Genomic DNA, 114265 nt, shown 5'->3' with positions numbered 1-114265 from the left:
CGTTGATCGAACTGTCCTTCTCGATGAAGGTATCCGACGAAGGCACATAGGCCTCGGGCTGGTAGTAGTCGTAGTAGCTGACGAAATACTCGACCGCGTTGTGCGGGAAGAACGACTTGAACTCGCCGTACAGCTGCGCCGCCAGCGTCTTGTTCGGGGCCATCACCAGGGTCGGCTTCTGCACCTGCTGGATCACGTTGGCGATCGTATAGGTCTTGCCGGAACCGGTGACGCCGAGCAGGGTCTGCTTGGCGATGCCCGCCTCGAAGTTGGCGGTCAGTTTCTCGATGGCCGCCGGTTGGTCGCCCGCCGGCGAATACGGGGATACAAGTTGGAAACGATCGCTCATGGTGCCGCCACTGCCGGGAAGCGCCCAGTATAACGGCCGCCTTGGTGACGGCCGGTTGATGGGATCACCGACAGCAGAACGCGGCATGAACCGGCGGCGGCGGGGCGTTCGGGCGGCCAGAGTGGACACTTCCCGCGCGCCGGACGTCCACCGTGAACCAGCTCCGCTCCCTGCCCCGCCGCGCCGCCTGCGCGGGCGTGACCCTGATCCAGGCGCTGCTCGCGATGGCGGTGCTGGGCATCCTCACCGGCATGGCCTTGCCGGCCCTGCAGCAGACCCGGGACCGCCTGCAGGCCGACAGCCTGCGCATGCAGCTGGCCTCGGCGCTGGCCACCGCGCGCAATACGGCAATTACCGAGCGGAGCCGGATCACGGTCTGCCCGACCGACGATGGCGTCCACTGTGGCCGGGACTGGAGTCGGGGCTGGATCCTCCATCGCGCCGCGACGCCCTCGGGCCAGGACCCGGCCCAGGACCCCATTCTGGTGCAGCAGCAGGCCCGTTCGAGGCTCAGCGCCCGGGGCAGCCAGCACAAGCCCATCATCCAGTTCCGGCCGGATGGGCAGCTCAATGGCAGCAATCAGTCGGTCATCTTCTGCCTGGACGGCAGCGCTCAAGGGAAGGTCGTGGTCAGCCGGCAAGGCCGCATCCGCAGCGAGCGGCCCCGCCGTCCCGTGGGCTGCTGAGGCAGGCATCGCCGACCCGCCGGAAACACAAAAAACAAAAGCCGCGATTGCTCGCGGCTTCTGTAGATCTGGCGCCCGAAGTTGGACTCGAACCAACGACCCCCTGATTAACAGTCAAGTGCTCTAACCGGCTGAGCTATTCGGGCGGGGTGCGCATTCTAGCCAGCATCGGCGGTGTGATGCAAGCGCTCGCGTCCATTGGATGGAACAGCCGCGTCACCAGCAACCGGAGACGGTCTTTTCGGTCGGCGTCTTGCGCCCGGCCTGGTCCAGCGCCAGCGTGCCGCACTTGTCCTTGGCCTGGCTGCCGCCCTCGACCGGGGTGGCCTGAATGCCGAAGGTGCTGGCCGTTGGATCCTTGTCGAACGCCAGTGTGTAATGCGCGGTGCCTTCGCGCGGCGACTGCGCGAAGGCCAGCGTGGCGGCGGCATAGGTGTTGTTCACCGTGTGATAGCGCTCCAGGTTCTGGGCCAGTTCGACCAGATCGGCCTTGGCCTGTGCCCGCCGCGACTTGCGCACGGAGTCCTGGTACGCCGGCAGCGCCACGGTTGCCAAGATGGCGACCACGGCCACCGTGATCATCAGTTCGATCAGGGTGAAGCCCGCGGCCCCGCGGCGGAAGGAGGTGCGCATCGTCTTTCTCGTCAGGAGGGTCATCAGCGCACCTGCCGCCAGGACTGGCGACCGCAGGGACGCGGCATGTACAACGGATCGGCGCTACCGGTGCGGAGCACATAGGTGCAGATGTCGTTCTTGAGCTGCTCGTCGATCGTGCAGCCCGGATCGCCCGCCTTGCAGATGTTGCTCTTGTTGTCCGGGACGAAGATGCTGTTGTCCTTCATGGGCGGTCCGTTGCTGTCCTTGCCCCCGCTGGTCAGCTTCGCGCCCCCACAGTTGCCGGTGCACAGCGGATCCCCACCGGGCGTGTCGCTCAGCCCGCCCAGCGCGCCGGCGCCGGTCAGCAGGTTCAGCGCATACCGCCAGTTGACGCCACCGCCGCCACCGCAGACGGCCTGCCCAGGCACGTAGCTATTGAAGTACACCGCACCACTCTGGATGCGCGGATTGCCGATGAAGCGCTCCCCATCGACGGTACCGCCGACGATCAGGTCGACGTACCAGCCGCGTTTGCTTACGTAGCTGACTGCGTTCTTGCTGACGTAACGGTAACCATCGCTCCCGAGCGTGATCTCCTGGGCCACCAGGTCACTCCTGCTGCCGACGGTCGTGCTCAGGTTGTCCCAGACGCTGTACAGCGAATTGATCGGAGAGTTCGAGCTGACGGCATTGTCATCGCTGGCGAAGTACTGCCCGGTGCCGAACAGGATGTTGTAGCCGCGGCCGGCCGCTCGGGTCACCTCGAAACCGCCGGTGATCGGTTGGGCCACGCCGTTGCGGGTCGCGGTGAACACCGGCGCGCCGCCATAGGCAACGGTCCAGTTGGCCGGATCGACGTCGCGCAGATCGAACTTCCAGAGATTGCCCTGCATGTCGCCGCCATAGACCGTATCGACGATGCGGTTGGTGTTGTTGGCGGCCACGGCGGCAATGTTCATCAGGCCGTTGCGCAGCGCATAGCCACCGCCGCTGGGAGAAATCCGGCCGATCACCTCGCCGGTCTGGATGTCCACCACGAACAGCACCGGCTTGCCGCTGGAGGAATTGATGCCGTTACCGAACAGCGCCACGAAGCGCGGAGCGGTATTCGCATCGCCGCCGCTGACCGGCACGATCACCGGCTTGCCCAGTGCAAAGCCCATGTCCGAATCGGTCTTGCCCGAGATCTCCCACAGCACGTCATCCTTGGTGAAGCCGCTCGGGTTGCTCACGTTCAACGCGAACATCGAGCCGTTGCCGGCGGCCGTCGCATTCGGTGCACGGTTGGCGCCGCCGGCACCGGTCGAACCGACCAGCACGGTGTGCCACGCATCCCCGTAGTAGACATCCGAGGACGTCAGCGGACCATCGACGTAATACCGGTGCGCATAGCTCGGGTTGGCCAGTTCCGCCATGTGCTGCAGCGAGGAGGACGGAATGAATGCCATCACCTCGCTGCCTGCCGCGGTACCCGTGGACGCGTTGAAGCCATGCAGCATGCCGTCGTTGGCACCGACGTACAGCATCGTCGGCGGGCCACCGGCGGCCTTTTTTGCCTTCAGATAGGCGGTGTAGCGGGAGCCGAGCGTTGCTTTCCATTCGGGCGACGTGGTCCAGGAGCCGTAACCGAAGTTGTTGGCCGTGGACACGATCTCGGTCGTCGAATTGACGATGTCGCCGAGGATGGCGCTGCGCGAACGGAAGCCACTGAACGCTGCACCCTTCAGGTAGTTCACCAGATCGGCGACGGTATGCGAGCCGAACCAGTTCGGGACCGAGCTGCTGAAGCCCATGTTGCCCAATTGAGCGGCGCGATCGCTGCCCGGGACGTTGTTGGCTTCGAACGGTGCAGCTGCTACCGGCACCAGCTGACCGCGTGCGTTGACCGTCGTCGGCGCGGTCGCCATGACGATGTTGCGGCCGCTGGAGCTCATCTTGGTCGACGCCCGCCACAGCACATCGCCATCGGCGCCAAGCGAACCCACCTTGGTCGCGACCACGTCGCCAGTCCAGTCGTTCGTGCCCGAGGGCACTTTGTAGCTGGCCGACACCGTGAACGATCCCGTACTGATGCGGGCGCCGGAACCACCGCCGCCCACGGGCGCATCGCCCTCGGCCGCGCTTTCGAAGATGGCCTCCAGCGCCGCCTTCAGCTTGGCCGGGTTGCGAGCCAGGAAGTAGTTGTCCGGCACACCGGCTTCCTTGGTATCCCACTTGCCGCTGGGAACGCCGTACTTGGCGGCGTACCAGAGCGGGCTCTCGAGCTGGTTGGCCTGGGCACCACTGAGTTTGTAACGGACCACGGAGGGCTTGGCCCAGTCATTCGGCGGATTCTCCGTGGAGCTGATCACCGAGCCGTTGCTGTTGCCGGGACGCAGCAGCAACCGCTGCACGTTGTTGGCTGCGTTGGAACCGACGATGGTGTAGCCGGTGAGCATCGCATTGCCTGCATAGGCAGAGAGATTCTCCAGGCGGACCAGCACCTCATCGGGGCCGATCGTGGCATTCAGCAGCTGATTCTTGCAGACCGCATTGTCCACCGAACGCCAGCACATGTCGGCGATGCCGGTCTTGTCGCCACAGGCGGCGCCGACGCAGTAGCTCATCATGGACACGACATCATTGTCGTGGTCGTTGCCCCACAACGAATCCTCCCAGACCAGAGAGAAGCTGCCGGACTTGGCATCGGCACGATAGGGGCGGCCATAGATATGCTTTGGGGAGACAGCGGCCTGCTTGGTGCCGATGCCCACCGAGCCCAGGAAACAACTCCGCCAACCGGAGTCTGCGGCCTTGGCGGTACCCGTGTTGTTCGCCTGGCACAACGGGGACAGCGAGATGGTGCCACCGGCGACGCTGATGTCGAACTTGGGCAGGTTCTCGGCCATCGCCACGGTATACGTGGTCGCGGTGACTTTGTAATCCGCCGGCTTGCCCGCGAGACCGGGTCGCATGTCCGTCTCCGCCGCCGCCTTGGCCAAGCCAGCAATCAGGTAGCTGCCCTCGGTGGACGGAATATCCGGGCAGATACCACGGACCAGGCTGAGCTGGTTGACCGTCAGCGCCTTGCAGATGTCTTCGTGGGTACTGAGCGAGGCGTAGCGCGGGGTCGCCCCGACGCGCCCGGCGAGGTAGCTCTTTCCATTGATGCCTTCGGCTGCGCCGAGCGCGTCGGTGGCTGCCTCCGCCGAAGCAAGGTGCGGTACAGAACCGACATTGTCGCTGTCGAACGACGGCAGGCCCGACGACATCACCAGGATGTTGCAGGTCGCGCAGTAGGAATTGCCCCCCTGCGCAGGGGAGCGATACGGATCCTTCCATTCCACCCCTTTCGGGAGCTCGGACAGGTCTCCGGTATCGCCGTACACCTTGGTCCCGGCACCCACGTAGCGCAGCGCCTCGGCATACATCTCCGCCAGCGGGTTACCCCACGCACTGCACTTCTTGGCCTTGTCGCCCGACGCGCCAGGATCCAGTAGATTGCCGCGGTCGCCAAACCCCTGGCGGTTGAGAATGCTGTAGTCGTTGCAGTCGTTCCAGTTGTTGCTCCAGTTCCACTGGTCGATGCGGAAGTTGGACATCGTATTGATGATGCCCTCGGCCCCACTGTTCCGTGCCAGGCACAGTTGCCCCGTGGCGAGATTGATCTCATCGCCGGTATCGCAGAGTTTGGTGCCATTACCCGCGATCTTGCCGATGTTCTTGCGCAGGACGCCACCGTCACGCGGACTGGAATACGTGCCGCTCACCAGACCGAAGCGCAGGCGCCCACTTTCACCGTAAGTCTGCAGCAGGCCGCTGGGCTTGTAGTGATCGGTGGTGCCGTCGTTGTATTTGCGGCAGAAGGCCTCACGATGGCTGTCCTTGCCGGGATCGCAGACCTCAAGCCGCACGGTGTAATCGGTCACACCCTTGGGCGTATCTGCGCCGCCCTCACCACTGCGGTTAACGCCGCACTGGTAGGACGCCGTCGACGCCCATTCGGACCAGTTACCATTGGCCACGCGCATGAGCGGCGCGCCGCCCGCTTCGATAGTGGCGTTGCAGAAAGAAGCGCCCGCTTTCAGCGGTGTGAATTTACCGATGTCCGACCCGGTGTAGACCTTGACCCACGCATGCAGATCGTTGGGGATCTGAGCACGTTCGATCACAGTCTTGTTGGGGTCGTCGGTGGAGCGCTGCCCGCCATAAAGCACGTAGCGCATCACGTCCAGACGGCTCATCGTCACCCAGTTGAGGAAATTCCCCGACCATGCACCGCTGCACTCGTGCTTCTTTTCACCCGCCCCCGTCGCCGGGCCCGACGCTTTGAATACGCCGCTGGCGTACCCGTAGCAGAGGTTCGAGTCGAAATAACCCGAGTACGAGAAATTGTTCTGGTACGTGGTATCGATGATCTTGTCATCGTCCAGATCGCTGTAGTCGCTGTAGGCCTTGTTGAACAGCTGCTCATCGCGCGACATCACCATCATCATCAGCGGCGGCTGGCTCTGCTTGGTGTACAGCGGTTCCTGGGCGAGGTCGTAGTCGCCGAGCGCGGCGCGCAGCGGCACCACGCGGCTGAGCAGGAAGCCCAGCACCAGGACACCGAAACCGATGCGCAGCCAGGTCACGGTGCGCTTGCTGAGTTGGAAGCGTTCAGAGGTCATGGGATATAGATCGTGTCGACGACCGCACTGGCCGAGGGGTTGTCCGGGTCATCACTGGCCAATGCCGTGATCTGGTAGATGTTGCCGGTGTCTTCGTTCTCGGGCTGGCCCTCGACGACACTGCCACCGGCCGTGAAGCACTTGTCCATCCGCCGCGTATAGGTCGCCTTCGCGTCGCTGGTGCCGTCGGCCCAGGTCAGCGGATCGAAGATCGGGCTGCACTCTTCCTGGTCGGCGCTGTAGGTCTCACCGCCGGCCAGCGTCGTCTCGATCGTGCTCTCCATCGAACGCGCATCGGCCTCGGCGTTCTGGAACGCCAGGTTGGTGCGCAGATAGTTGGCGGCCATGCGCTCCTGCATACCGGTCACCTGCATCCCGGCCACGCCGAGCAGGGCCAGCAGGATCAGGATGATCAGGGCGACATACAGCACGGCGCCATCCTGGCGGCGGGGGGCGGTGAAGGGCTTGCGACGCATGGCCATGGAGACCTCAGTTGCCGTAGAGGCGGTTACGCACCGCGATCGTGGTCTGGTAGACCGTGCGGAACCGGCCGTCCTTCGGTGCGGTGAAGGTCACCCCCAGCGCGGTCAACGCGGCAGCCGTATTGGCCTGCGCCGCCGCGGAGGGATCCGGGCTTTCCAGCACCAGGCCCAGCTGCACCGCGCCGACCCGGCGCCATGCCGCGTCAGCCGGGCTGAGTGATGCGTCCACGTCCGCCGCGGTGCCCTGGCGGTCGATGAAGCCACTGGGTGCGCCGGTCGCGCTCAGCGCGTGGTCCTGGCCATACAGCAGCTGCATGTTGCGCACGCCTTCGACCAGCGCTTCGGGCTGACCGGCCGCCAGCGCGCCCCCGGGTGCGGCATCGAAACGCACCCGATACAGCGAACTCTGGCGGGTCGTCGCGTCGTAGCCGATGTAATAGACCACGCTCTCGGCGCGGTAGAGCACCGATTGGCCGGCGGTATACAACGTCGCGAAGCTGGTGCTGTTGTTCGGCGCCGTGTCGAAACGCACGGTGCCGGCGGTACTGCTGACGGCACTGGCCTGGAACACCGTGGCCGACACACAGTCGGCCACGCCGAACAGGCCCGGCGTCGGCACCCCGCTCTGCAGCACTGCCCAGCGACCGGTATCGAACGAGAAGGTGGGCTTGTCATCCGTGCCGCCGATGGCGGTCACCGGTACCCCGTCAGGCACGAGGAAGCGCAGTGCGACGATGTCGCTGCCGTCGACGCGGTTGGTCAGCGCCGCGGCATACTCGGTCGGCAGCGCGGGGGTGTACTCGACGCCGCCCGTCGCGGGCGTGGCGCTCAGCGTCAGCGGATCGCCCGGCTTGGTATCGGCGGCCTCATAGCCCTGGATCGACTGCGTGAAGTCCAGCGCAGGGTGGGCACCGGCGGTGAACGTGGTGTGCAGCGAACCGGGATTGTTGATGCTGTGGCTCTGGTCGTTCACGCAGCCGAAGTGGCCGGCCATGCGCAGGTCGCGCTGCAGGAAGTCCATGGCGAAGCGTCCGTTCTCCTGCACGCGGGCCAGGCCTTCGGACAGGCGCGAGGCGGTGCGGGACGCGGCGAACACCTGCATCAGGCCGAGCAGCAGGACCAGGCCGATGACCATGGCGATCATCAGCTCGACCAGCGACAGGCCCGCGCTGGTGCGCTGGAAGGCAGGCACGCGCCTCACAGCCGGGTCCTCGCCGAGAAGGTGGTATCGGCCGCATCCAGCCAGCGTTCATCGCCCCAGCTGACGTTGACCGTGATCTCGTCCCCGTCGCTGGTGACACTGGCGCTGGCTTCGTCGCCCAGCGCCTTGCCCAGCCGGCAGCGCCAGTCGGTCATGTACGCATCCTTGGTGATCTCCGCGCCGGTGGGTGAGACGCAATCGGCGGCCTTTGTCGTTGCCGCATAGGTGCCGACGTAGGTCCCGGCATTGATGCGGTTGATCCGGATCTGATCCAGCAGCTCGTAACTCAGGTTGGTCGCCTGGGTGCGGAAATTCGCACTCTGCACGAACCGCACGTTCATGGTCTGCAGCAGGGCGAAGCCGAGCAGGCCGATGCTCATCACCACGATCGCGATCAGCACCTCGATCATGGTGAAGCCGCCCTGCCCTGCGCGACGCGCGCCAAGGTGTCTTGCCCTCACTTGCAGCTCTCCTTTTCCACGCGCACCTGCCCCACCGCCGACAGCCGCAGCGTGCGCTGCAGGGGCTGGTCGCCGCATTCGTCAGGCTTCAGGGTGATGTCCAGCGCCGCGGCGGCGCGATTGCGACCCCGGCCATCGAAGGCCACGATCAGGTTGTCCTCGCTGCCGAGCATCTTGGGTGAGCCGGCCGAGTAGCGCAGGACCTGCTCGCCGGCGTCGAAGCTGCCACTGCCGTCGGCATCGGACCAGACCATCCAGCCGTCGCCCCAGCTGTCGCCGTTGCATCCGGTGCCTTCGGTGGAGGCGCACACGCCGGCACCGCGGGTGTTCTTCAGCGCTTCACTGCGCGCCAGTGCGAGCGAGGCCATCAATTCGTTGGTGGTGGTGGCCGCGCGATTGGAGCGCAGCACGCCCTGGAAGCTCGGCATGCCAAGCGTAATCAGGATGGCAAGCACCGCAATGGTGACCATCAACTCGATCAGTGTGAAGCCGTTGGACCGGCGCAATGACATGAAACGCTCCCCAGCGTTGATGACACAGAAGATGAACGCCCCGCCGCCGATCAGCAAGCGGCGGCAGGACGAACGGTCGCCCGGAGGCGACAGGCGTCAATCAGTTGACGCAGAACAAGGCCAGCGGCGGCCCCCCTGCCCGCCGCTGGCCGGGTCACGGCTTCAGGCCATGACCTTGTAGCAGGGCTGGTACTCGCCCGAGATCTTCATGCGGCGCTGCTCGACGAACGCGCGCAGCAGCTCGTCCAGGGCCTGCATCATGTCCGCATCGCCATGGATCTCGAACGGACCGAACTGCTCGATGCGACGCATCCCGTCTTCCTTCACGTTGCCGGCGACGATGCCGGAGAACGCACGACGCAGGTCGGCGGCCAGGGCATGCGGCGGGCGGCCGTGGTGCAGGTCCAGCGCGGCCATCGCCTCGTGGGTTGGCACGAACGGCTGCTGGTACTCCCACGGAATCTCGATCGACCAGTTGAAGAAGAACGAATCCTTCTGCGCCAGGCGGTGCTCGCGCACGCGCTTGATGCCCTGGGCCATCTTGCGGGCCACGTTGACCGGGTCGCCGATGATGATCTCGTAGCGGCTGGCGGCTTCTTCACCCAGGGTGAGGCGGATGAAGCGGTCGATCTGCTCGAAGTACGGTGCGGCCACGGTCGGGCCGGTCAGGATCAGCGGGAACGGCAGGTCCTTGTTCTCGTCGCGCAGCAGGATGCCCAGCAGGTACAGGATCTCCTCGGCGGTGCCGACGCCGCCGGCGAACACGATGATGCCGTGGCCGATGCGCACGAACGCTTCGAGGCGCTTCTCGATGTCCGGCATGATCACCAGGTGGTTCACGATCGGGTTCGGCGACTCGGCGGCGATGATGCCCGGCTCGGTCAGGCCGATGTACCGCGTGGTGGTCTTGCGCTGCTTGGCATGGGCGATGGTGGCGCCCTTCATCGGACCCTTCATCGCACCCGGACCGCAGCCGGTGCAGATGTCCAGCCCACGCAGGCCCAGCTCGTAGCCGACCTGCTTGGTGTACAGATACTCATCGCGGCCGATCGAGTGACCGCCCCAGCACACGACCAGGTTCGGATCGCCCGGGTTGAGGATGCGCGCGTTGCGCAGCAGCCCGAACACCGCGTTGGTGATGCCTTCGGAGGATTCCAGCTCGGCCGCGTAGGCCGGGCCCATCTCGATGGCCATGTAGGCCAGGTCGCGGACCACGGCGAACAGCAGCTCGGCGACGCCGCGGATGATCTCGCCATCCACGAACGCCATCGCCGGCGCGTTGACCAGGTCGATACGCACGCCGCGGTCCTGCTGTGCTACCTGGATGTCGAAGTCGGGATACAGATCGCGCGCCGCGCGCGGATCGTCGGAGGCGCTGCCGCTGGTCAGCACGGCCAGCGCGCAGCGGCGCAGCAGCTCGTGCATGCCGCCACCGGAGGCGTCCCGCAGGCGCGCTACTTCGGCGCGCGACAGCACATCCAGCCCACCGCGCGGGTAGATCCGCGCGTCCTGCACCGGCAACGTACGCGCCGGTTTTTCGTTGATCGTCATGTCCATCTTTTTCGCTTTCCTCAAGGTTACCGACTGTACCGCTGCCCCCTTAAAAAGCAAAACGGCCGGGAAACCCGACCGTTTGGATGTGTGGTGCCCCGGCGCCGCTTCGGGGCTGCCGCAGTTGCATGTTTTGCGCGCAACCGGTTGATCATAGGCCTATTGCCTGCCCTGAGCAAGCACCGCGTCATGGTTCCCGCGCTGGCGCGGACGGATCCCGGACAGCAGAACGGCCAGGTTGCCCTGGCCGTTCCGGGTGTAACGCGGGTCGTTACCTCAGCTCATCAGAACTGGTAACGGAAGCCCAGCTGCAGCGACCACTGCGAGACACCCACGTCGAAGCCGTCGGCGTCGAGGTTGGCCACGGTCGGCTGGTCCGCGCCGCGGAAGTTGTACACGTACTTGCCGTCCTTGATGCCCTGCAGGCTGGCCACACGCGCGTCGGCGTAGAAGCCGTAGTCGTAGATGTTGCCCCAGTCCTTGTTGATCATGTTGCCGATGTTCTGGATATCCAGCCAGATCTCCGACTTGTGACCCTTCATGAAGCCCGGCAGCTGCTGACTGATGCGCACGTCGAAGGTGTTGATCCAACCGGTACGGAACTGGTTGGCCGGGGCGTAGCTGCCCGCATACTTGGCCAGGTCCGGGTTGCTGGCCAGCCACGCGTAGAACGACTTCTCCATGTCCGCATCGGCCACGAAGTTGCTGCCGGTCAGGGTGCCGAACAGCACTTCGCCCGGGTTCGGCACGTAGAACAGGTCATTGGCGGAACGGCTGTCGCCGTTGGCGTCGTTGACGTAGACGTAGCTGTACGGACGGCCGCTGCGGCCTTCGTACACCAGGCCCACCTTGGTTTCGTAGTCACCGAAGAACTTGTGCTTCCAGTTCAGCGCGCCGGAGATGCGGTCGCGGATCTGGTAGCGCGAGGTGTTCTCGATGTTGTCGTTGGCGTTGAAGGCGTACTGGTAGCCCCAGCCCGAGCTGGCGGTGGAGCTGGTCAGCGAGCCGACTTCGGTGGCATCGGTATAGGTGTAACCGATGTTCCAGGACCAGTCGCTGTCCGGCGCCCACGGCTTGGCCAGCGACACGGTGAACTGCGAGGTGCGGCCCTTGTCGGTGTTGGCGATTTCGTACACGGCGTCGTACGCCCTGTTGCGTCCGGCGCGGGCATCATCATTGATCCAGGCGTTACCGTTGCGCGACTGGGCGTAGTACATCTGACGGCCGTCCGGACCCAGGAACTGCACCGGACCGAGGTTCAGATTCTTGTAGTACAGGGCATCCTTGACCTTGGTGACCAGCAGCTCGGCCGAGGCCACGACGCCGTACCACGGCAATTCGTGGTCGAAGCCCAGATTGGCCTTGTAAACCGACGGCATGTTGAAGTCACTGCCGACGAAGTTCACGTTCTGCCTGTTCGAGCCCGGCGTGGTCGGGACCGGCTGGCCGTCCTTGCTCGGGCTGAACGGCAGCGCCGGGTTGTAGACGTTGGAGGTGTAGACCGAGTTGTTGAAGCCGGTCGCCGAGTAGCTGTTGCTCAGCCACACCTGGGGAGCATCGCCCTGGAACAGGCCCACGCCGCCGCGCAGCTGGGTCGGACGGTCGCTGTCGAAGGTGTAGTTGAAGCCCACACGCGGCTGGATAAGGAACTTGTTGCTCAGCACTTCGCTGTTGTCGAGACCGAAGAACTGCGAGGCGACGGCATTGTATGCCGGAGCCGGAGACGTGTCGGCACGGTCGGCACGCAGGCCCAGGGTCAGGGTCAGGTTGTTGTTGACATACCAGGTGTCCTGCACGAACAGGGCCAGGTTGCTGAACTTGTAGTCAGCCGGAATCGAACCCGGGGTGCGCTCCGGGGTGTAGTTGTAGGTGCTCCAGCGGCCGGCAGCAAAGTTGTCCAGACCGGCGAAGGTATACGCGCCCCAGGAGTTGGCGCCGAAGTAGTTGTAGATTTCGTTGGTGTCATACGACCCACCGAACTTGACGTCATGGTCACCCAGCGTCCAGGTCCCGGCGGCGTAGTAGTTCCACGCCTTGGTCTGCAGGACGTTGTTCTGCGAATTGGCTTCGGTACCCAAGTACAGCGAGTCGCCGGTCGGCGCAGCCTGGGTGCCCTGGAAGAAGATGCGGATGCTCGGCGCGTCGGTTGACACGTTGCGGATCGCCGAGTACTCGCGGTACGAGGCCTTCAGTTCGGTGGAGAAGTTGTCGGACCAGTCACTGAACAGCTGGGCGACGTAGCTCTCGTTGGTCTTGTCGTGCTGGTACCAGTACGAGCTGAGCGAGGCCGTGCTGCTGCCCATGCCATTGATGCGCAACTTGCTCTGGTCGATCTTGCTGTAGCGGAGGTTGGCACGATGGTTGTCGCTGATGTTCCAGTCCAGCTTCAGCGCGTACTCCTCCATCGAGGTATCGCCGTTGCTTTCCAGACCACCGGCTTCGATGCCGTAGCCCTGCGCGATCTGCTGCGCGCGGGTCACGTCGGCCAAGGTGAACTGCGGGTTGGCCTTGCCCAGCGCGGTGCCGCTGAGGTCGGCACCCGGGGCGGCCTGCTCGAACTTCTCGTAGTTGGCGAAGAAGAACAGCTTGTCCTTGATGATCGGACCACCGACGGTCATGCCGTAGGTCTTTTCCTTGGTGAAGCCATTGAACGGCTGGCCTTCCGGGTTGTCGCCGAACCAGTCACCATCACGGTAGGTGCCATACACCGAGCCATGGATTTCGTTGGTACCGGACTTGGTCACCGCGTTGACGGTGGCACCGGCGGCGGCAGCGATGCTGACGTCGTAGTTGGACAGGTTGATGTCCAGCGCTTCGATGGCTTCCATCGCGACCGGCTGGCGGCGGGTCGGCATGTTGTTGCCTTCCAGGCCGAACGTATCGCTGGCGGACACGCCGTCGATGCTGATCGAGTTGAAGCGCGGGTTCTGGCCACCGGCCGAGATCGAACCCGAGGCGCGATCGATGAAGGTCACGCGCGGATCCAGACGCATCAGATCCTGGATGTTGCCGCCGATGGACGGCGCAATCTCGATCTGCTGCTGGCTGATGTTGGTGCCCGAGCCCATCTTGGTGGCGCTGAACACTTCCGAGCCGCCGGCAACGGCAACCACCTGCACGGCTTCCAGATTGGTCGCGGCCAGGTCGCCGGCCAGGGCGGCGTTGACGGTACCGGTCTGGTTCACGCCCAGGTACACGCCTTCTTCGGTCTTGGTGCCTTCACCGGACTTGGTGATGGTGATGGTGTACGGACCACCCACGCGCAGGCCGCGCGCGTTGTAACGACCCGCAGCATCGGTGGTCGCACGACTGACCGTGCCCGACTCGGTGTGCGTGATCGTGACTTCGGCACCGACGACAGGCGCGCCTGCAGCCGACGTAACCTGACCGCCGACACCGGCAGAGGTGCTCTGGGCGAAGGCGGGAGCGGCGGCAAGTGCGGCCACGAGACCAAGCGTCAGCTTGGACATCCGGAGACAACGGGAGTGGGTCATTGGGGAGTAGCCTCGATGCGAGATTGGCGATGGCGGAGAAAAAAACGCGCCCAAGCAGCCTTGCTGGCGGCTGACTGGACTTTTATCTGGGTTCCCTAGCCGCGAGCTGGTTTCAGCCGCAACGGTTAACACTAGATTAACACGATAGCCTCGGATTGTGACGGTTTGGCGACAAAACACACGCCTTCACAACGGAATCGTGACGCTATCTTCACATCTGTTTGTGACCGGCTGAATGCAGGGTGTTGAAAGCTTTCAGAAGGGTCGAGACGGTTTTTCGCGGGTTGGCTGGGGAGCCGGCCAGCGGCCGGCACTACCGGATTGGCTGGGAGCCGACCAGCGGCCGGCACTACCGCGTCGGCGGGTCGGTACCGGGCGCCCTGCGGGCGACGCCCTCAGGCGTCGAGAATCTGGCCGCGGTGCGCGGCGCCCGCGGCGGACAGCAACAGGACCGCCGCGGCGGCGCAGTCGGCCGGGTCCCGGGCGGTGCGGTCCTCGTCCAGCGAGAACGCGCGGGCCCGCAGGGCCGTGCGCATCGGGCCGGGCTGCAGGCCGCTGACCCGTACCGGGCTGCGGCCGAGTTCGTCATGCAGGGAGGCGATCAGTCCGCGCAAGCCATGCTGGGCCGCGCCGTAGCCGCCCCAGTAGGCCTGCCCTACCCGCGCCGGATCGTCCACGGTGAACACCAGGGCGGCATCGTCGCGCTGGCGCAGCAGCGGCAGGCAGGCCTGGGCCAGCCAGGCCGGTGCCGTCAGGTTCACGTGGACCGCGCGGGCGAAGGCGGCCGGATCGGCCAGTTCGAACGGGGTCAGCCCGGCGAAATCGGCCGCGCAGTAGAGCACCCCGTCCAGCTGGCCCAGCTCGGACTGCAGGCGCTCGGCCAGCGTGGCGTAGTCGTCGGGGGTCGCGCCTTCCAGATCCAGCGGATACAGCAGCGGCTCGGGGCCGACGGCTTCGACCGCGGCATAGACCCGGTCCAGTCGGCGCGGTTTGCGCCCCAGCAGCACCACGGTGGCCCCGGCCTGCGCGCAGGCCACGGCGGCGGCGCTGCCCAAGCCTCCCCCGGCCCCGGCAACAAGAATGACGCGATCGGCGAGCGATCCGGTCCCGACCACCATGGACGGGACCGCACTCACGGCTGGGAGGCCTCTTCGACGATGCGCTTGAGCTCGCCCGATTCGAACAGCTCCAGCACGATGTCGCAGCCACCGATCAGCTCGCCGTGGATGAACAGCTGCGGGAAGGTCGGCAGATTGGAGAAGCGCGGCAGGTTGGCGCGGATCTCAGGCTCTTCCAGCACGTTGACCGTGCGCAGCGCGATCGCGCCGGCGGCCATCAACGCCTGGAGGGCACGGCTGGAAAAGCCGCACATGGGATATTGAGGAGTGCCCTTCATGAACAACACGAGGGGGTAACGTTCGACTTCGGACTGGATCTGCTGCATCACCGCCACAACGACTCTCCCTCCAATGGGACAACCCGGCCTCACCGGTCGGATAGACTTCCCTGACCGCCATTGTATGCCCTACCTTCGCGTGGTGGGCACTCTCTCGGCGCTCTCCCCTCCCAATCTGTCGTGCCCATGCCCCTCGAACTGCCTCGCCTTCCCTACGACCGCGCCGCCCTGCAACCCCACCTGTCGGCGGAGACGCTGGACCTGCATCACGGGCGGCACTTCCGGGCCTATCTGGAGGCGGTCAACGCACGTATCGATGGCACGGAGCTGGCCGAGCTACCGCTGGAGGACATCGTCCGCCAGAGCCAGGGCAGCCTGTTCGATGCAGCGGCGCAGGCCTGGAATCACCAGTTCTACTTCCAGTGCCTGCACCCGCGCGCCGGTGGCGATCCGCAGGGCCGGCTCGGCGAACGGGTGACCCGATATTTCGGGGATGCCAAGCGGCTGCGCGAGGCCTTCGACCGCGCGGCGCTGGGCCTGTTCGGCTCGGGCTGGGTGTGGCTGGTGCAGCACCCCAACGGCGCACTGGCGATCCAGGTCACGCGCAACGCGGGCACGCCGTTGACCGGCGAGAGCACGCCGCTGCTGGCCTGCGATGTGTGGGAACACGCGTATTACACCGATTATCAGAATGAGCGCGCCCGCTATCTGGAGGCGTTCTGGAAACTGGTGAACTGGGATTTCGTCACCGCGCAATTGCGCGATTGAAGCGGTGCCGGCCAGCGGCCGGCACCACCGGGCCGTCAACCGCGCAGGCTCTCGATCACCGGCGCGACCTGCTCGCCGCGATCAAGCTGCCCACCGACGGTCTCCAATGCACGGGCCAGCGCAGCCGCATCATCGTCGCGCAGCGTGGCATGGCCTACCTTGCGTCCGTCCCGCGCCTGCTTCCCGTAATCGTGCCAATGGCCACTGGCCTGGCCGAGCACGGCCGCAGCATCGGGCATCTGCCCGATCCAGTTGAGCATGCAGGCGTGGCCGAGCATGCGCGTGTCGCCCAGCGGCAGGCCGAGCACGGCGCGCAGGTGGTTCTCGAACTGCGAGGTCTCGCTGCCTTCGATGGTCCAGTGGCCGGAGTTGTGCACCCGCGGCGCCATCTCGTTGGCCAGCAGCTCGTCGCCGCGGCAGAACAGCTCCAGCGCGAACACGCCCACATAGTCCAGGCGCTCGGCCAGGGTGCGTGCGTAGCCGATGGCAGCCTCGTGCTGGGCCGCCGACAGCCGTGCCGGGGCCAGGCTGGCCGAGAGCACACCATTGACGTGCCAGTTGCCGGTGATCGGCCAGGCGCGGAACTCGCCGTCCTGCCCGCGTACCGCCACCACGCTGACCTCGCGATCAAAGGCGACGAAGCCTTCCAGGATCAGGCCGGTCTTCTCGACCTGGTCGCCGAGGGTGTCCCAGGCCGCGTCGATGTCGGCGGCGCTGCGGATCCGGAACTGACCCTTGCCGTCGTAGCCCAGGCGGCGGGTCTTGATGATGCAGGGCATGCCGAATTCGGCGACCCTGGCCGCCAGTTCATCGCGGCTTCGGATGTCGGCGAAGGGCGGCAGCGGGATGCCCAGCGACTGGAACAGGGTTTTCTCGCTGAGCCGATCCTGGGCCACGGCCAGCGCATCCGGATTCGGATGCACCGGCACGCGCTCGGCCAGGAACATCGCGCTCTGCGCCGGCACGTTCTCGAAATCGAAGGTCACCACGTCCACGCGGGCGGCGAAGGCGGCCAGGGCGGCTTCATCCTCGAACGCGGCCACCTGCAGCGGCGCCACCTGGGCGCCACAGGCATCGGCAGCCGGGTCGAACAGCTCGAAGCGCAGCCCCATCGGCGCACCGGCCAGGACCATCATGCGGGCGAGCTGGCCGCCGCCCAGGATGCCAACGGTCTTGGAGGTCATTGACGCGGGTCGTCGTGGGCCATGACGTCTTCGGTCTGGCGGGCACGGAAGGCTTCCAGCGCCTCACCGATCGCCGGCTGGTCCGAGGCCAGCATGGCGGCCGCGAACAGCGCCGCGTTGGAGGCGCCGGCATTGCCGATGGCGAAGGTGGCGACCGGGATGCCGGCCGGCATCTGCACGATCGAGAGCAGCGAGTCCATGCCGTTCAGGGCCTTGGACTGCACCGGCACGCCCAGCACCGGCACGGCGGTCTTGGCGGCGATCATGCCCGGCAGGTGCGCGGCCCCGCCGGCACCGGCGATGATCGCGCGCAGGCCACGCTGGCCCGCCTGCTCGGCGTAGGTGAACAGCACGTCCGGCGTGCGGTGCGCCGAAACCACTTTCACTTCATAGGGAACGCCCAGCGAGTCCAGCTTCTGGGCGGCGTGCTGCATGGTTTCCCAATCCGAGCGGGAACCCATGACGATGCCGACGAGCGGCGCGGTTTGGTTGAGGGTCATTGGCCGTCACCTGCCTTAAAGACGTATTCTAGCCGTCTTCCACGCAAGACGAAGAATCCATGGATCGCAAGCTGCTCGACCTCCTGTGCTCGCCCGATACGCGCCAGCCCCTGTCCCTGCTCGACGCCACCGGCCTGGACGCGCTCAACCGCGCGATCGGCAGCGGTGCCGTGCTCAAGGCCGATGGCAGCCCGCAGGTCCAGACGCTGCGCGAGGCCCTGCTGACCCGCGACCGCAAGCAGGTGTTCCGCGTGGACGACGGCATCCCGGTGCTGCTGGCCGAAGAGGCCATCGCCACCGCCCAGATCGCCGATTTCCCGGAAAAATGAGCCACCTCCCCGTGCCGGCCCCCGAGGCCGCCCTGGTGGCCGCCGATGTCGCCCGTGCACTGGCCGAGGACATCGGCAGCGGTGATGTCACCGCCGCCCTGCTCCCGGACCGCCCCGACACCGCCTACCTGCTGTGCAAGCAGGACGCGGTGATCGCCGGCCGCCCCTGGTTCGATGCGACCCATCAGGCGCTCGACCCGCAGGTACGGATCGACTGGCGCGTGGCCGAGGGCGACCACGTCGCCGCCGGCACCGTGCTGGCCCTCCTGCACGGCCGCAACCGCAGCCTGGTGAGCGCCGAGCGGACCTCGCTGAATTTCCTGCAGACGCTGTCCGGCACGGCGACCACCACCGCGCAGTACGTCGCGGCCGTGGCCGGTACCGGCGCGCGGATCCTGGACACCCGCAAGACCCTGCCCGGCCTGCGCGTGGCGCAGAAGTACGCGGTGCGCTGCGGCGGCGGTGACAACCATCGCCTGGGCCTGTTCGACACGGTGATGCTCAAGGAAAACCACATCCGTGCCGCCGGCTCGCTGACCGCCGCGGTGCTGGCCGCGCGCGCGCACTGGCCGGCATTGCCGCTGGTGGTCGAGGTCGAGGACCTGGACCAGCTGCGCGAGGCGCTGGAGGTCGGCTGCACCCGCATCCTTATCGACGATTTCGACGCCGCCACGCGGCGCGAGGCCGTGCGCATCGCGGCCGGGCGGATTCCATTGGAAGTCTCCGGCAGTGTCGGCCTGGACGGGCTGCGCGCGATCGCCGAAGACGGCGTGGACTGCATCTCGATCGGCGGGTTGACCAAGCATGTGCAGGCGATCGACCTGTCGTTGAAACTGGGCGATCCCCCGCGCGGATAATGCCGCTTTCACGGTATGGGCAGATGCGGTCTGCGAGGCTGCGTCTGCCCCCACCTGGATTGCACGCATGCGCTGCCTGCCGCTTCTCGCCTGCCTGTCTCCCCTGCTCGCGCTGCTGCCCCTGCGGGCCGCCGCCGCCGAGGTCTGCGATGTGCCGCCGCGCTTCGGGCTCAGCCCGTTGGCGATCAACATCGTCAAGACCGCCTGCAACGAACACCGCCTCTGGTACCGGCCTTTCATCGATCGCGATGGCCGCGCGGCCAGTCTGAGCGTGACCGAAGCCGAGGACGTACACCTGGCCGACAACGGCCTGGTTGCCTGGCAACGGGTGGTCGGCTACTGGCGGCAGAGCGGCACGCTGTCACCGATGGGCAGCCAGCCCGGCGCATCGAGCTGCATGGCCCCCCCGGGCACGCGCTACACCGACACCGACTGCCGTGCGTTCCTGGTGGACAACCCGTGGTCGGCCGCCTTCATTTCCTGGGTGATGACCCGCGCCTCGGTCCCCGGCTTCACCCGGTCGCCGCGGCACATCGACTACATCCGCGCGGCGTACCAGAACAGCGGACCGTACCGGATGACCGACCCGGCGCAGGAGAAACCGGCGCCGGGCGACCTGCTGTGCTACCTCCGCGACCGGCGCGAGGCCCTGAGCTACAGCGGCTTGGTGCAGTCACTGGGCAGCGGCGCGGTGACGCACTGGAAATCGCATTGCGAAGTGGTGATCGCGGCCAACATGGGCGGCGACCGCACGCTGTATCTGATCGGCGGCAATGTGATGAACACCGTCGCGTTGCGCAAGCTGTCGCTGGACCGCAGCGGCCGGGTCGAGCTGCCGCCCGCGAAGGCCAGTGCAGGCGACGGTGTGGATCTGGGCTGTACGCCGGGCCGCGAAGAGGAATGCAGCTTCAACCGCCAGGACTGGGCCGCACTGCTGAAGCTGGTCGCGACCGCCCCGGCGACGATGCCGATGGACGCGCCCGTTCCGGGCGACGTGCCAGCGCCGGGCACGATGACAGCGCCGATGACGACGCCCCGGGATCCACGAGCGCCAACGACGACCCCCACCGTCGTGCCGCCCCGCCCTCTGGTACCGCAGTCAACCCCGATCCCGGCGCCACAGCCCGTACCGGTCCCGCCACCCCGCACGCCCTGATCGTCGACGCCCGCATGGCTTGATCCGCGCCGCATTCGTCGCCATCTTGGAGGGACCGTCCTCCTTGACCGCGCCGAGTCACCGATGCCCAGTTTGATCCTGTTGATGATTGCCGGCGCGTTCGCGTACGCCTTCTGGAATTCCTCGCGTGCCGCCGCCGAACGTGCCGGCGTGCTCGGGCGCAATGCCTGCCGCGCTGCCGACGTGCAGTGGCTGGACCAGAGCGTGCACGCCACCGGCCTGCGCGTGTGCCGCAAGGACAACGGCTGGCTGGGCTGGGAGCGCACCTTCAAGTTCGAGTATTCGCACGATGGCGTGGACCGTCACAGCGGCCGCATGGTGCTGCGCGGCGATCAGCTGATCACGTTCGTGGGGCCGTCTGCGGCGCGGATCAGTGAGATCCGGCGCGATATCGATACCCGGGATGCTGAAGACGTTTAATGAAATGGCCGCCTTGCGGCGGCCATGGTGTGTCTTATTTGACGACCCGCAGATGCGGGCGACCGCTGGGCTTGGGCGGTGCATCGTCCGGCGGGGTCGGTGAATCGTCCGGCGGCAGCTCGTCGTCCGGGCCCGGCTCGTGGCCCGGGATGTCGTCCGGCAGCGCCATGCCCTGCCCCGTCTCGCGGGCATACACGGCCAGCACGGCCGAGATCGGCACGTGCACCGGGTAGCTGGTGCCGGAGAAGCGGGCCGAGAAGCTCACGCTGTCATTGTCGATATGCAGGCGCACCACGGCGCGCTCGGCGATGTTCAGGACGACGCGGCCGTCCTTGACCGCGCTCTGCGGCACCTGCACGCCGGGCATGCCGGCGTCGACCAGGATATGCGGCGTCAGGTCGTTGTCATTGATCCATTCCACCAGGGCCCGCAACAGGTACGGACGGTGGCTGGTCATGCGAAAAGTGTCTTCAGTCATGTGGTAGAGCCGAGCCGTGCTCGGCTGCTCTTGATCCGGATTGCCTGATGCAAGTGTACGCGCCCGCCTACCCGCAGGTCAGCCATCACGCGTACCGGCACCGCGATTTCGTTCAGTACGCCGGGGGTGCACGCGGCACCCGGGCGCGATCAGACCGGCAGGTCGCGCAGCTTCTTTTCCTGCTCGGTGAGGCTGCGGATGAAGCCCGGGTGGCGGAAAATCCGGTTGCCGTAGTCTTCGATGGACTTGCCATCCTTCGGCAGCGGCACGTCCAGTGCCTGCAGCCGCCAGATGATCGGCGCCATCGCGCAGTCGGCCAGGCTCATTTCCGGATTGAGGAAGAACTTGCTGGCCTTGAACAGCGGGACCGCGCTGGTCAGCAGTTCCTTGAGCCGCTTGCGGCCGGCCTCGGCCTGGGTCTTGTTGCCCAGCTGGATGGCCTGCACCTGCGGCACCCAGTCGTGTTCGATGCGCAGCATCGCCAGCCGGATGCGGGCCCGCGAGAGCGGATCGACCGGCATCAACGGCGGGTGCGGATAGCGCTCGTCCAGGTACTCGCTGACCACCGAGGCCGCGTACAGCACCAGCTCGCGTTCCACCAGGGTGGGCACGGAATGGTACGGATTGAGATCGATGAGATCCTCGGGCGGGTTCTGCGGGTCGACCGGCACGGAGTCATAAGTGACGCCCTTGGCCGCCAGTACCAGCCGCACGCGATGGCACAGGACATCGTCGTTCGAGGAAAACAGCGTCAGGGTGTTCCGCATGCGTACGCTCGCCGCCATCAAAGGCTCTCCAACGTCCGGTAACCGCCGGTCGTATCGGCGCCGCCAGCCCATTGCCGACGGTCGTCACAGTACCCGAGTGTGCAACCGCACATCACAAAAGCCAATAGGTCGATCGTCCCACGGCAGGAACGATCGACACAGGACGGCGTCCGGCGGCTCAGTGGACGTCCTTCCAGTATTCCTTCTTGAGCAGGTACGCCAGGAAGGTCAGCAGCGCCAGGAACAGGATCACCCAGACGCCCAGCTTCTGGCGCTTCAGGGCGGCCGGCTCGCCGGCGTACTCCAGGAAGTTGGTGATGTCGCGCACCGCCTGGTCGTACTGCCCGGGATCCATGTTGCCCGGCTGCTCGATCTTCAGGCCGACCACCGGTGCATCCAGCCCTGGGCCTTCGGCCTTGCCATGCACGGCGTGCTGCAGCCCCTGCATTTCCCACAGCGGGTTGGGCATGGAGGCATTCGGGAACACGGTGTTGTTCCAGCCCAGTGGCCGCGTGGGATCGAGGTAGAACGACTTGAGGTACGTGTAGACCCAGTCGCTGCCACGCACGCGCGAGATCAGGCTCAGGTCCGGCGGCATCTTGCCGAACCACTTTTCGGCCTGCGCCTTGGGCATCGTCACCGGAATCGGTTCGCCGATCGGGGTACCGGTGAAGTTGAGGTTGTTCATGACCTCCTCTTCGCTCAACCCGAGATCGGCGGCCATGCGCGAGTAGCGCAGGTATTTCAGCGCGTGGCAGCCGGAGCAGTAGTTCATGTAGAGCTGCGCGCCGCGCTGCAGCGAGGCACGATCGCTCAGGTCATTGCCTGCCTGCAGGGTCTTGGCACCCTCGGCGGCATCGGCTGCCGCGATACCCAGCATCAGGGCCGCCGCGCAGGCCAGCCGGACAATCCAGTGGTCAGTCATGCGTGGTCACCCGGTCCGGTACCGGCTTGGTCCTGTCCAGCTTGGTCCATAGCGGCATGGTGATGAAGAAGGCGAAATACAGGAAGGTCAGCACGCGGCCGATGTAGGTCTCGTGCGCGTCCGTACCCGGGCCCGAGCCGATCACGCCCAGCCACACGAAGCACACCGCGAACATGCCCAGCAGGCCGCGCGAGAGCAGGCCGCGGTAGCGGTAGGACTTCACCCGCGCCCGATCCAGCCACGGCACCAGGAACAGGATGGCGATCGCGGAGAACATCACGATCACGCCGCCGAGCTTGTTGGGCACCACGCGCAACATCGCGTAATACGGGGTGTAGTACCAGACCGGCTTGATGTGCTCGGGCGTCACCAGGCGGTTGGCCTCGGTGAAGTTGTCGTGCTCGAGGAACAGCCCGCCGAAGGCCGGGGCGAAGAAGATGATGAAGGCGGCGATGATCAGCAGGAAGCCGGCGCCGACCGCATCCTTGAGCGTGTAGTACGGATGGAAGGGAATGCCGTCGGTGGGCGCGATGGCCGACCAGCGGTTGCCCTTCGGACCCTTCTTGATCTCCACGCCGTCCGGGTTGTTGGAGCCCACCTCATGCAGGGCGCCCAGGTGCAGCACCACCAGCAGCAACAGCACCAGCGGCAGCGCGATCACGTGCAGGGCGAAGAAGCGGTTGAGGGTGGCGTCGCTGGGCAGATAGTCGCCCATGATCCACTCGGTCAGGCCGGTGCCGATCACCGGGATCGCGCCGAACAGCGAGATGATCACCTTCGCGCCCCAGAACGACATCTGGCCCCACGGCAGCACGTAGCCCATGAAGGCTTCGGCCATCAGCACCAGGTAGATCAGCATGCCGAGGATCCAGACCAGTTCGCGCGGCTTCTGGTAACTGCCGTAGAGCAGGCCGCGGAACATGTGCAGGTAGACCACGATGAAGAACAGCGAAGCACCGGTGGAGTGCATGTAGCGGATCAGCCAGCCCCACTCCACGTCCCGCATGATGTATTCGATGGAGGCGAACGCTTCGGCGGCGTTCGTCTTGTAGTGCATCGTCAGGAAGATGCCGGTGACGATCTGGTTGACCAGGATCAGGAGCGCCAGCGAGCCGAAGTAGTACCAGATGTTGAAGTTCTTCGGCGCGTAGTACTCGCTGACGTGCTTGCGATAGACCGGCATGAGGCCCGGTGCGCGCGCGTTGACCCAGTCGGCGACGCCGGTGGCGGTGCGGGAAAGGATGTTGGCCATGATCAAGCCGCCCCCTGCGGATCAACGCCGATGATGATGGTGTTGTCGTCCTGGTAATGGTGCGGCGGCACCAGCAGGTTGATCGGTGCCGGAACATCCTTGAACACACGACCGGACATGTCGAAGCGCGACTTGTGGCAGGGGCAGAAGTAGCCGCCCTTCCATTGGGGATCGTAGGGCTCGGGACGGATCTCGGCGACCATTTCCGGCGAGCAGCCCAGATGGGTGCACAGCCCGACCAGCACCGAGACCTCGGCCTTGATCGAGCGGAATTCGGGATTCTGCTTGAGCACGTACTCGGGCTGCTGTTCTTTCTCGCCCGAGCCGGGATCCTTCAGGCGGCCGTCCAGTCCGTGCAGCGCCTCGAGGATGGCCTTGGAACGCTTGACGATCCAGATCGGCTGTCCACGCCACTCCATGACCAGTCGCTGGCCTTCCTGGAGCGCGCTGATGTCGGCAATCACCGGTGCACCGGCCAGTTTGGCGCGGGCACTGGGATTCCAGGACTTGATGAACGGTACCGCTGCAAATCCGACGCCGACCGCTCCGACCACCGCAGTGGTGGCGGAAAGAAACCGTCGACGTCCAGTGTTGACTGGATCGTTTACCCCATCGTTGGCCATCCGGCACTCCGATATTGATTTAGGTAGCTTGAGGCTGCCAGCAGACCGGTGGGGGCCAGTCCACATTGAATCAGCCGCGAGTGTAGCTGAACCGAAGTCGGCCACACAACGCGGTACTACGGAACGACATTACCCCGACAGTACGGCATCAGGTACCACCGGCGCCATGGGTTATTGATGGCTGGCCACCGCGCCGCGATAGCGGTCGGCCAACAGGGCCACCCGCTTCACGTAATACTGGGTCTCGCTGTAGGGCGGCACGCCGCCGTGGCGGTCGACCGCGCCCTCGCCCGCGTTGTAGCCCGCCGCGGCCAGGGTGAGATCGCCATTGAAGCGCTTGAGCAACCAGGACAGATACTGCACGCCGCCGCGGATGTTCTGCGAGGCATTGAAGGAATCGCTGACGCCGAAGCGGCGCGCGGTGGGCGGCATCAGCTGCATCAGCCCCTGCGCGCCGGCACGACTGAGCGCGGTCGGGTTGTAGGCCGACTCGGCGTGGATGATCGCGCGGACCACCGCTTCCTCGACCCCGAACTCGCGCGCGGCGGCGGCGATTTCATTCTGGTAGGCCGTGGTGTTGAGCCGCACCGAGCCGAAGTTGACCGCCGGGTTGGCCCCGCAGGCGTAGCAGCGCTCGATGAAACTGTAGTGAATGGTGCGGACCTGGCCCAGGCTGGCGACGCCGGCCGGGCGTGCGCTGGTGTAGTGGCGCACGCCGTCTTTCATGTAGGAGTACAGCTGGCCGCTGCGCACCTTTCCCACCTTGCCGGTGGCCGCTGACGGGGCCGACGGCGCGGTCAGCACCGCGGCCGGGGCCGGGGCGGGCGTGATCGCAGTGGCGGAGGTGACGCTGTCGGCCCGGACGGGGGCTGGGGCTGGCGCCGGCGTCACGCTGGCGATCGGGGCCGCCGGGCCCGGCGCGGGCGGCGGCGGCAGGGCCCGGCGAGGCGCGCTGCGGTCCGGCCGGTAGCTGCTGATCACACTGCAGCTGGCCCCGGTCACGCGCTTGCTCACGTAGCTCGGGATACCGTCGCTGCCGACACACTTGTACAGCGTGCCCGCACTGGCCGGCATAGCGGTCAGCGCAGCCAAGGCCAGCGCAGCGATCCCCAACATCCCCTTCATGAGCGGGAGTGTCCCCAATTCGCCGGGGATTGCCAAGGGGGGAGCCCGACCCGGCTACAATGGCCTGCTCACCGCAGCCATCCGGCTGCCTGCCCGCCCACCCGACTGGAATAAGCGCCATGACCGGGACGCCAGCTTCGACCGCGCCGACTTCGGCCGGTTCTACCCTGCCTGCCTCTGCTCCTGCCAGCACCGCCCCCCGCCCCGACCTGCTCCCCCTGCCCGGCGCCAGGCCACAGGTGACCGGACCGGTGCGCGGCAAGCTGTACATCAAGACCCACGGTTGCCAGATGAACGAGTACGACTCGACCAAGATGGCCGACGTGCTCGCCGCCTCGGAAGGACTCGAGCTCACCGACGACCCGGCCGAGGCCGATGTGTTGCTGATGAACACCTGCTCGATCCGCGAGAAGGCCCAGGAGAAGGTGTTCAGCCAGCTGGGTTACTGGAAGGCACTGAAGAACAACGGCCGCGGCGTGATCATCGGCGTCGGCGGCTGCGTGGCCTCGCAGGAAGGCGAAGCGATCATCAAGCGCGCGCCGCACGTGGACCTGGTGTTCGGCCCGCAGACCCTGCACCGCCTGCCGGAGCTGATCCGCCAGCGCCGCGAATCGGGCAAGTCGCAGGTGGACATCAGCTTCCCGGAAATCGAGAAGTTCGACGCCCTGCCCGAACCGCGCGCCGAGGGTGCCTCCGCGTTCGTCTCGATCATGGAAGGCTGCTCGAAGTACTGCTCGTTCTGCGTGGTGCCCTACACCCGCGGCACCGAGGTCAGCCGCCCGTTCGAGGATGTGGTGGTGGAAGTCGCGCAGCTGGCCGCCCAGGGCGTGCTGGAAATCAACCTGCTGGGGCAGAACGTCAATGCCTACCGCGGCCCGTATGGCGACGGCGAGTTCGCCGACCTGGGGCTGCTGATCCGCACCATCGCCGAGATCGACGGCGTGGGCCGGATCCGCTTCACCACCTCGCATCCGCTGGAGTTCAGCGACTCGCTGATCGACGCGTACCGCGATGTGCCGCAGCTGGCCAACTTCCTGCACCTGCCGGTGCAGGCCGGCAGCGACCGCGTGCTGTCGGCGATGAAGCGCGGCTACACCGCGCTGGAGTTCAAATCCAAGATCCGCAAGCTGCGCGCGGTGCGCCCGGACATCTCGATCAGCTCGGATTTCATCGTCGGCTTCCCCGGCGAGACCGACGCCGAGTTCGAGAAGACCATGAAGCTGATCGAGGACGTGGGCTTCGACCAGAGTTTCTCCTTCATCTATTCGCGGCGGCCGGGTACCCCCGCCGCCGATCTGGAAGACACCACCCCCGATGCGGAGAAGCACGCGCGCCTGTCTCGCCTGCAGGCCCGGATCAACGAGCAGGCCGCGGCCATCTCCGAGAAGATGGTCGGCACCGTGCAGACCGTGCTGGTGGAAGGTCCGTCCAAGCGCAACCCGAACGAGTTGACCGGCAAGAGCGAGAACATGCGCTCGGTGAATTTCCCGGGGCACCCACGCCTGATTGGCCAGTTCGTCGATGTGGTGATCACCGAGGCGTACAGCAACTCGCTGCGCGCGCGGATGGTGACGGCCTGAAGGCGAGCCGGCCGCTGGCCGGCATCCGCTAATCCAGCCGCTTGCGGAACCGCACGATCGCCAAGGTCATCATCACCGCGATGAAGGCCAGCAGTGCCAGGACCTCCGGCCACAGTTCCCAGATCCGCGCGCCACGCAGCATGATGCCGCGGATCAGGCGCAGGAAGTGGGTCAGCGGGAGCACTTCGGCCAGCCATTGCACCGGCCGCGGCATGCCGGCGAACGGAAACATGAAGCCGGACAGCAGGATCGACGGCAGGAAGACGAACATCGTCATCTGCATCGCCTGGAACTGCGACTGCGCCTTGGTCGAGATCAACAGGCCCAAGGCGAGATTGGCTGTGATCAGCAGCATCGCGGCCGCATAGACATCCAGCACGCTGCCACGCACCGGCACGTCGAACAACCACAGCCCCAGCAGCAGCACCAGGCTGGTCTGCAGGAGGCCGATCGCCGCATAGGGCAATACCTTGCCGACCATCAACTCGCTGCTGCTCAGCGGCGTGGCGATCAGCAGTTCCATGTTGCCGCGCTCGCGCTCGCGGACGATCGCCACCGCCGTGAACATCACCATGGTCATGGTCAGGATGATGCCGATCAGCCCGGGCACGATGTTGATCGCCGAGCGTCGCTGCGGGTTGTAGAACGCCACCACGCTGATCTGTCCAGCGGCAGCCACCGCCCCGGTGCGCAGGGGTCGATCGTTGCGGACTGGCGCACTGTCCAGCGGCACCTGCGCCAGTTGCACCGCTGCGCTCTGCACCACGGTGTCGCTGCCATCGACCAGCACCTGCACCGCCTCGCGTCCTTCGAAGCGGCGTCGTTCAAAGTCGGCCGGGATCACCACGCCGATGCTGATCTCCCCGCGCCGCAGGGCCGCCATCACCTGTTCCGGCGTATCCACGCGCTGGGTGGGCGTGATCACGCCGGTGGCGACCATGTCCATCACCAGCGCGCGCGAGGCCGAGGTATTGGCCTGGTCGGCGATGCCGGTATCGAGGTGGCGAAGGTTGAGGTTGATCGCATAGCCAAACAGCACCAACTGCATCACCGGAATGCCCACGATCATCGCCAGGGTGATGCGGTCGCGACGCATCTGCCGCAGTTCCTTGAGCACGATCGCCCACAGCCGGCGCGGGTTCATGCTGCGGGCCCGGCGGCCGGCACACGCCCACGCGTGGCCGAGACGAACACGTCCTCCAGATTGGCCGCCGCGGCAACGACCTCGGCCTGCTGCCCGGCAGCACGCAGCACCTGCTGCAGTCGCTCGGGCCCGTCGCCGTCGTTACCAAGCAGAACCCGCAGCGTGTTGCCGATCTGGGCCACGCTGAGCACGCCCGGCGCCGCGGCAAGCAGGCGTTGGGCCTGGCGCGGCTGCGCGGCATGCACCTCCAGCGTGCGTCCCTGCAATGCGGCGGTCAGCTCGGCCGGACTGCCATCGGCGACCAACATGCCCTGGTCCAGGATCGCCAGTCGATGGCAGCGCTCGGCCTCGTCCATGTAGTGGGTCGAGACCAGCAGCGTAGTGCCCGCATCGGCCAGGTCGAACAGCTTCTCCCAGAAATCGCGGCGGGATTCCGGATCGACCGCGCTGGTCGGCTCGTCCAGGAACAGCAGCTCGGGCTTCTGGATGACCGCACCGGCGAGGGCAAGACGCTGCTTCTGCCCGCCGCTGAGGGTGCCGGCCAATTGCTTCTGGCGTTCCTGGAAGTGATAGCCCTCGACCAGCTCATCGATCCGCTGCCGGGCCGCGGCGCGCGGGATGTCCTGCACGGCCGCGAGAAACTCCAGGTTCTCGCGCACGGTCAGATCGTCGAACAGGGAGAACCGCTGGGTCATGTAGCCGATCCGTTTCCGCAGCGCTTCGGCCTGCTCGGGGATGCGCAGCCCGAGCACATCGATGTCCCCTTCGCTGGGAGTCAGCAGCCCGCACAGCATGCGGATGGTGGTCGACTTGCCTGATCCGTTGGGCCCCAGGAAGCCGTAGACGTTCGCGCGCGGCACGCTCAGGTCGACGTGGTTGACGGCGACCAGGTCCCCGAAGCGCTTGGTCAGCCCGCGTGCGCGGATCGCCGGCTCACCGCCCTGACCTGCGGCCGGTGCAGGCGGGACCGCATTCAAAACGAAACCCGCACCGGCACGCCCGCCGGCAGCTGCGTCATCGCCGCCGCATCGTTGTCGGCGGTCAGCTCGATCTCGGCCAGCCAGCTGAGCCGCGCCGCGTCCGCGCCGCTGAGCGCGTAGTACGGAGTGAAGCCGGGGTCGCTGCGGATGCTGCGCACCCGCCCGACGAGTGTCCCCTCGCGCCCCTGCAGGGCGATCGTGGCGGCCTGCCCTACCCGGACCCGGACCCTCAGCGGCTCGGGCAGGTATACCCGTGCATACGGCCGGTCACCGACCAGCAGCACCGCCAGCGGCGCGCCGACCGGCGGCTGGTCGCCCAAGCGATATGGCAATGCGTCCACGCGGCCCGCGCGTGGGGCCAGCAGATCCAGTTTGCGCAATGTCTCGGCCTGGCCGGAGGCCTGCGCCTGCGCCGCCTGCAGGGCCGATTCGCCCTGCGCGATCTCTTCTACCCGGGTGCCGTGCTCGAGCGCCAGCAGCGCCTGCTCGGCTGCGCGCACCACGCCCTGGGCGTTGCCCGCCGCCGCGCGGGCCCGGTCCACATCGGCGGCAGCCACCAGCTGTTGACGTCCCAACGGCTGCAGGCGGCGGTAGTACGCGGCGGCATCCTCGGCCTGCGCCCGCACCGCGGCAAGGTTGGCGCGCGCCTGCGCGATGTCTTCGTTGCGCGGCCCCTGGCGCAGTTCGTCCAGCACCTGCCCCGCGCGGGCCGCGTCCGCCTGCAGCGCCTGCAACTGGGCAGCAGTGCGGGTAGGTTCGAGCTGCAGCAGCGATGTGCCTGCCTGCACCTGCTGGCCTTCACGCACGTGCACCGCCACGATGGTTTCCGCCGCGGAGGCGGGCACCGTGATGCGATCCCACTCCAGCGTGCCCAGCGCCGCCTCGTCGGTCTCGCGGCAACCAGGCAACAGCAGCAGCCATACCGCCCACACCAACCAACGCCGGGACGCGGATACCGATGCAGGCATGGCGTGGGGCCTCTGAAAGGAGTGTGCGCGGAGGCGCGATCCTCACCTTGCGCACACAGCCGTGAAGAACAGGTCACGCTGCAGCGCGCGGGCTGGTCATGAAATGATCACGCCCTCGCACCCGTTGCCAGCATTGGCGCGCTGCACGTTATCCACACCTTTCTCCCGCGACCACCCACAGGCGCTGTGGATGACCGCGGCCGGCGCAGGGAACGCCGCTTTCCGCTGCTGCTGTAGCGGCCGCCCGATACCCGCGCTACCCTGTTCTCCCTTTCCCTGCTTGCGGCCCGGTCGGCTGGACCGGCGGCCGCCGGACGCAATGACCGCACTCGCACAACGCGACTTCACCCTCACCCCGGAAGACAACGAACGCCTGGCGAACATGGCCGGCCCGTTCGACGAACATCTCCGCCAGGTGGAACTCAAACTCGGCGTGGAAATCGCCAACCGTGGCCACGTCTTCCGCGTGACCGGCCCCAAGGCGGTGGTCGCCGATGCGCAGGCCCTGATCGAAGCGCTGTACGCCGAAGCCGGCGACGTGGTGTTCGACAGCCATGCCATCCACCTGCGGCTAAACCAGGCCAACGTGGAGCATGTGGTCGAGCGTGCCTACGAGGCCCAGGAGGTGGCGATCAAGGTCAAGCGCGGCACGGTGCGCGGCCGCGGCGCCAACCAGGCGCGCTACCTGCACCAGATCACCACCCACGACATCAATTTCGGCATCGGCCCGGCCGGTACCGGCAAGACGTTCCTGGCCGTGGCCAGCGCGGTCGAAGCGCTCAACGAAGCGCGCGTGCAGCGCCTGATCCTGGTCCGCCCCGCGGTGGAGGCCGGCGAGAAGCTCGGCTTCCTGCCCGGCGACCTCAGCCAGAAGGTCGACCCGTACCTGCGCCCGCTGTACGACGCGCTGTATGAAATGCTCGGCGTGGAAAAAGTGCTCAAGCTGCTGGAGAAGAACGTCATCGAGATCGCGCCGCTGGCCTACATGCGCGGGCGCACGCTCAACGATGCGTACGTGATCCTGGACGAAGCGCAGAACACCACGGTCGAGCAGATGAAGATGTTCCTGACCCGGCTGGGCTTCGGCTCCACGGCGGTGGTCACCGGCGACCTCACCCAGACCGATCTGCCCAAGCACGTGAAATCCGGCCTGCGCGATGCGATCGATGTGCTGCGGGACGTGGAGGGCGTGAGCTTCACCTTCTTCGAAGCGCGCGACGTGGTCCGGCATCCGCTGGTGGCCCGCATCGTCAGCGCCTACGACCGCCGCGATCTGCAGCAGGTGCAACCCGGAGCAACCCCATGACCCGTGGTCCCGTGCGACTGGATGTCGCGATCAATTACGCCCTGCCCCGCGCCGGCCTGCCGTCGGCGGTGAGCTTCCGCAAGTGGGTTGCCGCGGCCCTGAAGGGCCGCATCCGCGAGGCCGACCTGGCGATCCGCCTGGTCGACGCCAAGGAAGGCCAGTCCCTTAACCGCCATTACCGCGGCAAGGATTACGCCACCAACGTGCTCAGCTTCCCGGCCGAACTGCCGGAGGGCCTGCCCAAGGGCGTCAAGTTCCCCCTGCTCGGCGATCTGGTGATCTGCGCCCCGGTGGTCGCGCGCGAGGCGGACGAACAGGGCAAGGCGCTCAACGCCCATTACGCGCACCTCACCGTGCACGGCGTGCTGCACCTGCTCGGCTGGGACCATGAGGACGAGAAGGAAGCCGATGCCATGGAACAGCTGGAGCGTGACATCCTGGCCGAACTGGGCATTGCCGATCCGTATGCCGGCGAGCGCTGAGCGCCCCCTCGATACCTGTGTTGATCCCTCTGCCCTACAAGGATGTATGCCGCGATGCCGTCACCTGACCGCCGCTCGGCACTGGGCCCCCTGCTGCTCGCACTGTCGCTGGCGGGCGTGGTGTATTCCGCCCTCGGCGCGCCAGGTCTGCCGGCACTGACACCGGCAGGCCGCGATCCCGGTGCGATCCGGTTGGGCATGCTGGCGCTCTCGGCGGTGATCGCCCTGCTGTCCCTGGCCCCGGCGCGCAGCTGGTGGGCTGCGCATCAACGGCGCGCGCCCCTGCCCGCACACTGGGCCGACCGCCTGGACGGCCTGGCTGCCGGCGTATTCGTCGTGGGCCTGCTGACCAGCGTGGTGGCGGGCCTCGTCCTGCCCCGCCTGCTGGCCGGCCCAGGCGACGCCGCGCTCAGCGCCACCGGCCTGGGCGTGGTGGCTTGGTCGGGACTGGCGGCGGCACTGGCCGCACCGACGGGCTGGCGCACGTTGTATCGCTGGGCCCGGCGCGATGGTGCCCCGCCCGCACAGTCCCCGGTCTTCCGCGCACGGCCGGTGCAGGTGGCGCTGCTGTTCGTCCTTGCCGCGGCCTTCGCGCTGGTGTTCGGCCGCACGCTGATCACGCTCACCGCCAGCGGCCCGGAAGCGCTCCATCTGGGCGCCTCGGCCTTGGTCCTGTGCGCGGCGGGGATCGCGATCGTCACCTTCACCGCCACGCTGCGCTGGCTGCTGCGCCGTCGCTGACGGCCTGCCAGGCGGGACCGCCCCCCGTTATGATCGTCGCCGCGTCCGTGCCGTGCACGCCTGTTGATGGACCTGTTCCGATGACCCCGTTGCGATTTGCCTACCTGGGCCTGCTCGGCCTGCTGCCTGCCCCGGCGTTTGCCGACGCGGCGCCGCTGGACCTGCCCGCTTTGATTGAATGCCGCAAGAGCGTGAGCGATTACGATGCCGTCGCCCCGGTCGTGGCGGACCCGCTCAAGGCGGTCGCCAATGGCCTGCAGCCGTTGCCGCAGACCAACCAGTTCATGACCGAATTCCGCCTGGCCGCGCCGATCACGGTCTTCGGCGAGCGCGCCGAGTACATCACGGTGGCCGGGGCCAGCATCATGGCGATCCTGGACCTGGCCGATCCGCGCCCGCTGGCCAAGCGACTGGCCCTGGAAGACGGTGTGGATACCCCGGAGAAGTTCATGGCCGGGCGCGAGCTGGTCAGCCGCGACGTCACCGACCCGCGTACCGGCGAGGCCCTGATCGAGTCGGTGATCCTGAGCCTGTCCACGGTCAAGTCCCACCCCGGCAAGACCCTGGCCGGCTGTACCTACAGCCTGGACCTGCCGCCGGAAGAGGAGACCCCGCCCCCGGCCGCCGCCCCGGGCCCCGGGCCGGGCGTGAATCCCCCCTCGGCAGGCCGCTGACAGGCGCCCGCATCCTGATAGACTAAATCCAACGCCCGGCACGCCGGGTGCCTTTTTTTCCAGAGATGTCTGAAGACGACAGTAGTAGCTCCACCCAGGAGCACAATGAAAAGAAGCGCAGCTGGCTCGAACGCCTGACCTCTGCCTTCTCCGGCGAACCCCACACCCGCGACGAGCTGGTGGCGGTCCTGCACACCGCGCACGAAGACGGCCTGATCGCCGCCGATACGCTGCGGATGATGGAAGGTGCCATCGCGGTGGCCGAGCTCACCGTCGGCGACGTGATGATCTCGCGCTCGCAGATGGTCTCCCTGCCGGTCGAAGCCCCCTTCCTTGAACTGATGAAGCAGGTGGTCGAATCCGGCCATTCGCGCTTCCCGGTGCACGGCGACAACAAGGACGACATCCTCGGCATCCTGCTGGCCAAGGACCTGCTGCGCGGCGTGGTCGCCGACAACGGGCCGGCCAACATCCGCGAGCTGCTGCGCCCGGCGGTGCTGATCCCCGAGGCCAAGAAGCTCAACGTGCTGCTCAAGGAATTCCGGCTCTCGCGCAACCACATGGCCATCGTGGTCGATGAGTACGGCGGTGTCGCCGGGCTGGTCACCATCGAGGACGTGCTGGAGCAGATCGTCGGCGAGATCGATGACGAGCACGACGAAGCCGAGGACCACACCTCGCAGATCGCGATCCAGGCCGACGGCCAGTACGTGGTCGACGCGCTGACCGCGATCGAGGATTTCAACGAGCGTTTCGGCGCCACGTTCCCCGATGATGATTACGACACCATCGGTGGCCTGGTCACCGAGGCGATCGGGCACCTGCCAGAAACCGGCGACGAACTCACCCTGGACCGCTTCGTGTTCCGGGTCGCGCGTGCCGATGCCCGCCGCGTGCAGGCGTTCCACGTGACCGTACTGCCGCCTGACACCCACAACGAGGATTGACCCACGCCATGCGGCCCCCTTTGAATCGGTGGTCGCTGTGCCGCCTGTTGTTCGTGTTGTCGCTGATGGCGATGGCCAGCCTGCCCTTCGGGGCGCTGGCCGCGCAGGATGCCGCGCCGGTCAGTGATGCCCCGGCCTCCGTCGCCGCGGCGCCGCGCATCGGCGTGGTCACCATGCAGCCGGGCGAGATCTTCTTCGAACGCTTCGGGCATGACGCCCTGGTCGTGGTCGACCCGGTCACCGGCGACGCCACCTCCTACAACTTCGGTTACTTCGACCCGAGCGAATCCGATTTCATCGGCAACTTCGTGCGCGGCGACATGATGTATTACCTGGTCGCGCTGCCCCTCGGGCAGGATCTGTCGTACTACCAGGAGAGCGGTCGCGGCGCGAGCGTGCAGTGGCTGGACCTGACGCCTGAGCAGGCGCATGCCCTGGCCGCCTCGCTGGCCGAGCGCGCCAAGCCGGAGAACGCGCGCTACCACTACGATTACTACACCGCCAACTGCGCGACCATGGTCCGCGATGCGATCGATGGTGCGCTCGGCGGCGGGCTGCATTCGCAGCTGTCCGGGCGCTCGCGCGGCAATACCTACCGCAGTGAATCGGTGCGCCTGGCGTCGCCGTCGCCGTGGATGTGGCTGGGCTTCGATATCGGCCTGGGCCCGTTCGCCGACCAGCCGCTGTCGCGCTGGCAGGAAGCGTTTGTGCCGATGCGTCTGGCCGATGCGCTGCGCCAGGCGCGCAACAGCGAAGGTCGCCCGCTGGTACAGGCCGAGCAGGAACTGCTGCCGCACCGGATCGCCCCGGAACCGGCCGAGTCGCCCCGGCGCTGGTGGCCCTGGCTGCTGTGCGGCCTGATCGCCGCCGCGGGTGTGGTCGCACTGCGCCGCCGGCGGCGCCTGCTTGGCGGCCTGGCGCTGCCGTTCTGGCTGTTCTGCGGCATTGGCGGCGCCCTGCTGACCTACCTGTGGGGCTTCAGCGCGCACCAGGCCGCCTGGGCCAACCGCAACCTGCTGCAGCTGTCGCCGCTGTGCCTGCTGCTCCTGCCCGGCGCGATCACCCTGCTGCGCGGCCGCGTGCCGCGTGCGTGGTTCCGGATCGTGCTGTGGGCGGTCACTGGCCTCTCGCTGCTGGGCCTGGTGCTGCATTGGCTCACGCTGCAGGCGCAGTACAACCTGCAGTGGATCGTGCTGCTGCTGCCGATCCACGTGGCGCTGGCGTGGGTGCTGGCCCGCCGTGACCCGCCCGTCACGGGCCGCTGACGCACGATGCCCGCCATGGATACCGTCACACCCGAAAATCCCGCCTGCGTCATCAACTGCGTTCACTACGATGACCAGGGCAAACGCCACGACATCAGCCTGGATGCGATCAGCGATGTGATCGCCAGCGACAACGGCTTTGTCTGGGTGGGGCTCTACGAGCCCCACGACAGCGTGCTGCTGAAGCTGCAGGAAGAGTTCTGCCTGCATTCGCTGGCCATCGAGGATGCGCGCAACGCGCATCAGCGGCCCAAGGTCGAGGCGTACGGCAACTCGCTGTTCGTGGTGGTGACCACCGCGCAGATGGTCGACGAGCGCATCCAGTACGGCGAGACGCATGCCTTCCTCGGGCCGCGCTTCCTGGTCACGGTGCGCCATGGCGCCTCGCTGTCCTACGCGGCACCCCGCGCCCGCGTCGAGCGCGAGCCGGAGCTGCTGCGCACGATGGGGCCGTCGTACTGCCTGTATGCGGTGCTGGATTTCGTGGTCGACAACTACCTGCCGATCACCCAGCGCTACCGCGACACGCTGGAGCTGCTGGAGAAGGACATCTTCTCCGACAACTACAAGCGCCATACCGTGGTGCGCCTGTACGAGCTCAAGCGCGAGCTCAACAAGATGCGCATGGCAGTCGCGCCGCTGCAGGACATGCTCTCGCAGATCAAGCGCTACCAGGGCGACCTGGTGCCGGACGAAGTGAAGCTGTACCTGCGCGACGTGCACGACCACGCGGTGCGGATCAGCGATGTGATCGACACCCTGCGCGAGATGCTGGGCACCGCGCTGAGCGTGAACCTGTCGCTGGTGACCCTGGCCCAGGGCGAGACGGTCAAGCGCCTGGGTGCGTGGGCGGCGCTGCTGGCCGCCCCGACCCTGATCACCAGCTGGTACGGCATGAACTTCACCCACATGCCCGAACTGGACAAGCCCTGGGCTTACCCGGCCATGATCATCGGCGTGGGCGCTGTGTGCGTGGGCCTGTACCGCCTGTTCAAGCGCGCCCGCTGGCTGTAGGTGGGTAGGTAGCGACCGTTGGTCGCTACGGTGATGACCGTTGGCCGCCGAGGCGGTGAGCCGACCAACGGTCGGCTCCTACCCCGATCGGTGGCATCAGGCCACGTAAATCGTCTTGATGTTCATGAACTCATGGATGCCGTGCTCGGCCAGTTCGCGGCCGAAGCCGGAGCGCTTGCTGCCGCCGAACGGCAGGCGCACGTCGCTCTTGACGATGGCGTTGACGAAGGCGGCACCACATTCCAGCTGCTGGGCAATCGCTTCGCCGCGCACCGGGTCGGTGGTCCAGACGCTGCCGCCCAGCCCGAAGCTGGTGTCATTGGCCACGCGCAGCGCCTCGGCCTCGTCGCCGACCCGCAGGATCGCGGCCGCCGGGCCGAACAACTCTTCGTCATAGGCCGGCATGCCGGGGGTGACGTTGTCCAGGATGGTTGCCGGGTAGCCCGCGTGCGAGCCGGCCACCGGCTCGCCACCGAGCAGCAGCGTGGCGCCCTTGGCGATGCTGTCCTGCACCTGCTTGTGGAGCTCATCGCGCAGGTCCGCGCGTGCCATCGGCGCCAGCGTGGTGGTCTCGTCCTGCGGATCGCCGTAGACGCGCTTGCCTGCCGCAGCAACGAACTTTTCCACGAACGCATCGGCGATCGCATCGACCACGATGAAGCGCTTGGCCGCGATGCAGGTCTGGCCGCTGTTGTCGAAGCGTGACTTCACCGCGGCGGCGACCGTCTTCTCGAGATCGGCATCGGCCAGCACCACGAACGCGTCGCTGCCGCCCAGTTCCATCACGCACTTCTTGAGCTGGTCACCGGCATTGGCCGCGATGGACCGCCCGGCGCGTTCGCTGCCGGTCAGGGTGACCGCCTTGATCCGCTTGTCACGCAGCACCTCGGCCGCCTGGTCGTTGTCGATGTGCAGCACATCGAACACGCCCTCGGGCAGGCCGCCGTCGCGACATACCGCCAGGATCAGGTCCGCGCACTGCGGCACGTTGCTGGCGTGCTTGAGCAGGGCCACGTTGCCGGCCATGAATGCCGGGGCGAGGAAACGGAACACCTGCCAGATCGGGAAATTCCACGGCATTACCGCGAACACGCAGCCGATCGGCTCATAGCGGACGTAGCTGCGCTGGGCCTCGGTATCGATCAGCTGCGGCTTGAGGTAATCGGCCGCGTGGTCTGCGTAGAACTCGCAGGCCTCGGCGCACTTCTCGATCTCGCCCAGCGCCTCCCCCTTGAGCTTGCCCATCTCGGTGGTCATCGCCTGCTGGATGTCGCCCTTGCGCTGGCGCAGCTGGGCGGCGATGGCACGCAGGATCGCCCCGCGCTCCTGCAGCGAGCGTGCGGCCCAGGCCGGGAACGCCTCGGCGGCAGCGGCCAGGCGCTGCTCAACCTCTTTGGCGGTGAGCAGTTCATGGCGATACGTGACCTGGCCGGTCGCGGGATTGATGATGTCAGCGGTCATCGCGGGTCTCCGAAAGTCAGACCCGCAGTGTGCGCCCGGCCACGTGATCCGGATGTTGCCGGATCAGGATGACGTTCAGCCGGGGTCCTGCAGCGCCATCTGCATGTCGCGCTGGCGACGCTTCTCCGTGCGCGCGGTGATGTACCACCCGATCACCGCCGCGATCGACACCGCCAGCACCATCAGGGTGGCCAGCGCATTGATCTCCGGCTTGATGCCCATCCGCACCGAGGAGAACACCTTCATCGGCAGGGTGGTCGAGTTCGGCCCCGCCACGAAGCTGGCGATCACCACGTCATCCAGCGACAGCGTGAATGCCAGCAGCCAGCCGGCCACCAGCGCCGGTGCGATGATCGGCAGGGTGATCTGGAAGAACACCTTCAGCCGGCTCGCACCGAGATCCATCGCGGCCTCCTCCAGCGAGCGGTCCAGCTCCTGCAGGCGCGAAGACACCACGACGGTCACGAAGGACAACGTGAAGGTGACATGCGCGATCCAGATGCTGGTCACGCCGCGGCTGGGAAAGCCCGGGATGCCGCCCATCGCCACCAGCAGGGTCATCAGCGAGAAGCCCAGGATCACTTCCGGCATCACCAGCGGCGCGGTGATCAACGCCCCGAACAGCGTCTTGCCCGGGAAGCGGCGCATGCGGGTCATCACCATCGCCGCCATCGTGCCGAGCACGGTGGCCGCACAGGCGGTCCAGAACGCGACCTTGAGGCTGATCCAGAGCGCATCCAGGATCTGCCGGTTGTTGAACAGTTCGCCGTACCAGCGTGTGGAGAAACCCGACCAGACCGTGGCCAGCTTGGAGGCGTTGAAGGAGTACACCATCAACAACAGGATCGGCAGGTACAGGAAGGCGAAGCCGAGCCCGAGCAGGCTCCAGCCCAGCCAGCGGTTGCTGCGTACCATGCTCATGCCAGCTTTCCTTCCAGCTCGCGCTGCTGCATGCGGTTGAACAGCAGGATCGGCACCAGCAGCAGGGCCAGCATCACGATCGCCACCGCCGAGGCCGTCGGCCAGTCGCGGTTGTTGAAGAACTCGCCCCACAGCACGCGCCCGATCATCAGCGTGTCCGGCCCGCCCAGCATTTCCGGGATCACGAATTCACCCACGGCCGGAATCATCACCAGCATGCAGCCGGCGATGATGCCGGTGCGCGACAGCGGCAACGTGATCCGCAGGAAGGCCTGCCACGGCTTGGCGCCCAAATCGTAGGCGGCTTCGAGCAGGCGGTTGTCCAGCTTGACCAGGTTGGCGTACAGCGGCAGCACCATGAACGGCAGATAGCAGTACACGATGCCGATGTAGGCCGCAGTCGGGGTGTACAGGATCTGCAGCGGCGCATCGATCACGCCGATCTTGAGCAGCAGCTGGTTGAGCAGGCCGTTGCGGTCGAGGATGCCGATCCAGGCGTACACGCGGATCAGGAACGAGGTCCACGAGGGCAGCACCACCAGCATCATCGCCACGTTGCGCGCGGCCGGACTCATCCGCGAGATCACGTAGGCCATCGGGTAGCCGATCAGCAGGGTGAGCAGGGTCGAGATCACCGCGATCTTGATCGAGCTCAGGTAGGCCAGCAGATACTGGTTGTCCTTGACCAGGGCCGCGTAGCTGCCGAGGTTGAGCTTGAGCGAGAAGGCGCCGTCCACGTACTCCAGCAGCCAGGTGTACGGCGGCGAGCCGACCTGGGTGCGCGCGAAGGAGATCATCAGGATGATTACGAACGGCACCGCGAAGAACAGCAGCAGCCACAGGTACGGCGCGGCGATCACGCCGGCGCGCGTGCCCGGGAGCCAGCGCTTCCAGCCGGTCGCGCTCATGAGGTCAGCACCACGCCGTCGTTGTCGCGCCAGTGCACCCACACGGTGTCACCCCAGGTCAGGCCATCGCTGGCCCAGCGCTGCGAGTTGGCGAAGTTGGACAGCACCTTGGCCCCGCTCGGCAGGCGCACGTGGAACACCGAGTGACTGCCGAAATAGGCGATCTCCTCGATCACGCCCTGGGCCTTGTTGGTGTCGCCGGCCGGCTCGTCCTTGCCGATCATCACCTTCTCCGGCCGCAGCGCGAACGCCACTGGCTGGCCTTCGTAGCCGGTGATGCCGTGGGCGACGTAGATCGGCGCGGGGAACAGCGGCGTGCGCACGGTGACGTACTCGGGAAGGTCTTCATCCAGCACGCCGTCGAACAGGTTCACCGAGCCGATGAACTCGGCCACGAAGCGGTTGGCCGGCTGCTCGTAGATTTCATCCGGCTTGCCGACCTGCTGGATCCAGCCGGCGTCCATCACCGCGATCCGGGTGGCCATGGTCATGGCCTCTTCCTGATCGTGGGTGACCATCACGCAGGTCACCCCGGTGGTCTCGATGATGTTGACCAGCTCCAGCTGCATCTGCGAGCGCAGCTTCTTGTCGAGCGCGCCCATCGGCTCATCCAGCAACAGCAGCTTCGGACCCTTGGCCAGCGACCGCGCCAGCGCCACGCGCTGCTGCTGGCCACCGGACAGCTGGTGCGGTCTGCGCTTGGCCAGCTTGCCCAGCTGCACCAGCTCCAGCATTTCGCCGACGCGGCGGTTGATCGCATCGCGGGCCATGCCGTCCTGCTTCAGGCCGAAGGCGATGTTCTGCTCCACCGTCATGTGCGGAAACAACGCATAGGACTGGAACATCATGTTGATCGGGCGCTGGTACGGCGGCAGCGCGTTGATGCGCTGGCCGTCCAGGTCGATGGTGCCCTGGGTGGGCGTCTCGAAACCGCCCAAGCAGCGCAGCAGCGTGGATTTGCCGCTGCCGGAGCCACCGAGCAGCGCGAAGATTTCGCCCTTGCGCACGTCCAGGGTGACGTCATCGAGCGCGACGAAGCCGTCGAACTCCTTGCGCAGCGCGCGGATGGACAGGTAGCCCGGTTCGTCAGTGGGCGCTATGGAGGCGAGCTCCAACTGAGCGTCAAGGGGCATAAGGAACTCCAGAGGAATGGGCTACAGGCCAGGTCATTTTAACGCTGATATCCATGACGCGAGGGGACGGGACGTACTCCTAAGCGCTTGTAGGCAGCAGAGAAATCATCCGCCCCAGCAGCCAGACGCCGCGCGGGAATCGGACAGGCAAAGGCCCTGAAATATGACAAACCCAAAGAACAAAGGAGTCCGCCGAAAAATAGAAACAACCGTGCCGAAGGAACGAAAGCGAAAAACACCGACTAAAGCATCCCGCCCAGAATGACCAGCAAATTCACAAAATTAAGAAATAGATTTGACTAATATTCTGAAATCGTGCAAAACGACGGAGGCAAACTCAATCCCAAGGAAGGCCTCCATGCGAAACTTGAGAAAGATCCTACTCCCCATCCTGCTCGCTGCAGCAACGACCCAGGCAAACGCAGAAGTGTTGATCGGCGTCCAGCAGGAGCGCTCTGTTGGCGCCGAGCACGCCAAGCTTACGATAGTCTATGAAAACAAAGGATCCAGTTCCGTTTCGATCCCCTTCAACAGCATTCCAAACACGCTAAAAGATGGCCGCCTTTTGAGCGACTCGTTCCAAATTAGAGCCATCGATGGAACCACGCCAGCTTACCGAGGAATAAATGTCAACCTGACACAGGACGCACGCAGAGAGGTTGTGGTACTGGCCCCCGGAGAAAACAAAACAGTAACCATTGATATCTCTGCAAGTTATGATCTCCGCTCCGGCATGACGTATCGCATTTCGCCGCCCGGCGTACGCTACCAAGAAAACAAGTCCACCTCAACGACACCCCGTCAAGAGGGGGCGAGAAATTACATTTACGCGCCCGCTCCCTTCATCGACATTGTTGCCCCGAAAGGGGAATCAAGAGCGACACCGCAATCAGGACAAGCACGTAAAATCACTTCGGCTGCAACAAGGTGCGCACCAGATAAGCTTCGCGTGATCAACGAAGCCATGCCAGTGGCGCGAAAGCTCGCAGCTGATGCAAAAAGCTATCTTGATTCGCTCTACGGCTTTGAAGAGACCGAAACTTCGATAATAGCCACCTTCAGACAGACCCCAAGATACACGAGTTGGTTTGGCATCCATGGCAACCCAAACATTGTCAATCCCGTAAACATCACAGTACGTGAAATTATCGGTGCAACCGCCACAAGATTTGGAATGCTGCAACAACCATCTTGCGAGTGCCCCACTGAAATCGTCAACCGAGTCAATGCGTGGACGACCCCAGGCATCAACTACCTGATCAACTACTGCCCAAACTTCTTCTCACTGCCAAATGACGTACATAGCGAGAGCGGCTCAAAAGCAGTAACCATCTATCATGAGATTTCTCATTTTGACGATTTTCTGGCGAAAGGGACGGACGATTACGATGCCAACTTCGCGCTACCGTCTGAAGCAAGCGATTTAGCGAGAACCGATCGAGATCTTGCCGCAGAGCACTCATATGGACTGGAGTACTTTGCCAAGAACGCATTTTCGGAAGAATAACGCCCCTCTCCACGGCTCAAGATTCGAACAAGCCGTCGTCGGATTCGCCACAGATAGGCGTCCTCGCACAAGAGAAAGGACGCACCCCGTTAGCCACCAACGTCAGCGCCCGGTCTTCACCTCGGTCCACAGCCGGGTATAGAGCTTGTCGACCTCGGGCGTGTTGATCGAATAGGTGAACATCTTCGCCGCCACATCGGCCGGCGGGTAGATGGTCGGGTCGGTACGGATCGCTTCGTCCACCAGCGGCGTGGCCGTGGTCACCGGGTTGGCGTAGTGGATGAAGTTGGTGTTGGCCGCGGCGACCTTCGGCTCCAGCAGGTAGTTGATGAAGGCATAGGCGGCCTCCGGGTGCTTGGCATCCTTGGGGATGGCCAGCATGTCGAACCACTGCGGGGCGCCTTCGCGCGGGATCGAGTACGCCACGGTCACGCCGTTGGAGGCCTCGGCCGCGCGGTCACGGGCCTGGATGATGTCACCGGACCAGCCCACGACCAGGCAGGTACCGCCGTTGGCCAGCGAGCCCACGTACTGCGAGGAGTGGAAGTTCTGCACGTACGGGCGGATGGTCTTGAGCAGCGCGGCGGCCTTCTCCAGCGTGGCCGGATCCTGGCTGTGCGGATCCTCGCCCAGGTAATGCAGCGCGATCGGGATCATGTCCGACGGCGTATCCAGGATCGTGATCCCGCAGTCCTTCATCTTGGCGATGTTTTCGGGCTTGAAGATCAGGTCCCAGCTGTTGGCGATCTCGGTGCTGCCACCGAAGCGCTGCTTGAGCAGCTCCACGTTGTAGCCGATGCCGGTGGTGCCGATCATGTACGGCACGCCGTATTCGTTGCCGGGATCCTGCTGCGCGATACGCTTCATCACGCTCGGATCGAGATTGGCCAGGTTCGGGATCTTGCTCTTGTCCAGCGGCAGGAACACGCCGGCCTTGATCTGGCGGCCGAAGAAGTTCAGCGTCGGCACGACCACGTCGTACCCGCTGTTGCCGGCCAGCAGCTTGGTTTCGACCATCTCATCGCTGTCGAACACGTCATAGGTCACCTTGGTGCCGGTGGCCTTCTCGAAATTCGGGATGGTGTCTTCCGCGATGTAATCGCTATAGTTGTAGACGTTCAGCACCTTGGCGTCGTCCTGCTTGTCACCGCCGCCACAGGCGGTCAGCACGGATACGGCAATGCCGAGGGTGAGGATTCGCAGCTTCATCGGACTCTCCACAGGTCAGGTGCGAGTTGGGGGGGAACCGGCCAGACCGGCGCAACGGGTGCCAGCCTACCGGGCATGTCCCCATTTTCCCAGCACACGGCCCTCACGGCCATGCCGGATGGGGCGCCTCGGGTCAGACGTTGAGCAGCAGGAACTCGCGCTCCCAGGAGCTGATCACCCGGAAAAACGTCTCGTATTCCTTGCGCTTGACCGACACATAGGCGCGGCAGAAGCGCTCGCCGAGCATCTCGCGCAGCTCCGGGCAGCCTTCCAGCCCGTCCAGCGCCTCACCCAGCGAGCGCGGCAGGTCGTAGCCGAGCTCCTTGGCGCTGCCGCTGATCGGCGCGGTCGGCGAGCCCTGCTCGCGGATGCCGAGCAGCCCGGCGGCCAGGGTCGCGGCGATCGCGAGGTAGGGGTTGGCGTCCGAACCGGCGAACCGGCTTTCCACCCGCATGTTTTCCGGCGTGTCCAGCGGCACCCGCAGCCCGCAGGTGCGGTTGTCGAAGCCCCAGTGCACGTTGCTGGGCGAGACTTCGCCGAACATCAGCCGGCGGTAGGAGTTGACGTTCGGCGCGAAGAACGCCATCGCGGCCGGCACGTATTTCTGCAGGCCGGCCAGGTAGTGGCCGAACAGCGGGCTGAAATCCTCACCGCCATGCTCGCCGGTGAACACATTGCTGCCATCGCTGATCTTCAGCAGGCTCTGGTGGATGTGCATCGCACTGCCTGGCTCGTTCTCCATCGGCTTGGCCAGGAACGTGGCATAGATGCCGTGGCGCATCGCCGATTCGCGCATGGTGCGCTTGAACAGGAACACCTGGTCGGCCAGGTCCATCGCGTTGGCGTGGGTGAAGTTGACCTCCAACTGCGCCGCGCCGGATTCGTGGATCAGCGTGTCCACGTCCAGCTTCATCGCATCGCAGTAGTCGTACATCAGATCGAGGATCGGATCGAACTCGTTGACCGCATCGATGGAGTAGGACTGGCGCGCCGTCTCCGGTCGCCCGGAGCGGCCGGCCGGCGGCAGCAGCGGGAAGTCCGGATCGGTGTTCTTCTGGACCAGGAAGAACTCGAGCTCCGGTGCCACCACCGGGCGCAGGCCCAGTTCGGCATAGGCATTGAGGACGCGACGCAGCACGTTGCGCGGGGCCAGCTCATGCGGCTCGCCGGTCTTGGTGAAACAGTCATGGATGACCTGCGCGGTCGGATCGGTCGCCCACGGCACCATGCGGACGGTGTCGGCATCGGGGCGCAGGATCATGTCCGAATCCGAGGGGGAAGTCAGCTCGTAATAGTCGTCCGGGAATTCGCCGGTGACCGTCGTGGCGAAGATGCCTTCCGGCAGGCGCGTGCCGTAATCGTGCGAGAACTTGTCGGCCGGAATGATCTTGCCGCGGGCATTGCCGGTGATGTCCGGCACCAGGCACTCCACCTCGGTGATCCGCCGGTCCTTGAGCCAGCGCAGCAGCGTGCTCTCCTGCGGAACAGGCTTGGGGGCGGCGGCTTTGCGCGAACGCGTTCGGGTGGTCATGACCGGTCTGCTGTAAGGGAGTTGCGGCGACAAGCATCGCCGAAGGCATGGAAAATACTGTGATAGAACGGATTGTCGGCCACCCGCCACTCCGGATGCCACTGCACCCCGAGCACGAAACGATGCGTGGTGCTGCGCGCGGCCTCGATCAGGCCGTCCTCGGCGACGGCCTCGATCTGCAGCCCCTCGGCCAAGCGATCGACGCCCTGCCCGTGCACGGAATTGACCCGCGCCGACGATGCCCCGGCCCAACCGGCCAGCCAACCGCCGTCGGACAGTCGGATGTCATGTGCAGGACCATACTGCACCTCGACGGGCGCGTCCGGATCTTCACGATGATCGCTCATCCCCGGTATCTCGTGCACACGCGGATGCAGGCTGCCGCCCAAGGCCACGTTCAACTCCTGGAAACCGCGGCAGATCGCCAGCACCGGCAGGTCGCGCGCCAGCGCTTCGTGCAGGAGCGACAGCGCATTCGCATCGCGTGCCGGATCGTGGCGATTGCCCGGCCAGCTCGGCGGACCGGCATACAGATGCGGCTCGATGTTGCTCACCGCGCCGGTCAGAAGCACGCCCTGCAGGCGATCCAGCCAATGCGCGGCCGGCAACGGCGGCTGCAGGCTGGGCAGCAGCACCGGCGTGACGCCGGCCGCCTCGACCAGCGCGCGGAGGTACTTCTCACCCGCCGCCGCGAAGCAGTGATGGCCCAGCATCGTGCTGTCGGTGGGCAGGCCGACCCAGGGGGGCGAGACCATGCGTCATGCTCGGATGACCTGCGGCCACGTTACCCCTGCGCGCAGACCCCGCGCAACACGCGGCCCCGCCGGCGAAGCGCGACCCATCACATGCCGGCGGCAAAGGCTGCGACAGACTGCGTGCTGTTCCGCGCGTCGGTTGCTGGCATCCTCTGTCCATGATTGTCGTCCTCACCTTTTTCCGCCGGTGCCCGGCGTGACCGCCGCCGGCGAAGCGCACGCGCCAAGCTGGTACGCCGACAGCGTGCCTGGCACGCCACTGCGTGCGCCGCTGGCCGGCGACCTGAACGCCGATGTCTGCGTGCTCGGCGCCGGCTACACCGGACTCTCCGCCGCCCTGACCCTGGCCGAGCGCGGCTATCGCGTCGTGCTGCTGGAGGCCCATCGTGTCGGCTGGGGCGCCTCCGGCCGCAACGGCGGCCAGGCGATCGTCGGCTACGGCTGCGAAGTGGATACGCTGGAGCATCTGGTCGGCGCCGAGGACGCGCGGGCGCTGTTCGCGTTTTCACGCGACGGCATGCGCCTGCTGCGCGACCGCATCGCCCGCCACCAGATCGACTGCGACTGGCGTGACGGCCATGCCAGCGTGCCGATCAAACCCCGCCAGGAGCGCATGCTGCGTGCCGGGCTGATCGATCTGGCCCAGCGCTACGACTATCCCCTGGAGTGGTGGGACCGCGCGCAGTTGCGCGGACAGCTGGACAGCCCGCGCTACCGCGGGGCCATGTTCGATCCCCACAGCGGCCACCTGCATCCGCTGGCCTATGCGCAAGGCCTGGCGCGCGCGGCCGAGGGGGCCGGGGCGGTGATCCACGAACAGTCGCCGGTCCTGCAGCTGATCCGAGGGCCACGGCCGCAACTGCGCACCGCGCACGGCACGGTAACAGCCGACCATGTGGTGATCGCCGGCAACGCGTGGCTGGAAGGCATCGCGCCGGAGCTCGAATCACGGATCATGCCGGTGGGCACCTATATCGGCGCCAGTACGGTGCTCGGGCAGGCACGGGCGCAGTCGCTGATCCGCAACGACATGGCCGTGGCCGATGTCAGCTGGGCGCTGGACTATTTCCGGCTGAGCCGCGACCACCGCCTGCTGTTCGGCGGCCAGGCCAGCTATTCCGCCCTGCCCCCACCCGGCCTGCGCGGGGTCATGACCCGGCGCATGCGCGCGGTGTTCCCGCAGCTGGCCGATGTGGAACTGGAGTACGTCTGGGGTGGCTATGTCGACATCACCCGCAACCGCGCCCCGCACTGGGGCCGGCTGACCCCGAATGTCTATTTCGCGCAGGGCTTCTCGGGCCACGGCGTGGCGGCAGCCGGGCTCGCCGGCCAGGTCCTGGCCGAGGCCATCGCCGGGCAGGCCGAGCGCCTGGATGTGTTCGAACGCATCCCGCACCGGCCCTTCCCCGGCGGGCGCATGCTGCGGACGCCGCTGCTGGTCGCGGCGATGTCCTGGTACAAGCTGCGGGATGCGTTGTGGTGATCCCCACGTAGACACGATTGCGCCATGCCCGTTCTGCCGATACCGTCCGATCTGAACGGACGCTCGTGTCATGTCGTACCTGCCGGGGGTGTTCCGGCCGGGATGGGGAGGGGATGGTGGGACTGCAGTGGTCGAAAGAAGGTCTTCAGCTGAGTCTGCGCATACAGCCCGCGGGGCTGGTGATTGCCGTGGTGTATGCCGTCGCCTGCTGGGGTGCGCGGAAATTCTCCCTCGACCAGTTCTACCTGCCGGCCGGCGTCCGTGTCGCCGCGCTGATGGTCTGCCCACCGAGGCTGTGGCCCTACCTCCTGCTGGGCGAGTACGCCTACTTCGGGCAGATGCGGATTCCCATGATCGGCAGGTACGGCCTGGCGTGGGTGGTCCTGGGGTCGGTACTGCTCATGCCCGCCGTCGCGATGATAGTGCACCTGCATCGCAGGATGATGGCGGGCACGAGCGTCATCTGGCTGCTGTCCGTCGGCGCGTCCGCCGCCATTGTCGTCACCGCGATCAATCTCACCGGGTCGCATCTGCTGTGGCCGGTACCGCCCGCGATCCCTGTCACGAGCAGCGCAGCCCGGATGATCCTGGGTGACTTCATCGCCATCCTGACGCTTGCGTTGCCTGCACTGCTCTGGACACGGCGCCGGAGCGAACCGGAATGGTCGCGGCGCTTCGTGGTACCCACCCTGGCCGCCATCGCGCTGACCCTGTTGCTGGGCATCTCCTCCATCGTGACGCCGCCGGAGACTGGCGGTGCCAAGGCCAGTGTATTGCTGTTGATGGCCCTGCCTGCGATCGCGCTGACCTGTATGCACGGTTGGCGCGGCGCCGCCATCGGCGTTCCGCTGCTCAACCTGATCATCCACATCACGACGCCCAGCACCGGCCTTCCCGAATCCTTCGATGCGCAGACCTTCGCCACCCAGCAGAGCATGGCCGTGGTCAGCATTGCGCTTCTCGCGCTGGGCTCCAGCATCAGCCATTACCGCCAGCAATACCGTACCCGCGAGCAGGCCGAGAAAGCGGCCCTCGCGCTCGCCAGAACCTCGCAGATCTCCAGTGAGATCATCCTCAGGGAGCGTGCGCTCCACCTGCAGAGCATCGGCGAGGGAATGGATGTGTCGCTCAGCCAGGTGGTGACCTGGCTCCAGGCGCACGGACACCACGACACGGCCGCTGCGCTGCTGCACACCTCCGCACGCCATTCACGGCAGTTCCGCGAGCAGGCCAGCATGCTGTATCCCACCGCGCTGGAGCAGCTCGGCCTCTATCTGGCCCTGCAGACAGGCGGCCTCCGCGAGAGCTGGGAACGATCGGACCGCATGGCCCAGCCACGCCTGGCGGGCGACCCATGTCGATTGAGCGTGGACGTGCAGCTGGCCGCCTATCGCACGTTGAGCGACGCGGTGGCCCTGCTGCTTGGGCACGAGACCGGGCAGCTCCGGGTGCATGTGCGCTGCGGCCGGGTCCGGCAGCAGCGCGGGATCGTGATCGTGGTGGCCCTGCTCGACAGCGACCGCCACCTTTCGCAGACGACGGCGGCACTGGCGCGCGAGCGGCTGGCGGCTCGCGCACTGCCCTACGGCGGCGCAGTACGTTGCCGCCACAATCGCGTCAGCATCCTGCTGACCGAGACCGCCCTGCCTGCCTCCCGATGGAGCGATGCGCTGCTGCGCACGGGCGCCGCGTAGGGGCCGCTGCGCGTCGACCTAAAGTTGCGTGTGAAACCGCCGCTATCTGTCCCGACCCACTCGGAACCGAGCGTACGCCTCATGCCGGCACTGTTGCAGGGCGCTGACCTCAGCGACCCCGGTGATGCCCTGCCCCAGCGGATCCTGCTGGTGGAAAACTCGCGCACGTTCACCAGCATGCTGCGCGAGGCGATCGAGCAGCGGCTGGAGCTGCCGGTCTCGGTCGCGACCAGCCTGGCCGAAGCCGGGCGGCTGCTCGATGAAGAAGAGGGCTGGTTCCTGGTCCTGACCGGGCTGGTCCTGGCCGATGGCGACCGCGATACCGTGGTCGATTACTTCCTGTCGCGCGGGCTGCCCACGGTGGTGGTCAGCGGCGTCTACGACGAAGACCTGCGCAAGCGCGTGCTGCAGCAGCAGATCATCGATTACGTACTCAAGAACACGCCCGGCAGCATCGACTACCTGGTGTGGCTGGTGCAGCGGCTGGAGCGCAACCGGCGCATCGCCGCCCTGGTGGTGGACGACTCGATGTCGGCGCGGATGTACGCCGCCTCGCTGCTGCGCATGTACGGGCACGACGTCTACGAGGCCGCCGACGGTGCCGAGGGGCTCAAGGCGATCGAGGCCCATCCGGCGATCCGGCTGGCCGTGGTCGACCAGGAAATGCCCGGCATGGAGGGCGTGGAGTTCACCCGCCGCCTGCGCACGATGCGCTCCCGCGACAAACTGGCGGTGATCGGCATTTCCGGCAACACCGATCCATCGCTGATCCCGCGTTTCCTCAAGAACGGCGCCAACGACTTCCTGCGCAAGCCCTTCTCGCGCGAAGAGTTCTTCTGCCGCGTCTCGCAGAACGTGGATCAGCTTGAGCTGATCGGCACCCTGCAGGACCTGGCCACCCGTGATTTCCTGACCGGCCTGCCCAACCGCCGGTGTTTCCTGGAGCAGAGCCAGCGCCAGCTGCCGCAGCTGCACCTGGACGGTGAACAGGTCGCGGTGGCGATGATCGACATCGACCACTTCAAGCACATCAACGATACGCATGGGCATGAGGCCGGTGACGATGCGCTGCGCGCGGTCGCGGCGGCGGTCGCCCAGCACGCCCGCCAGGACGACCTGGTCGCACGCTTCGGTGGCGAGGAGTTCTGCCTGCTGGTGCCGGGCCTGGACCAGGAGGCAGCGCTGGTCTACTTCGACGAACTGCGCCAGACGATCGCCGCGCTGGAGGTCGATCTGGGCCATACCACCCTGCGCATGACGGTCAGCATCGGACTGTGCTGCCTGCGCCCGCAACGCGATTCGCTGCACCGGCTGATCTCCGAGGCCGACCGGCAGCTGTACCTGGCCAAGGCGGCGGGCCGCAACCGGGTCCACTGCGCCACCGTGGCCACCGGCCCACGCCAGCGCGAGCCCGCCCTGGCGCCTTGATCGAGATCAACGCGGCCCCGGCCGCGACTGCCTAGAGTCGCCCCCAGTTGAACAGCGCGGGGAACGCACCATGGCACTTCTGGTCTGGCAGGACGATCTGAACATCGGCATCGATGTCATCGATCACCAGCACATGCGCATCGTGGAGATGCTCAACCACCTGCACGTCGCCCAGAAGAGCCTGGAGCGGCTGGCCGTGGCCGAAGTGATCGACGAGCTGGTGGACTACACGATGTCCCACTTCGCCTTTGAAGAAGAGCTGATGGAGGAAGCCGGCTACCCGTTCTGCGCGGCGCACAAGCGCGTGCATGAGATCTTCGGCAAGCGCGTGGGCGAGTACCGGCTGCGCTTCCAGGCGGGCGAAGACGTCACCGAAGAGCTGCGCACGATGCTGTCGCGCTGGCTGTTCAACCACATCCGTGGCGATGACAAGGCCTACGCGCCGCAGGTCAAGCAGCACCTCAACCAGTTCGCGCGCGACCACCAGCAGGGCAGCTGGCTGGGACGCACGCTCAAGCGCTTCTTCCGCTGATCAGCGCCCGCGCCGGCCCATCGCCAGCAGCGCCACGATGGTGATCAGCGCGGTCACGCACAGGTAGTAGCCCACCGCCACCAGGCCGTAGCGTTCGGCCAGCCAGGTGGCCACGTACGGCGCCGGTGCGGCACCGAGGATGCCGGCGAGGTTGAACGAGAGCGAGGCGCCGGTATAGCGCACCTGGACCGGATAGATCTCGGCCAGGAAGGTGCCGCAGGGCCCATACGTCAGCCCCATCAGGAACAGGCCCAGCGCCAGGAAGCCCAGCACCAGCCATGGGCTGTCCGCCTGGAACAGTGGCGCGAACACCACGCCGAAGGCGAGGATCAGGCCACTGGCGACGATCATGGTGCGGCGCGTGCCCCAGCGGTCGCCGTACAGCGCGGAAATCGGAATGCCCGCCGCGAAGAACAGGATGCCGACCATCTGCAGCAGCAGGAACTGCTCACGCGAATACCCCAGCACGGTGGTGCCGTGGCCCAGCGTGAACACCGTCATCAGGTAGAACAGCACGAAGGTGGCGAATGCCCCGAGGGTGCCCAGCACCAGGGTCAGCGGATGCTCGCGCAGCACCGTCAACATCGGCAGCTTGACCCGTTCGTTGCGGTCCAGCGCGGCCTGGAACTGCGGGGTCTCGTGGATGTTCAGGCGTACCCACAGGCCGATGCCGACCAGCAGCGAGCTGGCCAGGAATGGCACGCGCCACCCCCATTGCAGGAAGTCGGCCTCGCTCATCGCGCGCCCGAGCAGCAGGAAGATGCCGGCCGAGAGCAGGAAGCCCAGCGGCGCGCCCAGCTGCGGGAACATGCCATACCACGCCCGTTTGCCGGGCGGTGCGTTCTCGGTGGCCAGCAGCACCGCGCCGCCCCACTCCCCGCCCAGCCCCAGGCCCTGACCGAACCGGCACAGCGCCAGCAGCGCCGGCGCCACCAGGCCGATGCTGGCATGCGTGGGCAGCAGGCCGATCGCCACGGTCGAGATGCCCATCGTGAGCAGCGCCGCGACCAGGGTGGCCTTGCGCCCGATGCGGTCGCCATAGTGGCCGAACACCGCCGAGCCGACCGGCCGCGCGATGAACGCGACGGCGAAGGTCGCCAGCGACTGCAGCATCGCTGCCCCGTCGCTGCTCTCCGGGAAGAACAGGTGCGGAAACACCAGCACCGCCGCCGTGGCGTAGATGTAGAAATCGAAAAACTCGATAGTGGTGCCGATCAGGCTCGCCAGCAGGATGCGGCGGGGGGAGTTCACGACAGGGGCGACAGCAGGTGTGGACATCGGGTACGCAGGAATAGGCAGCTGCCGGATTCTGCCACGCCCACCCCGGGCCTGCCGCGATGGTTGCAGACGAGACTGTCAGGCTGTGACCGGGTCGGCGACCTGCGCATCGGGCAGGAACTTCCCCTGCACCGCCCGGTCTCACGGCGGTCACCCCACCAGGACGGTCCCGGATGTCTGCCTCAAGGAAGAGTGCCACCGCCTCGCGCTGGACACAGCCGACCGCCATCGCCGTCGTGATCGTGGTGCACGGACTGATGCTGGGCGTGCTGCTGCGTTCACCGGCCCCCAGTGCCGTCGCTGATGAAGCGCGCCTCGCGCTGTACTGGTTGCCGAAGCCATTGCCTGCACCGGTTCCCCCGCCCTCGACCGCCCCCCTGCCCTCCCCGGTGCAGGCCGCGGCATCGCGGCGCCTGCCTGCGCCCGTCGCGACCACGCCGACCCCCGCATCGCACGCCGCCGTGGATCCACTGGCCCTGCCCGTGCAGCTGGACCTGAGCGTGCCGTCGTCGCTGACCGGCAGCGGCATCGACGCCGCGTCACTGGTGCCGCGCGTGCTGGGCGACCGGGAGGTCCACCCGGCGTTCCAGCCCCGGCGCGAGCGCTTCCGCATGAAGGCGGGAATGACGCCGGAGCAGATCGTACAGGGCATCTTCCAGCTGATCGGCGCCTGGCCCCCAGGCTACATGGTGGACCAGTGCAGACTCACCCGGCAGCAGATCGATTACCTGCGCAACGCCGTGGACGAGATGGATCGCGATCTGCTGCGCGAGTCGCTGATCCGCCACAGCCAGGCCTGCTGAGGTGCCTCATCCGCCCAGATGGATCCAGGTCGCCTTGAGCTCGGTGTATTTGTCGAAGGCGTGCAGGGATTTGTCGCGTCCGATGCCGGACTGCTTGTAGCCACCGAACGGCGCGGTCATGTCGCCGCCGTCCCATTGGTTGACCCAGACACTGCCCGCACGCAGCCCGCGGGCCACGCGGTGCGCACGCCCCAGGTCGCGCGTCCACACACCGGCGGCCAGGCCATAGATCGAGTCGTTCGCCAGGCGCAACGCGTCCTCTTCGTGATCGAAGGTCAGCACCGACAGCACCGGCCCGAAGATTTCCTCGCGGGCGATGGTGTGCTGCGGATCGACGTCATCGAATACCGTCGGCTCCACATAGCTGCCGCCCGGCACCACCTCGCGCCGTTTGCCGCCCAACAGCAGGCGCGCGCCCTCGGCCTCGCCGCGTGCCACGTAGTCCAGCACGCGGCCCGCGTGCGCCTCATCGACCAGGGCGCCCATCGCGGCGTCCGGCTCGAACGGATGCTGCGGCTGCATGTGCCGGCCCTGTGCGAGCACCCGCGCCACGAAGGCATCCTTGATCGAGCGCTGGACCAGCAGGCGCGAGCCTGCCGTGCACACCTCGCCCTGGTTGTAGAAGATGGCGGTGGCGGCGGCCTGCGCGGCCTTGTCCAGATCCGGCGCGTCGGCGAACACCAGGTTGGGGCTCTTGCCACCGCACTCCAGCCAGGTGCGCTTGAGATTCGATTTACCCGCGCACTGCAGCAACCGGCGACCGACGGCGGTGGAGCCGGTGAAGGCCAGCGCATCCACGTCCATGTGCAGCGCCAGCGGTTCGCCGGTGCGCTCGCCATGGCCCGGCAGCACATTGAACACGCCATCGGGCACCCCGGCTTCGGCGACCAGCGCAGCGAGGCGGATCGCGCTCAATGGCGACCGTTCGGACGGTTTGAGCACGATCGAGTTACCCGCCGCCAGGGCGGGCGCAATCTTCCACGCAGCCATCAGCAGCGGGAAATTCCACGGCACGATCACCGCGACCACGCCGACCGGCTCGCGGGTGATCAGGCCCAGTGTGTCCAGCGCGGTAGGGGCGACCTCGCCGTACACCTTGTCGACCGCCTCGGCCGTCCAGCGCAGGCAGCGCAGCACCCCGGCCAGGTCCCCTTGGCGCGCGTCGCGCACCGGCTTGCCCATGTCCAGGGTTTCCAGCAAGGCGAGTTCGTCGGCGTGCCGTTCAACGAGATCGGCCAGCCGCAGCAGCACCTGCTTGCGGTGCGACGGTGCGGCCCGCGACCAGTCCCCTGCGTCGAAACTGCGCCGCGTCGCCGCGACCGCACGGTCGACATCCACGGTATCGGCGTCGGCCACCTGCACCAGCACGCGGCCGTCGATCGGGCTGATGCAGTCGTAGCGCGCGCCGCTGGCGGCATCGACATACCGCCCATCGATGAAGGCCTGGCCCTGGAAGGCCAGTGCATCGGCCTGGCGCTGCCAGTCGTCACGGGTGCGTGCGGTGGTCATGGGCGTCATCCTCGCGGTGTCATTCGGGTAAGGCGGTTATACCCGCCGCCGTCACGGGATGACGTGAGGCGGGTGCGATAAAGTCGTGACCATCGCGCCCCTGCGGAGTGCCTCATGCCTCGTCCCGAATCGTCGTTGTCGACCCTGGCCAGCCAAGCGCCTGCGGACCTGGACGCGTACTGGATGCCGTTCACCGCCAACCGCCAGTTCAAGGCCTCCCCGCGCCTGCTGGTCCGCGCCGAGGGCATGTACTACCACGACGTCGACGACCGCGCGATCCTGGATGGCGCGGCGGGACTGTGGTGCTGCAACGCGGGGCATGCGCGACCGCGGATCGTGCAGGCGATCCAGCAGCAGGCCGCCACGCTGGATTTCGCGCCGCCCTTCCAGATGGGCTCGCCGCTGCCCTTCGTGCTGGCCCAGCGCTTGGCCGCGCTGGCGCCGGGCAGCTTGAACCATGCCTTCTTCACCAATTCCGGTTCCGAAGCAGTCGACACCGCGATGAAGATCGCGCTGGCCTACCATCGCCTGCGCGGCGAGGGCCACCGCACCCGCTTCATCGGCCGCGAGAAGGCGTATCACGGCGTCGGCTTCGGCGGCCTGTCGATCGGCGGCCTGCCCAACAACCGCAAGAGCTTCGGGCCGTTGCTGGCGGGCAGCGATTTCCTGCGTCACACGCTCGACCTGCAGCGCAATGCCTTCAGTGCCGGCCTGCCGCGCCACGGCGCCGAGCTTGCCGAGGATCTGGAGCGGCTGATCGCTCTGCACGATGCGTCCACCATCGCGGCGGTGTTCGTCGAGCCGATCGCCGGCTCAGCCGGCGTGATCCTGCCGGCGCCGGGCTACCTGCAGCGCCTGCGCGAGATCTGCGACCAGCACGGCATCCTGCTGGTGTTCGATGAGGTCATCACCGGCTTCGGCCGGGTCGGCAATGCCTTCGCCGCGCAGCGCTTCGGGGTTACCCCGGATCTGCTGACCCTGGCCAAGGGCCTGACCAACGGCGCAGTGCCGATGGGGGCGGTGCTGGCCAGCGATGCGATCCACGGTGCCTTCATGCAGGGTCCGCCGGCCGCGATCGAGTTCTTCCATGGCTATACGTATTCCGGTCATCCGCTGGCCTGTGCGGCCGCCCTGGCTGCCCTGGATACCTACGCCGACGAGCATCTGTTCGAGCGTGCCCTCGAGCTGGGCGACTACTGGCAGGAACGGCTGCACAGCCTGCGCGGGCTGCCGCATGTGATCGACATCCGCAACTTCGGGCTGATCGGCGCGGTCGAGCTGATGCCCCGCAAGGATGCCCCGGGCGCCCGCGGCTACGAGGTGTTCGAGCGCTGCTTCCGCGACGGCCAGCTGCTGGTGCGCTGCACCGGCGATGTGATCGCACTGTCGCCGCCGCTGATCCTGGAGCGCAGCCACATCGACCGGATCGTGGACGTGCTGGGCGAGATGATCCGCGCCACTGGCTGAGCCTGAATCCATCGGCGACGACGGCGGCCGCCGCGATCCTTACAATGGTCGGTCACGTTTCGCTCGCGTACCGGATTGCATGGACATTGTCGTCAAAGAAGAACTCAAGGCCTACATCGACCCGCTGACCCCGGACGAGCACGACGCCCTGGAGCGCAGCATCCTCGCCGAGGGCTGCCGCGATGCGCTGGTGCTGTGGGGGGAGGTGCTGGTGGACGGCCACAACCGCTACGGCATCTGCCAGAAACACGGCCTGCCGTTCCAGACGATCCAGAACACCCGGTTCCAATCGATGGACGACGTCCACCTGTGGATGATCGAACAGCACCTGGGCCGCCGCAGCGTCTCCGATTTCCAGCGCGGCGTGCTGGCGCTGCGCAAGCGCGACATCCTGGCCGAGCGCCACCGCGCCGACCAGGCCCAGCTTCAGAAGGAAAGCGACGGCGAGATCAGCGGCCCGGCCGATGCCGGTGACGAGGACAGCCCGCCGTGGGCCGCCGCGCCGAAGGTCAGCCGCGCCGACATGGCCCGCGAAGCGCGCCTGAGCAGCAGCCAGGTGACGATGATCGAGCGTATCCACAAGCAGGCCGCGCCTGAGCTGGTGGAAGCGGTCAAGACCGGGGTGATCTCGATCAGTGCCGCGGCCGCCGTGGCCGACCTGCCGGAAGACGAACAGCGCGCCGCGGCCGCCGCCGGCAAGGACGAGCTCAAGCAGGCCGCCAAGCGCGTGCGCGAGTCCAAGCGCAAGCCGCGCAAGCCGGCCCAGGAGGTGCTGCACAGCGCCGATGGCGACGCCGAGATCGACCCCAACCGCGCCGCCGAGATCGCCGATGCGCTCAACGCACTGGGCGAAGGCCCGGCCGAGCTGCGCCAGCGCATCATCGCGCTGACCCTGGAGAACGACACCCTGCGCCAGCAGCTGGCCGCGCTGCGCAAGCAGGTGCAGGACAGCGAGATGGCCGACGCCTGATCCGGTGTAGTGCCGGCCGGTGGCCGGCAACGCGAACAACCTTCGGATGGGGGTGCGTGGTTGCCGGCCAGCGGCCGGCACTACCGGGGCTTCGGCGCGGGGTGTCTGGTTGCCGGCCAGCGGCCGGCACTACCTGTTGCTCATGCCGGGGTCGTTAGACTGCCGGAATGACGCCGATCTCCCCGCCCGACCCGCGCCGCGCCCAGCTGCGCCGCCTCAAACTGATCGCCCTGGCCATGCTGGTGGCGATGCTGGCCGGCTTCGCGGTCAGCCACTGGCACGGCGAACGCGGCATCTGGGCCTGGGTCTCGGCCTTCTGCGAAGCCGCTGCGGTCGGTGCGTTGGCCGACTGGTTCGCGGTGGTCGCGCTGTTCCGGCGGCCGCTTGGCCTGCCGATCCCGCATACCGCCATCATCCCGCGCAGCAAGGACCGCATTGCCGACAGCCTGGCGTTGTTCGTGCGCGACCAGTTCCTGGAACCGCAGGCGCTGCTGGCGAGGCTGCAGGTGTTCGATCCGGCCAGCCGCCTCGGCAGCTGGCTCGCCGAACCCGCACGCGCCCGCATGCTGGCCGACATGGCGCGCGGCTGGGCGCTGCAGGCGCTGGATTTCCTCGATGAGGCCGCGGTCCGGCGCAGCATCCAGGGCTTCGTGATCCAGCAGCTGCGCCAGTGGAACGCGGCCGCCACCGCCGGTGAACTGCTCGGCCTGCTGACCGCCGACAACCGCCACCAGCGCGTGCTGGATGAAGGCCTGACCCGGATCAGTGAGTGGCTGGGCAACGAGAAGGTCAAAGACCGCGCCTCCACGCTGATCGTGGGCTACATCCAGCGCGAGTGGCCCAAGCTGGCCAGCACGGTCAACTGGGTCAAACCGATCGACGAGATCGGTGACACCCTGGCCGAGCGACTGGCGCACGCGGTGCTGGAAGAACTGCAGCAGATCCTGGCCCAGCCCGAGCATCCGCTGCGCCGCGATTACGAAACCTGGCTGAGCGACTACATCCAGCGCCTGCGCGAAGACCCGGCCCTGGCCGAGAAAGTGGAGCAGCTCAAGCAGCAGGTGATCGACCACCCGGCCGTGCAGGAGTACGTGCAGGGCCTGTGGGCGCGCATCCACGCCAGCCTGCGTGCCGACCTGGCCAGCGAGGACTCTGCGCTCGCCGGCCATCTGCGCCGCAGCCTGGCCTCCGTGGGTGAGGCGCTGCAGGCCGACCCTTCGCTGCGCGAGGCGCTCAACCAGCACCTGATGGACGGTGCCGAGCGCCTGACCACCCGGCTGCGCAGCGGCGTGACCGAGCACATCGCGCAGACGGTCAAGAGCTGGGACGAACGCCACCTGGTCGAGCAGCTGGAACTGAGCGTTGGCCGCGACCTGCAGTTCATCCGCTTCAACGGCACCCTGGTGGGTGGTCTGATCGGCGTGATCCTGCACGCGCTGACGGTGTGGTTCCACTGGTAGCCCGACCCGCGTCGGGCCTGCCGCCGGACGCTGGCGAGGTCACCGCCAGCGTCGTCGGGTGCCTCAGCCGGCGACCGCGCGTACCGCCGCCACCAGTGCGTCCATCTGCGCCGGCGTGCTGAAGATCCCCGGCGTCACCCGCAGGCAGGCGCCGGAGGCCAACCCCTCGCGCGGCACCACGAACACGCCTGACTGCTTCACCATCCGCTGCGAGGTGGCGGTGTTGTCGCGCATCGTGGTCTGCCCGCGCAGCCGGAACGAGGTGATCGCACTGGACAGCCGCGGGTCGTCCGAGCCCAGAAGCTGGATGCGTGCGTCGCCGCGCAACGCGTCCATCCACTGATTGCGCAGGCGCAGCAGGCGCGCACGCTTGTTGGCCACGCCGATGCGCTCGTGCAGGTCCAGTGCGACCGGTAGCGCCATGTACGCCGCGAAGTTGACCGTGCCGGTGTGCACGCGGGTGCGGATGTCGTCGTGGTCCTGCTCGCCCATGTACGGATCCAGATCACGCACCCGTCCGCGGCGGACATACAGCGCGCCGACACCGACCGGCGCGCCGATCCACTTGTGCAGGTTGATCCCGATGAAATCCACGCCCAGCGCGCGCAGCGGCGTATCCACCTGGCCGATGCCATGCGCCGCATCGAGCACCACCTCCACGCCGGCCGCCCGGGCCAGCGCGGCGATCTCGGCCACCGGCAGCAGCATCCCGTTGCGGTGGTTGACGTGGGTCAGCAGGAGCAGGCGCACGCGCGGGTTGGCGGCCAGCGCGCGGCGGTAGGTCTCCACGATGCTCTCATGGTCGAACGGCTCGGGCAGCGTGATCGCCACCGGCTGCACACCGCGCCGCGCCTGCAGCCACTGCATCGCGCTGATCATGCTGTCGTAGTCGGTGTCCGCGTACATCACCGCATCGCCCGGTGACAGCCCGCGGTAGCTGCCGATCAGCACCTGCATCGCTTCCGTCGCACCGCGAGTGAGCACGATCTCGTCGGTCTCCACCCCCAGCACCTGCGCCAGGCGCACGCGGGCCTGTTCGAACAGCGGCGGGAACGCCAGGCGCCCGAACCAGGCGTTGCCGGCATTCACCGTGGCAGTGGCCTGCTGGTAGGCCTGCAGCACCGGGCGCGCCATCGCGCCCCAGTAGCCGTTGTCCAGCATCACGACCTCATCGGTGAGGTCGTACAGCGCGCGGACCTGCGCCCACCAGGTTTCGTCGGCGGCAAGCTCTGTGGGCGTACGCGTGCCCACTGCCGGCAGCGCCATCGGTTCAGCACCCATGGCGGTCGTGCCGGAAAGTACCGTGGCGACCGGCAGGGCCAGTGCGCCACGCAGCAGAGAGCGTCGTTGCCGGTCCATCAGTAGCGGATCCGGTATTCGGCGTAGAGGTTGCGGCCGTCGGTGTCATACGGCGCGTTCCGCGAATAGATCAGGCCGCGACTGGCCTGGAAGCTGGCCTCGTCCGGGTAGCGGTCGAACAGGTTGTCCGCGCCGATCCGCAGCGTCTGCTGCTCGGTGACAGTCCAGCTCACGGCCAGATCGACGAAGCTCATCGCCCCGAAGCGCTGGAAGATGTCGCCGGTGGCATTGCCCGAAGAGTCTGTCCATGCCCCGTAGTATCGCAGCTTGCCGAGCACGCTGAAGCGGCCCCACGCGTAGGTGCTGCCGAGGGTGGCCTTCTGCCGCGGCAGGCGCTCTTCGAAGATGCGGCGCTGGCTTTCATTGGTGGCCACGCCGGTGGCACCGCTGTCCACCTGGGTCTGGTTGTAGTTGTAGCCCAGCGTGGTGCTCAGTCGTCCCGCGCCGAGTGCGGTGGTGTGGCTGGCGACCACGTCGACACCGCGCGTGGTGGTATCGAAATCGTTGGTGTAGAAACTCACCGAGGTGTACGCCAGCGGGTTGGGCACGCCGGCCGGCACCGCGAACGAGGCCGACTGGCTGAAGCGGTCGGTGACCTTGATGTCGTACAGGTCTACCGAGCCGGAGAAGCCCAGGTCGTTCTTCCAGGTCAGGCCGAGTGAGGCGGTGCGCGACTGCTCCGGCTTGAGCGGCTGGGCACCGAGCTGGATCGCGAGCGGATCGCTGGGCGACAGGCGGCCGGTGGTGAACACCTGCAGGGTCACGGTGTCCAGACCCTGCTGGGTGCTCTGCGTATAGAGCTGGCCCGGGGTCGGCGCACGGAAGCCGGTGGAGACTGAGCCGCGCACCGCCAGGTCCGGGGTGAACTCGAAGCGGCTGGAGAGCTTGCCGTCCACGCTTTCACCAAAGGCGGAGAAGTGCTCGTAACGGGTCGCCGCGCCGACGGTCCAGCGTGCCGTCAACGGGGCTTCGACATCGATATAGGCCGCGCGGCTGCGCTGGCTCCAGCGCCCGGCATTGGCCGTACTGAAACCCGGCGCACCGTTGGCACCACCGGCCAGGCCGGTGACCGCCCCCGGGCCGATCGCATAGGACGCCGGATCACCGGCATTCACCCCGTAGGTTTCCTCGCGCGTCTCCGCGCCGAAGGCGATGTTGATCGGCGCGTCCAGCGCGCTGACCGGCAGCGAATAGACGATATCCGCGTTGAGGTTCTTCTCTTCCTGCGAGAGGCGCCCAAGGTAGAACGAGGTGGGGCTGTCCGGGCCAAGCGAGGCGTTGATCGAATTGCCCAGCGTGTAGTCGATGCGGTTGCGCCCATAGGAGCCGCTCACATCCCAGCGCCAGCGCTCGCCCCAGTAGCCACGCAGACCGAGCACGCCCTGCAGGTCGTCCTGCTCGTTGCCGTATTTCGGGCTGAAGCCGGTCGGGTACAGGCTGCGCGCATCCCAGCCGGGGAACACGCCGCTGCGGTTGTAGACCGAAGCGGTGCCATCGGGATTGCGCCAGTTGAAATCACTGACGCCTTCGCTGTGCCCGTACAGACCGAAGCCGTAAAGGTCGACGCTGTCGTTCAAGGCCAGGGCGAGGTTGAAGCCGAAATGGCGGTTCTCCAGGTCCGGCTGGCCCCAGCGCTGCACCGGATCGGGCACGACCAGATCCGGATGCGCGTTCTGGAAGGCGATCGCATCGGCGCGCTGGCGGCTGCGCGAGGTGGCATCGGACTTGTCCCAGTCTGCGAACAGCGACAGGCTGCCCTTGTCGCCCAGTGCAAAGCCGTGGCGGCCGCCGATCTTGCGGCCGGTGCCATCGCCCTCGCTGTATTCGGAGAGGCCCAGCGACAGCTCACCCCCGACGCGATCATCCAGGATGATGTTGATCACGCCGGCGATGGCATCCGAGCCGTACTGCGCCGACGCACCGTCGCGCAGCACTTCGATGCGCTGGATCGCATGCACCGGAATCTGGGCCAGGTCCGGGCCCTGCGCACCGCGTGCACCGAGCAGCGCAGAGCGGTGGAAGCGCCGGCCGTTGACCAGCACCAGGGTCTGGTCTGGCGAGAGGCCACGCAGCGTGGCCGGCCGCACGAACACCAGGCCGTCGTTCATCGGCATGCGTTGCACCACGAACGACGGCACCAGCTGCGCCAGCACATCGTTGAGGTCGGACGATTCGATCGCCTGGATCTCTTCCTGCGAGAACACGTCCACCGGGGCCAGCGTGTCGAACTGCGTGCGGTTGCTGCCGCGCGTGCCGGTGACGATCATCGTGTCCAGGGTGGCGGGGGCCGCGGCGTTCCCTGCCGGGGCGGCCTCGGCGCGCGCATCGGCGGCCGTGGCGAAGGTAAGGACGGACAGCACCGCAACAGCAAGGGCACAACGATTCACTGACGACTCCGCGAACGAACAGATGGGGGATGCCGTGACGGCGTGTCACGACATCCTCACAGTCTGTTGACGCGATATTGCCCGGCCGTGACACACAGGCGACGGTCTGCAGCCCACCGGACGTAGCCAAGCGCACGGCGTTTAGCCGGTCTCGACACCACCCTGACGCTTGTCTAACTAAATGATAATGCCTATCATTCACCAATCCGCTGTGCGCCTGGCCGATTGGCGCACCGAGGCCCTGCGCTTTCCCGCGCGACGGTCCCGTGTACCTCCCATGATCCGTGGTTCCTCGCACCGCCTTCTGCCTTTGGCAGCGTCGCTGCGCGCGCGTGCTGCCGATTCTCACACTGGAAGGGATGGCCACTATTCTTCATCACCGGCTGCGGCCGGTGATGCCCGTTTCCCCGATCGATCAGCAGGTTTCCGTGGACAGCACGCCGAACGCCAGCGCCAGGTTCAACCGTCTTGGTTCTTTCTTCACCCGCCCCTGGCTGGGTGTGTTGTCACGCTCGCTCGCCGCGATCTTCGGCGGCTACGCACTGGCCGCCACCTGCTCGATGTTCTTCGCCGTCGCCCTGCCGATCGCGCGTGGCCAGGCCGTGCTGACCGGCATGCTGGTGGCGATCGTGCTGTGCGCCTGCGCGGCGTTGTGGGCGTTCGCCACCCGCACCGCCCTGCGCGCCTGGGTCGGGATCCTGGTTCCCACCGTGCTGTTCTGGGTGGGCACCCGCCTGCTGCAGGGGGCCGCATGAAAAATGGATTCCGCCAGTCGATGGCCTGGCTGCACACCTGGACCGGCCTGCTGGTCGGCTGGCTGCTGCTGCTGATTTTCATGGCCGGCACCGCCAGCTATTACCGCGAAGAGATCAGCCGCTGGATGCGCCCGGAACTGCCGCGCAGCAGCGTCACCGCCGACGTGGCCGCCGAACGTGCGCTGACCTTCCTGCAGCACAAGGCCCCGCAGGCCGAGAGCTGGAACGTCACCCTGCCCGACCCGCGCAACCCGGCGATGCGCATGTTCTGGCGCAACCCCGAATCGATGGTCAAGCCACCGGTGGAAGGCGAGCGCCGCCGGCGCGGCGGTGGCCGCTTCGGCGATGCCACCGTCGATCCGAACACCGGCGAGGAGATCGCCGCGCGCGAGACCCGCGGTGGCGACTTCTTCTACCGCCTGCATTTCGACCTGCACTACATCCCGGTGTACTGGGCGCGTTACCTGGTGGGGTTCTGCGCGATGTTCATGCTGGTGGCGATCATCACCGGCGTGATCACGCACAAGAAAATCTTCAAGGACTTCTTCACCTTCCGTCCGGAAAAGGGCCTGCGTTCGTGGCTGGATTTCCACAACGTCAGCGCGGTGATGGCCCTGCCGTACCACGCGATGATCACCTACACCGGCATCGTCACCTTGATGTTCATGTACCTGCCGTGGGGCGTGAGCGTGGCCTACCCCAAGGATGAGGAGGCGTTCTTCAGCGAGGCCTTCGCGCGCCTGGCCGAGATCGAGACCCCCGCCGAGGGACGCGCCACGCCGCTGCCGATCCAGCAGCTGCTGGACAGCGCCCGCGCCGAATGGAAGGGCGCGGACGTGGCCGGCTTCACCCTGTATCACCCGGGCGCGGCCAACGCGATCGTGGACATCACCCAGCGCGATGGAAAGCGCCTGTCGGTGGATACGCCGTCGCTGCGTTTCAATGCCATCACCGGCCAGTTGATCGAGGCCAGCCCGGCCTCGGGCGGCGCGACCCAGACCCGCGGCGTGATGTACGGCCTGCACCTGGCCCGCTTCGCGGATTGGGGCCTGCGCGCCCTGTTCTTCCTGTCCGGGCTGATCGGCTGCCTGATGGTCGCCAGCGGCGTGGTCCTGTGGGCGGTCAAGGAGCGGCCCAAGCACGCCAAGTCCGGCAGGACCGGCTTCGGCCTGCGCCTGGTCGACGCGCTCAACATCGGCGCGGTGGCCGGCCTGCCGATCGCGTTCGCGACCTACTTCCTGGCCAACCGGCTGCTGCCCGTACACATGGCCGAGCGTTCCGATGCCGAGGTCAATGCCTTCTTCTATGCCTGGGCCGCTGCCTTGCTGGCCGGCTTCGTCTGGCCGAAGCGGATGATGTGGACCTGGCAGCTGTATCTGGGTGGCATGCTGTTCGCCCTGATCCCGGTGGTCAACGCACTCACCACGCATGCGCATCTGGGCGTCACCCTGCGCACCGGTGACTGGGTGCTGGCCGGGTTCGACCTGACCATGCTCGCCTTCGGCGCGATGCTGGCCTACTGCGGCCATCGCATGCAGCGCTGGCAGCCCCCGCTGAGCGCGGCCGAAAAGAAGCGTCGCCAGCAGGCGGCCGCGGCGGAGGCCACGGCATGATGCTGCTCGCGATCACGCTGACCTTCTCGGCGTTCACGGCGCTGTCGCTGGCCATGGACAAACACCAGCTGGACCTGCATGGCAAAGCCGGCGCCAGCGCATCCCGTATGCGGGTGTGGCGCTGGGTAGGCTGGGCGCTGCTGACCGTCGCATTCGCGCTGTGCGTGCTGGACCACGGCTGGGCGATCGGCCCGGTGCTGTGGCTGGGCGCGCTGACGATCAGCGGGGTGCTGATCGCGTTCGGGCTGTATCCGTACCGCCCGCGCTGGATCGCGCCGCTGGCATGGGCGTTGCCGGTGGTGGGGCTGGCGCTGGCGCTCATCGGGCGCTGAGGGAGCAGCCACGCATGGCGTGGCTCTACCTTCAGGTCGATCTCTGCGGTGCGCCCGCCGCACCCCCAGGTGCGTCGCCGCATCGCGATCGCCGCTCAGGGCACCAGTGAGAACATGTGCGCTGCGGCAGGACGGTCGTCGATGACCAGTCGGTTGCGCGCCACGCCCTCGCGCAGGGCGCCGGACTTCACCGCCACCCGTTCGCTGGCGAGGTTGCCCACGGCCACGACGATCTCCACCCGATGCAGGCCCAGCGGCCCGAATGCCTGGACGGCCAGCGCCTGCACGACGCGGGGCGCGACACCCTGGCCGCGACACGCCTGCCGGACCCAGTACCCCAGGTTGCAGAACCGGGGGTCGGCCTGGATCTTGTTCAGTCCCGCGCCGCCAACGAAGGCGGCGGTGTCACGGTCGAATACCCCGTACTCGCAGGCCGTGCCTGCCGCCCAGCCGTCCCGGCAGGCCTGGAACCACTGCAGCGCCTGCTCGACGCTGTAGTCGACCGAGCTCCACGGCATCCAGCGCCGCATACCCTCGGCCGATTCACGCACCGCCGCTGCGAACGCGGCGGCGTCGGCATCCTCGAACGGCCGCAGCAGCAGCCCGTCGGCGTGGAGTTGGCTGTCGTCCATGCCAGCCCCTTCCCGTCAGGCGCCGTAGCGGCGCAGTTCCCACGCGCGGTGGATGCGCGGGTTGCGTTCGAAGTCGGCACCGATGGTCTCGGGCGAAATCTCCTTGCACTCCGCGAATTCCTTGATCGCTTCGTCGTCCAGCTTGAAGCGGCGGAAGTTGTTGGAGAAATACAGCACGCCTTCCGGGCTCAGGCGCGCCACGGCCGCGCGCAGCAGGCGCACGTGTTCGCGCTGGATGTCGAAATCATCGGCTCGGGCCGAGTTGGAGAACGTCGGCGGATCGCAGAAGATCACGTCGAAGCGGTGACGCTCCGCCTCCAGCCACGCCAGGGCATCGGCCTGGATCAACTGGTGCTGGCTGCCACCCTTGCCGTTCAAGGCCAGGTTGTCGGCGCACCACTGCAGGTAGGTACCGGACAGATCCACGCTGGTGGTGGTCGCGGCACCGGCCACGGCGGCCTGCACGGAGGCGACGCCGGTGTAGCAGAACAGGTTGAGGAAACGCTTGTCCTGGGCTTCCTGTGCCATGTGCCAGCGCAGCGGGCGATGGTCCAGGAACAGGCCGGTATCCAGATAGTCGAACAGGTTCACGCGCAGCAGGGCATCGTTCTCGCGCACCAGCACGAACTCGCCGCGCTGCTCGAAACGACCGTACTTGCTGCCGCCCTTGCCACGCTCGCGCGACTTCAGCGCGACCTGCTCGGCCGGCACCTGGAAGACCTCACGCGCGGCCGACAACAGCTCGTTGCGACGACGACGCACATCGACATCCGGAATGGTCGCCGGGGCCGCGTACTCCTGCACATGCAGGAAGGTACGGCGGGCACCGCCGTCTTCTTCGTAGACATCGATGGCGGCCGCGTACTCGGGCAGATCGGCATCGTAGACGCGGTAGCAGGTGATGCTCTCGCGCGTCCGCCACGTCTTGAACTTCTTGATGTTCTTGCGCAGGCGGTTGGCCACCATCTGCGCGCCTTCGCTGAGCTCGCGCGGCTGGCCGGTGTTCTCGCGCTGCGGCACCGCGATCGGGTCGCAGACAATCAGCGCGCACTCGATGGCGCCGTTGAACAGCTGGTACTTCTTGTTGGCGCGCAGGCCGGTGGCGAAAGCCAGGTCGGCGCTGCCGCACAGCAGGCTGGCACGCCACTGCGGCACCGCGCGCTTGAGCGCGTCGCCGAGGCGGCGGTACAGCAGGGCATCGGCGGCCAGGCGCTCGTCGTAGGGCGGATTGCAGACGACGCAGCCGGTTTCCTGCAGCGGCACCTGGACATCGGCCACGTCGCGCACGCCGAACCAGATTGCGTGCGAGACACCGGCGGTCTCGGCATTTTCCTTGGCTGCGCGGATCGCATGCGGATCGATGTCGCTGCCGTGGATGACCTGCTTGAGCGCACCGCGGCCGGCTTCCTCGCGCGTGCGCGCTTCGGCCATCAAGGTGTTCCAGCTCTCGCGGTCAAAGCCCAGCCAGCGGCTCGGCGGAATGCTGCCGTGGCGCTGCAGGCCCGGGGCGACGTCGGCGGCCATCAGCGCGCCCTCGATCAGCAGCGTGCCGCTGCCGCACATCGGGTCGAGCAGGCCACCGCCTTCACTGTGGATCTTCGGCCAGTTGGCGCGCAGCAGTACGGCAGCGGCCAGGTTTTCCTTCAGCGGCGCCTCGTTCTGCGCCATGCGCCAGCCGCGGCGATGCATCGGGCCACCGCCCAGATCGATCGAGATCGTGGCCCGGCCCTTGCGCAGCGACAGGTTGATCCGCACGTCCGGGAACTCCACGTTCACCGACGGCCGTTCCAGGCCCTGCGCGCGCAGGCTGTCGACCACGCCATCCTTGACCCGCTGCGCGGCGAAGCGCGCGTGGGTGATCTCGGTACCGGACACATGTGCGTCCACCGACAGGGTCAGCTCGGGGCTGATGTGCTGCTCCCACGCCATCGCCGAGACGCCCTGGTAGAGCGAGCCCTCGTCCGGGCACTCGAACTCGGCCAGCGGCCACAGCACCCGGCTGGCCAGGCGCGACCACAGCACCACGCGCTGTGCCTGCGCCAGCTCGCCCTCGGCGTTGACGCCGGAAATGGTGGCGGTGGCCTTGTCCAGGCCGAACGCCAACAGTTCGTCGGCGAGCAAATACTCCAGGCCCTTGGCGCAGGAAACAAAGAATTTCACGGAATCGGTATCGCAGGTCAGCGGAGAGGGGGTGCCCACGGGCACGGCAAGCAGCCGGGCACGGAGCCCGGGTGGCCATTGTACGTGACGTGGGCGGGATCGCCCGGTTACAGCGAGGCCAGCAATTCCTCGAACGCCCGGCAGGAGGCCTCGACGTGGTCGGTCAGCCGGTGCCCGTCATCCACCATCAGCAGGCGGGCCGAGCGGGCCTGGGCCCAGGCGATCACCTCGGCCGGCGGGATCAGCTCGTCGTGCCAGGCATGCACCACACTGGTCGGCACGCGGGCGGCGTCCAGGGCCGGCATCGGCCCCATCCGGGTCGGCGGCACCATCAGGAACAGGCCACGGACCGGTACCTGCAGCGAGGCGATGGCTGAAATGTAAGACCCCAGGCTGGAGCCGGCCAGCACCACCGGGCCCTCGGCGGCACGGGTGGCGGCGAGGGTGACCAGGCGCTGCAGGCGGGCCCGCACGTCGCCCAGACTGCTGACCTCGCGCTGGGCGTCCAGGTCGGTGTAGTCGGGGCGCTCGTGGGTCCAGCCCAGGCGTTCGGCCACCTCGGCCAGGGCGGTCACCTTGATCGCGTCGGGGCCACTTTCAAAGCCGTGGGAGAGGATGCAGTGGCCGCGGCTCATGCGCGTACCGCGCGGGAATCGATAGGAGCGTTCATGCCCAAATGCTAGCATCGCCGCATGCCCGACCGCGCCCCGCCCGCCATCGAAGCACAGCCCCTGCCCTACCAGGACAGGCTGCTGCCGCGCACGCACGACGAGATCGATCTGGTGGTCATCCACTGCACCGAACTGCCTGACCTGGCCATGGCGCGCGCCTACGGCGAACGGGTGCTGTATGAAAGCGGCACCGGCAACAGCGGCCACTACTACATCGACCGCGACGGACGCATCGTCCAGTACGTGGCGCTGGACCGCGTCGCGCATCAGGTCAGCGGCTTCAATCCGCGCTCGATCGGCATCGAGCTGGTCAACACCGGGCGTTACCCGCACTGGTGGGATTCCCGGCACCAGGCGATGGACGAGCCCTACCCCGATCTGCAGATCGCGGCCCTGATCGATCTGCTGCAGCATCTGTGCGGGACGCTCCCGGCGCTGGCACATATCGCCGGGCATGAGTGGCTGGATACGCGCGAGGAAGTGGCCAGCGATGATCCGGAGCGGCGCGTGCCACGCAAGCGCGATCCGGGTCCGTTGTTCCCGTGGCCGCGCGTGCTGGCGGCAGTGCCGTTGCAGGAACTGCGTGGCTGAGAGGGTGTGCCGACCAACGGTCGGCACCTACCGCGCCATTGGCCGTGGCCGTCATCGTGGCCCGTGATCAGCCGGTGGCGACGGGACGCGAAGGGTCGCTGACCCAGCCGCTCCACGAATCCGCATAGATCCGCGCACCTTCCAGCCCCGCGACGTCCATCGCCAGCAGCAGGTGGCAGGCGGTGACGCCGGAGCCGCACATCAACACCACCTCGTCCGGCGCGTGGGTGCCGATCAGCGGCTGCAGCGCCGCGCGCAGATCGTCCGCAGGGCGCAGCCGCCCGTCGTGCACGTTCAACGCGAAGGGACGATTCACCGCGCCGGGCACGTGGCCGGCGACCGGATCCAACGGTTCCACTTCGCCACGGAAGCGTTCACCGGCCCGCGCATCGATCAGCCAGCCCGGCGCGTGCTTCAATCGCGCCTGCACCTCCTCCACCGAGGCGATCCGGCTGCGGTCGAAACGACCGGGGTACGGCGGCAACGGGGACACCTGCGGCAGCGTCGCCGTCACCGGCAAACCAGCCGCCTGCCAGGCGGCGAAGCCACCATCGAGCACCTGCACGTGCGCATGTCCGATCAGCCGCAGCAGCCACCACAGGCGCGCGGCGGCCATGCTGCCGTCGCCGGCGTCGTAGACCACGACCCGGGTCTGCGGCCCGATGCCCCACTCGCCCAGGCGCGCGGCGAACGCATCGCTGTCCGGCAGCGGGTGACGGCCATGGCCGGTGCGGCCGAGATCGGACAGATCCCGGTTGAGATCGGCGTACAGCGCACCGGGCAGATGGGCCTGCGCGTACAGCTGCGCGCCGGACTGCGGGTCGGCAAGCGAGAAACGCGCATCCACCACCCGCAGCGGCGGGGCGGCACTGGCCGTCGCCCGTGCATCCATCAGGCGCGTGGCGCCCTCATCCAGGGCTTTGGCGAGAGCGGTGACATCGATCAGTGGCGTGGTCATGCGGTCTGCTCCAGGCGGCGACGCAGGTTGTAGAGAATGGCGGCGGTGGCGCCCCAGATCCGCTGCCCGGGCCAGCCGTATTCGAGCACGTGGCGGATGCGCCCGCGATGGTCGATCTCGACGTGGTGCAGGTTGGCCGGATCCATCAGGTAGGACAGCGGCACTTCGAAGACTTCCGCGACCTCCCCCGGTTCGGGTACGGCCACGAACGCGGGATCGATCACCGCCACCACCGGCATGACCCGATAGCCGGTGATGGTCACGAACGGGTCGAGATACCCGAGCACCTGCACCTGGTCGTGCTTGAGCGCGATTTCCTCGTCGCTCTCGCGGATCGCGGCCGCCACGGCGTCACGGTCGTCCGGCTCCATGCGGCCGCCGGGGAAGCCGACCTGCCCCCCATGGTGGCGCAGCGTGTCGGTACGCCGGGTCAGCAGCACCTGGGCGCCACCCTCGCGCGGAATGATGCCCGCCAGCACGGCCGCTTCGACCGGCGGGCCGGGCGGCAGGAGATCGATGAGTTCGCTGCGGTTCCAGCCATCGTCCTGCGGCGGCTGGTCCAGCGGATGCAGCGCGCGCAGCAGGCGTTCGTGCTCGGCCAGCGAACCGCGCAGCGATTGACGCAGTTGTTCGCGCAGGGGCAGCGTGCGCTGCATGACGTGATGCTGTTCGGGTCGGCTCATGGTTCGCCAGCGGGTGATCTCATCCACGGTGCGCAGGCAGCCCGTGCAGATACCGGCGCGATCCAGTGCGCAGATTCCGATGCAGGGAGTGGGCGCGGCATGCGGGGATTCTTCCATCGATTGGACCGCTCAACAGTAGCGCGAATGCACGGAAACGAAAAACGCGCCGGTGTTTCTACCGGCGCGTTCTTGATGGTGCAGAAATTACTTGACGCTGACGAGCTTGATTTCGAACTGCACCGCAACGTTCGGCGGGAACGGCGTGCGCGGATCGGCACCATAGGCCTGTTCCGGCGGCAGCGTCACTTCCCACTTGGAGCCGGCCGGCATCTGCAGCAGGGCTTCACGCATGGCCTTCATTTCGACTTCGCTGACCTTGATGCCCGGGATCTGCTGGGCCGGACGCGCTTCGGCCGGACGGGTGCCGAACGGATACGGACCGGCCACTTCCAGCTGCACGGTGCTGGCCTGGGTCGGCTTGGCACCCTTGCCTGCTTCGATCACGCGGTACTGCACGCCGCTCGGAAGCGACTGCACGCCGGCCTTGGCCTTGTTGGCGGCCAGGAACTGGGTGCTCTTGGTCTTGTTCTCGGCGGCAGCCTTGTCGTACTCGGCCTTGGCGGCCTGCGCACGACCCTGCTCACGCTTCTGGAAGGCTTCGACGGCGGGCTTCAACTGCTCGGCCGTGATCGACGGCTGCTTCTTGGCGTAGGCATCCTGCAGGCCCTTCACCACCGAGTTGATGTCCAGCTGCTCGCCGCGTGCGGTGAGTTCAGCCAGGTTGTTACCGTAGTCGTAACCGAAGTAATAGCTCAGCTTGCCCTTTTCGGACGAGGTGTCCTGGGCGAAGGCATTGCCCGTCAGGGCCAGGGCCGCGACGGCGACCGCGATAGAACGCAACTTCATCAAACTTTTCTCCAGGGGTGGTAACTCAGGACGCGTTGGGCCGCCCTGAGGCGACGGGTTAGGATAGCCGCCGCAACGTTGAACCGCCACTAACGACGGAGGCTCTGACCTGACTTCGTTTCAAGAGTTCAACATCACTATTTTTTAACGTTTTCAGGAGTCCTGCCGTGGCCGACGCCCTTATCGCGATTATGGACGATGGTGCCGTACGCACCGTGACGGTCAACCGCCCGGACAAGCTCAACGCCCTCGACCGGGCCACGCTGGAAGCCCTGGATGCCGCCTTCGCCGCGGCGGCCGCCGATGCGGACGTGCGGGTGGTGGTGCTGACCGGCGCCGGTCCCAAGGCGTTCGTTGCCGGAGCCGATATCGCCGAAATGAACGGCCTGAGCGCGGTTCAGGGTCGTGATTTCTCGCTGCTGGGCCAGGGGTTGATGCGGCGCATCGAGCGGATGCCCAAGCCGGTCATCGGCAAAATCAATGGATTCGCGCTGGGGGGTGGGCTGGAGCTGGCGATGGCCTGCCACCTGCGGGTGGCCGCCGAGACCGCCAGACTCGGCCAGCCGGAGATCAATCTGGGGCTGATCCCCGGCTTCGGTGGCAGCCAGCGCCTGCTGCGTCTGTGTGGCCGCGCCGCCGCGCTGGAGCTGTGCCTGCTCGGCGCCCCGATCACGGCCGCCCGCGCCGCGCAGTTGGGGATCGTCAACGAGGTCGTCCCGGCCGCCGATCTGGATGCCCGCGTCCACGTACTGGCGTCGCAGCTGGCCTCGGCCGCGCCGCTGGCGCTGCGCGGCATCCTGGATGCCATCCACATCGGCGGCGAGTGCGCGCTGGGCGAAGGCCTGGAATACGAGAGCGCGCAGTTCGGCCTGATGTTCGCCACCGAGGACATGCGCGAAGGCACCAGCGCCTTCCTCGCGCGCCGCCCGCCGGTGTTCCAGAACCGCTGAGCCATGTCGCCTTCCGATACCGCTTCGCCGGCGCAGCTGCTGGCACTCGTGCGTGACGATCACTGGGACGCCGCGCTTGCGGCCGGCCTGATGGACTACGTCCCGCAGCCGGGCGACGAGCACCTGCTGGCCGACCATCCCGATCTGCCACAGCGCCTCCAGCACGCACAGCAGCAGCTGCAGCGCGCCTGGGATGCACGCGAACGCTACCGCCAACGCGGGCAGCGGCTTACCCGCCGCGCCGCCGAACGGGAGGCGCGCCGCGCGCCGCCTCCCACACCCGACATCCAGAAACCCGCCCTGCCCTCGGCCGCCGCCGCGATTCTCGCGCGCGCCAAGGCGAAGGCGGCCGGGCGTTTCCCCTGATGGCCACGATGAAGAAAACCGCCGCACGCAGCGCGCGCATGCCCAAGGCCGATGTGATCGAAATGTTCACCCGCCTGCGCGAGCTCAACCCGCATCCCAGGACCGAACTGGAGTACAGCTCACCCTTCGAACTGCTGGTGGCGGTGGCGCTGTCGGCGCAGGCCACCGACGTCGGGGTCAACAAGGCCACGCGCAAGCTGTTTCCTGTTGCCAACACGCCGCAGGCGATCCTCGACCTCGGCGAGGATGGCTTGAAGAAGTACATCGCCACCATCGGCCTGTACAACGCCAAGGCAAAGAACGTGATCGCCGCCTGCGCGATACTGGTCGACCAGCACGGCGGCGAGGTGCCGCGCGATCGCGCCGCACTCGAGGCATTGCCCGGCGTTGGCCGCAAGACCGCCAACGTGGTGCTCAACACCGCGTTCGGTGAACCGGTGATGGCGGTCGACACGCACATCTTCCGCGTCTCCAACCGGACCGGCCTGGCGCCGGGCAAGGACGTGCGCGCGGTGGAGGACCTGCTGGTCAAGGTGATCCCCGCCGAGTTCCTGCTCGATGCGCATCACTGGCTGATCCTGCACGGCCGCTACGTGTGCAAGGCACGCAAGCCGGACTGCCCGCAATGCGTGATCCGCGACCTGTGCCGGTTCAAGGAAAAGACCGCCGCCTGAACGGGGGCGCGATTGCCATATGGACGCAACCCGGCGGTCATCTCCGCCGGGCATAAATGGCAGCCCCTGACGCCGCTTGGGATACGGCAGATGACGGTTTGTCTGAAACTGTCACATTTACGCAATCTTCACTAATTAGCCTGCGCAGCATCTTCCCACCTGCCTGCAAGGCTCCTTCCATGAAACTGCATCGCCAACTTCTTACTGCGGCCGTGGTGGCTGCGCTGTTCGTTCCGGCCGCTCACGCTGAAGTGGCCATCGATGTGATCGGCGGTTCGGAAATCACGTTCGAGGGCCTGGTCCAGGCCGACGGCAACTGGTTCGACAACGATCTGACCGACCTCAATGGCGGCGACGCCGGCAACGGCAAGAACAGCGAGTTCGAGCTGCGCCGCGCCGAGCTGGTGCTCAAGGGCAAGGGCCCGGGCAACGTGGAATGGGTGGTGGGCTACGACGCCAAGGCCGACAAGTTCCTGGATACCAACCTGAAGTACAAGCTGGCCGGCAACGCCAACCACTTCGTGCAGTTCGGCCAGTTCAAGCAGCCCAACAGCCTGGAAGAACTGTCCAGCACCAAGAACAACGACTTCATCTCCAAGGCCACGGTCACCAATACCTATGCCGTGGCCCGCCGCCTCGGCGCGGCCTACAGCATCGGCGATGCGAACTGGTCCGTCACCGCCAGCGGCTTCGGCCGCGAACTGACCCGCAACCTGGCCCACGGCAGCGGCTACGGCGCGCGTGGTACCTGGGCCCCGATCAATGACAAGGGCCAGGTCCTGCACTTCGGCCTGAGCTACGTCGACTACGACACCGATGCGGACACCCTGCGCGTGCGCGCCCGTCCGAACGCCGACCTGGCCACCGCGCGCCTGGTCGACAGCGGCAACCTGGTCGACACCGACCGCGTCAGCACGATCGGCGCCGAGGCGATGTACATCGGCGGCCCGTTCAAGGCGCAGGCCGAGTACTACACCAGCAAGGCCAAGCGCTACTCGCACGACAACTACAGCAGCGACGGCTACTACGTCAGCGGCCTGTGGAACATCAGCGGCGAGACCTGGGGCTACAAGGGCGGCACCCCGACCACCGGCCTGCCGGACGAGCCGGGCCGCGGCATGTGGCAGCTGGGCGCGCGTTACGACCACATGGACCTCAACGACGGCAACCTGTCGGCGAATCCGGTGGCCGGTCGCCCGCCGATCGTCGATGGCGTGCTCGGCGGCAAGATGGACATCTGGACCGTGGGCGTGAACTACTACTGGCGCTCCAACACCAAGTTCGCACTGAACTACGTGATGGTGGACAGCAAGAAGTACAGCTCCACCGCCCGTACGTTCGTCAACGACGATCCGAACATCCTGGAAGCGCGCCTGCAGTTCTTCTGGTAAGCCCTGCAACACGCGTGTGACACAAAGGCGCAGCTTCGGCTGCGCCTTTTTTCGTGCCCGTGCGCGGGTATGCTGGGCGCCCTTTGCCCATGGATGGACCCGATGCGTATCGCACTCCCGCTGTTGCTGGCCGTCGCGTGCAGTGCCGCCGCCCTGCCCGCCCACGCGCAGGACTGCCACGATGCCCAAGCCGCCGCGGACGAGGCATACGTGGTGCGGGCGGACGGCGCGCTGCCCGATCGCCCCGGCTACACCCGTGACACGGCCGCCAGCGTCTGCCGGCGCTGGCCCGCGCGCCCCGAGCTGACCCTGCTGGCCACGCCCGTCTGGCGCGACGGTGGCGACAACGACTCCCGCGATGGCGATGTGGAAGTGCTGGTGATCGACTCCGACACCCTCGCCACCCGCGCATGGACGGTGCTGTCCGGCGCACTCGACAGCGATGCGGTCTTCTTCGACGGCATGCACCTGGATACCGCGCGCTACCAGCTCGCGCCGGACACCCTCGCGTTCGGCCTGCGCGTGCAGCGGCGCAATGGCTCCGGGCCCAATCCTTTCAGCGAAGAACAATTGCAGCTGCTGGCGGTGCAGGAAGACACGCTGCGCACGCTCGGCTCACCGATGGTGCTGCGTCGTTTCCAGGCCGAGTGGGACACCCGCTGCGCCGGTGAATCCACCGACGTGACGCGCACCGTGGCGGTCGGCCCGCAAGGCAGGCACGGCTTGGCCGACCTCGTCCTGCGCGAGCGCCGGGTCACCACGCACAGCTGGATGGACGGCGACACCTGCCGCGACCAGGACACGCCGGTGGAAGGCGAGCGCCATGTGCTGCGCTTCGACGGCCACCGCTACGCGGTCCCGGAGGCGTTGCAGCCGTTGTGACACCCCGCCCGGAGGGCGTGTCACGAGGTGGTCATATGACAGTCGCTGCGCTGTCATCGAACCGTTATGGAATGAGCACCGGGCGGGACACCCCGCACCTTCATCCATCCCAGGAGCCACCCCGTGATCCACGCCTTCAAGTCGCGCGCCGCCGTTGCCGTCCTCGCCGCGTCGTCCGTGTTCGCCGCCAATGCCGCCGATGTGACCGGCGCGGGCGCCTCGTTCATCTACCCGGTCATGTCCAAGTGGTCGGCCGACTACAGCACCGCGACCGGCAAGAAGGTCAACTACCAGTCCATCGGTTCCGGTGGCGGCATCGCCCAGATCAAGGCCGCGACCGTTGATTTCGGCTCCTCCGATGCCCCGCTGAAGCCGGAAGAGCTGGCGGCAGCCGGCCTGGCCCAGTTCCCGTCGGTCATCGGCGGCGTGGTCCCGGTGATCAACGTGGCCGGCATCGCGCCGGGCGCGCTGAAGCTCGACGGCCCGACCCTGGGCAACATCTTCCTCGGCAAGATCAAGACCTGGAACGACCCGGCGATCGCCGCGCTGAACCCGGGCGTCAAGCTGCCGGACGGCAAGATCACCGTCGTGCACCGCTCGGACGGTTCGGGCACCACCTTCAACTTCGTCAACTACCTCTCCAAGGTCAACCCGGAGTGGAAGACCAAGGTCGGTGAAGGCACGTCGGTCCAGTGGCCGGTCGGCATCGGCGGCAAGGGCAACGAAGGCGTCGCCGCCTACGTGAAGCAGATCAAGGGCGGCATCGGCTACGTCGAACTGTCCTACGCGCTGCAGAACAAGATGTCCTACGCCGCAATGAAGAACGCCTCGGGCAAGATCGTGCTGCCGAGCGACACCTCCTTCGCCGCCGCTGCCGCCAGCGCCGACTGGGCCAGCGCGAAGGACTTCTACCTGGTCATGACCAACGCCCCGGGCGCCGATGCGTGGCCGATCACCGCCACCAACTTCATCCTGGTCCGCAAGCAGCCCAAGAACGTCGCCAACGCCAAGGCCACCCAGGAGTTCTTCCGCTGGATCTACAAGAGCGGCGATGCCCAGGCCAAGCAGCTCGACTACGTCCCGCTGCCGGACACCCTGGTCAAGCAGATCGAGACCTACTGGTCGCAGAACCTGAAGTACTGATCGATCGACGGCGTCACCACCCACGGTGGTGACCTACCGGTAGGTACCGACCGTTGGTCGGTACGCGTCGCCCCCGACGCAATCACCGGACAGTGCAATGGCGCCGGAGGGTCCTCTCTCCCCCTTCCGGCGCCATCGGGCGCGGACCGCAAGGTTCCGCGCCTTTTTGTTGCCTGCCCCTGCGAGCCCGGCCCTTGTGCCGCAAGGCTTTGCGTGCGCCCGGTCACGGCGTCATCAAGCTGTAACAAAAACATCATTTCATAGTCGCGTCGCCGGAAAGACCGGCCCTTGTCCCGCTATGGAGTGACGCATGAAACTGCACACGGCCAGCATCGCCGCCCTTTCCCTGGCCATCGCGCTGGGTCTTTCCGCCTGCAAGCCGGGCGCTGAAGGCCAAGCCGCCGCGCCGGCCACCAACGCGCCCGCCGCCGCCCCCGCCGCGGGCGACCGCCTCACCGCCGAAATTTCCGGTGCCGGTGCCTCCTTCATCTTCCCGCTGGTGTCCAAGTGGTCGGCCGACTACAACACCGCCACCGGCGCCAAGATCAACTACCAGTCGATCGGCTCGGGTGGCGGCATCGCCCAGATCAAGGCCGGCACCGTTGATTTTGGTTCCTCCGACAAGCCGCTGAGCAGCGAAGAGCTGGCCCAGGCCGGCCTCGGCCAGTTCCCGTCGGCCATCGGCGGCGTGGTCCCGGTGGTCAACATCGACGGCCTGGAAGCCGGCAAGCTGCGCCTCAGCGGCGCCCTGCTGGCCGACATCTTCCTGGGCAAGGTCAAGACCTGGAACGACCCGGCCATCGTCGCCGCCAACCCGGGCGTCACACTGCCGGACGGCAAGATCACCCTGGTCCACCGTTCGGACGGTTCGGGCACCACCTTCAACTTCTCCAACTACCTGTCCAAGGTCAGCCCGGACTGGAAGAGCAAGGTCGGCGAAGGCACCTCGGTGCAGTGGCCGGACGGCGTGGGTGGCAAGGGCAATGAAGGCGTGGCCTCGTACGTGAAGCAGATCAAGGGCTCGATCGGCTACGTCGAACTGGCCTACGCGCTGCAGAACGGCATGCCGTATGCCTCGATGCAGAACGCCGCCGGCAACTGGGTGCAGCCGAGCGCGGAAACCTTCGCCGCTGCCGCCGCCAGCGCCGACTGGGCCAGCGCCAAGGACTTCAACCTGGTCATCACCAATGCCCCGGGCGACCAGGCATGGCCGATCACCGCCACCAACTTCATGCTGATGCACAAGCAGCCCAAGGATGCCCAGCGCAGCAAGGACACCCTGGCGTTCTTCAAGTGGGCCTTCGAGAAGGGCCAGGCCCAGGCCAACGAACTGCACTACGTGCCGCTGCCGGCCGAGCTGGTGACCCAGATCGAAGCGTACTGGACCAGCGAGTTCAAGTGAAAAAGGCAGGCCCGCGCGCGGCGCGGGCCTGACCGATCGTAGTGCCGGGCGCTGCCCGGCCGCACCACGCTCCGAACGTGATGCCGGGCAGCGCCCGGCACTACCTCTTCTCTTTTCGGGCCCCCGCCTCAGCCATGAATGCCATCGCCCAGCCTGTTCCCGCACCGTCCCTCCGCGACCTGCGTGATGCCCGCAACGACAAACTGTTCCGCTGGGTCCTGATCGCCACCGTCATCCTGGTGCTGGTCGCCCTGGCCTGCGCCGCGCTCTCGATGCTGTGGGGCGGCCGCCATGCCCTGCAGGAGCAGGGCCTGAGCTTCTTCTATTCGTCCGAATGGAATCCGGTCGAGAACAAATTCGGTGCCCTCGCACCGATCTACGGCACCCTCGTCACCGCACTGATCGCGATGGTCATCGCCGTGCCGGTGAGCTTCGGTATCGCCTTCTTCCTGACCGAGGTCGCCCCGCGCTGGCTGCGTGGCCCGGTCGGTACCGCCATCGAACTGCTGGCCGGTATCCCCTCGATCATCTACGGCATGTGGGGCCTGTTCGTGCTGGTCCCGGTGATGACCGAGTACGTCACCCCGTTCCTCAACGATCACCTCGGCACGTTGCCGATCATCGGACCGCTGTTCCAGGGCCCGCCGCTGGGCATCGGCGTGCTCACCGCCGGCTTCGTGCTGGCGATCATGGTGATCCCCTTCATCTCCTCGGTGATGCGCGAAGTGTTCCTCACCGTGCCGACCCGCCTGAAGGAATCGGCCTACGCGCTGGGCTCGACCAAGTGGGAAGTGAGCTGGGACATCGTCCTGCCCTACACCCGCTCGGCGGTGATCGGCGGCATCTTCCTCGGCCTCGGCCGCGCCCTGGGTGAAACCATGGCGGTGGCCTTCGTGATCGGCAACAGCGTGCGCCTGTCGCCCTCGCTGCTCGAGCCGGGCACCACGATTGCCGCGCTGATCGCCAACGACTTCGGCGAAGCCACTGAAACCTACCGCTCGGCGCTGCTGCTGCTCGGCTTCGTGTTGTTCCTGGTGACCTTCGTGGTGCTGGCGATCGCTCGCCTGATGCTGATGCGCCTGGCCCGCAAGGAGGGCAACTGATGTCCACCGCCAACGCCCAACCGCTCTACCTGCGCCGCCGCATCGTCAACGTGGTCGCGCTGCTGATGTCCTGCCTGACCGCACTGTTCGGCCTGTTCTTCCTCGGCTGGATCCTGTGGACGCTGGCCTCCAAGGGCCTGGCCGGGATCAACCTGGACCTGTTCACCAAGATGACCCCACCGCCGATGCAGGACGGCGGCCTGGCCAACGCCTTCTTCGGCAGCGCGGTGATGTGCGGCCTGGCCATCGCCATCGGTACGCCGCTCGGCGTGCTGGCCGGCACCTGGCTGGCCGAGTACGGCAACTTCCGCAAGACCGGCACGGTGGTCCGCTTCGTCAACGACATCCTGCTCTCGGCGCCGTCGATCGTGCTGGGCCTGTTCGTCTACACCCTGTACGTGATGCAGACCGGCGGCCAGTTCTCGGCTTTCGCCGGTGCGCTCTCGCTGGCCTTCATCGTGCTGCCGGTGGTGGTGCGTACCACCGATGAAATGCTGCGCCTGGTGCCTTCGCAGATGCGTGAAGCGGCCCTGTCGCTCGGCATCCCGCAGTGGAAGGTGACGGTGCAGGTGCTGTACCGCAGCGCCGCCGCCGGCATCGTGACCGGCATCCTGCTGGCGCTGGCCCGCATCTCCGGTGAAACCGCCCCGCTGCTGTTCACCGCCTTCGGCAACCAGTACTGGAACAGCAACGTGTTCCAGCCGATGGCCTCGGTGCCGGTGGTGATGAACCAGTTCGCCGGCAGCCCGTACGAATCCTGGCAGGTGCTGGCCTGGGCCGGCGCGCTGGTGCTGACCGTGTTCGTGCTGCTGGTCAGCCTTTCCGCGCGCGGCATCCTGCTGCGCAACCGTATCTCCCATGACTGACCTTTCCACGGACATCGCCATGAACGATCTCTCCAACGCCGTGCCGATGCAGCGCATCGTGGTCCCGGCTTCGCATGAAAGCCTGCAGACCCCGGCGCCGATCAAGCTGGCCGCACGCGGGCTGGATTTCTACTACGACAAGTTCCATGCGCTGAAGGGCATCGACCTGGAGATCCCGGAAAAGCGCGTCACCGCGCTGATCGGTCCTTCCGGGTGCGGCAAGTCCACCCTGCTGCGCATCTTCAACCGCATCTACGCGCTGTACCCCAAGCTGGAAGCGCGGGGTGAAGTGATGCTGGACGGAGAGAACATCCTCTCGCCGAAGTACCCGATGAACCGCCTGCGCAGCAAGGTCGGCATGGTGTTCCAGAAGCCGGTGCCGTTCCCGATGACCATCTTCGAGAACGTGGCCTACGGCATCCGTCACCACGAAAAGCTCTCCAAGTCGGAGATGACCGACCGCGTCGAGCAGGCCCTGCGCCAGGGCGCGCTGTGGGACGAGGTGAAGGACAAGCTCAACCAGAGCGCGCTGGGCCTGTCCGGCGGCCAGCAGCAGCGCCTGTGCATCGCCCGCGCCGTGGCCCTGCGCCCGGACGTGCTGCTGCTCGACGAGCCGACCTCCGCACTGGACCCGATCTCCACCAGCCGCATCGAGCAGCTGGTCGAGGAGCTCAAGCACGATTACACCATCGTGATCGTGACCCACAACATGCAGCAGGCCGCGCGCGTCTCCGACTACACCGCCTTTATGTACCTGGGCGACCTGATCGAACACGACCGCACCGAAGTGATCTTCTCGCAGCCCAACAAGCAGCAGACCGAGGATTACATCACCGGTCGTTTCGGTTGATCGGTGCTGTCCCCTCACCAAATGCCCCAGCCAGGCGCGGCCTGGCTCTACCCGGATCGCAGACCATGAATCTTCCCAACGACCACATCGTCAAGAGCTACGACGAAGAACAGCAGCGCCTGGTGGCCGAGATCGTGCGCATGGGCGAGATGGCCGTCGCCCAGCTGGAGGCGTCCATGGACGTCATCGAGAAGCGCGACGAGAACGCCGCCCAGCGCATCATCGCCAACGACGAGGCCATCGACCAGCTTGAGCAGCAGATCAGCCACGACGTCATGCGGCTGGCGCTGCGTGGGCCGATGGCGCGCGACCTGCGCGAGATCCTGGCCGGCCTGCGCATCCCGGCCGACATCGAACGCATCGGCGATTACGCCGCCAACGTGGCCAAGCGCTCGATCGCGCTGAGCAAGGTGCCACCGCTGCCGCAGATCCAGGGCCTGCGTGCGCTGGGCCGCCTGGCCGCCCAGCAGGTGCGTCGCGCCATCGAAGCCTACCGCGACAACGACGCCGCCGCGGCGCTGGAACTGCGCGACGACGACGCCCGCCTGGACGCGCAGTACACCGCGCTGTTCCGCGAGCTGCTGACCTACATGATGGAAGACCCGCGCAACATCACCCCGTGCACCCACCTGCTGTTCATGGCCAAGAACCTGGAGCGCGTGGGCGACCATGCCACCAACATCGCCGAGAACGTCTGGTTCCTGGTGCATGGCGAGCAGGTACTGCCGCCGCGCGAGAAGCGCGACGAGACCAGCAGCACCGATCACGTCTGAGCGCGTGCTTCAAACGCAGAAATCAGAAGCCGCTGCCTCCGGGTGGCGGTTTTTTTTTGCCTTGCTGTTGCGTTGCCATGATGGCAATCCCCCACACTTCACGAAACGTTGAATCCTGTGTGAGGATTCGATGAGCCGGGTCGGTCCACCATGGCCGCACCTGCTGCCCCCACGCAGCCATCCCGGGCCCCGGCCCATTCCAAGGAGATCCACCCGATGAGCACACCCACCAGTTCGCTGTCCCTGTTGGCAGCCACTGCGCTGGCCGCAGGCCTGGGGGTCACCGCTTCGGCATCCGCGTTGAGCATGACCGAGCTGGCCCAGGGCTATCTGGTGGCTGGCCAGGCGGCGACGAAGTCCGCCGAGGGCAAATGTGGCGAAGGCAAGTGCGGTGCGCACGGCGGCAAGGCCGGGACGAAGGCGGGCGACAAGGCCGCGACGACCGGTGCCAAGGCAGCCGAGGGCAAGTGCGGGGAAGGCAAGTGCGGTGCCGACAAGGGCAAGACCACCGACACCAAGCCCAAGGCCGCAGGCGACAAGAAGTCGGCGGAAGGCAAGTGCGGCGAAGGCAAGTGCGGTGCCAAGCACTGACGCGCTGGCCACTGGCCTGGACCGGTCGTCGCTGCCTGCGGCGGCGACCGGCCTTGGTCTGCGCCGGGCCCTGCTGCAGGACCTGCGCGATGCGCCCGCCGGCGATGTCGACTTCCTCGAGTGCGCCCCGGAAAACTGGATCGGCGTCGGCGGGCCGGCCGGCGACGCACTCGCCGAACTGGCCACGCGCTACCCGCTCACCTGCCATGGGCTGTCGCTCTCGCTGGGCAGCACCGCGCCGCTGGATACCGTGCTGCTGGAACAGGTAGGACGCTTCCTGGACCGGCACAACGTGCCGCTCTACAGCGAACACCTGAGCTACTGCAGCGATGAAGGCCACCTCTACGACCTCCTGCCGCTCCCCTTCACCGATGAGGCGGTACGCCACACCGCGGCGCGCATCGCCCGCGTGCAGGACGCGCTCGGCAGGCGCATCGCGGTGGAAAACGTGTCCTATTACCTCGCCCCGGAACCGGCCATGGACGAGCTGTCCTTCACCAACGCCGTGCTGGCCGAGGCCGATTGCGATCTGCTGCTGGACGTCAACAACGTGTACGTCAACGCCTGCAACCACGGTTACGACGCCGACACGTTCATCGCCGGGCTCCCTGCCGCGCGCATCGTCTGCCTGCATGTCGCCGGCCATCTGGACGAAGCGCCCGACCTGAAGATCGACACCCATGGCAGCGCGGTAATCGACCCGGTCTGGGACCTGCTCGCCCGTACCTATGCGCGCATCGGCGCGCGCCCGACCCTGCTGGAACGCGATTTCAATTTCCCCCCGTACGCCGAACTGCGCGGCGAACTGCATACCATCCGCCGCCTGATGGCCGCCCATGCCGGAGCCGGGCATGACTGACGCCTCTTCGCACCTGCACGCGCAGCAGAAGGCGTTCACCGCGCACCTGCGCGACCCGGACCATGTCGCCGCACCCGCCGGACTGGACGCACGCCGGCTGGGGATCTACCAGCGGCTGGTGTTCAACAGCGTGCTGGGCCTGCTCGGGACCGGCTTCCCGGTCTGCGTGCGACTGCTTGGCGAGGCGGCGTGGTCCACGTTGATCCGGCAGTTCTTCGCCCGACACCCCGCGCAGACCCCGTTGTTCACCGCACTGGCCGCCGAGTTCGTGCAGTGGTTGCAGCAACAGCCCGCGCTGCCGCACCCGGCGCTGGCCGAACTGGCCCACTACGAGTGGGTGGAAACGGCCCTGTACCAGCTCGACGCGCAGCCCCTGCCGCCCTCCCCCGGCCTGGACCCGATGTCCGCGGCGCTGCAGCGTTCGCCGCTGGCCTGGCCGCTGCTCTATCGCTGGCCGGTGCACCGGCTGGGCGCCGAGGATGCACCGGAGCATCCAGATACCGGTCCTACCGGGCTGCTGGTCCGGCGCGATCCCGATGGCCAGGTCCGCTTCGCCACGATCAGCCCGATGGCCGCGCAACTGCTGGAGCAGATCGGCCAGCATCCCGGCCACAGCGGCGCCACCTACCTTCAGCATCTCGCCGAGGCACACGGCCTGGCGGTCGATGTGCTGCGCGTGCCCGGCGCCGCCCTGCTGCGCCAATTCCATGGCAACGGGGTGATAGGCCCCGCCGCGCCCGTTTCCTGATCCCTCCCCAACGGAAAGTCCCCGATGAAGTCACCTCACCTGGTCGCGCTGCGCGACCGGCTGGACCGTGTTGCCCCGTGGTTCGCCCCGCTCGGCCTGCGCCTGCTGATGGGCTGGGAGTATTTCGAATCGGGTCGCGAAAAGCTGCGCGGCCAGAACTGGTTCGAGGACCTGCAGCAGGCCTTCCCGTTTCCGTTCGACCAGTTGCCGGCGGCCCTCAACTGGCACCTCGCCACCTGGTTCGAGCTGGTTGGCGCGGCCTGCCTGCTGCTCGGGCTGGGCACCCGCCTGGCGGCCAGCAGCCTGCTGGTGCTGACCGTGGTCGCCACCGCCGCCGTGCACTGGCCGATGCACTGGGAGGGCCTGGGCGAGCTGGCGATGGGCTATGCCATCACCGACCAGGGCTTCGGCAACTTCAAACTGCCGCTGCTGTTCATGGCCATGCTGCTGCCCCTGGCCCTCCAGGGCGCCGGCCCGCTGAGCCTGGACCACCTGCTGCGCCGCCGCGCACGCACGCCTGTCTTCGCCTGAGCACGGGGGGGCGTACAGGGCGCTCTGCTAAACTGGCGCAATGACTGACGACCTCCCCCGCTCCGACGCGCCGGCTGCTGCCGACGCACTGCCCGCTGCTGCGCAGCGCTTGATGGCAACCCGTTTCCGCGGCTTCCTGCCGGTGGCGGTGGATGTGGAGACCGGCGGATTCGACTCTGATCGCCACGCGCTGCTGGAGATCGCCGCCGTTCCGATCGAGATGGACGAAAACGGCCTGCTCTATCCCGGGCAGACCGCCAGCGCCCACGTGGTGCCGGCCGAGGGGCTGGAGATCGATCCCAAGTCGCTGGAAATCACCGGGATCATCCTGGACCACCCGTTCCGCCTGGCCAAGGTCGAGCGCGATGCGCTGGACCACATCTTCACCCCGATCCGCGCCGCGATGAAAAAGTACGGTTGCCAGCGCGCGATCCTGGTCGGGCACAACGCGCATTTCGACCTGGGCTTCGTCAACGCAGCGGTCAACCGCACCGGCCACAAGCGCAACCCGTTCCACCCCTTCAGCGTCTTCGACACGGTCACCCTGGGCGGTATCGCCTATGGCCAGACCGTGCTGGCGCGCGCGGCCACGGCGGCCGGCCTGGGCTGGGATGCCGATGAGGCGCACAGCGCGGTGTACGACACCGAACAGACCGCGAAGCTGTTCTGCAAAGTCGCCAACAGCTGGCCGCGCTAGGCGGGGCCGCTCGGGCTCAGCCGATGCTGGTCCTGTCCCTGCCTTCGCTTTTCGCGCGGTACAGCGCGCGGTCGGCGCGCTGGTAGAGCAGCATCGGGGTGCGATCAGCGGCATCGAGTTCGACCAGGCCGGCGCTGAAGGTGACCTTCAGGCCCGGAATTCCCGCCCAGTCCGGATGATCGTGGAACAGCCCGCGCAGGCGCGCGCAGACCTGCGCCGCTTCGTCCAGGCGGGTGTCGTTGAGCAGCAGCGCGAACTCCTCGCCACCGGTCCGCGCCGGCATGTCCGAGTCGCGGCAGGCCGAGGCCAGCAGGCGCGCCACTTCGACCAGCACCACGTCGCCCACCGAGTGACTGTGCTGGTCGTTCACTTCCTTGAAGTGATCGATGTCCAGCACCACCAGGCACAGCGGGTGGCGGCTGCGCTGCGAACGGGCGAAGTCACGCGCCAGCGCTTCGTCGAAGGCACGCCGGTTCGGCAACCCGGTCAGCGCGTCTTCGCGCGCCTGCCTTTCGAATGCCTCGGCCTGCACCGCCAGGCGATCGGCCAGTTCGGTCTTCTCCTGGTTCAGTGCCTGCAGGTTGACCGTCTGCGTCTGCAGATCCAGCGTGGCTTCCTTCACCATCCGCGCCAACCGCACGTTGCTGGTCTTGTAGCGGTTGATCAGGTACCGGTACAGCGCGACCAGGCCGGCCAGCAGCAGCAGCGCGGCGATCAGCTGCACGCTGCGGCGCTGCCACAGGAACGGCTCCACCGTGAACTCCCAGACCGCCTCGCTGTCGCTCCAGACACCGCCGGGGTGCGCAGCCGAGACGTGCAGCGTGTAGTCGCCCGGCGGCAGGCCGATGAACTCCACGCTGCGCTGCTGGCCGCGTTCGATCCAGCCCTTGTCCAGGCCCTCCAGGCGGGTGCGGTAGCGGATGCGCTCGGAGAGCAGATAGCTCAACCCGACATAGCTCACGCTCAGCCGGCGCCCGCCGGGAATCGAATTGTGATTGCTGCCCTGCCAATGCAGGGGCGCCCCATCGACCTGCACGTTCTCGATCACCGCCGGGGGCGCCAGGCGCTCGCGGAAGCGCTGCAGGCGCAGCGGATCGACCGTGCTCAGGCCACCGGCGGTGACCACCCAGAAGGTGCCGTCCTGGCGCAGGATCGCCGACGGACCGGAGCTGCCGTTGGCCTGCGAGTTGGCCATGCCGTCAATCTCGTTGTAATGCTCCACCTCCACCCGCGCGGCGCGGCCATCGGCGACGGCGTTGAGCATCGTCATGTCGGTGCGCAGCACGCCGCGGTTGCTGCTGATCCAGACGTTGCCGACCCGGTCGGGCACCAGCTGGAACACGGTATCCACCGGCATGCCCTGCTCCAGACCGACCCGTGCGAGCTGGCCTTCCTGGTAGCGGTACAGGCCGCGATCGGTGCTGATCCACATCGCATCGCCGATCTGCTGGAACCCGAACACACTGCGCCCGCCCCCCAGCGGCTGCAGATCGATGGACTGCACCCGTCCCCCCCGCAGCACCCGGATGCCTTCGATGGTGCCGATCCACAACGCACCGTCGTCGTCATGCGCCAGCGCGGTGATCAACCCGCCGGGCATGCCCGGAATCGCCGGCTGCTCGGCCCTGCCGGCATCGATGCGGACCACGCCTTTCTGCGTGCCGGCCCAGACCACGCCGTCGCGGTCGATGCTGATCGCACGGATGTTGCCGCCCGGCAGCCCTTCGGCCGTGCCGTAGCCACGCAGGCGCTGACCCTGTTCGTTGATCCGGAAGATGCCGTCACCGAAGGTGCCGACCCACAGCGTCCCTTCACGGTCCTGGGCCAGGCTCAGCACCGAGGGACTCTTGCCGACGTTGTTGCGCAACGGCACCGGGCTGAAGCGGCCCTGCGCGTCGCGCCGGTCCAGCCCGCTGGCGCTGCCGATCCAGAGCTGGCGCTGGCGATCCTCGAACACCGTCCGCACGTAGTCGCCGCTGAGGCCGTCGCGCTCGGTGAAGCTGCTGAACAACGTTTCGCGCAGCCGGTACAGGCCGCCGTTGGCGCCGACCCAGATGCTGCCCTCGGCATCTTCGCGCAGGCTGACCACGCGCCCGCCCGGCAGTGAGAGCCCCGTCGGCAGCCGCTCCAGGCCATGCCGCGACAACCGCAGCAGACCTTGATTCTCGGTGCCCAGCCACAGGTCGCCATGGCGGTCCTGCAGCATTGCAGTGATGTGGGTCACGCCGGGCAGGCGGTGCTGCAGCAGCGGCGCGCCGTCCTGCATGCGGTAGATGCGCTCGCCGGCCACCACCCACATCACCCCGTCGGGCCCCCGATACGGCCAGACCAGCCCACGCCCGAGCCCCCAGCTGTCCGGCGCGCGGCGCAGCACGCCGTCGGTATCGCGCACCACCAGCCCGTCCAGGGTGCCGACCCAGACGCGGTCCTGCGCATCCACCACCAGCTTGGTGAAACTCATCGCCATCGGCACGTCGGCCGGCGGCTTCTGATAATCGAAGTTTCCATCGGGCCCAAGGCTGCCGATGCCCTTGCCTTCATACAGCAGCCACAGGCGTCCATGGCTGTCCATCTGCATGGCCTGGATCAGCACCTGCGGGGTGTCGGCACGGTGCTCCCAGACCTGCCAGCGGCCGTCCGTCCCGCGCCGGGTCACGTTGCCGCGCGAGTCACTGATCCACAGCCCGCCGCTGCGGTCCACCAGCAGCGCGCCCACGCCGTTGTCGCGCAGACCGGGCGTGGTGCTGCGGTCGAACACCGTGAAATCCAGGCCGTTGTAACGGACGAGGCCCTCCCAGGTGGCGAACCACAGATGCCCTTCGGGGGTCTGCGCGATGTCGCGCAGGGAGTTGTGCGGCAGCCCGTTGCGCGAGGTCCAGACATCGATGGCGTAATCGCGCAGCGGCGGCGGACCATCCTGCGCCGACAGCGGCCAGGGCGCCGCGCACAGCAGCATCAGCCACAGCGCTGCGGCCTGCAGCGTCGGCAGGCGCGGGAACCTCGGTTGTACCGGCCGCCACCGGATCCTGCCCCCCCGATCGCTCATCCGTGTGGATCAGCCCTGGGCAGGCGCCGTGCGCATGGGGGGGACGGCCGTGCACCAGCGCGGAGGCTGGCAGAGTCGTACGCTCTCATGGGGGAGACGCTGGAAAGAGATGCCCATAGTAGGCAAATCCCTGCGTTTTGGGGGAGCCGGCGTCAGCTCCCGCGTGGTCCCGATGGCGCCCGCGCCGGCGACGTCCAGCGCACGATCGCCTCCAGCCCGCCCTGGGGATGGTTGCGCAGGTGCAGGGTCGCGCCGTCCTTTTCGGCCAAGGCGCGGGCGATGGTGAGCCCCAACCCGGCACCCCCGGTCTGGCGCGAGCGCGAGGTCTCCAGCCGCACGAACGGGTCGAACACCGCTTCCAGTTCGTCCTCGGCCAGGCCCGGGCCGCTGTCGCGGATGCGCACCTCCACGTCCTGCCCGACCTGCTTCACCCGCACGCGCGCGCTCTGGCCGTACATCACCGCGTTGTCGACCAGGTTGGAGAACAGGCGGTGCATGGCCAGCGGACGCAGCATCAGCACCGCCCCGCTCGGCTGTTCGAAATGGACATCGGCCCCGGCCTCGGCGGCATCTTCGACGATGCTCTCCAACAGCGAATCCAGGTCCAGCGCGGCGCGCTGCTCGGCGCTCTCGGCGCTGCGGGCCAGCTCCAGGCCTTCGCGGATCAGCGCCTGCATCGCACCGAGATCGCCGATCAGGCGCTCGCGCAGCGCTTCGTCGGTGACGTTTTCCAGGCGCAGGCGCAGGCGGGTCACCGGCGTCTGCAGGTCGTGGGTGATCGCCGCCAGCATCTGGGTGCGCTCACCGAGGTGGCGCTGCAGGCGCTTCTGCATGGCGTTGAAGGCTTCGGCCGCCCGGCGCACTTCGAACGGCCCGGTCACCGGCATCGGCGCGCCCTGCAGGTCATCGCCCAGCGCGGCGGCTGCATCGGCCAGGCGCTGCAGCGGGGCACTGGCCATCCGCGCCACGATGTAGGCCAGGATCGCGATCGCCACCACCAGCAGGGTCAGGAACAGCGGGTCCACGGCGAGTACGCCGTTGTGCGCGACGGCCGGGGAATCCAGCGCCAGCCGCAGGGGCGTGCCGTCGGTCAGCTGCAGGGTCACCACGCGGCACTTGGGCGGAATGAACGCCGGGTCGCGCTCCCGCGGCGGGTGCCGCATCCTGTCCTTGTCGCGCGGGGGGCGCGGCAGCAGTTCCGGCAGCCGCGGCAGGCAGGAGCGGAACGAGGTGAAGGCGACCTGGCTGCTCGCCACCGGACCGGGCCGGTCATCAAGAATCTCCATCAACGCCGCATCGGGCCGGCCGATGCGCGCGCCTTCCGGCAGTTGCCGCACACTCGGCCCGCCACTGGTGAGCAGGCGCTGGCGCAGCTCCGGATTGCCATCGAGCAGGTTCACGAACCCCTGCAGGCGATCCGCGATGCGGTTGAGGTTCTGCCGTTCGAATTCCTGCTGGCGCTTGGTACTGGCCAGCATGGTCGCGCCGATCGCCGCCACGCTCATGCCCAGCAGCAGGATGACGAACAGGCGCCCCACCATCGAGGAAAAGAAGTGGCGCAGGCGTTTCATTCCAGGGTGACTGCCGCAGCGAGCACGTAGCCTTCGTTGCGCACGGTCTTGATCAGCCCGTCGCTGCCGCCGTCATCGGCGAGCTTGTTGCGCAGGCGGCTGACCTGCAGGTCGATCGCACGGTCCTGCGACTCGTAGTTGCGACCGCTGCTCAGCGAAACCAGCTGCTCGCGCGAGAGCACCTTGTTGGCATGCCCGACGAACACCCGCAGCAGGCGGAACTCGGCGCCGGACAACACCACCACGCGCCCATCCGGATCGACCAGGTGGCGGTGTTCCAGGTCGAACACCCAGCTGGCGAAGCGCGCGCGGCGGATCGCCAGCGGCTCCAGGTTGGCCGGCAATGCTTCGGTACGGCGCAGCACGTTGCGGATGCGTGCGAGCAGCTCGCGCGGCTCGAACGGCTTGGCCAGGTAATCGTCGGCGCCCATCTCCAGGCCCAGCACGCGGTCGATCGGCTCGCTGCGTGCGGTCAACATGATCACCGGCGTGCTCGAGCGCGCGCGCAGGTCGCGGCACAGGGTCAGGCCGTCTTCGCGGGGCAGGTTGAGGTCGAGCACGATCAGGTCCACATGCTCGCGCTCCAGCAGCTGGCGCATGCCGTGGCCATCGCTGGCGGTGCTCACCAGGTAACCGGCGCGGCCCAGCTGCTCGGCGAGCAGCTGGCGGATATCGTTGTCGTCATCGACGATCAGCAGTCTGTGCATGCTGTTGGCAGTCTCCATGCGGCGATCATCCCCTGTCGGGAGCTGAACCGCATCTCCTGGTTTGCGTACGTCTGTTTCAAAGGGCGATGCGGATACACAACGAAACGTGTCGTGCGCCGCAGGGATACATCTTGGTACACGGCGAGCATTGAGCCGGCGGTGAACGGTCTTCACAATGCTGACAACGCCGATGCACCGGCCTGCCGAGTTGACGATCATCGTGAAGCCCCGTTTGCCCAGAACCCGCCGTGCCCGCCTCCTGCTGTTGCTGGTGGTCCTCGTCCTGATCGCCGCGATTGTGGCATGGATGCTGCGCAAGCCGGCCGCGCCGACACTGGCCACCTCGCCGGTCAGCCGCGGGGATATCGAGCAGACGGTGGAAGCCACCGGCGTGATCGATGCCTACAAGCTGGTGAGCGTCGGTGCGCAGGCCTCGGGGCAGATCAAATCGCTCAAGGTCCAACTTGGCGATACCGTCAAGGAAGGCGACCTGATCGCCGAGATCGACGCCACCACGCAGCAGAACCAGGTGCTCAACGCCCAGGCGTCGCTGGACCAGGTCAAGGCGCAGCGCGCGGTGCAGCAGGCCAGCCTGCGCGAAGCCGAGCTCGAATTCGCCCGCCAGCAGCAGATGCTGGCCGCCGAGGCCACCTCGCGCGCCGAGTTCGATGCGGCCGACGCGAAGCTCAAGACCGCACGCGCCCAGATCCAGTCGTTCGACGCGCAGATCACCGGCCGTGAAACCGAACTGGGCACCGCCCGCGCCAACCTGGCCTATACCCGCATCACCGCACCCATGGACGGCACCGTGGTCGCGGTGGTCGCCGAGGAAGGCCGTACCGTGAACGCCAACCAGACCGCGCCGACCATCGTGATGCTGGCCCGGCTGGACCTGGTGACGGTGAATGCCGAGGTGTCCGAAGCGGACGTGGTCAAGATCAAGGCTGGGATGCCGGTGTACTTCACCACGCTGGGTGAGCCGGACCGCAGATTCCACGCCACGCTGCGCCAGATCAACCCGGCACCGTCCTCGATCGCCAACGACAACTCCAGCAGCTCCAGTTCGTCCAGCTCCAGTTCCAGCACCGCGGTCTACTACAACGCCTTGTTCGATGTGGAAAATCCTGACGGCACGTTGCGCATCGACATGACCGCCCAGGTCTCGGTGATGCTCAAGCAGGCCAAGGACGTGCTGATCATTCCCGCCGTCGCGCTCGGTCCGAAGACCCGTGACGGGCAGTACATGGTGCGCGTGGCCGATGCCGACGGCATGCCCGCCCCGCGCAAGGTCAAGATCGGCATCAACAACGGCGCCAATGCCGAAGTGCTGTCCGGCCTGGCAGAAGGCGACAAGGTCATCGTCGGCGAAGGCGGCGGCACGCAGGGTGCCGGCGGCGGCAACCGCGGCGGTGGCGGCGTTCGGATCAGCGGCCCCGGCATGGGTGGGCCGCGCCGATGAGCACCGCCACGGGCACGCCGCTGCTGCGGCTGCGCGACCTGCGCCGGGAGTTCCCGGCGGGCGATGAGACCATCGCGGTGCTGCGCGACGTCAATCTGGACATCGCAGCGGGCGAGATGGTGGCCATCGTCGGCCAGTCCGGCTCCGGCAAGTCCACGCTGATGAACATCCTCGGCTGCCTGGACCGGCCCACGCGCGGCAGCTACCAGGTGGCCGGCCGCGAAACCGGCCGCATGCAGCCGGACGAACTGGCCGAGCTGCGCCGCGAGCATTTCGGCTTCATTTTCCAGCGCTACCACCTGCTCGGTGACCTGGACGCGCGCGGCAACGTGGCCGTGCCCGCCGTGTATGCAGGCAGCCCCGGCCCGGTGCGCACCGCGCGCGCCGAAGAACTGCTGCAACGGCTGGGCCTGGGCGACCGCATGAACCACACCCCCGGCCAGCTCTCCGGCGGGCAGCAGCAGCGTGTGTCGATCGCGCGCGCACTGATGAACGGCGGCGAAGTGATCCTGGCCGACGAACCGACCGGCGCACTGGACACGAAATCCGGCGAAGAAGTGATGGGCATCCTCGGCGAGCTGCATGCCGAAGGCCACACCATCATCATCGTGACCCACGACATGAGCGTGGCCGAACACGCCCAGCGCATCATCGAAATCCGCGATGGCGAGATCATCGCCGACCGCATCAATCCGAATGCACCGAGCTACCGCGCGCAGCGCCAGCCGACCGTAGCGGCCGGCAAGGGCCACAGCTGGCGGGCGGCACGCGACCGCTTCACCGAAGCGTTCCGCATGGCCCTGCTGGCGATGAACGCCCACCGCCTGCGCACCTTCCTGACCATGCTCGGCATCATCATCGGCATCGCCTCGGTGGTCTCGGTGGTGGCGATGGGCAATGGCTCCCAGCAGCAGATCCTGCAGAACATCAGCGCGCTGGGCACCAACACCATCGACGTCTATCCCGGCCGCGGTTTCGGCGACATGCGTTCGGCCCGGGTGCAGACGCTGAAGGCCAGCGATGCCGATGCACTGGGCCGGCAGAGCTACATCGACAGTGCCACGCCCAGCGTGTCCTCCTCGGTGACCGCGCGCTACCGCAATCAATCGGCCACCGCGCAGGTCAACGGTGTTGGCGAGCAGTTCTTCCGGGTCAAGGGCGTGACCCTGATCGCCGGCAGCTTCTTCGATACCGATGCGGTGCGCAGCCTGGCCCAGGTGGCCATCATCGACGAGAACACCCGCACCCAGTTCTTCCCGAATGGCGAAGACCCGGTCGGCCAGGTGATCCTGCTCGGCAACGTGCCGGTGCGCGTGGTCGGTGTCGCGCAGCGGCAGAGCTTCGGCTTCGGCGGCAGCACCAGCCTGAGCGTGTGGGTGCCCTACACCACGGTGATGTCGCGCATGCTCGGCCAGAGCCATGTTTCCAGCATCACCGTGCGCGTGGATGACACCACGCCGATGGATGCGGCACAGGCCGCCATTTCCAAGCTGCTGATCATGCGTCACGGCACCGAGGACTTCTTCCTCAGCAACAGCGCCGAGATCCGCCAGACCATCGAGCAGACCACCCGCACGATGACGCTGCTGATCAGCGCCATCGCCGCGATCGCGCTGCTGGTCGGTGGCATCGGCGTGATGAACATCATGCTGGTCTCGGTGACCGAGCGGACCCGCGAAATCGGCGTGCGCATGGCCGTCGGCGCGCGGCAGAGCGATATCCGCCAGCAGTTCCTGATCGAGGCGGTGCTGGTGTGCCTGCTCGGCGGCCTGCTCGGCGTCGGCCTGTCGCTGGTGGTCGGCTGGCTGTTCGGCAAGTTCGCACCGGACTTCCAGATGCTGTTCTCGACCGCATCCATCGTGGCCGCCTTTGCCTGCTCCAGCCTGATCGGCGTGGCGTTTGGTTTCCTGCCGGCCCGCAATGCCGCCCAACTTGATCCCGTGGAGGCGCTGGCGCGCGAATGAAGATTTCTCCTGCTCTGCTGCCCCCTGCGTCACTGCGCCCGCTGGCCCTGGCCTGCGTGACCGCGCTGGCCCTGTCTGGCTGCGTCAGTACCGGCCGCTACCAGGTCGATGCACCGGCGGTCCCGGCCACCTACGGCCGTGGCGATGCCAGCTTGAACGCTCCCACCGAGGCCGTCAGCGAACAACCGCATGCGGCATCGGCGGATGTCCGCGCCGATGCCTGGTGGACCCAGTTCGGCGACCCCGGCCTGGACCGCGTGATCGATCGTGCGCTGGCCGCCAACACCGATCTGGTCTCGGCCGGATTGGCCGTGCAGCGTGCGCGGCTGCAGGCCGGGTTGGCCGACAACGCCCTGTGGCCGCAGCCCTCGGGCAGCGTCGGCAGCAGCGGCAACCGCCCGATCGACCAGAGCGCGGACTGGAACCGCGGCAGCTCGGCCGGCGTGTCCCTGCAATGGGAGATCGACCTGTGGGGGCGCCTGCGCGCCCAGCGCGACATCGCCCAGTGGGACGCCCAGGCCAGCCAGGAGGACCTGCAGAACACCGCGCTGCTGGTGATCAGCGACGTGGCCACGCAGTACTGGACGCTGGCGTTCCTCAACCAGTCGATCGCCGCCGGCCAGGCCAACCTGGCGCGGCTGCAGCGCACCCGCGAGCTGGTCCAGGCGCGCTTCGATGCCGGTGCGGTATCGCGGCTGGAAGTGCGCCAGGCCGCGCAGAGCCTGGAAGCACAGCGTGCCGCGCAGAGTGCACTGGAGCAGCAGCGCGTCGCCGCGCGCAATGCGCTGACCGTGCTGCTGGACGGGCAACCGCTGGCGATGGCCGACGAGCCGCAGCAGTTGCAGCGCGTCGGCAGCCCGGTGATCGCCGAGGGCCTGCCGGCCGATCTGCTCGGCCGACGCCCGGACCTGCGCGCCGCCGAGCTGCGCCTGCGCAACAGCCTGAAGGCCATCAAGGTCACCGCGACCCAGTACTACCCGGCGCTGAGCCTGACCGGCAGCGTCGGTACCGGTGCCACCTCGCTCTCGGACGTGCTGAAGAATCCGGTCGCCACCTTGGGTGCGGGGCTGTCGCTGCCGTTCCTCAACGTGCGCCAGGCCCAGTTGAACACCCGCCTGGCCGGCACCGACTACCAGATCGCGGCCAACGGGTTCCGCCGCACGCTGTACACCGCGTTGTCGGAAGTGGACAACGCCTTGTCGGCGCGCACCCAGTTCGCCACGCAGGTCGCGGCCTCGCAGGCGTCCTATGACGAAGCGGTGGAGATCGAACGGATGTACGAGGTGCGCTACCGGGTCGGTGCGACCGATCTGCGGACCTGGCTGGAAGCGCAGCAGACCCGGCGCGATGCCGAGCTGTCGCTGGCATCCGTGCGTCAACGGCAGCTGATCAACGATGTGACGTTGTTCAAGGCGCTGGGGGGAAGCGCGGGCTGATCGCCCGCGCCAGGTGCATCACCGGTAGAGCCACGCCATGCGTGGCTGTTTTTCAATCCGGCGCCGCACATTGGCTGCCTTTCGATCCGGCACCGCTCAGCCACGCATGGCGTGGCTCTACCCCCGGGCCCGTGCGCGGCTTACAGCCCGCGCTGACGCACTGCTTCGAACAGGCTCACGCCGGTGGCGACGGAGACGTTGAGGCTCTCGATATCGCCCGGCATCGGAATCTTGACCAGGCCATCGCAGTTCTCGCGGGTCAGGCGGCGCAGGCCGTCGGCTTCGCCGCCCAGCACCAGCGCCACGTTGCCCTTCAGGTCGATCGCGTACAGCGATTCGGTGGCTTCGCCGGCCAGGCCGTAGATCCACACGCCCTGCTTCTGCAGATCCTTCAGGCAGCGCGAGAGATTGGTCACCTGCACCACCGGGATGCGGTCGGCCGCGCCAGCCGAGGTCTTGCGCACGGTCGCGTTGACCGAAGCCGACTTGTCCTTGGGAATGATCACCGCCGTGGCACCGGCCGCCGCCGCGCTGCGCAGGCAGGCGCCGAGATTGTGCGGGTCCTGGACTTCATCAAGGATCAGCAGCAGGGCTTTGCCCTCGGCCGCTTCGACCAGCCCTTCCAGCTCGTTCTCGCCCCAGGTCCGTGCGGCCTGGTAGCGCGCGGCCACGCCCTGGTGACGCACCGAACCGCCCACACCGTCCAGCGCCTGGGTGTTCACCTTGCGCACGTCGATGCCCTTGCGGCGTGCGTTTTCCTCGATCTCGGTCAGACGCGGATTCTTCGCACCGGCCTCGATGAGGACCTCGCGGACGTTCTCGGCATCATTCTCGATCGAAGAGGCGACGGCGTTGACGCCGACGATCCACTGGCTTTGCTTGCTCATTGCGGGGGGCGGGACCGGTAAAGGGGTTGGTAATGGTAGAGCATCGAGGCCCACCCTGCCCTGCCGGGCGTTCACGGGGGGCGTTCACGGGGTGCGGCCACCGCCGGCCTTCAGCCCGGCGGCCAGTCCGTGGTGTCGTGGTCCGGGTGCTGGCGGGAAACGATATGCAGCAGGAAGTCCCCGGCCGCAGTATCCTCCTCGCTGCGCAGCGCGCTGAGCGAGCCCAGCGTATCCACGAACGGCAGCTTGGCCTCGATGCCGTACTGGATCGTCGGCGGCAGAAGGGCCGGCTCGTCGAACGCACCGGCCGCGACCGCCACGCCGTCCGGCGCTTCATAGGTCAACGGGGTGCCGCAGTCGGCGCAGAAGCCGCGCTGGACCAGGTTGGACGACGCGAAACGCCGGGGTTCGCCGCGGGTCCAGCGGAAATCGCTGCCGCGCACCGATACCAGGGGGGCGTAGTACGCGCCGAAGGCCTTCTGGCACATCCGGCAATGGCAGATCGAACTGTGGGTCAGCTCACCGACCACATGGAAGCGGATCGCGCCGCACTGGCAGCCGCCGCTGTATTCGGGGAAGGACTGCATGGGATCGCTCCGACGGGGTCCGTGGAAACAGCATGCCCACCCACGGGGGGCGGGTGGACGGTGTGCCGGCCGACGGTCGGCGGGTAGACGATGTGCCGACCAACGGTCGGCACCTACCGCGTACCGGCCGTGGGCCGGTACGCGACGATCAGTACTTCTGCTTCTGGCGCTTGGCCGGCTGGCCGCGCGGCGGCAGTTCGGGCAGCGCATCGTCCTTCTCTTCGACCAGGCGGAAGTCGATCTTGCGCTCTTCCATGCTGGCCTTGAGCACCAGGATCCGCACCCGGTCACCGAGACGGTAGATCTTGCCGCGACGTTCGCCGTTGAGCGTCTTGCGCACTGCGTCGAACTGGTAATAGTCGTGCGGCAGCTGGGTCACGTGGACCAAGCCGTTGACCTTGGACTCATCCAGCTCCACGAACAGGCCGAAGCTGGTCACGCCACTGATCACGCCGTCGAACTGGCCACCCACGTGCTTTTCCATCCACGCGGCGCGGTAACGCTCGTCGACTTCGCGCTCGGCTTCGTCGGCACGACGCGCACGCTCGGAGCACTGCAGGGCCAAGGCGGCCATCTCACGCGGCGAGTAGGTGAACTTCTCCGGCGCGGCCCCGCTGAGCGCGTGCTTGATCGCACGGTGCACCAGCAGATCGGGGTAGCGACGGATCGGCGAGGTGAAGTGGGCGTACGCGTCCAACGCCAGGCCGAAGTGGCCCAGATTGTCGGGCGAATACACGGCCAGGCTCTGGCTGCGCAGCAGCACCGATTCCAGCAGTGCCGCGTCGGGGCGATCGCGCACCTTCTTGAGCAGCTTGGTGAAATCGGCCGGCTGCACCTTCGACCACGGCGGCAGGCTCAGCTTGAATTCCTTCAGGAACTCGAGCAGATCGGCGTACTTGGATTCCGGCGGACGCTCATGGTCGCGGAACGGCGCCGGCACCTGCTTGGCCAGCAGGTAGCGTGCGGCCTGCACGTTGGCCGCGATCATGCATTCTTCGATCAGCTTGTGCGCATCGTTGCGCACCATCATCCCGGCCTGGGTGACTTCGCCGGTGTTGTCCAGCACGAAGCGCACTTCGGAGGTTTCGAATTCGATCGCACCGCGACGGGTACGGGCCTTGGCCAGCACGTGATACAGCTGGTACAGGCGGTCGACCTGCGGCATCAGCGGGCCGATCGCCTTGCGCGCGGCCGGGTCGTTCTCGCCCACCGCTTCCCAGACCTGGTTGTAGGTCAGGCGCGCGTGCGAGTTCATCACCGCTTCGTAGAAACGCGAATGGATGACTTCGCCTTCGCGGTTCACCTGCATGTCGCAGACGAAGCACATGCGGTCGACCTTGGGCATCAGCGAGCAGATGCCGTTGGACAGCGTTTCCGGCAGCATCGGCACCACGAACCCGGGGAAGTAGACCGAGGTCGCGCGCTTCTGCGCTTCATCATCCAGCGGCGTACCGGGACGGACGTAATTGGAGACGTCGGCGATCGCCACGACCAGGCGGAAGCCTTCGGCATTCGGTTCGCAGTAGACCGCGTCGTCGAAGTCCTTGGCGTCCTCGCCATCGATGGTGACCAGCGGCGTGTTGCGCAGGTCTTCGCGGTGGCCGATCTGTTCCGGGGTGACCACCATCGGCACGGCGGTGGCTTCCGCCAGCACTTCGGCCGGGAACTCGAACGGCAGCTCGTGGCCGTGGATGGCGGTTTCCACCACCAGCGACGCGGTCAGCTTGTCGCCGAGCACGGCGATGATGCGGCCGATCGGCGGGCGACGGGTGTCCGGCGCCTGGGTCAGCTCGCAGACCACCAGCTGGCCGTCGCGGGCATCGCCGGTCTGGTCGGGCGGGATCTGCACATTGCGCTGCACGCGCTTGTCGTCGGGCACCACGTAATTGATGCCGAACTCGACGCTGAAGCGGCCGATCAGGCGGCTCATGCCACGCTCGAGCACGCGCGAAATGCTGGCCTCGCGGCGACCACGACGATCGATGCCGGTCACGTTGACCAGCACGCGGTCGCCATGCAGCACCTTGCGCATCTCGAACGGCGGCAGGAACAGGTCGTCACCGCCTTCGACCGGGCGCAGGAAGCCGAACCCTTCCGGGTTGGCGATCACCACGCCGGTGATCAGGTTGACCGCCTGCAGCGGCGCGAAACCGCCACGGCGGTTCTGCACCAGCTGGCCATCACGGCACATCGCACCCAGGCGCTTGCCCAGGGCATCGGCACGGTCCGGCTCGGTCAGGCCGAGATGGATGGCGATCTCGTCGGCGGTCTGCGGGCCATCGCAGCGGTCGAGCAGCTGCAGGATCGCCTCACGGCTGGCGATCGGCTGCGCATAGCGCTCGGCCTCGCGGGCGGCGAACGGATCCACCTGCACTTCACCATCCAGCGGAGCCGGATGCGGGCGGCGGCGCGTCGGGATCGGCCCGGCGTGCGCGGGCTTCGCGCCCCGCTTGTTGCCGCGCGGCGGCTCAGGGGTGTTCAGGGATTCGGGCATCCAGGGGGGCAGCTTGCCGGCTTTCTTGGCGGCAGCGCGGGGGTTGCCCGACGGACCGGCAGCCTTCTTGGGCGCCGGGGACTTGGGGGCTTTCGCGCCCTGGGTCGGTTTCTTTGGTTTCATTGACCTCAATAGTAACCGCTACGGGTGTGCAGAATCGGTCAGCGGCACTCCTGTGCAGGATTGTGAAGAAATTTCACAAAACCGTTGACAAGCGTCCCGGACATGCCCAGAATTCGCCCCCTGAGTCGCCCAGGTGGCGGAATTGGTAGACGCACTAGCTTCAGGTGCTAGCGGGGGCAACTTCGTGGAGGTTCGAGTCCTCTCCTGGGCACCATGACTCGGAAAATGATCAAACCCGCGCAAGCGGGTTTTTTCGTTTCTACCGTCCGGCACGCGCCACGCACGATTCGCGCGTCACCGTTGTCGATGACGCTGCATCGCGCGGCGAACAAAATTTCCTGCGACATCCTGTTGACACATTCGCGGTTCTCCCGCAGAATTCTCCTCCTGAGTCGCCCAGATGGCGGAATTGGTAGACGCACTAGCTTCAGGTGCTAGCGGGGGCAACTTCGTGGAGGTTCGAGTCCTCTTCTGGGCACCATGACTCAGTAAATGATCAAACCCGCGCAAGCGGGTTTTTTCGTTTCTGCGCCCCGCTTTCTGCGCCCCGCGCGATGTGCGGGGCTTCAACCGTGCGATGACGCGAAGACGGTCGATGGCCGAAAATTTTCCGACGCGATCCTGTTGACACACTCACGGTTCTCCCGCAGAATTCTCCTCCTGAGTCGCCCAGGTGGCGGAATTGGTAGACGCACTAGCTTCAGGTGCTAGCGGGGGCAACTTCGTGGAGGTTCGAGTCCTCTCCTGGGCACCATGACTCAGAAAATGATCAAACCCGCGCAAGCGGGTTTTTTCGTTTCCGGGCCAGGCGTGCATGGATACATGCGTAGCGCGCGACGCCCGGCACCACCCCACAACGAAAAAACCCCGCCTTTCAGCGGGGTTTTTCGTTTCAACGTAACACGTCTTCAGTGCCCGCCGGCCGAGGCCGCACCCGCCCCTGCGCCGAACGGCGGCTTGGCCAGCCACAGGAAGGCGATGATGGCCAGGAAGATCCAGCCCAGCAGGAAGAAGATGTCGTTGAAGCCCATCTGCGAGGCCTGGTGGTTGATCATGTTGTTGAGCGCGGCCGCGCCATGCTGCAGGTCGCCCTGCCCCATCGCGGTCACCTGGTCCTGCATGCCCGGGGTGTAGCCGGAGATGTGTTCGGTCAGGTGCGCGTGGTGCTCCTGGGTACGGCGTGCCCACAGCCACGTGGTCAGCGAGGCGGCGAAGCTGCCGCCCAGCGTACGCAGGAAGGTGGCCAGGCCGGAACCGGCGGCGATCTCGCGACCGTCCAGATCCGACAGCAGGATCTGCAGCACCGGCATGAAGAACAACGCCACGCCGATCCCCATGATCAGCTGGATGCCGGCCACATGGCCGAAGTCCACCTGCAGGTTGAAGCCCGAGCGCAGGAAGCTGGTGAACGACAGGAAGATGAAGGCGATCGTGGCCAGCATGCGCATGTCGAACCGCGAGGCGTACTTGCCCACGAACGGCGTCATGATCACCGGCAGCACGCCGATCGGCGCGGTCGCCAGGCCGGCCCAGATCGCGGTGTAGCCCATGTCACGCTGCAACCACTGGGGGATCAGCAGCGCCACGCTGAAGAACGCCGCGTAGGCCACCACCATCGCCAGCGTACCGGCGCGGAAGTTGCGATGCCGGAACAGGCGCAGATCGACGATGGGATCCTTGTCGGTCAATTCCCAGATCAGGAACACCGCCAGGGCCACCACCGACACGCAGGCCAGCACGACGATCTTGGTCGAACTGAACCAGTCTTCGTCGTTGCCCAGATCGAGCACCAGCTGCAGTGCGCCCACGCCGATCACCAGGGTGATCAGGCCGACGTAATCCATCTTCGGCTTTTCGACGTGTTCGGGGCGCCCCTTGAGCTGGTTGCCCACCACCAGCGCGGCGAAGATGCCCAGCGGCACGTTGATCAGGAAGATCCATTCCCAACTGTAGTTGTCGGTGATCCAGCCCCCGAGGATCGGGCCGGCGATCGGCGCGACCACGGTGATCATTGCCAGCAACGCCAGCGCCTGCCCGCGTTTCTCGCGTGGATAGAGCGAGACCAGCAGGCTCTGCGTGATCGGGTACATCGGGCCGGCGACGAAGCCCTGGATCGCACGCGAGACCACCAGCATGCCCATGCTCTGGGCCAGGCCGCACAGCAGCGAGGCCAAGGTGAAGGCCAGCGTGGCCCAGACGAACAGCTTGGTCTCGCCGAAGCGACGGCTGAGGTAGCCGGTCAGCGGCAGCGCGATCGCGGTGCTGACCGCGAACGAGGTGATGACCCAGGTGGCCTGCTGCGAACTGGCGCCGAGATTGCCGGCGATGGTCGGCAACGACACGTTGGCGATGGTGGTGTCCAGGACCTGCATGAACGAGGCCATCGCCAGCCCTGCGGTACACAGGGCGACGTTGGCCGGCCGGAAGGCCGTGCCTGGCGCCGCGGGGGCGCCCGGCGCGGCGGGAGCTTGTGCGGACATGGTGGCCTCAGCTCGCCTTGGCCTGCTGCGGCAGGTTGCTCTGGATGATCTGGTGGATCACATCGTCGGCGCTGTGCAGCTGCTTGGCGTAGACGTCGGTATCGAACACCTGGCCCTTGGCGGTTTCGGTCGGCAGCACGGTACCCTTCTGGTCGCGCAGGCTCACTTCGGCCTTGATCGACAGACCGATGCGCAGCGGGTGCTCGGCGAGCTGCTTGGCATCGATGGCGATGCGCACCGGCACGCGCTGCACGATCTTGATCCAGTTGCCGCTGGCGTTCTGCGCCGGCAGCAGCGAGAACGCCGAACCGGTGCCCAGGCCGAGGCTGTCGATGCGGCCCTTGTAGGTGACGTCACCGCCGTACAGGTCCGAACGCAGCTCCACTTCCTGGCCCAGGCGCATGTGGCGCAGCTGGGTTTCCTTGAAGTTGGCTTCGACCCACATCTGCTCGGTCGGCACCACGGCCATCAGGGCATTGCCCGGCTGCACGCGCTGGCCGACCTGCACCGAACGGCGGGCGACGTAACCGGTGACCGGCGCGACGATGCCGGCACGGGCATTGTTGAGATAGGCCTGGCGCAGCTGTGCGGCGGCGGCCTGCACGTCCGGCTGGGTCGCGATCACGGTGTCATCGACCAGCGCGTTGCTGCGCTCGAAGGTCTCGCGCGAGCCGGCCACGGCGGCTTCGGCAGCGGCCAGTTCGGTGCGGGCATGCGCCAGTTCTTCGTTGGAGATCGCGCCGGTGTTGGCCAGGTCCTTACGACGGTTGAAGTCCTCGCGCACGCGCTTCAGGGTGACCTGGCGCGCGTTCAATTCGGCCTGGGCGCCTTCCACGCTGCGGTACAGACCGCGCACCTGGCGGACCGTCTTGGCGAGGTTGGCTTCGGCCTGCTGCAGGGCGACTTCGGTATCGGCCGGGTCCAGCTGGACCAGCAGCTGGCCACGCTCGACGCGCATGCCGTCATCGGCGTTGATCCCGACCACGGTGCCGCTGATCAACGGGGTGATCTGGACCTGGTTGCCCTGCACGTAGGCATCGTCGGTTTCTTCGAACCAGCGGCCGAACATGAAGTACCACAGGGCCAGCGCGGCCAGCAGCAGCACGACGATGACCAGCAGGCCGCGCAGCAGCTTGCCGCGACGGGAGGGAGCTGCCTTCTCGGCAGCGGGGGCGGAGGTCTGACTCATGGGGATGACTCTCAGGAATGCGGGGATTCGGGGGTGGCGGCGACCGTGGCGGCGTCGCTGGTCGGGGTGAAACCACCGCCCAACGCCTGGCTCAGGCGGACCGAAACAAGGATCTGACGCGACTGCAGGCTGGCCAGCCGCTGCTGGGAGACCAGCAACTGCTCTTCGACACTGAGCACGTCCAGGTAGCTGCCGATGCCGGCGCGGTAGCGCTGCTCGGCCAGGTCATGGGCGGCGCGCGCGGTGCTGACGGCCTGGGCCTGGGCACTGGCCTGGTCGGCCAGCGAACGCACCGCGTTGACCTGGTCGGCGACGTCACGCAGCGCGTTGACCACGGACTGGTTGTAGTCGGCCACGGCCAGGTCGTACTGCGCGTCGGTCTTGCCCAGGTTGGCGCGCAGGCGGCCGCCGTCGAAGATCGGCAGGCTCAGTGCCGGGCCGAGGAAGGCGAACGTCGAGCCACTCTTGAGCAGCTGGTCCACTTCACTGGAAACCACGCCACCCAGGGCGGTCAGGTTGAGGCTGGGGTAGAACGCAGCCTTGGCCGCGTGGATCTCGCGGTTGGCCGCCTCCACGCGCCAGCGCGCGGCGACGATGTCCGGGCGACGACCGAGCAGTTCGCTCGGCAGCACGCCGGGCAGCTGCAGCGCCAGCGGGTTCAGCATCTGCGGGCGTTTGATCTGCAGGCCACGGTCCGGGCCCTGCCCGACCAGCGCGGCGAGCGCGGTGCGGGCTTCATCGATCTGCTGCTGGGCGGCCTGCTGTTGCTGCTGCGCGGCCGGGATGCGGGCCTCGGCCTGGCGGGTCTGCAGGTCGCTGTCGATGCCTGCGGCGCGACGCTGGCGGGTCAGGTCCAGGGTCTTCTGCGAGCGCGCCAGTTCTTCGCTGGCCACGTCCTGCAGTGTCCACGCGTAGCCCAGCTGCGCGTACGCCTCGGCGATGGCGGCGGAGAGATTCAGGCGCGCGGCTTGGGCGTCCACTTCCGCGGCGTGACCGCTATCCACGGCGGCTTCCCAGGCGGCGCGCTTGCCGCCCCACAGGTCGATGCCGTAGCTGAAGCTCAGGTAGGCCTGGCCGCTGCCGGCGTAGCTGCCACCGAGTTCGTCACCGACCATCGATTCGGGCAGGCGCACGCCGGTGTAGCCGCCGGAGGCGGAAACGCTGGGCAGGCGATCGGCGCGGGCGGTGCCGATCTGGGCACGGGCCTGGCGCAGGCGCGCATCGGCCGCCTCCAGCCCGGGATTGCGCTGCAGGCCTTCGGCGATCAGGGCGTCAAGCTGGGGGTCGCCCAGCGCGCGCCACCAGTCGGTGGCCGGCCAACCGGGCTGGCTCAGGCCGTTGGCGGCCAGGGTGCGCTGGGTCTGCAGGCTGTCTGCGTCGAGCAGACGACCCTGCGGCTCCAGGCCGCGGCTGCTGGCACACGCGGCCAGCGCAAGCGCCAGCACGGAGACCAGCACCGGCCGCAGCGGGCGCAGTGGATGAGAGCGTTCAAACATGGAAGTCATGGCGTTACCAGTGAGTCGCGTACACGGGTCATGAGGGAAAGCAGCTGCGCGCGTTCGTCCGAAGACAGATCGCGCATGGCGTCGTCGATGGTCTGGTCCCCGCGCTGTTTGAGGCGGGCCCACAACTGGCGGCCCGGCTCGGTCAGCACGATCTGCAGTGCCCGCCGGTCCTGGGCATGCGGCTCGCGCCGCACGCAATCCAGGGCTTCCAGCTTGTCCAGCAGGCGGGTCACCGCGCTCGGCACCTGGTCCAAGGCCTGGGCCAACTCGTTGGCGGTGCACGGGGCACGCGCCGCGAGCACCTTCAGGCCGAGATAGTGAGTGAAGCCAATACCGAGGTTTTCCTCGGCCATCGACGTGTCTAGCTGACGGACCAGGCCATCGCGCACTTGGCGCAGCAGGAGTCCGAAGCTGGGGGGATGGGCATCAGGGCAGATCATGGGTGAGCATTCTCTTCCAAAAAATATATTTCTCAATAGAAATATTTAATCTGGAACCAAATGCTGTGTTGCAACAATCAGAACAATGGGCAGGTCGCTACCTTAATGGCGCCCTGGACTGGCCCGGTATTACAATTTGGACAATGGATAACACTTTCAGGCCAGAGCGCGAGACCGACGCCACCCAGATGATCCGCAACCAGGTCTTGGACTGGTTCGAGCGGGACGATGGACTGGGCGTGCTCGGCTTCCGGATCGAGAGCGCCCGCGGGCTGGACCGGGAGATCGACTGGCACCAGCACCGGCGCGCGCAGCTGATCTGCGTGGAGGCGGGCCTGCTCACCACCCGCACCCGCCATGGCACCTGGTCGCTGCCGCCCGGCTGCGCCGGCTGGATGCCGCCGGGAGAGCCGCACACCGTGGACATCTGTGGGCCGCTGCGGGGCTGGGGCATCATCGTCAGCGCGGCGATGGCCCATGACCTGCCCGACGAGCCCTGCGTGGTGGCCATTTCCGATCTGCTGCAGGCCCTGTCGCTGCGGGTCACCGCGTGGGTGCCGGCGGCCGAACCCAGCCTGCGCCAGCAGCACATGATCGAGGTCCTGCTGGACGAAATCCGCAATGCCCCGCGCCAGCGCATGCACCTGCCGATGCCGCAGGACCGGCGCCTGCTGCGGATCGCCTCGCAGCTGATCGCCGATCCGGCCGACGGCCGCAGCCTGGAGCAATGGGCCCAGTGGGCGGGCCTGTCGCCGCGTACACTGACCCGGCACTTCCGCGATGAAACCACGCTCAGCTTCGCCCAGTGGCGCCAGCAGGCCCGGTTGGCCGAGGGCCTGCGCCGCCTGTCCGATGGCCAGAGCGTGTCCGACATCGCGCACGAACTGGGGTTCAGCAGCCCCAGCGCCTTCGTCACGGTGTTCCGCCGCCACTTCGGCAGCCCGCCCGGGCGCTATCTGGCGCGCAGCGGGCACCCCCTGAACCCATCACGCGGCTTGGCATCCCCGGCCGCATCCGGATAATCATCCGCCTGCGAGGGCGACAGCCGTCGCCGTCCCTTGCCACAGGTAACAATCCCGCATGACCGATCTTGCCCGCCCCGCGTTCCACGGCTTTGAACAGCTGCCCCTGCGCGAGTACGCCGAACGGGCGTACCTGGACTATTCGATGTACGTGGTGCTCGACCGCGCACTGCCGTTCCTCGGCGACGGCCTCAAGCCGGTGCAGCGCCGCATCATCTATGCGATGAGCGAGCTGGGTCTGAACGCGTCCTCCAAGCCGAAGAAGTCCGCGCGTACCGTCGGTGACGTGATCGGCAAGTACCATCCGCATGGCGACAGCGCCTGCTACGAAGCGCTGGTGCTGATGGCCCAGCCCTTCTCGTACCGCTACCCGCTGATCGAAGGCCAGGGCAACTTCGGCTCGACCGACGATCCCAAGTCGTTCGCGGCGATGCGTTACACCGAGTCCAAGCTGACCCCGATCGCCGAAGTGCTGCTGGGCGAGATCAACCAGGGCACCACCGACTGGACCCCGAACTTCGACGGCACCCTGGAAGAGCCGACCTGGATGCCGGCGCGCCTGCCGCACCTGCTGCTCAACGGCACCACCGGCATCGCCGTCGGCATGGCCACCGACGTGCCGCCGCACAACCTCAACGAGATCGTCAGTGCGCTGCTGCACCTGCTCGACGACCCGGATGCGACGGTCACCGACCTGTGCGAGCACGTGAAGGGCCCGGACTACCCGAGCTTCGCCGAGATCATCACCCCGATCGCCGATCTGCGCACCATGTACGAGACCGGTTACGGCAGCGTGCGGGCGCGCTCCACCTTCCTGAAGGAGAACGGCAACATCGTGATCAACGCGCTGCCGTTCCAGGTATCGCCGTCGAAGGTGATCGAGCAGATCGCCGCGCAGATGCGCGCCAAGAAGCTGCCGTGGCTGGAAGACATCCGCGATGAGTCCGACCACGCCAACCCGGTGCGCGTGGTGCTGGTGCCGCGCTCGAACCGCGTGGACGCCGAGCAGCTGATGGGCCACCTGTTCGCCACCACCGACCTGGAGCGCAGCTACCGGGTCAACCTCAACGTGATCGGGCTGGACGGCCGCCCGCAGGTCAAGAACCTCAAGACCCTGCTCAGCGAGTGGCTGCAGTTCCGCAGCACCACCGTGACCCGCCGCCTCAACCACCGCCTGCAGAAGGTCGAGCGTCGCCTGCACATGTTGGACGGCCTGCTGGTCGCCTTCCTCAACCTGGATGAAGTGATCCACATCATCCGCACCGAGGACGAAGCCAAGCCGGCGCTGATCGCGCGCTTCGCGCTGAGCGAGGAACAGGCCGAGTACATCCTGGAAACCAAGCTGAAGCAGCTGGCCCGCCTGGAAGAGATGAAGATCCGCGGCGAGCAGGACGAGCTGGCCAAGGAACGCGACAAGATCGTCGGCATCCTGGAGAGCAAGGCCAAGCTGAAGAAGCTGATCCGCGACGAGCTGGTGGCCGATGCCAAGAAGTTCGGCGATGACCGTCGCTCGCCGCTGGTGCAGCGTGGCGCGGCGCAGGCCATCGACGAGACCGAGCTGGTACCGAGCGAACCGATGACGGTGGTGCTTTCGGAGAAGGGCTGGATCCGTGCGGCCAAGGGCCACGACATGGACCCGGCCACCCTGTCCTACCGCGATGGCGATGCGCTGCTCGGTTCCGTGCGCGCACGCAGCACGCAGCAGGTAGCGTTCCTGGACAGCGAGGGCCGTGCGTACTCGACCCTGATCCACACCCTGCCCTCGGCCCGTGGCAACGGCGAGCCGCTGACCGGTCGCTTCTCGCCGGCCCCGGGCAGCGCCTTCATGACGCTGGCCAGCGGCGAGAACAACACGCGTTTCGTGCTGGCCTCCACCCACGGCTATGGCTTCGTGACCCGCTTCGAGAACCTGACCGGCCGCAACAAGGCCGGCAAGGCGATGCTCAACCTGACCTCCGGCTCCAAGGTGCTGACCCCGGCCGTGGTCGCCAATCCGGAGACGGACCGCATCGTGGCCGTGACCAGCTCGGGCAACCTGCTGGCTATCGCCGCCAGCGACCTGCCGGAACTGGACAAGGGCAAGGGCAACAAGATCATCGACATCCCCAAGGCCAAGCTCGCCACCGAGCGCGTGGTCGCGGTGGTGTCGGTGGCGCCGGGCAACACGCTGCTGGTGCGCAGCGGCCAGCGCACGATGAACCTGTCCTTCAAGGACCTGGACACCTACCTGGGGACCCGCGCCACCCGCGGCCATCTGCTGCCGCGTGGCTGGCAGAAGGTGGAAGGCCTGGCGGTGGAATAACGGTCCCGCGTCGACGTGGATCGGAACGGCCGGGGAAACCCGGCCGTTTTTTTTGCGCCCACAGAAAAGGCCGGGGTTCCCCGGCCTCTCTGTTCGAATCCACGTCGGCTGGCTGGCACACGCTGGCGGGCGGACGGGGGTTCAGCAGCTGGCTGGCGAAGGCTGGCTGGCGTGCGGAACCCGATGCCGCACTCAATGCGCGGCGGTACCTTTCGCATCCATCTTGCTGGTCTGGTACAGCGCCAGGCCGATCCGCTTGATCAGGCCCAGCTGCTGCTCCAGCCACCAGGCGTGGTCTTCTTCGGTGTCCTTCAACTGCACCAGCAGCATGTCGCGGCTGACGTAGTCCTGGTGCTGTTCGCACAGCTTCATGCCGGCGGCCAGGTTGTTGCGGACGCTGTACTCGGTGTCCAGGTCCTTCTGCAGCATCTCTTCCACGGTCACGCCGGGCTCGAACACATGCGGGCGCATGTCCGGGTCGCCGCCGAGGAAGAGGATGCGGCGCAGCAGCGCATCGGCGTGCTGGGTCTCTTCTTCCATTTCGTGGTTGAGGCGCTCATAGAGCGCGAACAGGCCCTGGTCTTCGTAGCGGCGCGAATGGATGAAGTACTGGTCGCGCGCGGCCAACTCGCCGCGCAGCAATTCCTTCAAGCAGGCGATGACGTCCGGGTTGCCTTTCATGGGGGTGCTCCTGATGAATCAATGCGCGCATGGTGCCCTATCTGGAATTCCGGTGATCTAATCGGAATCAGTTGCAGTTGCGCTTCCACCGCTCCATCGCATTCAGCAACGGCCCGGTCATGGCCGTGGTCACCAGCGCCATGATCACCAGTACGGCAAACAGGCGGTCCCCCAGGAAGCCCAGCTCGTAGCCCAGGTTGAGCACGATCAGCTCCATCAGGCCGCGGGTGTTCATCAGGGCACCCAGCTTCCACGCGTCGTGGTTGCCCATGCCGGCACTGCGCGCGGCGCTCCAGGTGCCGATCAGTTTCCCGAGGGTGGCCACCACGATCACGATCAGGCACAGCACCAGGTCGCTGGCCTGCAGGGCATCGGCGCGCATGCGCAGGCCGGTCATGGCGAAGAACAAGGGCAGCAGCAGGGTGACCGCGAACGGCTCGACACGCTCGGCCACGGTATGCCGCAGGGTGGCGTTGCCGGACACCGCCACGCCGGCCGCGAACGCGCCGAACAGCGCGTGGATGCCCAGCATCTCGGTGACCAGGGCGCAGCCCAGCGCCATCAGCAGCATGATCAGCAGCCAGCGTCCTTCCTGGCCCGGTGCGATCACCAGGCGCGAGAACCACGGGCGCACCACGCCCAGCATCAGCGCGACGAAAGCGACCACGCAGACCAGGTTGATCGTCGCGGGCACCCAGCCCTGCGATTGCGCAGCCGCCACGATCAGCGCCAGCAGGCACCATGCGGTGGCATCACCGAGCGCGGCGCAGGCGATGGCGGTCTGGCCCAGCGGCGTGCCGGTCATGCCACGGTCGGCCAGGATGCGCAGCAGCACCGGGAAGGCGGTGATGCTCAATGAGATACCGACGAACAACGCAAAGCCGGTGAAGCCCACGCCCGGCGGTGCGTGCGCGCCGTACAGCCAGATCGCCAGCAGCACACCCAGCACGAACGGCACCGCGATGCCGGCATGGCTGACCACGATGGCGAAACGACGCCGCCCCCGAAGCCCGCCCAGATCCAGCTCCGCACCGGCCACCAGCAGGAACATCAGCACGCCGAGCTGGCTGAGCAGGCCGAGCGAACCGAGCGATGCCGGCGGGAACAGCATGCCGTGCACCTGCGGCAACACGGCGCCCAGCACCAGCGGCCCCATCATCAGGCCCGCCGCCATCTCACCGATCACACCCGGCTGGCCGAGGCGACGGAACACCCAGCCCGCGCCCTTGGCGACCATCAGCAACACCAGCAACTGCAGCAGGAACAGACCGAGCGGCGCATGCAGATGCGCGGCCCAGTCGGCGCCCAGCGAGGACTCGGCACGGGCCACCTGTGCGGTCACGGCCGGGCCGGCAAACCGCGCCAGGCCCAGGCCGATCAACAGCGGCAGTGCCACCCAACCCAGGTAGCGCCATGCCAGCCCGCTGCGGCGCATGCCGGTGGTGTCAGAGTCCATGACCGATCCCCATCGATTGAAGGGGCGATTCTACGGGCTGCACGCACTGCCACACCACCGCGGACGACGCGGCGGTGTGGCCCATCGGTCAGGCCAGTGCCTGCTCGTGCACGCCGGCGATGGCGCGCCCGGAGGGATCCGCCATGGCCGCAAAGCTGGCATCCCACGCGATGGCGGCCGGCGAGGAACATGCGATGGACTTGCCACCCGGCACGGTTTCCGCCGCGGCCTGGGTCGGGAAGTACTGCTCGAACACGTGGCGGTAGAAGTAGGCTTCCTTGGTCTGCGGCGGGTTGTGCACGAAGCGCTTGTCCGCGGCCGCCATCACGCGGTCGCTGACCTGGGCCTCGGCATGCGCCTTGAGCCCGTCGATCCAGCCGTAGCCGACGCCGTCACTGAACTGTTCCTTCTGGCGCCACAGGATCGCGTCCGGCAGGTAGCCTTCGAAGGCCTCGCGCAGCACCGCCTTCTCGATCCGGCGTGCACCGGCGGGGCCCTGCCCGACCATCTTGTGCTTGGCATCGATGCGCATGGCGACGTCGAGGAACTCGCGGTCCAGGAACGGCACGCGCGGCTCCACGCCCCACGCCATCATCGACTTGTTGGCGCGCAGGCAATCGTAGTTGTTGAGCGCGTCCAGCTTGCGCACCAGCTCTTCATGGAACTCCCGTGCGTTCGGCGCCTTGTGGAAGTACAGATAGCCACCGAAGATCTCGTCGCTGCCTTCGCCGGACAGCACCATTTTCACGCCCATCGCCTTGATCCGGCGCGCCAGCAGGAACATCGGCGTAGACGCGCGGATGGTGGTGACGTCATAGGTCTCCACGTGGCGGATCACTTCCGGCAGCGCATCCAGCCCCTCTTCGAAGGTGTACTCGAAGCCGTGGTGCACGGTGCCCAGTGCTTCGGCGGCGATGGCGGCGGCCGCCAGATCGGGCGAACCCTTCAGACCGATCGCGAAGGAGTGCAGGCGCGGCCACCAGGCTTCCGTCTGATCGCCATCTTCGACACGGTGGCGGGCATAACGCGCGGCGACCGCAGCGACCAGCGACGAATCCAGACCACCGGAGAGCAGCACGCCATAGGGCACGTCGGTCATCAACTGGCGGTGCACCGCGCGCTCGAACGCCTCGCGCAGCTCGACGCGGTCGGCCTCGACGCCTTCCACCGCGTCGTAATCGCGCCAGGGGCGTTCGTAATAGCGGGTCAACGTATCGGTGGCACTGTCGTACCAATGGCCCGGCGGGAACTGCGCGGCGTCGGCGCAGATGTCCACCAGCGACTTCAGTTCGGACGCCACCACCAGGCGGCCGTCCTTGTCGTGGCCCCAGTACAGCGGCACCACGCCGATCGGATCACGCGCGATCAGCACGCGCTGCTGGGCGCGGTCCCACAGCGCGAAGGCGAAGATGCCGTTGAGGCGGTTCAGGAAGGACGCCGGGCTGTCCTCGCGGTACAGGGCGTTGATCACCTCGCAGTCCGAGCCGGTCTGGAAAGCGTACGGCTGGGCCAGTTCGGCCTTCAGTTCGCGGTGGTTGTAGATTTCGCCGTTGACCGCCAGCGCCAGGCCGCCGTCCTCGGACAGCAGCGGCTGCGAGCCACCGGCCGGATCGACGATGGCGAGTCGCTCGTGGACCAGGATGGCGCCGTCATCGACATACACCCCGCTCCAGTCCGGGCCACGATGGCGCTGGCGCTGCGAGAGGTCCAGCGCATGGCGGCGCAGTGCGGGGAGGTCGTCGCCGGCCTGGAGGCCGAAAATACCGAAGATCGAACACATGGGAACAGCTCCTGATAATGGGGGAATACACGTGTTGCAGGCATTCGACCGGCCACCCGGGCCCGGAAGGGGTAAACCCGGGCCACAAAAAAACCCGCATCGGTCGATGCGGGTTTTCTGGGGTCCGGGCGTGTTGCTTGTACTAGCCCTGGTCGCAGTCCCGCATCGGCCGCGCACGATTATTCGCGCGCAGATTGGTGCGGTTGGTATTGTTGACAGCGGTGGCCGGGAACGAGGACATGGACCGACCGTAACCGGGTTTCGACGGCGGTGCAACTGTTGCGATGGCAACCAAACCGACCGTCGCGGACAACCCGGCGCTCCGGGGCCGGGCGATAATCACCGCCCTTACGCATCACCTGGCTGGCATGACCCTTCGCATCGGACGCATCGCTTCACGCCTGGGCGGCATCGCCCTCACCTTCGCCCTGGTCGCCTGCAGCAGCACCCCGTCACGGACGCCCGCAAGCATCGTGCAGTCGGTCGAGGCCAAGGCCGCCGACGGCAGCTTCGACAGTGCCTGGGACGCGGCGAAAACCTACGAAACCTTCAACGATCCGCGCGCGGTGACGTGGTATGAGCGTGCCGCCGCCGTCACCCCGTGGAGCTTCCACAACCCCCAGGCCGAAGAGGCGCTGGGCCGGATCTGGACCCACGGTGAGCTGGTGCACGGCACCGGCCCGAACATCGTCCAGGGCACGGCGCTGCGTGCCTCGCCGCGGAAGGCCGAGCGCTGGTACCGCACCGCGGCCGAGCACGGCAACCCGATGGCCATGCTGATGCTGGCCAAGTTCCATCGCGAACGCGGTGACGCAGCGAGCGCGCTGCGCTGGGACCTGCGCGCGACCATCTACCACCACATGCAGTCCGAATCCTCGCGGCTGCCGCAGGCGATCGCGCCACAGCCGGATGGCACCCTGCATCCGCTGGTCGTCGACATCCAGCGGCGTGCGCAGCGTGGCGATGCCGACGCCCAGGTGGATCTCGGCGCGATGTACGAACTCGGCATGGGCCTGCCGTGCGATGGCCTCGAAGCGCTGCGCTGGTACCGGCGGGCGGCGGACCAGGGCAATGTGTATGGCCAGTACTTCAGCGGCCTGCTGCTGGGGCGTGGGCGCGCGGGCGTGACCAAGGATCTGGACGCCGCCGCCGGATGGTTTGCGAAGGCCTATGCGCAGAAGTTCTATCTCGCCGGGGAGACCTACTGGCGCAAGACCATCGAGCCGCCGTTCTGGACCTTCGGGTAGTGCCGGCTTGCGTGAGGGTAGTGGCGGCCGGGGGGCGGGGGGGCGGGGTGGGGGGGGGCGGGGGGGGGCGGGCCCGGGGCGGG

Annotated in this window: 101 protein-coding genes and 4 tRNA genes (1 of these 105 cut by a window edge); 52 read left to right on the top strand and 53 right to left on the bottom strand. The window is 67.1% G+C overall.

The window, feature by feature from the left end; genetic code table 11:
* Window positions 1-349: the 5' end (the start) of an excinuclease ABC subunit UvrB gene (gene uvrB, locus ABE434_RS08960; protein ID WP_346478586.1), read on the bottom strand. Its footprint begins 1682 nt before the window's first position; the window shows 349 of its 2031 coding nt (coding positions 1-349); the start codon lies at window positions 347-349; the stop codon falls past the left edge of the window.
* A 152-nt stretch (window positions 350-501) separates the two neighbouring features.
* On the opposite strand from uvrB, the gene ABE434_RS08955 reads away from it, so the two are divergent.
* Entirely contained in the window at window positions 502-1035 is a 534-nt protein-coding gene (locus ABE434_RS08955; protein WP_346478585.1) for a GspH/FimT family pseudopilin, read from the top strand.
* Between the two features lie 69 nt (window positions 1036-1104).
* Here the strand turns inward: ABE434_RS08955 and ABE434_RS08950 are convergent.
* The 11 genes from ABE434_RS08950 to grxD form a co-directional block, all read right to left on the bottom strand.
* A tRNA-Asn gene (locus tag ABE434_RS08950) sits at window positions 1105-1181 on the bottom strand.
* A 70-nt stretch (window positions 1182-1251) separates the two neighbouring features.
* A complete protein-coding gene (locus ABE434_RS08945; RefSeq protein WP_346478584.1) occupies window positions 1252-1692 on the bottom strand; it encodes a type IV pilin protein in 441 nt (146 codons plus the stop codon).
* Window positions 1692-6281, bottom strand: coding sequence for a PilC/PilY family type IV pilus protein (locus ABE434_RS08940; RefSeq protein ID WP_346478583.1), 4590 nt, complete (start codon window positions 6279-6281; stop codon window positions 1692-1694). Before ABE434_RS08940 ends, ABE434_RS08945 begins: the two co-directional genes overlap by 1 nt.
* Window positions 6278-6763 (bottom strand): PilX N-terminal domain-containing pilus assembly protein, encoded by a 486-nt coding sequence (locus tag ABE434_RS08935; RefSeq protein ID WP_346478582.1) that lies wholly within the window; start codon window positions 6761-6763, stop codon window positions 6278-6280. The genes ABE434_RS08940 and ABE434_RS08935 overlap by 4 nt, the downstream gene beginning before the upstream one ends.
* A 7-nt stretch (window positions 6764-6770) precedes the next feature.
* On the bottom strand, window positions 6771-7964 hold the full coding sequence (locus ABE434_RS08930) for a PilW family protein (RefSeq protein ID WP_346478581.1): 1194 nt from the start codon (window positions 7962-7964) through the stop codon (window positions 6771-6773).
* Window positions 7961-8425: a type IV pilus modification protein PilV gene (gene pilV, locus ABE434_RS08925; protein ID WP_346478580.1), complete on the bottom strand. Its 465-nt coding sequence runs from the start codon at window positions 8423-8425 to the stop codon at window positions 7961-7963. The genes ABE434_RS08930 and pilV overlap by 4 nt, the downstream gene beginning before the upstream one ends.
* Window positions 8422-8937, bottom strand: a complete 516-nt coding sequence (locus ABE434_RS08920; RefSeq protein WP_346478579.1) for a Tfp pilus assembly protein FimT/FimU — start codon at window positions 8935-8937, stop codon at window positions 8422-8424. Before ABE434_RS08920 ends, pilV begins: the two co-directional genes overlap by 4 nt.
* A 162-nt stretch (window positions 8938-9099) precedes the next feature.
* Complete coding sequence (ppnN, locus tag ABE434_RS08915) at window positions 9100-10488, bottom strand: nucleotide 5'-monophosphate nucleosidase PpnN (protein WP_121042205.1); 1389 nt, start codon at window positions 10486-10488, stop codon at window positions 9100-9102.
* A 284-nt stretch (window positions 10489-10772) separates the two neighbouring features.
* Window positions 10773-13958: a TonB-dependent receptor gene (locus ABE434_RS08910; protein WP_346478578.1), complete on the bottom strand. Its 3186-nt coding sequence runs from the start codon at window positions 13956-13958 to the stop codon at window positions 10773-10775.
* Window positions 13959-14377: 419 nt separating this feature from the next.
* On the bottom strand, window positions 14378-15100 hold the full coding sequence (locus ABE434_RS08905) for an SDR family NAD(P)-dependent oxidoreductase (RefSeq protein WP_346478644.1): 723 nt from the start codon (window positions 15098-15100) through the stop codon (window positions 14378-14380).
* Window positions 15101-15114: 14 nt separating this feature from the next.
* Window positions 15115-15435, bottom strand: coding sequence for a Grx4 family monothiol glutaredoxin (grxD, locus tag ABE434_RS08900; RefSeq protein WP_176989582.1), 321 nt, complete (start codon window positions 15433-15435; stop codon window positions 15115-15117).
* A 129-nt stretch (window positions 15436-15564) separates the two neighbouring features.
* Between grxD and ABE434_RS08895 the strand changes: the two genes are divergently transcribed.
* Window positions 15565-16146, top strand: a complete 582-nt coding sequence (locus ABE434_RS08895; RefSeq protein WP_346478577.1) for a Fe-Mn family superoxide dismutase — start codon at window positions 15565-15567, stop codon at window positions 16144-16146.
* Between the two features lie 35 nt (window positions 16147-16181).
* On the opposite strand, the gene ABE434_RS08890 is transcribed toward ABE434_RS08895, so the two are convergent.
* Both ABE434_RS08890 and purE read right to left on the bottom strand, forming a co-directional pair.
* Window positions 16182-17330, bottom strand: coding sequence for a 5-(carboxyamino)imidazole ribonucleotide synthase (locus ABE434_RS08890; protein WP_346478576.1), 1149 nt, complete (start codon window positions 17328-17330; stop codon window positions 16182-16184).
* Window positions 17327-17830, bottom strand: coding sequence for a 5-(carboxyamino)imidazole ribonucleotide mutase (purE, locus tag ABE434_RS08885; RefSeq protein WP_019186188.1), 504 nt, complete (start codon window positions 17828-17830; stop codon window positions 17327-17329). Before purE ends, ABE434_RS08890 begins: the two co-directional genes overlap by 4 nt.
* A gap of 59 nt (window positions 17831-17889) precedes the next feature.
* On the opposite strand from purE, the gene ABE434_RS08880 reads away from it, so the two are divergent.
* The 4 genes from ABE434_RS08880 (at window position 17890) to ABE434_RS08865 (ending at window position 20613) form a co-directional block, all read left to right on the top strand.
* Window positions 17890-18159, top strand: coding sequence for a Trm112 family protein (locus ABE434_RS08880; protein WP_346478575.1), 270 nt, complete (start codon window positions 17890-17892; stop codon window positions 18157-18159).
* Entirely contained in the window at window positions 18156-19016 is an 861-nt protein-coding gene (gene nadC, locus ABE434_RS08875) for a carboxylating nicotinate-nucleotide diphosphorylase (protein ID WP_346478574.1), read from the top strand. Before ABE434_RS08880 ends, nadC begins: the two co-directional genes overlap by 4 nt.
* 67 nt (window positions 19017-19083) lie before the next feature.
* Window positions 19084-20172, top strand: coding sequence for a DUF2272 domain-containing protein (locus ABE434_RS08870; RefSeq protein ID WP_346478573.1), 1089 nt, complete (start codon window positions 19084-19086; stop codon window positions 20170-20172).
* 84 nt (window positions 20173-20256) lie between these two features.
* A complete protein-coding gene (locus ABE434_RS08865) occupies window positions 20257-20613 on the top strand; it encodes a DUF3301 domain-containing protein (RefSeq protein WP_019186192.1) in 357 nt (118 codons plus the stop codon).
* Between the two features lie 34 nt (window positions 20614-20647).
* On the opposite strand, the gene ABE434_RS08860 is transcribed toward ABE434_RS08865, so the two are convergent.
* From ABE434_RS08860 to ABE434_RS08835, 6 genes are all read right to left on the bottom strand, one after another.
* Window positions 20648-21091 carry a ClpXP protease specificity-enhancing factor gene (locus tag ABE434_RS08860; RefSeq protein WP_179459302.1) on the bottom strand — a complete coding sequence of 148 codons (444 nt, stop codon included), beginning with the start codon at window positions 21089-21091 and terminating at the stop codon, window positions 20648-20650.
* A 149-nt stretch (window positions 21092-21240) separates the two neighbouring features.
* Window positions 21241-21876 carry a glutathione S-transferase N-terminal domain-containing protein gene (locus ABE434_RS08855; protein WP_088433019.1) on the bottom strand — a complete coding sequence of 212 codons (636 nt, stop codon included), beginning with the start codon at window positions 21874-21876 and terminating at the stop codon, window positions 21241-21243.
* Window positions 21877-22036: 160 nt separating this feature from the next.
* Window positions 22037-22738: a cytochrome c1 gene (locus ABE434_RS08850; RefSeq protein ID WP_346478643.1), complete on the bottom strand. Its 702-nt coding sequence runs from the start codon at window positions 22736-22738 to the stop codon at window positions 22037-22039.
* 37 nt (window positions 22739-22775) lie between these two features.
* The gene (locus tag ABE434_RS08845) at window positions 22776-24035 is read right to left on the bottom strand and encodes a cytochrome bc complex cytochrome b subunit (RefSeq protein ID WP_319208240.1); all 1260 of its coding nucleotides are present in this window, start codon (window positions 24033-24035) and stop codon (window positions 22776-22778) included.
* A gap of 2 nt (window positions 24036-24037) precedes the next feature.
* The gene (gene petA / locus ABE434_RS08840) at window positions 24038-24658 is read right to left on the bottom strand and encodes a ubiquinol-cytochrome c reductase iron-sulfur subunit (RefSeq protein ID WP_176989573.1); all 621 of its coding nucleotides are present in this window, start codon (window positions 24656-24658) and stop codon (window positions 24038-24040) included.
* 171 nt (window positions 24659-24829) lie between these two features.
* On the bottom strand, window positions 24830-25783 hold the full coding sequence (locus ABE434_RS08835) for a lytic transglycosylase domain-containing protein (protein ID WP_346478572.1): 954 nt from the start codon (window positions 25781-25783) through the stop codon (window positions 24830-24832).
* Window positions 25784-26034: 251 nt separating this feature from the next.
* Here ABE434_RS08835 and miaB point away from each other — a divergent pair, with 251 nt between their 5' ends.
* Window positions 26035-27363 (top strand): tRNA (N6-isopentenyl adenosine(37)-C2)-methylthiotransferase MiaB, encoded by a 1329-nt coding sequence (miaB, locus tag ABE434_RS08830; protein WP_346478571.1) that lies wholly within the window; start codon window positions 26035-26037, stop codon window positions 27361-27363.
* Between the two features lie 28 nt (window positions 27364-27391).
* Here the strand turns inward: miaB and ABE434_RS08825 are convergent, their stop codons facing one another.
* The 3 genes from ABE434_RS08825 to ABE434_RS08815 are packed head-to-tail and all read right to left on the bottom strand — an operon-like array spanning window position 27392 to window position 30455.
* The gene (locus ABE434_RS08825; RefSeq protein WP_346478570.1) at window positions 27392-28507 is read right to left on the bottom strand and encodes an ABC transporter permease; all 1116 of its coding nucleotides are present in this window, start codon (window positions 28505-28507) and stop codon (window positions 27392-27394) included.
* Window positions 28504-29433, bottom strand: coding sequence for an ABC transporter ATP-binding protein (locus ABE434_RS08820; protein WP_346478642.1), 930 nt, complete (start codon window positions 29431-29433; stop codon window positions 28504-28506). Before ABE434_RS08820 ends, ABE434_RS08825 begins: the two co-directional genes overlap by 4 nt.
* A 47-nt stretch (window positions 29434-29480) precedes the next feature.
* Complete coding sequence (locus ABE434_RS08815; protein WP_346478569.1) at window positions 29481-30455, bottom strand: HlyD family efflux transporter periplasmic adaptor subunit; 975 nt, start codon at window positions 30453-30455, stop codon at window positions 29481-29483.
* A 319-nt stretch (window positions 30456-30774) separates the two neighbouring features.
* Between ABE434_RS08815 and ABE434_RS08810 the strand changes: the two genes are divergently transcribed.
* From ABE434_RS08810 to ABE434_RS08780, 7 genes are all read left to right on the top strand, one after another.
* Window positions 30775-31761: a PhoH family protein gene (locus ABE434_RS08810; protein WP_088433024.1), complete on the top strand. Its 987-nt coding sequence runs from the start codon at window positions 30775-30777 to the stop codon at window positions 31759-31761.
* Window positions 31758-32243 (top strand): rRNA maturation RNase YbeY, encoded by a 486-nt coding sequence (ybeY, locus tag ABE434_RS08805; protein WP_019185849.1) that lies wholly within the window; start codon window positions 31758-31760, stop codon window positions 32241-32243. The genes ABE434_RS08810 and ybeY overlap by 4 nt, the downstream gene beginning before the upstream one ends.
* Before the next feature lie 54 nt (window positions 32244-32297).
* Window positions 32298-32984 (top strand): hypothetical protein, encoded by a 687-nt coding sequence (locus ABE434_RS08800; RefSeq protein ID WP_346478568.1) that lies wholly within the window; start codon window positions 32298-32300, stop codon window positions 32982-32984.
* A gap of 80 nt (window positions 32985-33064) precedes the next feature.
* Entirely contained in the window at window positions 33065-33658 is a 594-nt protein-coding gene (locus ABE434_RS08795; RefSeq protein WP_346478567.1) for a hypothetical protein, read from the top strand.
* A gap of 65 nt (window positions 33659-33723) precedes the next feature.
* Entirely contained in the window at window positions 33724-34605 is an 882-nt protein-coding gene (locus ABE434_RS08790) for a transporter associated domain-containing protein (protein ID WP_176989567.1), read from the top strand.
* 8 nt (window positions 34606-34613) lie between these two features.
* Window positions 34614-35870 (top strand): DUF4105 domain-containing protein, encoded by a 1257-nt coding sequence (locus ABE434_RS08785; protein WP_346478566.1) that lies wholly within the window; start codon window positions 34614-34616, stop codon window positions 35868-35870.
* A gap of 15 nt (window positions 35871-35885) precedes the next feature.
* Entirely contained in the window at window positions 35886-36884 is a 999-nt protein-coding gene (locus ABE434_RS08780; protein ID WP_346478565.1) for a magnesium and cobalt transport protein CorA, read from the top strand.
* 96 nt (window positions 36885-36980) lie between these two features.
* Here ABE434_RS08780 and ABE434_RS08775 read toward each other — a convergent pair whose 3' ends face one another.
* From ABE434_RS08775 to potA, 4 genes are all read right to left on the bottom strand, one after another.
* On the bottom strand, window positions 36981-38345 hold the full coding sequence (locus ABE434_RS08775; RefSeq protein WP_346478564.1) for an NAD-dependent succinate-semialdehyde dehydrogenase: 1365 nt from the start codon (window positions 38343-38345) through the stop codon (window positions 36981-36983).
* A 75-nt stretch (window positions 38346-38420) separates the two neighbouring features.
* Window positions 38421-39266, bottom strand: a complete 846-nt coding sequence (locus ABE434_RS08770; RefSeq protein ID WP_176989563.1) for an ABC transporter permease subunit — start codon at window positions 39264-39266, stop codon at window positions 38421-38423.
* Complete coding sequence (locus tag ABE434_RS08765; RefSeq protein ID WP_176989562.1) at window positions 39263-40174, bottom strand: ABC transporter permease subunit; 912 nt, start codon at window positions 40172-40174, stop codon at window positions 39263-39265. Before ABE434_RS08765 ends, ABE434_RS08770 begins: the two co-directional genes overlap by 4 nt.
* Window positions 40171-41307, bottom strand: coding sequence for a polyamine ABC transporter ATP-binding protein (gene potA, locus ABE434_RS08760; protein WP_346478563.1), 1137 nt, complete (start codon window positions 41305-41307; stop codon window positions 40171-40173). The genes ABE434_RS08765 and potA overlap by 4 nt, the downstream gene beginning before the upstream one ends.
* A 358-nt stretch (window positions 41308-41665) precedes the next feature.
* Here potA and ABE434_RS08755 point away from each other — a divergent pair, with 358 nt between their 5' ends.
* Complete coding sequence (locus tag ABE434_RS08755; protein WP_346478562.1) at window positions 41666-42814, top strand: M35 family metallo-endopeptidase; 1149 nt, start codon at window positions 41666-41668, stop codon at window positions 42812-42814.
* A 102-nt stretch (window positions 42815-42916) separates the two neighbouring features.
* Here ABE434_RS08755 and ABE434_RS08750 read toward each other — a convergent pair whose 3' ends face one another.
* From ABE434_RS08750 to ABE434_RS08740, 3 genes are all read right to left on the bottom strand, one after another.
* Entirely contained in the window at window positions 42917-44023 is a 1107-nt protein-coding gene (locus ABE434_RS08750; RefSeq protein WP_046272012.1) for a polyamine ABC transporter substrate-binding protein, read from the bottom strand.
* A 133-nt stretch (window positions 44024-44156) separates the two neighbouring features.
* Window positions 44157-45554, bottom strand: a complete 1398-nt coding sequence (locus tag ABE434_RS08745; RefSeq protein WP_176989561.1) for a glutamine synthetase family protein — start codon at window positions 45552-45554, stop codon at window positions 44157-44159.
* A complete protein-coding gene (locus ABE434_RS08740) occupies window positions 45551-46309 on the bottom strand; it encodes a gamma-glutamyl-gamma-aminobutyrate hydrolase family protein (RefSeq protein WP_346478561.1) in 759 nt (252 codons plus the stop codon). The genes ABE434_RS08745 and ABE434_RS08740 overlap by 4 nt, the downstream gene beginning before the upstream one ends.
* Window positions 46310-46505: 196 nt before the next feature.
* Here ABE434_RS08740 and ABE434_RS08735 point away from each other — a divergent pair, with 196 nt between their 5' ends.
* From ABE434_RS08735 to ABE434_RS08720, 4 genes are all read left to right on the top strand, one after another.
* A complete protein-coding gene (locus tag ABE434_RS08735; RefSeq protein WP_346478560.1) occupies window positions 46506-47792 on the top strand; it encodes an FAD-binding oxidoreductase in 1287 nt (428 codons plus the stop codon).
* 113 nt (window positions 47793-47905) lie between these two features.
* The gene (locus ABE434_RS08730) at window positions 47906-49486 is read left to right on the top strand and encodes an MASE1 domain-containing protein (protein WP_346478559.1); all 1581 of its coding nucleotides are present in this window, start codon (window positions 47906-47908) and stop codon (window positions 49484-49486) included.
* A gap of 81 nt (window positions 49487-49567) precedes the next feature.
* Window positions 49568-50914 carry a diguanylate cyclase gene (locus ABE434_RS08725; protein WP_346478558.1) on the top strand — a complete coding sequence of 449 codons (1347 nt, stop codon included), beginning with the start codon at window positions 49568-49570 and terminating at the stop codon, window positions 50912-50914.
* A gap of 70 nt (window positions 50915-50984) precedes the next feature.
* Window positions 50985-51446: a bacteriohemerythrin gene (locus tag ABE434_RS08720; RefSeq protein ID WP_346478557.1), complete on the top strand. Its 462-nt coding sequence runs from the start codon at window positions 50985-50987 to the stop codon at window positions 51444-51446.
* On the opposite strand, the gene ABE434_RS08715 is transcribed toward ABE434_RS08720, so the two are convergent.
* Window positions 51447-52724 (bottom strand): MFS transporter, encoded by a 1278-nt coding sequence (locus tag ABE434_RS08715; protein WP_346478556.1) that lies wholly within the window; start codon window positions 52722-52724, stop codon window positions 51447-51449.
* Between the two features lie 173 nt (window positions 52725-52897).
* On the opposite strand from ABE434_RS08715, the gene ABE434_RS08710 reads away from it, so the two are divergent.
* Window positions 52898-53527: a hypothetical protein gene (locus ABE434_RS08710; protein WP_346478555.1), complete on the top strand. Its 630-nt coding sequence runs from the start codon at window positions 52898-52900 to the stop codon at window positions 53525-53527.
* A gap of 6 nt (window positions 53528-53533) precedes the next feature.
* Here ABE434_RS08710 and ABE434_RS08705 read toward each other — a convergent pair whose 3' ends face one another.
* Window positions 53534-55036, bottom strand: a complete 1503-nt coding sequence (locus ABE434_RS08705; RefSeq protein ID WP_346478554.1) for an aldehyde dehydrogenase — start codon at window positions 55034-55036, stop codon at window positions 53534-53536.
* Window positions 55037-55150: 114 nt separating this feature from the next.
* On the opposite strand from ABE434_RS08705, the gene ABE434_RS08700 reads away from it, so the two are divergent.
* The 3 genes from ABE434_RS08700 (at window position 55151) to ABE434_RS08690 (ending at window position 58933) form a co-directional block, all read left to right on the top strand.
* Window positions 55151-56503, top strand: coding sequence for an aspartate aminotransferase family protein (locus ABE434_RS08700; RefSeq protein WP_346478553.1), 1353 nt, complete (start codon window positions 55151-55153; stop codon window positions 56501-56503).
* A gap of 79 nt (window positions 56504-56582) precedes the next feature.
* Window positions 56583-57473: a plasmid replication/partition related protein gene (locus tag ABE434_RS08695; RefSeq protein ID WP_346478552.1), complete on the top strand. Its 891-nt coding sequence runs from the start codon at window positions 56583-56585 to the stop codon at window positions 57471-57473.
* 167 nt (window positions 57474-57640) lie between these two features.
* Window positions 57641-58933 carry a DUF445 family protein gene (locus tag ABE434_RS08690; RefSeq protein ID WP_179459321.1) on the top strand — a complete coding sequence of 431 codons (1293 nt, stop codon included), beginning with the start codon at window positions 57641-57643 and terminating at the stop codon, window positions 58931-58933.
* A gap of 63 nt (window positions 58934-58996) precedes the next feature.
* Here the strand turns inward: ABE434_RS08690 and ABE434_RS08685 are convergent, their stop codons facing one another.
* Both ABE434_RS08685 and ABE434_RS08680 read right to left on the bottom strand, forming a co-directional pair.
* The gene (locus tag ABE434_RS08685; RefSeq protein ID WP_346478551.1) at window positions 58997-60292 is read right to left on the bottom strand and encodes an aminotransferase class V-fold PLP-dependent enzyme; all 1296 of its coding nucleotides are present in this window, start codon (window positions 60290-60292) and stop codon (window positions 58997-58999) included.
* The gene (locus ABE434_RS08680; RefSeq protein ID WP_346478550.1) at window positions 60292-62679 is read right to left on the bottom strand and encodes a TonB-dependent receptor; all 2388 of its coding nucleotides are present in this window, start codon (window positions 62677-62679) and stop codon (window positions 60292-60294) included. Before ABE434_RS08680 ends, ABE434_RS08685 begins: the two co-directional genes overlap by 1 nt.
* Before the next feature lie 359 nt (window positions 62680-63038).
* Between ABE434_RS08680 and ABE434_RS08675 the strand changes: the two genes are divergently transcribed.
* From ABE434_RS08675 to ABE434_RS08665, 3 genes are read left to right on the top strand one after another with little or no spacing between them, the layout of a single operon-like run.
* A complete protein-coding gene (locus ABE434_RS08675; protein WP_346478549.1) occupies window positions 63039-63434 on the top strand; it encodes a DUF3649 domain-containing protein in 396 nt (131 codons plus the stop codon).
* Window positions 63431-65047 carry a PepSY-associated TM helix domain-containing protein gene (locus tag ABE434_RS08670; RefSeq protein WP_346478548.1) on the top strand — a complete coding sequence of 539 codons (1617 nt, stop codon included), beginning with the start codon at window positions 63431-63433 and terminating at the stop codon, window positions 65045-65047. Before ABE434_RS08675 ends, ABE434_RS08670 begins: the two co-directional genes overlap by 4 nt.
* Complete coding sequence (locus ABE434_RS08665; protein WP_346478547.1) at window positions 65044-65379, top strand: DUF3325 domain-containing protein; 336 nt, start codon at window positions 65044-65046, stop codon at window positions 65377-65379. The genes ABE434_RS08670 and ABE434_RS08665 overlap by 4 nt, the downstream gene beginning before the upstream one ends.
* Before the next feature lie 95 nt (window positions 65380-65474).
* On the opposite strand, the gene ABE434_RS08660 is transcribed toward ABE434_RS08665, so the two are convergent.
* From ABE434_RS08660 to ABE434_RS08650, 3 genes are all read right to left on the bottom strand, one after another.
* Entirely contained in the window at window positions 65475-66011 is a 537-nt protein-coding gene (locus ABE434_RS08660; RefSeq protein WP_346478546.1) for a GNAT family N-acetyltransferase, read from the bottom strand.
* A gap of 15 nt (window positions 66012-66026) precedes the next feature.
* Window positions 66027-68171 carry a bifunctional 23S rRNA (guanine(2069)-N(7))-methyltransferase RlmK/23S rRNA (guanine(2445)-N(2))-methyltransferase RlmL gene (gene rlmKL, locus ABE434_RS08655; RefSeq protein ID WP_346478545.1) on the bottom strand — a complete coding sequence of 715 codons (2145 nt, stop codon included), beginning with the start codon at window positions 68169-68171 and terminating at the stop codon, window positions 66027-66029.
* A 107-nt stretch (window positions 68172-68278) separates the two neighbouring features.
* On the bottom strand, window positions 68279-68806 hold the full coding sequence (locus ABE434_RS08650) for a hypothetical protein (protein WP_346478544.1): 528 nt from the start codon (window positions 68804-68806) through the stop codon (window positions 68279-68281).
* 57 nt (window positions 68807-68863) lie between these two features.
* Between ABE434_RS08650 and ABE434_RS08645 the strand changes: the two genes are divergently transcribed.
* Window positions 68864-69433, top strand: a complete 570-nt coding sequence (locus tag ABE434_RS08645; protein WP_346478543.1) for an N-acetylmuramoyl-L-alanine amidase — start codon at window positions 68864-68866, stop codon at window positions 69431-69433.
* A gap of 67 nt (window positions 69434-69500) precedes the next feature.
* On the opposite strand, the gene ABE434_RS08640 is transcribed toward ABE434_RS08645, so the two are convergent.
* The 3 genes from ABE434_RS08640 to ABE434_RS08630 form a co-directional block, all read right to left on the bottom strand.
* Entirely contained in the window at window positions 69501-70391 is an 891-nt protein-coding gene (locus ABE434_RS08640) for a sulfurtransferase (RefSeq protein ID WP_346478542.1), read from the bottom strand.
* Window positions 70388-71191: a CoA pyrophosphatase gene (locus tag ABE434_RS08635; RefSeq protein ID WP_346478541.1), complete on the bottom strand. Its 804-nt coding sequence runs from the start codon at window positions 71189-71191 to the stop codon at window positions 70388-70390. The genes ABE434_RS08640 and ABE434_RS08635 overlap by 4 nt, the downstream gene beginning before the upstream one ends.
* Window positions 71192-71278: 87 nt before the next feature.
* The gene (locus ABE434_RS08630; RefSeq protein ID WP_176989918.1) at window positions 71279-71980 is read right to left on the bottom strand and encodes an FKBP-type peptidyl-prolyl cis-trans isomerase; all 702 of its coding nucleotides are present in this window, start codon (window positions 71978-71980) and stop codon (window positions 71279-71281) included.
* A 167-nt stretch (window positions 71981-72147) separates the two neighbouring features.
* Here ABE434_RS08630 and ABE434_RS08625 point away from each other — a divergent pair, with 167 nt between their 5' ends.
* The 16 genes from ABE434_RS08625 (at window position 72148) to rnt (ending at window position 85806) form a co-directional block, all read left to right on the top strand.
* Complete coding sequence (locus tag ABE434_RS08625; RefSeq protein ID WP_346478540.1) at window positions 72148-72930, top strand: enoyl-CoA hydratase-related protein; 783 nt, start codon at window positions 72148-72150, stop codon at window positions 72928-72930.
* A 3-nt stretch (window positions 72931-72933) separates the two neighbouring features.
* A complete protein-coding gene (locus tag ABE434_RS08620) occupies window positions 72934-73296 on the top strand; it encodes a hypothetical protein (protein ID WP_346478539.1) in 363 nt (120 codons plus the stop codon).
* Window positions 73296-73970: an endonuclease III gene (gene nth, locus ABE434_RS08615; RefSeq protein ID WP_346478538.1), complete on the top strand. Its 675-nt coding sequence runs from the start codon at window positions 73296-73298 to the stop codon at window positions 73968-73970. The genes ABE434_RS08620 and nth overlap by 1 nt, the downstream gene beginning before the upstream one ends.
* Window positions 73971-74149: 179 nt before the next feature.
* Entirely contained in the window at window positions 74150-75361 is a 1212-nt protein-coding gene (locus ABE434_RS08610; protein ID WP_346478537.1) for an OprO/OprP family phosphate-selective porin, read from the top strand.
* Between the two features lie 102 nt (window positions 75362-75463).
* Window positions 75464-76243, top strand: coding sequence for a hypothetical protein (locus ABE434_RS08605; protein WP_346478536.1), 780 nt, complete (start codon window positions 75464-75466; stop codon window positions 76241-76243).
* 123 nt (window positions 76244-76366) lie between these two features.
* Window positions 76367-77386: a phosphate ABC transporter substrate-binding protein PstS gene (gene pstS / locus ABE434_RS08600; protein ID WP_070471808.1), complete on the top strand. Its 1020-nt coding sequence runs from the start codon at window positions 76367-76369 to the stop codon at window positions 77384-77386.
* A gap of 310 nt (window positions 77387-77696) precedes the next feature.
* Entirely contained in the window at window positions 77697-78788 is a 1092-nt protein-coding gene (gene pstS, locus ABE434_RS08595; protein WP_346478535.1) for a phosphate ABC transporter substrate-binding protein PstS, read from the top strand.
* 134 nt (window positions 78789-78922) lie between these two features.
* On the top strand, window positions 78923-79891 hold the full coding sequence (pstC, locus tag ABE434_RS08590) for a phosphate ABC transporter permease subunit PstC (RefSeq protein ID WP_121041561.1): 969 nt from the start codon (window positions 78923-78925) through the stop codon (window positions 79889-79891).
* Complete coding sequence (gene pstA, locus ABE434_RS08585; RefSeq protein ID WP_121041559.1) at window positions 79891-80757, top strand: phosphate ABC transporter permease PstA; 867 nt, start codon at window positions 79891-79893, stop codon at window positions 80755-80757. The genes pstC and pstA overlap by 1 nt, the downstream gene beginning before the upstream one ends.
* A gap of 19 nt (window positions 80758-80776) precedes the next feature.
* The gene (gene pstB, locus ABE434_RS08580; RefSeq protein WP_070471812.1) at window positions 80777-81607 is read left to right on the top strand and encodes a phosphate ABC transporter ATP-binding protein PstB; all 831 of its coding nucleotides are present in this window, start codon (window positions 80777-80779) and stop codon (window positions 81605-81607) included.
* 65 nt (window positions 81608-81672) lie between these two features.
* Window positions 81673-82380, top strand: a complete 708-nt coding sequence (phoU, locus tag ABE434_RS08575) for a phosphate signaling complex protein PhoU (protein WP_176989927.1) — start codon at window positions 81673-81675, stop codon at window positions 82378-82380.
* Window positions 82381-82596: 216 nt separating this feature from the next.
* Entirely contained in the window at window positions 82597-82971 is a 375-nt protein-coding gene (locus ABE434_RS08570) for a hypothetical protein (protein WP_346478534.1), read from the top strand.
* Window positions 82958-83830, top strand: a complete 873-nt coding sequence (locus tag ABE434_RS08565; protein ID WP_346478533.1) for a DUF692 domain-containing protein — start codon at window positions 82958-82960, stop codon at window positions 83828-83830. Before ABE434_RS08570 ends, ABE434_RS08565 begins: the two co-directional genes overlap by 14 nt.
* Window positions 83823-84578 carry a putative DNA-binding domain-containing protein gene (locus ABE434_RS08560; RefSeq protein WP_346478532.1) on the top strand — a complete coding sequence of 252 codons (756 nt, stop codon included), beginning with the start codon at window positions 83823-83825 and terminating at the stop codon, window positions 84576-84578. Before ABE434_RS08565 ends, ABE434_RS08560 begins: the two co-directional genes overlap by 8 nt.
* Before the next feature lie 24 nt (window positions 84579-84602).
* Window positions 84603-85109, top strand: a complete 507-nt coding sequence (locus ABE434_RS08555; protein WP_346478531.1) for a DoxX family protein — start codon at window positions 84603-84605, stop codon at window positions 85107-85109.
* A gap of 112 nt (window positions 85110-85221) precedes the next feature.
* Window positions 85222-85806, top strand: coding sequence for a ribonuclease T (rnt, locus tag ABE434_RS08550; RefSeq protein ID WP_176990127.1), 585 nt, complete (start codon window positions 85222-85224; stop codon window positions 85804-85806).
* A gap of 16 nt (window positions 85807-85822) precedes the next feature.
* Here the strand turns inward: rnt and ABE434_RS08545 are convergent, their stop codons facing one another.
* The 3 genes from ABE434_RS08545 to ABE434_RS08535 all read right to left on the bottom strand — a co-directional run bounded on the left by ABE434_RS08545 (window position 85823) and on the right by ABE434_RS08535 (window position 91148).
* Window positions 85823-88762 carry a two-component regulator propeller domain-containing protein gene (locus ABE434_RS08545; protein ID WP_346478641.1) on the bottom strand — a complete coding sequence of 980 codons (2940 nt, stop codon included), beginning with the start codon at window positions 88760-88762 and terminating at the stop codon, window positions 85823-85825.
* Between the two features lie 242 nt (window positions 88763-89004).
* Window positions 89005-90423, bottom strand: a complete 1419-nt coding sequence (locus ABE434_RS08540; protein ID WP_346478530.1) for an ATP-binding protein — start codon at window positions 90421-90423, stop codon at window positions 89005-89007.
* On the bottom strand, window positions 90420-91148 hold the full coding sequence (locus ABE434_RS08535) for a response regulator transcription factor (RefSeq protein WP_176989933.1): 729 nt from the start codon (window positions 91146-91148) through the stop codon (window positions 90420-90422). The genes ABE434_RS08540 and ABE434_RS08535 overlap by 4 nt, the downstream gene beginning before the upstream one ends.
* Window positions 91149-91320: 172 nt before the next feature.
* On the opposite strand from ABE434_RS08535, the gene ABE434_RS08530 reads away from it, so the two are divergent.
* Genes ABE434_RS08530 through ABE434_RS08520 form a run of 3 tightly spaced genes read left to right on the top strand, consistent with a single transcriptional unit; the run spans window position 91321 to window position 95989 of the window.
* Window positions 91321-92589, top strand: coding sequence for an efflux RND transporter periplasmic adaptor subunit (locus tag ABE434_RS08530; RefSeq protein ID WP_346478529.1), 1269 nt, complete (start codon window positions 91321-91323; stop codon window positions 92587-92589).
* Entirely contained in the window at window positions 92586-94553 is a 1968-nt protein-coding gene (locus ABE434_RS08525; protein ID WP_346478528.1) for a MacB family efflux pump subunit, read from the top strand. Before ABE434_RS08530 ends, ABE434_RS08525 begins: the two co-directional genes overlap by 4 nt.
* Window positions 94550-95989, top strand: coding sequence for a TolC family protein (locus ABE434_RS08520; protein WP_346478527.1), 1440 nt, complete (start codon window positions 94550-94552; stop codon window positions 95987-95989). The genes ABE434_RS08525 and ABE434_RS08520 overlap by 4 nt, the downstream gene beginning before the upstream one ends.
* A 140-nt stretch (window positions 95990-96129) precedes the next feature.
* Here ABE434_RS08520 and rlmB read toward each other — a convergent pair whose 3' ends face one another.
* The 3 genes from rlmB to rnr form a co-directional block, all read right to left on the bottom strand.
* On the bottom strand, window positions 96130-96876 hold the full coding sequence (gene rlmB, locus ABE434_RS08515; RefSeq protein WP_176989936.1) for a 23S rRNA (guanosine(2251)-2'-O)-methyltransferase RlmB: 747 nt from the start codon (window positions 96874-96876) through the stop codon (window positions 96130-96132).
* Between the two features lie 110 nt (window positions 96877-96986).
* Window positions 96987-97463, bottom strand: a complete 477-nt coding sequence (locus tag ABE434_RS08510; RefSeq protein WP_346478526.1) for a GFA family protein — start codon at window positions 97461-97463, stop codon at window positions 96987-96989.
* A 148-nt stretch (window positions 97464-97611) separates the two neighbouring features.
* Window positions 97612-100080 (bottom strand): ribonuclease R, encoded by a 2469-nt coding sequence (gene rnr, locus ABE434_RS08505; RefSeq protein ID WP_176989938.1) that lies wholly within the window; start codon window positions 100078-100080, stop codon window positions 97612-97614.
* 127 nt (window positions 100081-100207) lie between these two features.
* Here rnr and ABE434_RS08500 point away from each other — a divergent pair.
* The 3 genes from ABE434_RS08500 (at window position 100208) to ABE434_RS08490 (ending at window position 100834) form a co-directional block, all read left to right on the top strand.
* Window positions 100208-100294 (top strand) — tRNA-Leu (locus tag ABE434_RS08500).
* A 180-nt stretch (window positions 100295-100474) separates the two neighbouring features.
* A tRNA-Leu gene (locus ABE434_RS08495) sits at window positions 100475-100561 on the top strand.
* A gap of 186 nt (window positions 100562-100747) precedes the next feature.
* Window positions 100748-100834 (top strand) — tRNA-Leu (locus ABE434_RS08490).
* A 154-nt stretch (window positions 100835-100988) separates the two neighbouring features.
* On the opposite strand, the gene ABE434_RS08485 is transcribed toward ABE434_RS08490, so the two are convergent.
* Genes ABE434_RS08485 through ABE434_RS08470 form a run of 4 tightly spaced genes read right to left on the bottom strand, consistent with a single transcriptional unit; the run spans window position 100989 to window position 105694 of the window.
* Complete coding sequence (locus tag ABE434_RS08485) at window positions 100989-102560, bottom strand: DHA2 family efflux MFS transporter permease subunit (RefSeq protein ID WP_176989939.1); 1572 nt, start codon at window positions 102558-102560, stop codon at window positions 100989-100991.
* Between the two features lie 7 nt (window positions 102561-102567).
* Window positions 102568-103749: a multidrug efflux MFS transporter periplasmic adaptor subunit EmrA gene (gene emrA, locus ABE434_RS08480; protein WP_346478525.1), complete on the bottom strand. Its 1182-nt coding sequence runs from the start codon at window positions 103747-103749 to the stop codon at window positions 102568-102570.
* Window positions 103750-103760: 11 nt separating this feature from the next.
* The gene (locus ABE434_RS08475) at window positions 103761-105245 is read right to left on the bottom strand and encodes an efflux transporter outer membrane subunit (protein ID WP_346478524.1); all 1485 of its coding nucleotides are present in this window, start codon (window positions 105243-105245) and stop codon (window positions 103761-103763) included.
* Between the two features lie 5 nt (window positions 105246-105250).
* On the bottom strand, window positions 105251-105694 hold the full coding sequence (locus tag ABE434_RS08470; RefSeq protein ID WP_019184373.1) for a MarR family transcriptional regulator: 444 nt from the start codon (window positions 105692-105694) through the stop codon (window positions 105251-105253).
* 143 nt (window positions 105695-105837) lie between these two features.
* Between ABE434_RS08470 and ABE434_RS08465 the strand changes: the two genes are divergently transcribed.
* A complete protein-coding gene (locus tag ABE434_RS08465) occupies window positions 105838-106716 on the top strand; it encodes a helix-turn-helix transcriptional regulator (protein ID WP_179459359.1) in 879 nt (292 codons plus the stop codon).
* Between the two features lie 58 nt (window positions 106717-106774).
* On the top strand, window positions 106775-109018 hold the full coding sequence (gene parC, locus ABE434_RS08460) for a DNA topoisomerase IV subunit A (RefSeq protein WP_346478523.1): 2244 nt from the start codon (window positions 106775-106777) through the stop codon (window positions 109016-109018).
* Window positions 109019-109210: 192 nt separating this feature from the next.
* Here the strand turns inward: parC and bfr are convergent, their stop codons facing one another.
* From bfr to asnB, 3 genes are all read right to left on the bottom strand, one after another.
* A complete protein-coding gene (gene bfr / locus ABE434_RS08455) occupies window positions 109211-109699 on the bottom strand; it encodes a bacterioferritin (protein ID WP_176989944.1) in 489 nt (162 codons plus the stop codon).
* Between the two features lie 67 nt (window positions 109700-109766).
* Window positions 109767-111155: a cation:proton antiporter gene (locus ABE434_RS08450; protein WP_346478522.1), complete on the bottom strand. Its 1389-nt coding sequence runs from the start codon at window positions 111153-111155 to the stop codon at window positions 109767-109769.
* Window positions 111156-111243: 88 nt separating this feature from the next.
* A complete protein-coding gene (gene asnB / locus ABE434_RS08445; RefSeq protein ID WP_346478521.1) occupies window positions 111244-112935 on the bottom strand; it encodes an asparagine synthase B in 1692 nt (563 codons plus the stop codon).
* A gap of 368 nt (window positions 112936-113303) precedes the next feature.
* On the opposite strand from asnB, the gene ABE434_RS08440 reads away from it, so the two are divergent.
* The gene (locus ABE434_RS08440; protein ID WP_346478520.1) at window positions 113304-114182 is read left to right on the top strand and encodes a tetratricopeptide repeat protein; all 879 of its coding nucleotides are present in this window, start codon (window positions 113304-113306) and stop codon (window positions 114180-114182) included.
* Window positions 114183-114265: the final 83 nt, after the last annotated feature.

Origin of the sequence: Stenotrophomonas sp. TWI1183, assembly GCF_039673115.1 — a bacterium.
Lineage (GTDB): Bacteria > Pseudomonadota > Gammaproteobacteria > Xanthomonadales > Xanthomonadaceae > Stenotrophomonas > Stenotrophomonas maltophilia_AA.
The sequence above is the reverse complement of the archived record's forward strand: the minus strand, read 5'-3'. Positions and strand labels throughout refer to the sequence as shown.

Coding starts and splice junctions, on each gene's coding strand:
- ABE434_RS08945 (WP_346478584.1), bottom strand. CDS start 1,692: ATGACCCTCCTGACGAGAAAGACGATGCGCACCTCCTTCCGCCGCGGG.
- ABE434_RS08940 (WP_346478583.1), bottom strand. CDS start 6,281: ATGACCTCTGAACGCTTCCAACTCAGCAAGCGCACCGTGACCTGGCTG.
- ABE434_RS08935 (WP_346478582.1), bottom strand. CDS start 6,763: ATGGCCATGCGTCGCAAGCCCTTCACCGCCCCCCGCCGCCAGGATGGC.
- ABE434_RS08920 (WP_346478579.1), bottom strand. CDS start 8,937: ATGTCATTGCGCCGGTCCAACGGCTTCACACTGATCGAGTTGATGGTC.
- ppnN (WP_121042205.1), bottom strand. CDS start 10,488: ATGACGATCAACGAAAAACCGGCGCGTACGTTGCCGGTGCAGGACGCG.
- ABE434_RS08910 (WP_346478578.1), bottom strand. CDS start 13,958: ATGTCCAAGCTGACGCTTGGTCTCGTGGCCGCACTTGCCGCCGCTCCC.
- ABE434_RS08905 (WP_346478644.1), bottom strand. CDS start 15,100: ATGGTGGTCGGGACCGGATCGCTCGCCGATCGCGTCATTCTTGTTGCC.
- ABE434_RS08895 (WP_346478577.1), top strand. CDS start 15,565: ATGCCCCTCGAACTGCCTCGCCTTCCCTACGACCGCGCCGCCCTGCAA.
- ABE434_RS08890 (WP_346478576.1), bottom strand. CDS start 17,330: ATGACCTCCAAGACCGTTGGCATCCTGGGCGGCGGCCAGCTCGCCCGC.
- purE (WP_019186188.1), bottom strand. CDS start 17,830: ATGACCCTCAACCAAACCGCGCCGCTCGTCGGCATCGTCATGGGTTCC.
- ABE434_RS08880 (WP_346478575.1), top strand. CDS start 17,890: ATGGATCGCAAGCTGCTCGACCTCCTGTGCTCGCCCGATACGCGCCAG.
- nadC (WP_346478574.1), top strand. CDS start 18,156: ATGAGCCACCTCCCCGTGCCGGCCCCCGAGGCCGCCCTGGTGGCCGCC.
- ABE434_RS08870 (WP_346478573.1), top strand. CDS start 19,084: ATGCGCTGCCTGCCGCTTCTCGCCTGCCTGTCTCCCCTGCTCGCGCTG.
- ABE434_RS08865 (WP_019186192.1), top strand. CDS start 20,257: ATGCCCAGTTTGATCCTGTTGATGATTGCCGGCGCGTTCGCGTACGCC.
- ABE434_RS08860 (WP_179459302.1), bottom strand. CDS start 21,091: ATGACTGAAGACACTTTTCGCATGACCAGCCACCGTCCGTACCTGTTG.
- ABE434_RS08855 (WP_088433019.1), bottom strand. CDS start 21,876: ATGGCGGCGAGCGTACGCATGCGGAACACCCTGACGCTGTTTTCCTCG.
- ABE434_RS08850 (WP_346478643.1), bottom strand. CDS start 22,738: ATGCTGGGTATCGCGGCAGCCGATGCCGCCGAGGGTGCCAAGACCCTG.
- ABE434_RS08845 (WP_319208240.1), bottom strand. CDS start 24,035: ATGGCCAACATCCTTTCCCGCACCGCCACCGGCGTCGCCGACTGGGTC.
- petA (WP_176989573.1), bottom strand. CDS start 24,658: ATGGCCAACGATGGGGTAAACGATCCAGTCAACACTGGACGTCGACGG.
- ABE434_RS08835 (WP_346478572.1), bottom strand. CDS start 25,783: ATGAAGGGGATGTTGGGGATCGCTGCGCTGGCCTTGGCTGCGCTGACC.
- ABE434_RS08825 (WP_346478570.1), bottom strand. CDS start 28,507: ATGAACCCGCGCCGGCTGTGGGCGATCGTGCTCAAGGAACTGCGGCAG.
- ABE434_RS08815 (WP_346478569.1), bottom strand. CDS start 30,455: ATGCCTGCATCGGTATCCGCGTCCCGGCGTTGGTTGGTGTGGGCGGTA.
- ABE434_RS08810 (WP_088433024.1), top strand. CDS start 30,775: ATGACCGCACTCGCACAACGCGACTTCACCCTCACCCCGGAAGACAAC.
- ybeY (WP_019185849.1), top strand. CDS start 31,758: ATGACCCGTGGTCCCGTGCGACTGGATGTCGCGATCAATTACGCCCTG.
- ABE434_RS08800 (WP_346478568.1), top strand. CDS start 32,298: ATGCCGTCACCTGACCGCCGCTCGGCACTGGGCCCCCTGCTGCTCGCA.
- ABE434_RS08795 (WP_346478567.1), top strand. CDS start 33,065: ATGACCCCGTTGCGATTTGCCTACCTGGGCCTGCTCGGCCTGCTGCCT.
- ABE434_RS08790 (WP_176989567.1), top strand. CDS start 33,724: ATGTCTGAAGACGACAGTAGTAGCTCCACCCAGGAGCACAATGAAAAG.
- ABE434_RS08785 (WP_346478566.1), top strand. CDS start 34,614: ATGCGGCCCCCTTTGAATCGGTGGTCGCTGTGCCGCCTGTTGTTCGTG.
- ABE434_RS08780 (WP_346478565.1), top strand. CDS start 35,886: ATGGATACCGTCACACCCGAAAATCCCGCCTGCGTCATCAACTGCGTT.
- ABE434_RS08775 (WP_346478564.1), bottom strand. CDS start 38,345: ATGACCGCTGACATCATCAATCCCGCGACCGGCCAGGTCACGTATCGC.
- ABE434_RS08770 (WP_176989563.1), bottom strand. CDS start 39,266: ATGAGCATGGTACGCAGCAACCGCTGGCTGGGCTGGAGCCTGCTCGGG.
- ABE434_RS08765 (WP_176989562.1), bottom strand. CDS start 40,174: ATGAGCGCGACCGGCTGGAAGCGCTGGCTCCCGGGCACGCGCGCCGGC.
- potA (WP_346478563.1), bottom strand. CDS start 41,307: ATGCCCCTTGACGCTCAGTTGGAGCTCGCCTCCATAGCGCCCACTGAC.
- ABE434_RS08755 (WP_346478562.1), top strand. CDS start 41,666: ATGCGAAACTTGAGAAAGATCCTACTCCCCATCCTGCTCGCTGCAGCA.
- ABE434_RS08750 (WP_046272012.1), bottom strand. CDS start 44,023: ATGAAGCTGCGAATCCTCACCCTCGGCATTGCCGTATCCGTGCTGACC.
- ABE434_RS08745 (WP_176989561.1), bottom strand. CDS start 45,554: ATGACCACCCGAACGCGTTCGCGCAAAGCCGCCGCCCCCAAGCCTGTT.
- ABE434_RS08740 (WP_346478561.1), bottom strand. CDS start 46,309: ATGGTCTCGCCCCCCTGGGTCGGCCTGCCCACCGACAGCACGATGCTG.
- ABE434_RS08730 (WP_346478559.1), top strand. CDS start 47,906: ATGGTGGGACTGCAGTGGTCGAAAGAAGGTCTTCAGCTGAGTCTGCGC.
- ABE434_RS08725 (WP_346478558.1), top strand. CDS start 49,568: ATGCCGGCACTGTTGCAGGGCGCTGACCTCAGCGACCCCGGTGATGCC.
- ABE434_RS08720 (WP_346478557.1), top strand. CDS start 50,985: ATGGCACTTCTGGTCTGGCAGGACGATCTGAACATCGGCATCGATGTC.
- ABE434_RS08715 (WP_346478556.1), bottom strand. CDS start 52,724: ATGTCCACACCTGCTGTCGCCCCTGTCGTGAACTCCCCCCGCCGCATC.
- ABE434_RS08710 (WP_346478555.1), top strand. CDS start 52,898: ATGTCTGCCTCAAGGAAGAGTGCCACCGCCTCGCGCTGGACACAGCCG.
- ABE434_RS08705 (WP_346478554.1), bottom strand. CDS start 55,036: ATGACCACCGCACGCACCCGTGACGACTGGCAGCGCCAGGCCGATGCA.
- ABE434_RS08700 (WP_346478553.1), top strand. CDS start 55,151: ATGCCTCGTCCCGAATCGTCGTTGTCGACCCTGGCCAGCCAAGCGCCT.
- ABE434_RS08695 (WP_346478552.1), top strand. CDS start 56,583: ATGGACATTGTCGTCAAAGAAGAACTCAAGGCCTACATCGACCCGCTG.
- ABE434_RS08690 (WP_179459321.1), top strand. CDS start 57,641: ATGACGCCGATCTCCCCGCCCGACCCGCGCCGCGCCCAGCTGCGCCGC.
- ABE434_RS08685 (WP_346478551.1), bottom strand. CDS start 60,292: ATGGACCGGCAACGACGCTCTCTGCTGCGTGGCGCACTGGCCCTGCCG.
- ABE434_RS08675 (WP_346478549.1), top strand. CDS start 63,039: ATGGCCACTATTCTTCATCACCGGCTGCGGCCGGTGATGCCCGTTTCC.
- ABE434_RS08670 (WP_346478548.1), top strand. CDS start 63,431: ATGAAAAATGGATTCCGCCAGTCGATGGCCTGGCTGCACACCTGGACC.
- ABE434_RS08665 (WP_346478547.1), top strand. CDS start 65,044: ATGATGCTGCTCGCGATCACGCTGACCTTCTCGGCGTTCACGGCGCTG.
- ABE434_RS08660 (WP_346478546.1), bottom strand. CDS start 66,011: ATGGACGACAGCCAACTCCACGCCGACGGGCTGCTGCTGCGGCCGTTC.
- ABE434_RS08650 (WP_346478544.1), bottom strand. CDS start 68,806: ATGAGCCGCGGCCACTGCATCCTCTCCCACGGCTTTGAAAGTGGCCCC.
- ABE434_RS08645 (WP_346478543.1), top strand. CDS start 68,864: ATGCCCGACCGCGCCCCGCCCGCCATCGAAGCACAGCCCCTGCCCTAC.
- ABE434_RS08640 (WP_346478542.1), bottom strand. CDS start 70,391: ATGACCACGCCACTGATCGATGTCACCGCTCTCGCCAAAGCCCTGGAT.
- ABE434_RS08635 (WP_346478541.1), bottom strand. CDS start 71,191: ATGGAAGAATCCCCGCATGCCGCGCCCACTCCCTGCATCGGAATCTGC.
- ABE434_RS08630 (WP_176989918.1), bottom strand. CDS start 71,980: ATGAAGTTGCGTTCTATCGCGGTCGCCGTCGCGGCCCTGGCCCTGACG.
- ABE434_RS08620 (WP_346478539.1), top strand. CDS start 72,934: ATGTCGCCTTCCGATACCGCTTCGCCGGCGCAGCTGCTGGCACTCGTG.
- nth (WP_346478538.1), top strand. CDS start 73,296: ATGGCCACGATGAAGAAAACCGCCGCACGCAGCGCGCGCATGCCCAAG.
- ABE434_RS08610 (WP_346478537.1), top strand. CDS start 74,150: ATGAAACTGCATCGCCAACTTCTTACTGCGGCCGTGGTGGCTGCGCTG.
- ABE434_RS08605 (WP_346478536.1), top strand. CDS start 75,464: ATGCGTATCGCACTCCCGCTGTTGCTGGCCGTCGCGTGCAGTGCCGCC.
- pstS (WP_346478535.1), top strand. CDS start 77,697: ATGAAACTGCACACGGCCAGCATCGCCGCCCTTTCCCTGGCCATCGCG.
- pstC (WP_121041561.1), top strand. CDS start 78,923: ATGAATGCCATCGCCCAGCCTGTTCCCGCACCGTCCCTCCGCGACCTG.
- pstA (WP_121041559.1), top strand. CDS start 79,891: ATGTCCACCGCCAACGCCCAACCGCTCTACCTGCGCCGCCGCATCGTC.
- pstB (WP_070471812.1), top strand. CDS start 80,777: ATGAACGATCTCTCCAACGCCGTGCCGATGCAGCGCATCGTGGTCCCG.
- phoU (WP_176989927.1), top strand. CDS start 81,673: ATGAATCTTCCCAACGACCACATCGTCAAGAGCTACGACGAAGAACAG.
- ABE434_RS08570 (WP_346478534.1), top strand. CDS start 82,597: ATGAGCACACCCACCAGTTCGCTGTCCCTGTTGGCAGCCACTGCGCTG.
- ABE434_RS08560 (WP_346478532.1), top strand. CDS start 83,823: ATGACTGACGCCTCTTCGCACCTGCACGCGCAGCAGAAGGCGTTCACC.
- ABE434_RS08555 (WP_346478531.1), top strand. CDS start 84,603: ATGAAGTCACCTCACCTGGTCGCGCTGCGCGACCGGCTGGACCGTGTT.
- rnt (WP_176990127.1), top strand. CDS start 85,222: ATGGCAACCCGTTTCCGCGGCTTCCTGCCGGTGGCGGTGGATGTGGAG.
- ABE434_RS08545 (WP_346478641.1), bottom strand. CDS start 88,762: ATGCTGCTGTGCGCGGCGCCCTGGCCGCTGTCGGCGCAGGATGGTCCG.
- ABE434_RS08540 (WP_346478530.1), bottom strand. CDS start 90,423: ATGAAACGCCTGCGCCACTTCTTTTCCTCGATGGTGGGGCGCCTGTTC.
- ABE434_RS08535 (WP_176989933.1), bottom strand. CDS start 91,148: ATGGAGACTGCCAACAGCATGCACAGACTGCTGATCGTCGATGACGAC.
- ABE434_RS08530 (WP_346478529.1), top strand. CDS start 91,321: ATGCACCGGCCTGCCGAGTTGACGATCATCGTGAAGCCCCGTTTGCCC.
- ABE434_RS08525 (WP_346478528.1), top strand. CDS start 92,586: ATGAGCACCGCCACGGGCACGCCGCTGCTGCGGCTGCGCGACCTGCGC.
- ABE434_RS08520 (WP_346478527.1), top strand. CDS start 94,550: ATGAAGATTTCTCCTGCTCTGCTGCCCCCTGCGTCACTGCGCCCGCTG.
- rlmB (WP_176989936.1), bottom strand. CDS start 96,876: ATGAGCAAGCAAAGCCAGTGGATCGTCGGCGTCAACGCCGTCGCCTCT.
- ABE434_RS08510 (WP_346478526.1), bottom strand. CDS start 97,463: ATGCAGTCCTTCCCCGAATACAGCGGCGGCTGCCAGTGCGGCGCGATC.
- rnr (WP_176989938.1), bottom strand. CDS start 100,080: ATGAAACCAAAGAAACCGACCCAGGGCGCGAAAGCCCCCAAGTCCCCG.
- ABE434_RS08485 (WP_176989939.1), bottom strand. CDS start 102,560: ATGTCCGCACAAGCTCCCGCCGCGCCGGGCGCCCCCGCGGCGCCAGGC.
- emrA (WP_346478525.1), bottom strand. CDS start 103,749: ATGAGTCAGACCTCCGCCCCCGCTGCCGAGAAGGCAGCTCCCTCCCGT.
- ABE434_RS08475 (WP_346478524.1), bottom strand. CDS start 105,245: ATGTTTGAACGCTCTCATCCACTGCGCCCGCTGCGGCCGGTGCTGGTC.
- ABE434_RS08470 (WP_019184373.1), bottom strand. CDS start 105,694: ATGATCTGCCCTGATGCCCATCCCCCCAGCTTCGGACTCCTGCTGCGC.
- ABE434_RS08465 (WP_179459359.1), top strand. CDS start 105,838: ATGGATAACACTTTCAGGCCAGAGCGCGAGACCGACGCCACCCAGATG.
- parC (WP_346478523.1), top strand. CDS start 106,775: ATGACCGATCTTGCCCGCCCCGCGTTCCACGGCTTTGAACAGCTGCCC.
- bfr (WP_176989944.1), bottom strand. CDS start 109,699: ATGAAAGGCAACCCGGACGTCATCGCCTGCTTGAAGGAATTGCTGCGC.
- ABE434_RS08450 (WP_346478522.1), bottom strand. CDS start 111,155: ATGGACTCTGACACCACCGGCATGCGCCGCAGCGGGCTGGCATGGCGC.
- asnB (WP_346478521.1), bottom strand. CDS start 112,935: ATGTGTTCGATCTTCGGTATTTTCGGCCTCCAGGCCGGCGACGACCTC.
- ABE434_RS08440 (WP_346478520.1), top strand. CDS start 113,304: ATGACCCTTCGCATCGGACGCATCGCTTCACGCCTGGGCGGCATCGCC.